The following is a 95,693-nucleotide window of genomic DNA, read 5'->3' on the forward strand; positions in this document are numbered from 1 at the left end:
ACCCGGCTGGCCATCCAAGCCGATAACAGGAACAAAATCGGCCACAACGAACCCAAGTTATACCCAGGATGCGTAGAAAGGTTTGACCCTGGCTACGAGTCTTGCAAGCGTGTTTCACTAGGGGCGGCTCCCGACCGTCCCACTTTTGGAGGGGAATATCCATGAAGGTACGTAGCTTCGGCGCACGTGTCGCTTTGCTTTCGACCGCTGCACTGTCCGTTTTCGCCACCCCGGCTCTTGCCCAGGCGGCTGCTGAAGACGATTCCACCCTTGGCGAAATCGTCGTCACCGCCAACAAGCGCGAAGAAAACCTGCAGAAGACGCCGCTGGCGATTTCGGCCATCCCGGCTGCCCAGCTGGAACTGCGCGGGCTGTCCGAAGCGAAGGACCTTTCGGCGATCGCTCCGAACGTGTCGATCGTGAGCGCCACCACCAACGCCACCGCGGTGGTCGTCTCGATCCGCGGCATTCCGTCGGCGGCGGACGAAACCCAGGGCTACGACAGCCCGATCGGGATGTATCTCGACGGCGTCTTCCTCGCCCGTTCGTCGGCGGCCTCGTTCGAAGTGGCCGACATTGAACGCGTCGAAGTGCTGCGCGGCCCGCAGGGCACGCTGTTCGGCCGCAACACCACTGGCGGCGCGATCAACTTCATCACCAAGAAGCCGTCGCATGACGCCAGCCTGAAGCTGCGCGCGGGCGTGGGCAACTTCAACGCCTGGAACATGCGCGCCGTGGCCAACACCGGCGACCTCGGCCCGGTGCAGATCTCGCTCGGCTACAACCACCGCGAACGTCACGGCATTGTCGACAACCTGCTCCAGCCGAGCGATGCGCTCGATCCGGGCGCGCAGAAGCTGGATTCGTTCCGCGTTGCCGCCAACTGGGACGTGACCGACAACTTCAGCATCTACAACGTGTTCGACTGGACCAAGATCAAGATGGTTCCGAACGCCAGCCAGCTGGCGGAAGTCGGCAATGGCGTGCTGCGTCCCAACGTGACGCTGGACGGCAACTCGTTCGCCCCGGTCCAGCCGGCCAACATCGGTGGCTTCCTGGCCCAGTCCAGCGTCAGCGTGCCCGCCGGCTGCTCGAAGGCTGTGACCCGCGCCTACCAGTCGTCGCTGTGCCTTGGTGACTATGGCCCGTCGGTCGACAAGATCTGGGGCAACCTGCTGCGGATGGAACTGTCGCTCCCCACCATCACGGTGCGCAGCTCGACGTCCTACCGCAAGTGGGACAACAAGATCGCCATGAACACGCTGGACGGCCTTGCCAACGTCACGGCTCCGCTGTTCTCGACCTCGACGCTGTTCAACGGCATGCCCTCCAGCCTGATCAGCTTCGTGCTGCCGGCCAGCCAGGCCGCCTTCGCGCCGTTCATCGCCGCCACGCCGGTGCCCAGCACCACGGGCGTGCTGTTCCAGGCCGACAACAACCGCGGCCAGCACCAGTTCAGCCAGGAACTCGAATTCGTGTCGAGCGGTGAAGGCCCGTTCCAGTGGGTGTTTGGCGCCTACTACTTCTCGGAAAAGGGCCACGAGCTGAACCATCAGAAGATCGGCTTCGTGCTTGACACCAACACGGCCGTGTTCACCCCGTCCAGCTTCGGTGCGCTGGCGCCGATGTTCCAGGCTGCCAACCCGGCCCGTTACCGCGTCGTGCCGACCCTGGCCGACCTGGCCTACACCTCGTGGGGCAACAGCTTCGCGCTCTATGGCCAGGCCAGCTATCGCCCGGGCGGCGAAGATGGCCGCCTCGGGGTTACCCTGGGCCTGCGTCACACCTGGGACAGCAAGGGCGTCGACCGCACCCAGAACGGGGCCACTCCGTACTCGGCCGCGGAATACGCGCTGAACCGCGGCAAGGCGACCTTCGCCGCGCCGACCGGCCACCTGACGCTCGACTACCGCGCCAGCGACGAGATCAACCTCTATGCCCGCGTGGCCAAGGGTTATCGTTCGGGCGGGTTCAACCTGCGTCAGTCGACCAGCCTGGCCAACAACATCGGCCTGCGCCCGTTCAACGAGGAAAAGCTGTGGTCCTATGAAATCGGTGCCAAGACCGAATTCCTGAACCGCATCCGCCTGAACGTGTCGCTGTATCACAACGTCTACAGCGACCAGCTGGCCGCCATTCCCATCCCGATCACCGGCGGTGGCAGCTTCGGTACGCAGGTGGTGAACGCCGGCAAGACCGTCTACAACGGCGTCGAAGTCGAAGGCATGTTCAAGCTGAACGACATGCTCTCGATCGACGGGAACTTCGGTTACAGCGATATCAAGATCAAGGAATTCCCTGGTGCTGATATCACTGGAGTGACGCGCAACATCGCTGCGCTGTACCGGGCCGGTTCCTACTCGCCGAAGTACAGCGCCAACATTGCCGCAAACCTGACCATTCCGGTTAGCGACATGACCAAGGTGCTGGGCCGCGTCGGTTACAACTACACGTCTGAATTCCAGATGTTCCCGAACCAGCTGACCGCGCCGTTCAGCGACACGACCAAGGGCGATGCCCGCGGCCTGCTCGACGCGCAGCTCAAGATCCAGGGGCTCGGCATGGAAGGCGTCTCGCTGACCGTGTGGGGCAAGAACCTGACCAACAAGCACTACGTGGTCCGCTCGGTCGACTTTGGCCAGCTGGGCATGAGCACCGTGATCTTCGGTGATCCGCGTACCTTCGGTGCCACCCTGGACCTGACTTTCTAAGCCAGGCCCAAGGGCTGAAAAGAAAGGGGCGGCTGCCATTCCGGCAGCCGCCCCTTCTCTTTTGGGCGGGGCCAGACTTCAGCGTGATGAAGTCCGGCCCTCGACCAACTCAAACCGCGGTTGAGCCGCCGTCGATCACCAACGGGTGGCCGGTCACGAAGCTGGCCTGGTCCGAGCACAGCCAGACCACGGCAGCGGCGATTTCCTCGGCCTTGCCCATGCGGCCCATCGGGGTCATGCTGTCCAGCACCTTCTTCATTTCGGGATTGGCGGTCAGCGGCGCGGTCATCGGGGTTTCAATCACCCCGGGGCAGACCGCGTTGACGCGGATCCCGGCCTGGGCCCAGCGCAGCGCGCCGTGGCGAGTCAGGCCGACCACGCCGTGCTTGGTGGCGACATAGCCCGGCTGAGCACCGTTACCGGTCAGGCCATTGATCGAGCTGGTGTTGACGATCGCCCCGCCGCCCTGCTTCAGCATGACTTCGGCTTCCTCGCGCATGCAGTACATCACGCCCGACAGGTTGACCGACAGGCTGCGCGCCCAGACGTCGTCGTCGTATTCGTTCGCGCCCATGTTGTTGATGCCGGCGTTGTTGAACGCATAGTCAAGCCGCCCGAAGCTTTCGACCGCGGCGGCGACCATCGCCTTGACCTGCGCGGCATCGCCCACGTTGCAGCTCTGGAAGCGGGCCTTGCCGCCGTGCGCCTCGATCATCGCGACAGTTTCGGCGCCGCCTTCGGCGTTGACGTCGCTGACCAGCACCGCCGCGCCCGAATGCGCGAAGGCCAGTGCCGCCGCCCGGCCGATCCCGCCGCTTGCCCCGGTCACCAGTGCGACCTTGCCGTTCATGCCATAATTGACCATCAGAACACCCTTCTCCTTGATTTGCGTATCCCAGCGATTAGACATCATCGCAAATCGCGGTCAAACGAATAAATTTCTTAGAGGATGCGAATGTCAGCCCTGCTTTTCACCCCCACCGAACTTGGCGCGCTGCGCCTGCGCAACCGCGTGATCATGGCCCCGATGACGCGCGACCGCGCCGGCCCGGGCGACGTGCCGACCGCTGCCATGGTAGAATACTATCGCCAGCGCGCCAGCGCCGGGCTGATCGTGACCGAAGGGGTCCAGCCGACGGCTGAAGGCAAGGGTTACTGGCGCACGCCGGGGATCCATTCGGACGAACAGATCGCCGGCTGGACGAAGGTGGCCGACGCGGTTCATGCCCGCGGCGGGCTGGTCGCGATGCAGCTGATGCATTGCGGCCGGGTGGTCGTGTCGGCCAACCGCGGCTTCGATGCCGAAGTTATCGCCCCCAGCGCCGTGCCCTGCCCCGCGCCGGTGCCCGGCCCCGATGGCGTGCCGGCGCCCACCGCCATGCCGCGCGCGCTGGACGCGGCAGAATTGCCGCGCCTGGCGGAAGAATACGCCCAGGCCGCCCGCAATGCCCGCGCCGCCGGGATCGACGCGGTCGAACTGCACTGCGCCAGCGGCTACCTGATCAACCAGTTCCTCAACCCCGCCAGCAACCAGCGGACCGACGAATTCGGCGGATCGCCCGAAAACCGCGCGCGCTTCCCGGCCATGGTGCTGCAGGCGATGGCCGACGCGATCGGCGCGGACCGGGTGGGCCTGCGGATCAGCCCCGGCAATCCCTACAACGGCATGGACCCGGCCGATCCCGAGGCGACCTTCGGGCCGTTCCTTGATGCGGTAAACGGCATGGGCCTTGCCTTCCTGCACGTGGTCGACATGGGTCTGCCCGAGCTTGACACCCTGGCCTTCCTGCGCCGCCACTGGTCGGGTCCGATCGTCACCAACAACAATCTGAAGCATGACAGCGCCGAAGCCGTGTTGCAGGCCGGCCAGGCCGAGGCCGTGTCGTTCGGCCGCGCCTATATCTCGAACCCCGACCTGGTTGAGCGGATGCAGGCCGGGGCGCCGCTGGCCAAGCCCGATTTCGCGCTGCTCTATACCGGCGAGGAACGCGGCTACATCGACTATCCCGCGCTGGACGCCGCGTGACGGACTGGGCCGCGATCCTGGCCGAACTGGACCGCCGCCGCGATGCGGCGCGGGCCATGGGGGGCGAGGAACGGGTCGAGAAGCACCGCGCCGCCGGCAAGCTTGACGCCCGCCAGCGCGCCGCAGCCCTGTTCGATCCGGGCACTTTCGTTGAACTGGGCACGCTGGCCGGCGCGCCCGGGGCGGACGGCCTGCCCCCGCCCGCCGATGGCCTGATTGCCGGGTCCGGACTGATCGATGGCCGCCCCGCGCTGTGCGGGGTGGAGGATTTCACTGTGCTGGGCGGGTCGATCGGCGATGCCGGATCGAGCAAGCGCTTTCGCCTGACCGAACTGGCCGCGCGCGAGAAGCTGCCGCTGGTGTTCATGCTGGAAGGCGCCGGGCACCGGCTGACCAACCACCATGCCAACCCCGCGCCGAATGACCTGCACGGGCTGGCGCGCCTGTCCGGCCAGGTGCCGATGGTCTGCCTGGTGCTGGGGCCGTCCGCCGGGCATGGCGCGCTGACCGCGCCGCTGTCGGACTTCGTGGTGATGACCCCGCAGGCCAGCCTGTTCGTCGCCGGGCCGCCAATCGTGAAAGCCGCGATTGGCGAAGCGGTGACCAAGGAGGACCTGGGCGGGCCGCAGGTTCACCTTGCCTCAGGCGTGGCGCACAACCTGGCGGCAGACGATGCGGCAGCGATTGCGCTGGCGCGGCAATACTTGTCCTATTTCGCCCCGCAAGCCGCCCCGCAGGATGGCGAGCGGCGGCTGGACGGCATTCTTGACCTGATCTCGCCCGATCCGCGCGTGCCCTTTGCCGCGCGGCCGGTGCTGGACCTGCTGGCTGACGCCGGCTCGCTGCTGGAAGTGCAGCCGGGCTATGGCGGCGCGCTGGTCACCGCGCTGGCGCGGCTGGGCGGGCGCGCCGTGGCGATCCTGGCCAGCAATCCGGCGGTCAATGCCGGCTCGGTCGATGCTGCCGCCGCGCAGAAGGCGGCGCATTTCATCGACATGGCCGATGCCCACGGCCTGCCGCTGGTGTTCCTGGCCGACACGCCCGGCGTGATGCCCGGCACCGCCAGCGAGCGCGCCGGAACCTTGCGCCACGCCGCGCGGATGTTTGCCGCCCAGCACCGCGCGCGGGTGCCCAAGCTGCACGTCACGCTGCGCAAGGCTTTCGGCTTTGGCAGTTCGATCATGGCGATGAACCCGTTCGACCACCAGACCGTGTCGCTCGCCTTTCCGGCGATCAGCCTGGGGGCCATGCCCGCGCAGGCCGGGGCCAGCGCCGCCGGGCTCGATCCGGAAGCCGCCGCACGCGCTCTTGCCGAACAGACCGCCAGCGCCTGGAACCTGTCGGGCCGCATGGCCTATGACGAGATCATCGACCCGCGCGACCTGCGCAATGCCCTGCTTCAAGGGCTGCGCCTGTGCGTCGACCGTCCGCTTGCACCCCGCAACAACGAGGGAATCCTGCCATGAGCTTTACCCTGCAACAGCTGTCCGACCTGGAAGAGATCCGCCAGCTCAAATCGCGCTATTTCCGCTGCATCGACACCGGCAATTCGGCGGAACTGGCCACCTGCTTCGCCGATGACATCGTGGTCGACTATCGCGGCGGTGGCTACCGGCTGGTGGTCAAGGGCAAGGACGACATGGTCGAATTCCTCGCCTCAAGCTTCCATTCCGACATTGTCGCCATGCACCATGGCCACACCCCGGAAATCACCTTTGTCGATGCAGATACCGCCAAGGGCACCTGGTACCTGGAAGACCGCTTCATCGATCCGGTGCGCGGCGAGGATACCTATGGCACTTCGCTCTATTACGATACCTATGTCCGCACTGCCGATGGCTGGAAGCTGAAGCACAGCGAATACGACCGGGTGATCGAACTGGTCAGCCCGATCGATCCGAAGATCCAAGTGCGCTCGTCGATGCTCAGCCAGACCGGGCGCAAGCCGGGCGAGCGGACCGACACCACCAAGTGGCTCGAATGGTTTGACTGAAACGGCACAGGGGGCCGGATCTGCTCCGGCCCCCTGCCCCTGTTGCCCGGTAAATCAGGCCGCCTGCGGCTTCTTGCGCTTGTCCACGCTGGTGTGGATGCCGTTGACCCGGTCCTGGAACTCCTTGGCCCGGCTGCGCGGGTTGTAGAACTGGCGGTACCAGATGCGTTCCTTGTGGAACGGCCCGTCATCAGGCACCTGCAGGATGGTCAGCGCCGCTTCCTTGAACTTCCACAGCTCGAAATCCTGGGCAAAGGCATCGAGCGCGACGTCCTGGTAGGACCGCGCCATCGACACGCCCGCGTCATTGGCGCGTTCGTTGGCGATCTTGACCATCAGCGCGTACCATACCCGCACTTCGCCATCTTCGACCGGCGTGTTGCAGATCATGATGACCGAGGGGTGCTGCCCTTCCATCTTCGACAGGAGGATGCCGGGACCAGTGTACCAGGTGTCGGTGGTCAGCACGTCTTCGGCAGTATCGCTCACCAAGGTGCGGTGGCCCGCGCCGAAGCGCTGCATGATCACGTGGTCGCGGAACTCGTTCTCGAAATAGACGATGTCCTTGCTGCCGTGCACCGGGATGAAGTGCGCGAGGTCGGCCATGTTATCGACGATTTCCTGCGGGTGAATCGGCAGGGTGCCCAGGTGGTCGAGCCGCCAGCGCACCCAGCCCTGTTCTTCCATGTCCCATTCGGCAAAGGCCGGCAGATCGAAGTCGGGCGCGCCGCCTTCCATGTCGTGCCACATCCAGATGCAGCCCGCCTTTTCGACCACCTTGTGCGATTTGACGCAGGCCGCCTTGGGCACGCCGTGAGTCGAATAGGGGATGTCGTCGCACTGCCCGTCGGCGTTGAAGCGCCAGCCGTGGCCGGGGCAACGGATCGAATCCCCTTCCATCTGCTCGCCGTCCTTGACGATGTAGCTGGTGGTGTTCTTCGCCAGGTTCACCCGCATGTGCGGGCAATAGGCATCGAGCAGCACGACCCGCCCGCTCTTGCCGCGGTACAGCACCATGTCCTTGCCGAAGAAGCGCACCGGCTCCGGCTTGTTGGTAACGTCCTGCGCCACCGCAATCATGAACCAGCCGCGCGGGAAGGTATGTTCCCCGAGACCATATTCGGCAGTCTTGGCCATCGATCCTCTCCTGTGTCCCGCGCTTAGATGAAGCTGTCGGTGTTGGGGCCGCCCAGCACGACGTTGCCGATGTTGCGGCCCACCGCGTTGGGGTTGTTGGCCACGTGGGTGCGGCCGGTGTGGATGTCGCAGAAGGTCCGGGCGATGACGTTGCCGCGGCTGATCCCGTCGGCCCCGCCGAGATGATACATCCGGGTGATCAGTTCGCCGCAGCGTCCGGCGATCTGCGCCGACTGGAAGCGGAAGCGCAGGCGGGTGTCGATATCGGCCTGCTGCCCAGCGCGGGCATATTCGTTGAGCACCGCGAAGTTGCGGTACAGCACGGCCTTCATCTCGTCGATCGCGGCCTGCACTTCGGCGATCAGCACCTGCACGTCGGGATCGCCGGCCGAACTCGCGCCGCTGTTGTTGCTCTTGCGCTTGGCCCCGTTCTCGATGAAGAAGTCGAGCGCACCCTGCAGCGCGCCGATTGACGAACTGGACACGGCGCGGACAAACACCTGGCCGAACGGCAGCTTGTAGAGCCAGCCCGGGTTCGACTTGGCGCCGGGGTTGGTTGCGGCAAACCCGTCCTTCGAACGGTGGGTACGGTGCGCGGGCACGAAGGCATCCTTCACTTCCACGTCATGGCTGCCGGTGCCGGCCAGGCCCACGGTGTTCCAGCAGTGATGGACGATGAAATCCTCACGCGGGACCAGGAAGGTCCAGAAATCGGGCACGCCGGTTTCAGCGTCAGGCACCAGCCCGCCCAGGAACGCCCACTCGCAATGATCGACCCCGCTGGAAAAGCCCCAGCGGCCCGAGATGCGGTAGCCGCCATCAACCACGGTGACCTGCGCCTTGGGCATGTAGGAGCTGGAGATCAGCGTACTCGGATCCTTGGCCCAGACATCGTCCTGCGCTTCGGGCGCGAACAGGGCGAGCTGCCAGTTGTGCACGGCGACCACGCCCAGCACCCAGGCGCTGCTCATGCAGCCTTCGGCGACCTTCATCTGCACGTCGTAGAAGGTCTCGACGTCCATTTCGTAGCCGCCGAAGCGCCGCGGCTGAAGGATCTTGAAGAACCCAGCTTCCTGGAATTCGGCAATGGTCGCGTCGGCCACCTTGTTGTCCGCTTCGCAGCTGGCGGCGCGTTCGCGCAGGCGCGGAAACATTTCGGCGGCGCGGGCAACCAGTTGCTCGCGGGTGGGTTCGGCAATCGTAGTCGCGATATTCATGCTTGGTCTCCCGGCTGGTTCAGGCGGCGTCGGCCAGGGCGGCCTGTTCGTCCGCTCCGAATCCGACGCTGAAATCGTGGCCCCACAGGCTGACCGAGGTGCTTTCGAACAGGGTGTGGCGGTCCCAATCCAGGGTGCGCCCGCCAAACCCGTATTCGAGCGCAAAACCGCCCGGGGTCGCCATGTAGAAGCTGGTCATGTGATCGTTGGTGTGCTTGCCAAGGGTCGCCATCAGGCGGGCGCCGTTGGCCTGCATCCGGTCATAGGCACGGCCAACCTCGTCGAGGCTCTCGACCTCGACCATCAGGTGGACGCAGCCCGACGGCACTTCGCCTTCGAACAGCGCCAGGCTGTGATGGCGGCCGTTGTCGCAGTGCATGAAATCGATCCGCATTTCCGGGCCGCCCGGCCCCATCGGGCGGTGGATCAGAATGTCGGACAGGCCAAGGCCCAGGACGTCGATCAGGAACTGGCGGGTTTCGGCAATCTTCGGCGCGGGCAGGACCATATGGCCATAGCCCAGGTCGCCCGTGACGAAGCCCGGCACCCCGCAGGGCGACCGGAACCGGTCAAAGCTGGTGACATAGCCCAGCGCCAGTTCGTGGCGGTTGCCCGACGGATCGAGGAACCAGACCATGTCGAACACGTGGCGAAAGGCGATCTCGTCCTTGCTGCCCTGGGTGAAGCTGACCCCCTTGGCGGCCAGTTCCTGCTTGGCGGCGGCGAATTCGGCATCGCCGGTGATTTCCCAGCCGCTGGCGCTGTAGCGGTCTGCCGCGCCGTGCTGGATGAACAGGCGTCCGGCGCGCTCGTCGATCCGCAGCGCCAGCCCGCCGGGCAGCTCGTGCGCCGAAAAACCAGCCACGTCCTCGGCAAAGTGCCGCCACGCGGAAAGATCGGTTGCGTCGATCACCGAATATGCCAAAGCCGCTACGCGCATCGCTTGCTCCCAGGGATCCGTTCCTCAGGATCACGAGACTGCGGTAGGGGTGGCCCGGAAACATTGATCAAGATCAACGGATTTGGAACATGCGTTGCCAAAACACCCTTGATACGCAGCAATTTGACATTGAAATTGCCTTTTTGCTGAAATTCGCGTATCCGAACGCCATCTTAAATACGCACAAGTGGGGAGAATCATGAGCCAGGGGAATCACCAGCCGGATCTGGCCAGCCGCATGAAGCTGGTCCTGCGCTACCTTCCCGCGCCCGTCGGGATCGTCACCAGTTATGATCCGGCCAGCGGCGCGCCGATTGGCCTGGCCATGTCGGCGATCATGCCGATGGCGCTGGAACCCTGTTCGATGGCGATCGCGGTCAACCGTTCGGGTTCGGCGCACGAAGGCATCCTGGCCACCGGGAAGTTCTGCATCAACCTGCTCGACAGTGAATTGCACGGCCACATGGGGCCGTTCGCCAGTGCCGAGCTGCGCGACCTGCGCTTTACCCAGCCCGAATGGAAGCAGATCGACAAGGTCTGGTATCTTGAGGGCGCCCCCGCCAACATCTTCTGCGATGTGCGCGAAAAGGTGTCCTACGGCACGCACGACCTGCTGATCGGCGAGGTTTACGAGCTGGTCGCCAGCGGCCGCGACGATATCCTGGGCTGGGCCAATGGCGCGCTGGGGCGGCTCGCCCCGCTGGGCTGACAGATCAGGCCAGAAGGAACGCTGGCGGACAGATTGCGGAACCCCGCAGCGCTAGCCCCTTGCCTCTCCCTGCCCGCTGGCCCGACTATGCGGGCGACCGAACAGCGGAGAGGCTGCCATGAATATTCCCTATCTCGCCCGCGGGGTGATGCCCGTCAGCACGGACAGCAGCGTGCTGGTGTCCTCGTCGAAGTATCTCAACAACCCGCGCCTGCGCGACTGGCTGGCGATGATCCTGCTGCGCCGCAACGGCAAGGACCTGCCGCCGCCGGCGGAAATGCATGAGTTCCTCTCGATCCTGAACGAGCTGCGCGATTTCGACCGGATCGAGGAGCAGATCACCGCCGAACGCAAGGTCAACCCGCAGCTCGACGCGTGGTTCAGCGAAGGCCACATCAGCCGCTACAAGATCGAGGATTTCGCCCAATACCAGCCCGGCTCGCTCGGCCAGATCTTCTATGACCAGATGACCGGCGGCAACTACGACATCCAGATCGTGCCGTGGAGCGAGCCCAAGACCCAGCTCGAATTCTTCAACCTGCGCAGCGGCCAGACCCACGATTTCGAACATATCCTGACCGGCGGGGGCTTCAACTTCATGGGCGAACTGGTGCCCTACTGGTACCGCCTGACCAACGTGCCGCGCTTCATCAAGGACCAGCAGCTGGTCACCGAACTCAACATCATCAACATCTTCGGCTCGCTGCGCTACCAGACCCGCACCGCGCTGCATTACCCGGAAGTCTGGCCGGTCTGCACCGATTGCATCCAGCGCGGCATCACCGTCGGCACGCAAAGCGATGCCTTGTTCCTTGCCCGAATCGAGGATGCGTTCCACCTTCCGCTGGAAGAAGCGCGCGCGTTCCTTGGGGTGCGCGGCGCGGTGGACGTGGATACCCATAACGCGGGGGCCTTCTGGGCCGAACGCGAGGAACTGGCGGAGGCCTGAGCGATGGCGGACTATGATATCCTGATCAAGGGCGGCACGGTGCTGGATGGCAGCGGCGGCGCAGCCTTTACCGGCGACGTGGCGCTGAAGGGCGACCGGATCGTCGCGGTGGGCCAGTGCCCCGGCACGGCCGCCAAGGTGATTGATGCCGCGGGCAAGCTCGTCACCCCCGGCTTCGTCGACATTCACACCCATTACGACGGCCAGTCGATCTGGTCCGAGGAAATGTCGCCCTCCTCCTCGCACGGGGTCACCACCGTGGTGATGGGCAATTGCGGCGTCGGCTTTGCCCCCTGCCGCAAGGAAGACCAGCAGACCCTGATCAAGGTGATGGAAGGGGTGGAGGACATCCCCGGCGTGGTCATGGCCGAAGGTCTGCCGTGGGACTGGGAAACCTTCCCCGAATACCTTGACGCGGTCGACAGCCGGGCACGCGACATCGACGTGGCCGCACTGCTGCCGCACAGCCCCTTGCGCGTCTATGCGATGGGCGCACGCGGCGCCAATCGCGAACCGGCGAACGACGAGGACCTGGCCAAGATGCGCAGCCTGGCGCGCGAGGCGCTGGAAGCCGGCGCAATCGGCTTTGCCACCAGCCGCCTGCAAATCCACAAGACCATGGACGGCGATTTCATCCCCAGCTTCGAGGCCGACAGCCGCGAGCTCGTCGAAATTGCCAGCGCGATGAAGGACGTGGGTTCGGGCGTGATGCAGATGGTGCCCAACATCTACAACGGCTGGGACGTGGAATTTGCCCACATCAAGGCGATCGTCGATGCCACCGGCCGCCCTGCCACCTTCACTTATGCCACTGCCAACAGCGGCCCGCCAACCTGGCTGGAGGCGCTGGAACTGGTCGAGGCCGAGAATGCCAAGGGCGCGAAGATCCGCCCGCAAATGATGCCGCGTCCGATCGGCATGGTCGCGGGGTTCGAACTTTCGACCCACCCGTTCTGCCTGTGCCCCAGCTACCTGCCGATTGCGCGGCTGCCACTGGCGCAGCAGCTCGAGCACTTGAAGAACCCGGACTTCCGCGCCCAGCTGATTGCCGAACAGCCCGAAGAGGGCCACCCGCTGGCCCAGCTGTCGCGCAACTGGAACTGGCTGTTCCCGCTGTCCGATCCGCCCAACTACGAACCGCCGCGCGAAACCAGCGTGGGCGCCCAGGCCCAGGCCCAGGGTCGCACCCCCGAGGAAGTGGCGATGGACCTGCTGATGAACGGCGGCGACGGGAAGGGCATGCTCTACAATGCGCTCGGCAACTTCCACGAAGGCAAGCTCGATGCGCTGCTGCCGCTGATGCAGCGTGACGACATTGTCCTGGGCCTGGGCGATGGCGGCGCGCATTACGCCGCGATCTGCGATGCCAGCTATCCTACCTTCCTGCTGACCTACTGGACCCGCGACCGGCAGGGCGAAAAGATCGACTGGCCCGCCGCGATCAGGGCGCTGACTTCGGTTCCGGCCGACACCATGTGCCTGAGCGACCGCGGCCTGCTGAAGCCCGGTTACAAGGCCGACGTCAACGTGATCGACCCCGAACGCCTCGCGCTGCACCGCCCAGAGGTGAAGTTCGACCTGCCGACCGGCGGGCGGCGGCTTGACCAGGCGGCCAGCGGCTATGTCTGGACAATCTGTTCGGGCGAGGTGATCCGCCACGACGACCAGTCCACCGGCGCGCGTCCGGGCCGGCTGGTGCGCGGCTCGCAAACCGCGCCGCTGGCGGCCTAGGCAAAGTCGAACAGACGCCGTCACCCCGGACTTGATCCGGGGTCCAGCTGCCTTGCGCTGCGTTGAGCAGAAAAGCTGGATCCCGGGTCAAGCCCGGGATGACGGGGAGGGAGTTGCACAATGACCATTACTCTGGAAACCCTGGCCGCACGGATTTCCGCGCTTGAGGACATCGAGGCGATCCGCCAGCTCAAGGCGCGCTACCTGCGCGGCTGCGACCTGAAGCAGCCCGAAGTGGTGCGCGACACCCTGCTGCCCGAGGCGGCGATCGCCTATGAAGGCTTTCCGCCGTTCGACAATCGCGATGCCTTTGTCGCGGTGTTTCAGGAAATGGGCTGCCAGCCGGGCGTGCATGACCTGCACCACGCCACCAATTCGGAATTGACCCTGACTGGCCCTGACGAGGCTGTGGGCAAGTGGTCGCTCAACTTCCGCTCGATCATCATGGCCACGCGCAGCGTGATCCAGATGGGGGTGGAATACGAGGACCGTTATCTGCGCCGGGACGGCCGCTGGTGGATCGCGGAAACGCGCTCGACCCGCACGGGATGTCTCATCGAACAGGTGGACGAAGCCGGCAAGGCAACGGTAGTGGCAATGGGCGATCCCCCCGCAGCCTATGGCGAGGGCTGATCGCGCCACCCTTTGACAGGGCCATTCCGGCACGGCAAGGCGGTGGTGAGCTGAATCAGGGAGCCTTGCCACGATGCTTGCCGAAATGATCCAGCGCCTGTTCGAACGGCAGCTTGACCTTGCCGTCCAGGCGCGCGCCCGCGAGGGTGAATGGCTTGCCGATCTCTGGGCCGAAGTGGCCGAAATGGGCCTGCCGCTGGCCCTGCTCAGCGAGGATGAGGGCGGCTTCGGCCTGTCCCCCGCCGAAACGGGCGAAGTGCTGCGCCAGCTGGGCCTGCACGCCGTGCCGCTGCCGCTGGCTGAAACCATGGGCGCCAACCGCCTGCTGGCCAAGGCCGGGCTGCCGCTGGCCGATGGCCCCGCGGGTCTGGCCCGCGCCGATGATCTGACGGTCGAACATGGCCGGATCAAGGGCATGGTTCACCGCGTCGCCTGGGGCGCAGACCTCGATTGCCTGGCCCTGGCTGTTGGTGACCAGCTGTACCGCGTGCCACGTTCGGGCTGGAGCGTGGCCGAGGCCGGCACCGCGCTCAACTTCCACCCGCGCCCCACTCTGCTGATCGACTGCGAGATTACGGACAGCGCCCCGCTGCCGAATTGCCCGCTGGCCGAAGGGGCCACACTGCGCGCCTTCCAGATCGCCGGCGCGCTCGAAGCCGCGCTCGACATGACACTCGACCACACGGCCACCCGCGTCCAGTTCGGCAAGCCGTTGCAGAAGAACCAGGTTGTCCAGCACGAGCTGGCCAAGCTGGCGGGCGAACTGGCCTGCGCCACCGCCGCCGCCGACCTGGCCGCCGAAGCGCTGGAACGCGGCGAAGTGCTGGGCGTGGCTGCGGGATCGCTGCGCGCCCGCGAAGCCGCGAGTGCCGGGGCGGCAATTGCCGGACAGATGCACGGCGCGATCGGTTTCACCCGCGAACACCGCCTGCACCTTTACACCACCTCGCTATACACCTGGCGCGATGAATTCGGCGGCCAGGTGATGTGGGCGAAACTGCTGGGCAAGGCCGCGATCGACGCTGGCTCTGCCGGATACTGGCCGATGGTGACTGAACTATGAGTGCGATTCCCTTCCCCGCCCCGCCTGCCGACAGCGCCGAAGTCGTCGCGCTGCGCGCCGAATTCCGCGCATTCCTGGCCGAGCAGCTGGCCACCCGTGGCCCGCGCCAGCGGTCCGAAAGCTGGTATGGCTATGACCGCGCCTTCAGCCGCGCGATGGGCCAGGCTGGCTATCTCGGCATGACCTGGCCCAAGCAGTACGGCGGGCACGAACGCAGCGCGTTCGAACGCGCCGTGGTGGTCGAGGAATGCCTTGCCGCCGGCGCCCCGGTGGGCGCGCACTGGATTGCCGACCGGCAGAGCGGTCCTTCGATCCTCAAGTTCGGGACCGAAGCGCAAAAGGCCCAGCTCCTGCCGCGTATCGCCGCGGGCGAATGCGGCTTCGGCATCGGGATGAGCGAACCGGATTCGGGCAGCGACCTTGCCGCCACCCGGACCAAGGCCGTGCGTGACGGCGATGTCTACCGCGTGACCGGGACCAAGGTCTGGACCAGCTTCGCTCACGAGGCTGACTATGCCATCCTGTTCTGCCGCACCCACGGCACCCCGGCGGATCGGCACAAGGGCACCAGCCAGCTGATCGTCGATCTCAAGAACACCCCGGGCCTGACGATCAAGCCGATCATCGACCAGGCCGGCCAGCACCACTTCAACGAAATGCATTTCGAAGATGCGGTGGTTCCGGCTGACATGCTGCTGGGCGAAGAAGGCCAGGGCTGGGACCAGGTGATGAGCGAGCTGGCGTTCGAACGCTCCGGCCCGGAACGCTTCCTCTCCTCGATCGAACTGCTGCTGCAACTGGTTGAAGTGCTGAAAGGCCGCGACAGCGATGCCGCGCAGATCACGGTCGGCCGCGTCACCGCACGGCTTGCCGTGCTGCGCCGCCTGTCGCGTTCGGTTGCGGGCATGTTGCAGAACGAACAGGACGCTGGCCTGCAGGCCGCAATCGTCAAGGACCTGGGCGCGCTGTTCGAACAGGGCCTGCCCGACATTGCCCGCGAACTGGTGGATTGCGAAGCCGATGCACGCGCGGCGGGGGCCTATTCCGCCGTGCTGGCCAACATCGTCCACAACGCACCCAGCTGGTCGCTGCGCGGCGGCACCCGCGAAATCCTGCGCGGGATCATCGCCCGGGGTCTGGGGACGCGCTGACCGGCGCGCCCCGACCGGCCCGCCGGCGCGCCACTGGCACGCCGACGCCGCCGCGAAGATGGAGGCTGGAGCGGCGCCAAGGACCAGTCCGGCGCCGGTTTAACCGCTGAGCGGGCTGGTTCAGCCCCGCCCGCGATAGCTGGCCACGCCCTGGTCGGGCACCCACAGCCCTTCGGGCGCGGGGCCGCTTTGCCAGAAAACGTCGATCGGGATGCCGCCGCGCGGATACCAGTAGCCGCCGATCCGCAACCAGCGCGGCTGCATTTCGGTAAACAGGCGCTGGCCGATGCCCACGGTCACGTCCTCGTGAAAGCCGGCGTGGTTGCGGAAGCTGCCAAGGAACAGCTTGAGGCTTTTCGATTCGACGATGGTTTCGCCGGGCGCATAGTCGATCACCAGATGGGCGAAATCGGGCTGGCCGGTGACCGGGCACAGGCTGGTGAATTCGGGCACGGCGAAGCGGGCCAGGTAAAGCGTTCTCGGGCGGGGATTGGGGACATAGTCCAGCACGGCCTCGTCCGGCGAAGCGGGAAGCGCGCTGGTCTGCCCCAGATGCAGGGGATTGAGTGTGTCTGCCATGCAACGCGCCATGCCCTGATCGCAGGCGCGATACAAGTCAGCGGTTGGAAGGCGCGGGTTCACTCCCTATTCAGGCCCCGGACCGGCATGGGTCGGGGATGGAACGGGACGATGCCGCTTAACGTTGATGCATATTTGAAGGCTTGGCGAGTGCCGGCATTGGCCGCCGCGCTGGGCGCGGTGCTGACCGCCGCGCCACTGGCCGCGCAGGCCAGCGGCGACTATCGCCTGCCGGGCACTGCGGCAACGCCCGGCAGCCGCGCCGCCGGGCCGGTCGATCCGACTGATCCGACCATCGGCCTGCCGCGCGCACGCCCCAGCGCCGCCCCCTCGCCCACACCCACCGCGCCAACGCCCAGCCCGAGTGCAACGGCCCGCCCCACCCCTGCGCCGAGCGCCGCCGCCTCGCCCCGGCCTGCTGCGCCGCGTCCGCTTGCGAGTAGCCCGGCCAGACCCGCCGCGACCCAGCCCGCGCCCACTGCCGTTCCTACCCCGGAGGCCCCGACCACCGCAGCGCCGCTTGCCCCGATTGCGGCAACTCCTTCACCCGGAGCATTGCCCGCGCCCCTGCCCGTTACAGAGGCCGCGCCGCCTGCGTCCGAGCCGCTGGACTGGCGTCCCTGGGCAGGCGGCGGCGCGATCCTGCTGGCGGTGCTGGGCGCACTGCTGTGGTGGCGCCGCCGCAAGCCAGCCGATCCCGTGGCGGATTTCGAACCGCCGGTGGTGGCAGCGCCCGCCGCACCTGACGCCCCCGCCCCGGCCCGGCCTGCCGCACCCACCGCTGCGCCGCCCGAACCGGCCGCCGCAGCGGCTCCCGCCGGCCTGGCCCTGACGCTGGAAGCGCGGCGGATGACCGCTTCGCTGATGGCCACCACGCTCAGTTATGCGATCCGCCTGACCAACACCGGCCCGGCCCCGCTTGCGGCCGTGGCGGTGGAAGGCGACCTGGTCTCGGCCCATGCCTCGCTGCCGGTCGAACGCCAGATCGCCAATGACAGTCACCGCCTGGAACTGCGCCATGCCCATGTTGCCCTGGCGCCGGGCGAAAGCATTGAATTCACGGGCGACATGCGTCTGCCGCTGACCGAGATCACCCCGATTCGCGCCGGCGCTGCGGCCTATTTCGTGCCGCTGGTCCGCCTGCGCGTCGAAGCGGAAGGCGGGGCCCCGTTGCCGCAGGTGCTGGTCCAGACCTTCGTGATCGGCGAACTGCCGGATCAGGACGGCGGAGCGCTGCGGCCGTTCCGGCTTGACCTCGGGCCGCGCACCTATTCGCGCATCGGCCAGCGCCCCGTCGCCTGACCGCAAATTCCCGTAAACTCCCCCTCGACGCGCTGCGCGGGCAGGTATACCCTGTTCGCAACTGCAGCGAAGAGGAGCGCTGCTATGCCGGCGAAGAGCCGCACCTGTCGCAGCTGAGGAGGAACACGAATCATGGATAGTCTGGTTTCGACCGAGTGGCTGGCCAACGAAATGGGCGCCAGCGACCTCAGGATCGTCGATTGCACCAAGCACCTGCCCGGCACCGGGCGCGATCCCAAGGCGGAATACGAAGCCGGCCACATCCCCGGCGCGGTGTTCATGGACCTGGACGACCTGACCGACGCCAATCACCCGGTCGAAAACATGCTGCCGCCGGCCGAAAAGTTCGCCAGCCGCATGCAAAGCCTGGGCCTGGGCGATGGCAGCCGCATCGTCCTGTACGATGACAGCGCGGTGAAGACCTCGGCCCGTGCATGGTTCATGCTCAAGATGTTCGGCGCGCACGACGTGGCGATCCTCGATGGCGGCATCGCCAAGTGGAAGGCCGAGGGCCGGGCCCTGACCCAGGGCAAGGAAAGCCTGCGCCATCGCCACTTCACCGCCTGGCAGGATGACAAGGGCGTTCGGACCAAGGCCCACGTGCTGGCCAACCTGCACAGCAAGGACGAACAGGTGGTCGACGCGCGCGGCGCGGCGCGCTGGTCCGGCGCCGAGGAAGACCCCCGCCCCGGCATCGCCAGCGGGCACATCCCCGGCTCGTTCAACGTGCCCTTCACCCAGCTTTACAACGCCGATGGCACCTTCAAGGACAAGGCCGGACTCAAGGCGGCCTTCGAACAGGCTGGCGTGGACCTGGCCAAGCCGGTCATCACCAGCTGCGGCAGCGGCGTAACCGCCTGCGTGCTGCTGTTCGGCATGCACCTGCTCGGCAAGCAGGACATGGCGCTGTACGATGGCAGCTGGACCGAATGGGGCGCCGATCCCGACACCCCCAAGGCGGTCAAGGCCTGAGCGCAAGCACGTGGCAGGCAGCGCTGACGACGAGGGGTTCAACCCGGCCACGCGGCTGGTGCTGGCTGGCCGCCATGCGGACTGGACCGGCATTCCCGGCGCGCCCGGCGCGGTGGTCAATCCCGCCGTGTGGCGCGCCAGTACGCACCTCTATCCCGATGTCGCCGCGCTGCATGCGGGCAAACCGAACGAGGACGGCCACTTCTACTACGGCCGGCGCGGCGCGCCGACCCAGTGGGCGCTGGCCGATGCCCTGACCGCGCTGGAAGCGGGCGCGGCGGGCACGGTGCTGTATCCTTCGGGCGTGGCGGCGCTGGCCGGCGCGCTGTTGACCGTGCTGCGCCCTGGCGACGTGCTGCTGATGACCGACAATGCCTATGAGCCGACCCGCAACCTCGGGCGCGGGCTGCTCAAGGACTTCGGCGTCGAAACACGCTGGTTCGATCCGCTTGACCCGGCAGCGTTCGAGGCCGCGATCTGCGACAAGACCCGCGCCGTGCTGCTGGAAAGCCCCGGCAGCCTGACGATGGAAGTGCAGGACGTACCCGCCCTCTCCGCCATCGCGCACCGGCATGGCATGGTGGTCGTGCTCGACAACACCTGGGCCTCGCCGCTGGGGTTCCGCGCGCTGGAACGCGGCGCCGACATCGCGGTGATGAGCCTGACCAAGCACGTTGGCGGCCATTCCGACCTGATGATGGGCAGCGCCAGCGCCGGGCCGGACCTGTACCGCAAGCTGCGGCTGCGCAGCCAGCAACTGGGCCAGGTCGTCTCGCCCGACGATGCTTCGCTGGCCCTGCGCGGACTGCGCACCATGGCCCTGCGGCTCGCGCAGGAAACCTCAAGCGCGCTTGAGCTTGCCAAGTGGCTGGAATCCCGGCCCGAAGTGGCGCAGGTGCTATGCCCGATGCTGCCCGGATCGCCGGGACACGAGCTGTGGGCGCGCGATTTTTCCGGCGGCTGCGGGCTGTTCAGCTTTGTCTTTGCCGGTGGCAGCGCGGCGCAGTGCGATGCATTTGTCGATGCCTTGCAGCTGTTTGGCATCGGTTATTCATGGGGCGGCTTCGAAAGCCTGGTTACCCCGCTGGAGCCGGCCGCGATCCGCAGTGCCACCAGTTGGCCGAAGGACCGCTTTGGCGTGCGCCTGTCGATCGGGCTGGAAGACGTAGCCGATCTCCGCGCTGACATCGAACAGGCCTTCGCCGCCTGGCGGGCGGGATAGCTGGACTAATCCCCCCCCAAGCCATTCTGGCTGGCGCCTCGGGGCGGTGATGCCCATTGCGGCAGGATGAGCATTACTTCCCCCACGACCGGAAAGGTCTGGCTGGTCGGCGCCGGTCCCGGCGATCCCGACCTGCTGACGCTGCGCGCCGCGCGGCTGGTGATGCAGGCGCGGCTGATCGTGCATGACGGGCTGGTCGATCCCGCGATCCTCGCCCTCGCCCGGGCCGATGCGCGGCTGATCTCGGTCGCCAAGCGCCGCTCGCGCCACACCATGCCGCAAGACGAGATCAACGCGCTGCTGGTGCGCGAAGCGCTGGCCGGGGGCGCCGTGGTGCGGCTCAAGGGCGGCGATCCGTTCATCTTCGGCCGCGGCGGCGAAGAAGCCGAAGCCTGCCGCGCCGCTGGCGTGCCAGTGGAAGTGGTCCCCGGGATCAGCGCCGCGATCGGCGGGGCGGCTGCCGCGCTGATGCCGCTGACCCATCGCCGCGCCGCTTCGGTGGTCAGCTTCGTTGCGGGCCAGTGCAAGGGCCTGTCCGAACAGAACTGGGCGGGCCTGGCCGGGCAAGGCCGCACCCTGGTGATCTACATGGGCCTCGCCACGGCGGAAGCGATCACTGAAAAGCTGATCGCCGATGGCCTGTCGCCCGAAATGCCGGTGGCCGTGATCGAGAACGCCACCCGCCCGGCCATGCGCGTGCTGCGCGCGCCGCTGGCGGGGCTGGCCGATCTCGTCACCCGCCACAAGGTCAAGAGCCCGGCGGTGATCGTGATCGGCGAAGTCACCGCAGACACCCAGACCGAACAACTGCGCGCGCTGGCGCTGGAGGCAACCAAGTGAAGATATTGACCGGCAATGACCTGAAAAGCGGGGCCGTGACCTGGTGGACCGGGGTCGAATGGTCGCTGCACGTCGAGGACGCGGTGGACGTGGGCGACAATGCCGACACCGTGCTGGCCCGCGAACAGGCCGCCCGCCGCGTGACCGGCGCCTATGCGATCGACGCCGCCCGCGACGCAGCCGGCATTCGTCCCGCGCACATCAAGGAGCGCATCCGCGCCCTTGGCCCGACCGTTCGTCCCGACCTGACTTTGAAGCCGGCCGATCCCGAAGCCGGCAACTGGGTGATCTGATGTACAAGTATGACCAATACGACCAGGCGATGGTCGATGCCCGCGTCGAGGAATTCCGCGACCAGGTCCGCCGCCGGCTCGAAGGCCACCTGAGCGAGGAAGCGTTCCGCCCGCTGCGGCTGATGAACGGCCTCTACCTGCAGCTCCACGCCTACATGCTGCGCGTCGCCATTCCCTATGGCACGCTGAACGGCGCGCAGATGCGGATGCTGGGCCACATCGCCGACAAGTACGATCGCGGCTATGGCCACTTCACCACCCGCCAGAACATCCAGTACAACTGGATCAAGCTGGAAGAAGCGCCTGATATCCTTGCCGATCTGGCCAGCGTGGAAATGCACGCGATCCAGACCAGCGGCAACTGCATCCGCAATACCACATCGGACCAGTACGCCGGCGCCGCAGCGGACGAGCTGGTCGATCCGCGCCCCTATGCCGAGTTGATCCGGCAGTGGAGCACTTTCCATCCCGAATTCAGCTACCTGCCGCGCAAGTTCAAGATGGCGGTGATCGCCAGCGATACCGACCGCGCGGCGATGCGGCTGCACGACATCGGCATCCAGATCGTCCGAAACGGTGCGGGCGAGCTGGGTGCGGCGTTCTACGTCGGCGGCGGCATGGGCCGCACCCCGATGATCGCGCCCTGCATCAACAGCTTCGTGCCGCTGGATCAGTTCATCACTTATGCCGAGGCCTGCCTGCGCGTTTACAACCGCCACGGCCGCCGCGACAACAAGTACAAGGCGCGGATCAAGATCCTCGTCCACGAGCTGGGCAAGGACGAATACACCCGCCAGGTCGAAGCCGAATTCGCCCACCTTCTGACCCAGAATATCGAGCCGCCGCTGGCCGAACTGGAACGGATCAAGGCGCAGTTCGTCGATCCGCCGTTCGAAGCGGGCCTGACGGACGAAATCGACCGCAGCGATCCTGATTTCGCGCTGTGGTTGGACAACAACACCGTGGCGCACAAGGCCCCCGGCTATGCCGTCGCGGTGATCAGCCTCAAGCCGGTCGGCGCGATCCCGGGCGATGCCAGCGGCGATCAGATCCGCGTCATGGCCGACCTTGCCGAACGCTACAGCTTCGATGAACTGCGCGTCACCCACGCCCAGAACATCGTCCTGCCGCATGTGAAGAAGGCGGACCTTTACGCGCTGTGGCAAGTGCTTGATGCCAATGGCCTTGCCACCGCGAACCTTGACCAGATCGGCGACATCATCGCTTGCCCGGGCCTGGACTACTGCACGCTGGCCAATGCCCGCTCGATCCCGATCGCGCAGAAGATCAGCGAACGCATGGCGGCCAAGGAGCAGGAAATCGGCGAGCTCAAGCTCAAGATTTCGGGCTGCATCAACGCCTGCGGGCACCACCACGCGGGCCACATCGGCATCCTCGGGGTCGATCGCAAGGGCGTCGAAAACTACCAGTTGCTGCTCGGCGGCAGCGAGGGGGCGGATTGCTCGCTCGGCCAGATCACCGGCCCCGGCTTCGACGAAAGCGGCATTGTCGATGCGGTCGAACGCGTGACGGAGCGCTACCTTGGCGAGCGCCAGCAGGGCGAACGCTTCCTCGACACTTACCGCCGCATCGGCATGGCCCCGTTCAAGGAGGCGATCTATGGTTGACGTCCAGTACCGCTTCCGCAGCGACGAACCCGTGGCCGATCCCGCGGTCACGGTCGATTCTTTTGGCGAGCAGACCAACGCCGCCGCCGTCAGGATCGAACCGGGCGACGATGCGCGTGACCTGCTGCCGTTCCTTGACCGGCTGCAACTGGTCGAAGTGAACTTCCCCGTGTTCGGTGATGGGCGCGGCTATTCAGCCGCCCGGATCCTGCGTGAAGCGGGCTACCAGGGCGAACTGCGCGCCGTGGGCGAAGTTCTGGTCGATCAGATCGCCTACATGCGCCGCTGCGGCTTCGATGCCTTTGCGCCGGACGTTCCGCTGGAACCGGCCGATGCCGAAGCGGCGTGGAACCGCTACGGCGATGTCTATCAGCCCACTGTCGATGGCCGCGCGGCCATCTGGGCCAAGCGACATGGCTGAAGCCGCGCGCCGGATCGACCGGATCGACACCGCTCCGCGCTTTACCGCCGCGGATGCCGAAGCGCTCAATGCGCGCTTCGCCGGGGTCGGCACCCAGGCGATGCTGGCGCAAGTGCTGCGTGACGGGCTGGCCGGGCGGATCGCCGCCGTGTCCAGCTTCGGCGCGGAAAGCGCGGTGCTGCTGCACCTGATCGCGAGCATCGATCCGGGCGTGCCGGTGCTGTTCCTCGATACCGGCAAGCATTTCCCCGAAACGCTGGCCTACCGCGATGAACTGGTGGCGCGGCTGGGGCTGACCAACCTGGTCAACCTGACGCCCGATCCCGCACTGCTGGCGAAGAGCGACGATACCGGCCTGCGCTGGTCCTACGATCCCGATGGTTGCTGCGAAATCCGCAAGGTCGAGCCGCTGGCCCGCGCCCTGGCCGGTTTCGATGCCAGCTTCACCGGCCGCAAGGGCTTCCAGAGTGCGACCCGCGCCGCCCTGCCCCGCTTCGAACTCGACCTGACCGACACGCAGGGCCGGGTCAAGGTCAACCCGCTGGTGGACTGGAGCGCCGACCAGATCGAAGCCTATTTCGCCGCCACCGGGCTGCCCGCGCACCCGCTGGTCGCACAGGGCTATCCCTCGATCGGCTGCTCGCCCTGCACCACCCGCGTCGCCCCGGGCGAAGACCCGCGCTCGGGCCGCTGGAAGGGCTGGGACAAGACCGAATGCGGCATCCACGTGGACGGCGCGGCGAGCGAGTTGCCCCCCGGCTACGATCCCGCGTTCTGAGGCCAGTCGAGCAGATCCTCGACGAACAGGCTGACCAGAGCCGCCTGGCTGGCCACCCCCGCCTTGGCATAGACCTGGCTGAGCTGGGCCCGCACCGTGCCTGATGCCGCCCCGCGCAGCCGCGCAATCTCGCCCGCATCGCAGCCTTTCAGCGCAAACAGGGCCACTTCGCTTTCCGCTGCGGTCAGCCCCCAATCGCGGAACCGTTCGCTGACATGTTCGCCCAGCGCGCCGCGCGCGATGCTGAGCGCCTGCTCGCGCCGCCGCGCTTCGGCCAGCAGCACCCGGATGTGCCAGGCCCCCAGCACCACGCCCGCGACCAGGGCAAAGGCAATCAGTCCCTCGATGGCGATGTGGGTCGTGACGCCCTGATCAAGCGCATCCTCGAGCGCATCGGCCACGAAGAACACCGCCGCGATGGCCTGGACCACCACGGTTGCCGCGACCAGCCGGGCCTGGCGGTCGCGGCGCAACATCAAGTCTTTCAGGCGCTTGGCCATCACAGTTCCCGTTCAGCGGCGGGGCGTGCCCCCCGGAACCATCGCCCGCACGATCTGCGGACCGCTGCGGCGGGTTTCGAACACCACCCCCGCCAGATGCAGCGCTATCAGGACATAGAGCAGGTTGACGGCAATTTCATGCACTTCGCCAAGGGCGCCTTCTTCTTCCTCCTTGCCATGCTCGCGCCCGTCTTCGTCGCCATCGTCCTCTTCCCGGACGCGGATCTGTTTCCCGCCGCGCTCGCCTTGCTCGACTTGCACGGCGCTGGGATCGGTCGGCGGCGGGCCGGACATGGCGATGCCGGTGCCGCAAACCACCAGCAGGGTCGCCCAGATCGCATAGACCATCAGCGCGCCAAGCGGATTGTGCGAACGGTGCTGCGTCACTTCGCCGCGCCCGATTTCGCCGATGTGGTCCAGCGCCCGCGCCGGGTTGGGCGGAAAGGCGCTGAAGCGCGCCTCGTCCGGGCCGATCAGCCCCCACAGCAGCCGCAGCGCCAGCAGCGCGGCCAGGCCGTAGCCCACCCAGATGTGCCAGCCAGAGCCTTCTTCGGTGAAGATCGCATTGCCGATCACCGCGGCAACCACGCCCCAGTGGGTCAGCTTGACGATCGGGTCCCAGCGGCGCGGGGCGGAATGGGAACTATCCATGGGTTGAGCCTCCTCTTGAGCAGGAGGCAGGGCTGCACCGGGCCGGGCCACCGCGAAAGCGACAGGCGCTTATCCCCGCGCGCATAAGCAGCTGCTTAGAGCCAGCCGTTGTCCTTGTACCACTGGGCCGTGGCCTTCAGCCCCTCGCGGGTGGCGATGCGCGGTTCCCACAGGTCGGCGGGGGGCCGCGCGCCGTGGCTCACCACCCAGTCGGGGTGGGTCATGTAGCCGACCCGGTCGAGCGTCAGCTTGGCCTTGTGGCGGCGCAGCGCCATGTCGCCGCGCGCGGCGCGTTCCAGCGACTTGCGGCTGAGGTGGATCACCCACGGCCGCCGCCCCATCGCCCAGCCGATCGCGCGGCCGACCTCGTAATGGCTCCAGCCGTCCGGGTGGCCATCGTCGGGTTCGAACACCTGCTGCGTGATCCCCTCGCCGCCGGGAACCAGGGCGAGCAGCAGCCGCGCCAGGTCATCGACGTGGAGCAGCGAGCTGCGCCCCTCGCGCGGGGGCATCGGCATCAGGCCCCAGCGCGCCGCCTTGAACATGTCGAGCGTGTCGCGGTCGCCCGGGCCATAGATCCACGGCGGGCGCACCACCGTCCAGTCGAGCGGGCTGGCCATGACCAGCCGTTCCGCCCGCGCCTTGCTGGCGCCATAGGTCGACAGGTCCGGCTCGCGCGCGGACAGCGATGAAACGCAGATGAACCGCGGCACACCGGCAGCAAGGGCCGCCTCAACCACGTTGAGCGTGCCGACCACGTTGCCACGCTCGAACTCCGCCGGATCGGGGCTGTTGACCACCCCGGCAACGTGGATCACGGCTTCGGCCCCGCGCACCAGCCGCTTCAGCGCCGGCTTGTCATCCAGATCGCCGCGCACCCAGTCGAGCCCCAGCCGCAGCGGCTGATGCCGCCGGGTCAGCGCGCGCAGCTCGTGTCCTTCCGCAAGGGCGCGATCGAGCAGGACCTGGCCAACGAACCCGGTTGCCCCGGTAATCGCAATCGTCACAGCAGGACCATCTGGTCGCGGTGGACCACGGCGGAGCGCGGAGCATAGCCGAGCAGCGCGGCCTGGTCGGCGCTTTGCGTGCCTTGCAGCCGCGCGCATTCATCGGCGTCGTATTCGCTGAGGCCGTGGGCGAGGACCTTGCCTTCCCCGTCGCGGATCGCCACGGCATCGCCGCGCTGGAACTGGCCTTCGACGGCTGTGATCCCGGCGGCCAGCAGGCTCGATCCCCGGCTGAGTGCATTGGCGGCCCCGACATCGACCACCAGCGCGCCCTTCAGCCGCAGTCGCCCGCCTAGCCAGGCCTTGCGCGCGCCGGCCTTCCGCCGTGGCAGGAACAGCGTGCCAATGCCTTCGTCGGTCGCCCGCGCGATCGGCGCATCGTGCAAGCCGCTGGCGATGGCCAGGGCAATCCCGGCCAGCTCGGCAATCTCGGCCGCCTGGAGCTTGCTGGTCATCCCGCCCGAGCCCATGCCCGAAGATGAGCCGCCGGTTGCCATCGCGTGAATTTCCGGCGTCACCCCGCGCACTTCGGGCAGCAGCCTGGCCCCCGGTTCGGCCGGGTTGCGATCGAACAGCCCATCAACGTCCGACAGGAGCAGCACCGCATCGGCCCGCGCCGCCTGGGCGACGCGCGCGGCCAGCCGATCGTTGTCGCCAAAGCGGATTTCCTGGGTCGCGACCGAATCGTTCTCGTTGATCACCGGCACGGCCCCGGCATCGAGCAGCCGGGTCAGCGTCGCCGTGGCGTTGAGGTAGCGGCGGCGATCTTCGAGGTCTTCCAGCGTCAACAGCAATTGCGCGGCAGTCAGCCCGTGCGCGCCAAGCAGTTCGGCCCACAGCCCCGAGAGCGCGATCTGCCCGACGGCGGCGGCGGCCTGCGCATCAGCCAGGCTGCCGCGCCCGCCCTTGTCCAGCCCGAGCCGCGCCGCACCCAGCGCAATCGCGCCCGAGGAGACCACGATGACCTGCTGCCCCCGCGCGCGAGCCGCGGCGATTTCGGCGACCAGCGCTTCGATCCACTGGCGGCGGACGCCCTGCTTGCCAACCAGGAGCGACGAGCCGACCTTGACCACCAGGCGCGGGCAAGTGGCGACATCGGCCAGGTCGGACAGGCGGGCGATCTTCATGGCCGCGGAATTAGGCCAAACGCGCCGTATTGCAAGCGCTAGAGCCCCTAAAGCGGCGACCAGGGCGTGTCGTCGTCGTCCTCGCGCTCGCCAGCGGGGCGTTCGGTCACGGTCGCGGCGGGCAGGTATTCGAGCACGGCATCGAGCAGCGCGTCGAGCCCCTTGCCGGTCGCGCCGGAAATCGGGAAGACCTTGGCCACCCCGGCGGCGCGCAGTTCCTTGCTGAAGGCGCGGACCAGCTCGGTATCGATCAGGTCGATCTTGTTGAGCGCGACCAGGCGCGGCTTGTCATCCAGCCCGTCGCCATAGGCCGCCAGTTCCTCCTCGACCACTTCCAGCGCCTCGACCGGATCGACCCCGTTGGCGTCGATCAGGTGGATCAGCACGCGGCAGCGCTCGATATGGCCCAGGAATCGGTCACCCACTCCGGCGCCTTCGGCGGCGCCGGCGATCAGTCCGGGAATGTCGGCCAGCACGAATTCGCGGTTCCTGTGGCGCACCACCCCCAGCTGCGGGCGCAGCGTTGTGAAGGCATAGTCACCGACCTTGGCCTTGGTATTGGTGATCTGGTTGATGAACGTGCTCTTGCCCGCGTTGGGCAGGCCGACCAGACCAACGTCGGCCAGCAGCTTCAGACGCAGCCAGACCCACATTTCCTCGAACGGCAGGCCAGGCTGGTGCTGGCGCGGGGCGCGGTTGGTGCTGGTTTTGTAACTGGCATTGCCCCGGCCGCCCAGGCCGCCATGCAGCAGGGTGATGCGCTGCCCGGCCTCGGTCAGGTCGGCCAGCACGGTTTCGCGGTCATCGTCAAGGATCTGCGTGCCGACCGGCACCTTGATCACGATGTCCTGCCCGGCCGCGCCGTTGCGGTTCTTGCCCATGCCCTGCACGCCGCGCTGGGCCTTGAAATGCTGGGTATAGCGAAAGTCGATCAGGGTGTTGAGCCCGGCAACCGCTTCGAACACCACGTCGCCGCCGCGCCCGCCGTTGCCGCCATCCGGCCCGCCGTATTCGACATACTTCTCGCGCCGGAACGACACTGCGCCCGGGCCGCCTGCGCCCGAACGGATATAGATCTTGGCCTGGTCGAGAAAATGCATGGGAGGGGTTCTAACGCGCTTTTGAGCGACTGTCGCGTGCAGGCTGCGAAAAGCTCAGCCTGAGCGGGAGTGGATGGAAGCCAGTGTGCTGAGAATTGCCTCAGCTTGAGCCGAGAATGGTTGGTTTCGAGAACCGGCGCGCAGCGACCGTCAGGGTCGTGAGCACCGGAAGCGCAGAAAACGACCGTTCGCAGGCCAAGATGTGGCAATTCTCAGAACACTGGTGGAGCCGAGGGGGATCGAACCCCTGACCTCGTCATTGCGAACGACGCGCTCTCCCATCTGAGCTACGGCCCCGTTCCAGTGCAGTCCGCAAGGAGCATGACCTCGCGGGAGGGGACCCCTTAGCGAAAGGTCCGCACGAGTGAAAGAGCAAAATTGCCCTTTCACTCATTGTCCGGTCATTGCGTGGTCAATGCCCCGTACTTGGCTGTCCATTCCGCCAGATCGGTGCGATACTGGGCGTAGCGGCGGAAGAAATCGTCATAGACGATCTCGATGCTGGGCAGGCTGCGGGCCGAGAAGGCATCCAGTTCGCCTACCTTGATCAGCTTCTCGTCGCGGCTCATCGCCAGGGCGGCCTTGCAGAATTCACCCATGGTCGGCGGCAGGGCGAAGTGGTTGTACACGTTGGTCATGTACTTTTCGCGGTGGGCGATGAAGCCGGCGCCGTGGCGCGCCTTCCATTCGGCGTCGATCTTGCGGTTCGCGGCGGTCAGCGCCTTGGCATGGCGCTTGAGATAAAGGCGGTAGTTGGCGGTGATTTCATCGCGCGCCGGCACCGGGCAGCTGAGCGCCGCGACGTTGTAGGCCGAGCGCAGGTTCCACGTCACCTGGGCCGGGCTGATCCCGCGGTTGACGCTCTGAAACAGGCCGTCGGCGCCGATCGCCGGAACCGGCATATCGCGCGACGCCTGGTTCGGCGGATAGGGCTTGGGCGGGATCACCAGGGCCGGCTTGGGCGGCGGCGGCGGGGGCGGCGGCGGGGGCGGCGCGCTCTTGGGGCCGCAGGCGGCCACAAGCCCAACGGCCAGCGTCACGCTGGCCCCGATCACAATCCGGCGAATCCGTGCGCCCATGTTCGAAACAGTCCCTTCCAGTATCATGCCCGGCGTCCTGCAATGATGCAGGCCAGACGCCTTAACGGCTCACTAACCATGTTTGCGCGCAAAGCAAATGCCCGGCGCGCACAGGGCGCACCGGGCACGATCTGCCGTTCCTTGCGTAAGTTCAGCGGCGATCGCCGAGGAAGCTCAGCAGGAACTGGAACATGTTGATGAAATCCAGGTACAGCGACAGCGCACCCATGATCACCACCTTGCCGACCATGTCGGTCCCGGCAACGTGGTAATAGGTTTCGCGCAGACGCTGCGTATCCCACGCGGTCAGGCCCGCGAAGATGATCACGCCCAGGATCGAGATCGCCAGGGCCAGCCCACTCGACTGCAGCCACAGGTTCAGCAGCATCGCGATCAGGATGCCGATCACGCCCATGGTCATGAAGCTGCCCATCGCCGACAGGTTGCGCTTGGTGGTGTAGCCATAGAGGCTGAGGCCAGCAAAAGCGCCCGCCGTAGCGAAGAAGGTCAGCGCGATCGACGCACCGGTGTAGACGAAGAAGATCGAGGCCAGCGACAGGCCCATCGCCACGCTGAACGCCCAGAACAGCATCTGCAGGGTCGAGGTCTGCATGCGGTTCAGGCCAAAGCTCATCGCCATGACGAAACCCAGCGGGGCCAGCGCGAACAGCCAGCGCAGCGGCGTGGTGAACACCGCTTCGGCCAGGCCCGAGCTAGCGAACAGCAGCGCGACCACGCCCGACAGCAGCACGCCCGAGGCCATGTAGTTGTAGATCGAAAGCATGTACTTGCGCAGGCCCTGGTCGCTGGACACATTGCCCATGACTTCGCCGTTGATGCGCGCGGTACCCCAGTTGTTACGCGTTGACTGCGGATCGTTCCAGTCAGCCATTGATCAAACTCCTTTGCCGCCCGAATGGGGCGATGCGCCAAATATCGGGCCGATCCGGTCCACTTTCAAGCGAAACCGGACATGGGCGCCTGTATCAGTTTGTATCAGTCAGCCGCGCGCGGCCGCCGCCATTTCTGCGTTGCGATCGCGCGAGGCGCGCAGGGTCGCCTCGATCAGGCTGAACAGGGCGCGGTCCTGGTCCAGCACGTCGAGCCCCTTTTGCGTCGAGCCGCCCGGACTGGCCACCCGGCGGGCCAGTTCGGCGGGCGAATGTTCCGACGCGGCGGCCAGCTGCGCCGCACCTTCCACCGTGGCCACGGCCAGCCGCTGCGCCTGGGCGGGATCCAGACCCAGCGCGGCCGCACCGCTCGCCAGGGCGTCAATGAAACGGTAGACGAAGCCCGGCCCGCACCCGGCCAGCGCGGTGACCAGGTCGAACTCGCTTTCGGCGGCCAGCCATTCGGGCGTGCCGAGCGGCTGGAGCAGCGCGGTCACCGCATCGCGTCCGGCCTGGTCCAGTCCCTGGTCAAACAGCGCCAGCGGCGACTTGCCGATCGCGGCGGCGAGGTTGGGCATGACCCGAACGATCGACCCGACCTGCGCAAAGCGCGCGGCCAGGCTATCGAGTTCCACCCCGGCCAGGATCGAAATCAGCACCGTACCCTGCCCCAGCGCGGGGGAGAGCAGCGCCGCAACATCGTCAAGCATTTGCGGCTTCACGCCCAGCAGCACCGCATCGAACGCGCGCGCGGGCACTTCGCGCAGCAGTTCCACTCCGGCGGGGGCCTGCGGCAGGAACGGATCGACCACGGTAAAACGGGCCGGATCGAGCCCGCTCGCCAGCCATCCGGCCAGCATCGCCCCGCCCATGTTGCCGCAACCGAAAATCAGGATGGAATCGAACGTCATCGCCAGGCCCCGCGTGGTTTCAGCGCCTCGCTACGCCTGGCCCGGCGAAAGTCCAGCACAGATTGTCAGGCTTCGCCCGCGGCATCCACCATCGAACTGGCCAGTGCCTCGGCCGGGCTCTTGTCGCCCCACAGCACGAACTGGAAGGCGGGATAGAAGCGGTCGCACTCCTCGACCGCGGCTTCCACCGCGACCTGGGCCTGGGCCAGGCTGAGCAGCCCTTCATCGCCCAGCAGCAGGCCGTGGCGGTAGAGCAGGACGTTGCCGTTCGACCACAGGTCGAAGTGCCCGACCCACAGCTGTTCGTTGACCATGGCCAGCAATTCGTGGATCGCGGCGCGCTTGTCATCCGGCACGCGGATGTCGGGCAAGCACAGCAGCTGCAGGACATGGTCCTCGCGCCGCCAGATCCCGCGCAGCGTGAAACTGGCCCAGCTGCCCTTGATCTCGCCGCTGATCTCGTCCTCGGTGACGAATTCGCAAGGCCACCCGCGAGCTTCAAACAGCGACGCGAGCATGTCGACTGGCGCCGCATCCTCATCCCGTCCAAAATCGCGATTGCCCTGTATCATGGAGCGCTGGATGCGTCGGTCAGGGGCCTTGGGGCAATGACCGGTTAACGCGCCGTTGCGCATAACCGGACAAGGCTGTTTACAAGGTGTGGAAAAGACCTGAGCGCGGCTACTTGTCGCCGCCCAGCGGATCGACCACCTGGCCAGCCGGGCTGGTCCAGACGAAGGCCCCGCCCACCCCGGCCTTCTTCAGCTTGGCAAGCAGGGCATTGGCCGCGCCGTTGCTGTCAAACGGACCGACCAGCAGGCGGGTGCTTTGCCCCCAGGCACTGGTTGCAGCCTTCGATTTACCAAGGATTTCAGGGTTTTCCTTGACCATCTTGCGCCAGTCGAAGGCCAGCGCGGACTTGGCCCGGCCGGTTGCCACCTGCACCCAGATGCGGCTGGGCTGGCTGGCGGCGGGCGACTTGGCCTTGGCCAGCTTCGGATCGACCGGGCAGGCCTTGGCGGCGGCGCCCTTGGCGGAAGTGCCCTTGGCCCCCTTGGCCCCCTTGGCCAGCGGCGCGGTCTTGGCGCCCTTTGCGCCCTTGGCCGGCTTCGCTTCCGGCTCGCACTCGACCGGCAGCAGGCTCTTGGCGTCCTTGACCGTCTTTTCGGCCAGCACCGGCCGGGCCGGACCGATCCGCCGAATGTCGACCGCGCCGGCCTTGGGCTCAGCCTCGCGGCTGGGCGGGGTCAGGTCGGCAAAGACATCGGCCAGGCTGCGCGGGCGCGCTGCCGGCGGCGCGGCAGGCGCAGGCGGCGGTGGCGGCGGGGCAGGCCTGGGTTCGACCACCACCGCTGCCGGGACCGGAGCCGGTCCGCCATCGAGCGAGGCGAACCCCGGCCCGCTGGGCACAGGCGCAGGCGGCGGCGCAGCGGGCGGCGGTGCGGCAATCACCGGAGCGGCAACCGCCGGGCCAGCTGGCGCGGGCTTCACTTCCACCGGCGCAGAGCGCGCGGGCGGCGGCGGCGCGGCGATGATGGCCGGGGACGGTGCAGGCGGCAGTTCCTTGACCGCGAGCGCCACCGGCGCCTTGGCGAATTCGCGCGGGGCAGCGGCTGGCAGCGGCGCGACCGCCACCTGCACCGGGGCCTTCTCGACCTTGGCCACCTGATCGGCCCTGCGCCCCTTGTCCTTGCCCTGCTTGCCGCCCTTGGTGGCCGCGGGCGGCGTCGGCACCACGGCAGCGGCCAGGACCGGACGCTTGGGCTGGAACGCCGCGATGCGCGGATCGTCGCGGCCAATGTCGGCGGCGCGCGGGAAATGGCCCAGATTGGCGGCCGCGGCCTGCTGCGCGGCGGTCAGGCGCGGCATGAAGCGGACATAGGCCGACATCGATTCGGCCAGATAGGCCGGCAGGTTGGTGCGGACGATCGAATCCGCCTCGTCCGCCTGGCCAAGGATCGCGAGGCCAAAGGCGCGGGTCCGCCAGGCGGCCTTGTCCTGCCGCTGGAGCAGCGGCGAAAGGGTGACTTCCATCCCGCGCCGATCGCCCGCAATTGCCTGGCTGAGCGCAAGGCGGCGCAGCGTTTCGTCATTCGGCCCCGCCGCCAGGGCCGAGCGGTAATACTTCTGCGCGGTCGCGTTATCGCCGACCAGGTCATAGGCCAGCCCGCGGTCCGCCAGCAGCGCCGGGTCGATCATCCCCGCCTTTTCCGCTTCGGCGAACAGGGGGATCGCAGAAAAAGGGTCCTCGCTTTGCGCATAGGCCCCGGCGAGACCGGCCTTGACCTGGGCATTGCCGGGTGAAAGCCGGTCGGCGCGCTGGAAAAAGCCCACCGCCGCATCCAGATCGCCGATTTCCATCGAGGCGCGGCCGGCCCCGATCAGGGCATCGACATCCTGCGGATTGCGCGCCAGCCGGCCCAGCGCATCGTTGAGCTTCATGCCCTTGCTGCCGGGCACCTGCTGGACCACCGGCTGCGAAACCACGTCGATCTCGTCGTCCTGGGCCAGGGCCACCGAGGCCCCCAGCGCGCCGCACAGCAGCGCGGCCACCCGGGCGAGGCGAATCAGGCGGGGTGCGACTGGACCAAGGCCATTCATCAAGGGTAACCCATAGCAACACGAGCGGGGCGCCGCTGTGGACGCCCCACCCTTAACCGCGACCGAACATGGCACGCGATGGTTCGCGCGCCATGACCTTACTGGTTGTTCTGCCGACCGAGGAAGCGCGGAATGCTGATCGACGGGCCATCGCCGCCATCGTCATCATCATCGTCGTCGTCGGTCGAGCGCGAGCCGCGCGACAGGCTGGCCATGCGTTCGAACAAGGTGGCGCCCGCCAGACGCGGAGCCCCGCTCTTGGTACCGCCAGCCGCAGGGCCGCCTCCGGCCAGTTCGCTAGCGGCGGCACCGGCAGCATTGCCGGCTCCGCCAACCGGACCACCCTGGGATTCGCCGGTCGACGAGGATACCAGCCCGCTCCGCCGCTGCGGCATGGGGTTGGCCGCCGGCTCGTCCTCGGCAGAGGCGCCGAGCAGCAACTCGCCATCGCCCGCGTCATCGGCTTCCTGCGCCAGTTCGAGCGGCTCGCCCGAATCGCCCGAGGGCAGGTCCCAATCGTCGTCCGCCGCGGCGGGAGACGGGGCAGGCGCGGCGACGGCAACCGGCTCGGGTTCAGGCTCGGGCGCGGCCACCGGGGGCGGGGACGCGGGCTGGACGCGTTCGAACAGCGGTTCGGCGGCAGGCGCGGCCATCGCCGGCCGGGCCGGGCCGCGCGACGAGCCCATGTTGAACGGACGCGAGGCTTCCTCGGCCTGCTGGGCGGTCTGTTCGATCCCGGTGGCGACCACCGAGACGCGGATCTTGCCCTGCAGGTCGGGGTTGAAGGCGCTGCCCCAGATGATGTTCGCATTGGGATCGACCAGTTCGCGAATGTGGTTCGCGGCTTCATCGACTTCGAGCAGCTTCATGTCTTCGCCGCCGATGATCGAGATGATCACGCCCTTGGCGCCCTGCATCGACACGCCGTCGAGCAGCGGGTTGGCGATCGCCTTTTCCGCGGCTTCAAGCGCGCGGTTTTCGCCGCTGCCTTCGCCGGTGCCCATCATCGCCTTGCCCATTTCGGCCATGACCGAGCGGACGTCGGCAAAGTCGAGGTTGATCAGGCCCGGCATGACCATCAGGTCGGTGATCGAGCGCACGCCCTGCTGCAGCACTTCGTCGGCCAGCTGGAACGCTTCCTTGAAAGTCGTTTCCGCCTTGGCCACCAGGAACAGGTTCTGGTTGGGAATGACGATCAGGGTATCGACGTGCTTCTGCAGCTCCTCGATCCCCGCTTCGGCGCTGCGCATGCGGCGCGTGCCTTCGAACAGGAACGGCTTGGTCACCACGCCCACGGTCAGCACGCCCTTGTCGCGCGCGGCCTTGGCCACCACGGGAGCCGCGCCGGTGCCGGTGCCGCCGCCCATGCCGGCAGCGATGAAGCACATGTGGACGCCGTCCAGTGCGCGGTCGATCTCGGCCAGGGTTTCCTCGGCCGCGGCCCGGCCCACTTCGGGCCGCGAACCCGCGCCAAGGCCCTGGGTGATGTCCGGCCCGAGCTGGATGCGGTGTTCCGCGATCGAATTGTTGAGCGCCTGGGCGTCGGTATTGGCGACGACGAAATCGACCCCTTCGATCCCGGCCGAGATCATGTTCGCGATCGCGTTGCCGCCGGCCCCGCCAACCCCGATCACGGTGATCCGGGGGCGCAGCTCTTCAACGGCTGGCGGTCCGATATTGATGCTCATGGCGCTCTCCTAGTCCGTCGCGCGGATGCAATAATTCCAACTGTTAACTGTCTTGCACTGCAAGATTCGGTTTGGCCAAGCCGCGCAGCTGCGTTGTCCACAGCCGGGCATGGTCAGAAATACTCCTTCAACGCACGGTAGACGCGGTTGACCAGGCCCATGCCGGCATAGCGCATCGTCGGCTGATACTGCTTGCCGATGGATCGGATATCGACCGGATCGGCCGCGGCATAGAGCACCAGCCCGGCCAGAGTCGAAAAGCCCGGCGTGGCATGAGCTTCGGGCAGGCCGCGAATGTGCTGGGGCTTGCCGATCCGCACCGGCTTGCCCAGCGCCGCCTGGGCATAGTCGGCCAGGCCCGCCAGTTCCGCGCCGCCGCCGGTGATGACCACCAGCTGCCCGCGCTGCCCGGTAAAGCCCAGAGCTTTCAGCGCCTTGTTCACTTCTTCCATCAGCCGACCAAGCTGCGCGGTGATGACCGTGACCAGTTCGGCGCGCGGAATGCGGTTCTTGTCGTCGGCATGGCGCGCGACCGGGCCGGTGGCTTCATCGCCGGGCGCGTTGACCGGCACCATCTCGCGGTGGTCCGCCGGGCTGGCAATGGCCGAGCCGTGCACGCATTTCAGCCGTTCGGCCTGGAAGCGGCGGATGCCAAAGGCGCTGGCGACCGCATCGGTGATATCGGCCGACCCCATCGGGATCGTCACCAGGCCCAGCAGCATCCCTGCCGCATAGACCGAGACATTGGTCACTTCCGCGCCGAATTCGACCAGGGCCACGCCCAGTTCGCGCTCTTCGGCTGAAAGGCAGGCGTAACCCGCCGCAATCGGCGAGGCGACCACCGCCTCGACATCGAGGTGCGCGTTCTGCACGGCTTCGGTGATGTTGCGGATCGGCGCGCCATCGGCCAGCATCACGTGGATATCGACGCCCAGCTGTTCGGCATGGAGCCCCTTGGGATCGGACACCCCGTCCGCCCCGTCGAGCGTGTAGTGCGCCGGCTGGGCATGCAGCACCATCCGCCCATCGGGCTGGATCACGTCACGCGCGGAAACCAGCAGTTGCTCGATATCGTCCTGTTCGATCCGGCGCCCGCCGATGTCGACTTCGACCTGCGCCACCTGGCTAGCCAACCCGGCACCCGAAGCGCCGATCCACACCCGCTGCACGGCCGAATTGGCGATCCGTTCGGCCCGCTCCACCGCGTCGCGCACGGCATAGGTGGCGGCCTGCATGTCGGTAACGTAGCCGCGCTTGATCCCCTGCGCGGCGCGGTGGAATGAGCCGAGCACGATCATTTCACCCGATTCCGAAACGCCGCCGATCATCGCGGAAATGCGGAATGAACCGATGTTGACCGCGGCAAAGGTCCGCGCGATGCGGGGCTGCGCCATCAGTCCTTATCCTTCTTCGCCGCAGGCTTGCTCGCGGGCTTGCTGGCGGGCTTGTCGGCGGACTTCTCGGCAGACTTGGCTGCTGCGGTGGGCTTGTCCGCGTCCTGGTCGGCGGCGCTGGCGGCGGGCTTGGCCTGGATAGCGCCCAGCACCGCCTGGTCCGGCGCATCGGTCCGGCCCGGCACGCGCAGGTAGATGCGATCGGGCGCGCGCATGTCGAAGGCGGCGACCTTGCCGCCGAGCAGGCGGTTGACCCCGTCGAGCCGGGCAAAGGTCATCAGCGCGGCGGCGGATTTGCGCCCGCCTTCGGGCAGGGCCAGCACCTGACCGGTCTTGAAAGTCAGGTTCCAGCGGCGATTGCCGACCCATTCCGCTTCGGCCACTTGCGGCTTGAGCGCCGGCGCCGCGGCGAGCAGCGCCGACAGCGCCTCGACCTGGCGGCCCGCGCCCGGCCCGGCGATCACCAGCTTGCCCTTGGCCCGGTCCTGGCCGACCGGCTCCAGCTCGTGCCCGGTGGCGTCGATCAGTACCAGCCGGTCGGCCTTGCGCAGCACGGCCACGGGCTTGCGCTCGACAATGTCGATCACCAGCGTGTCGGGCAGCTGGCGCGAAACGCGCGCGTCCTCGACCCACGACAGCTGCATCAGCTGGCCGCGCAGCGCCTCGACATCGACCAGCGGCATGGCGCGGTCACGCTCGGCCAGGGCGCGCTCATAGACCTTGAGTTCGTTGAGGTGCTTGACCCCGCGCACTTCCACCCGCTGCACTTCGAATCCGGCATTGGCGGCGATGGTCGCCAGTTGCTGCTGGGCCATGGCCGGCACCCCGGCAAAGCTGGCGGCGATCCACGCCAGCGCCACCGCGCCACCCAGGATGATCGCCAGGAACAGGCGGTGCAGGGTTTCCTCGCTGAACGGCAGCCAGCCCATCACGGCATCGATGGCCGATCCGGTGCGGGCGCGGGCGGCGCGAACCTGGCGCGCCTTGCCCTGCGCGGCCGCGGCCTTGCGCATCGACTTGCCGCCACGGCGGATGGTCTGGCTGCTCATTTCGCCTCCTTCGCTGCCAAGGCGCTTGCCTTGCCCTGCTTGTCCGCAAGGGCGTCGGCAATGATCGCCTCGACCAGATCGCCGTAGGAAATGCCGAGGTGCTTCGCCTGTTCAGGCACCAGGCTGAGCGGGGTCATGCCCGGCTGGGTGTTGGTTTCCAGCACGAACAGCCCTTCCACGCCGCGCTCGTCATCCCAGCGGAAATCGGTGCGGCTACAGCCCTTGCAGCCCAGCAGCTGGTGGCAGCGCAGCGCGATGTCGAGGCAGGCCTTGGTGATCTCGTCCGGGATTTCGGCCGGGCAGACATGCTCGGTCATGCCCTCGGTATACTTGGCGTCGAAATCGTAGAAGCCGCTCTTGGGGCGCAACTCGGTGACCATCAGCGCGCGGTCACCAAGCACCGCCGTGGTCAACTCGCGCCCACGGATATAGGGCTCGGCAAGCAGTTCCGGAAATTCCTGCCACGGCCCCTTGGCGTCCGGGCTGATCGGGTTGCCATAATTGCCGTCCGCCGTGACGATCGCCACGCCAACCGACGAGCCTTCGTTGACCGGCTTGAGCACGTAGGGCCGCTCCAGCGGATCGCGCTGGTAGATTTCCTCGACCTTGACCACGCGCCCGCCGGGCATCGGAATGCCGTGCGGGACCAGCGCCTGCTTGGTCAGTTCCTTGTCGATCGCGATGACCGAAGTGACCATGCCGGAATGGGTATAGGTCAGCCCCATCAGGTCCATCATGCCCTGGATCGAGCCGTCCTCGCCCGGGCTGCCGTGCAGCGCGTTGAACACCACGTCGGGCGCGGCTTCGGCGAGGCTCTGTGCGACCTGCCGGTCCATGTCGATCCGGGTCACGCGGTGGCCGCGTTCCTCCAGCGCCGAGGCGACGTCCTCCCCGCTCATCAGCGAAACCGGTCGTTCGTTCGACCAGCCGCCCATCAGCACCGCGACATGGAGTTTGGGAAGCTTCACTTGTTACCTACCCGTTTATCATCTGGCGCTCTGGCACAGGTGCCAACGCGCTGAATTTCCCACTGGAGCTCTACGCCCGACTTGTCCTTGACCCGCCGCCGCACTTCCTCGCCCAGCGCCTCGATCTCGGCGCTGGTGGCGTTGCCGGTGTTGAGCAGGAAATTGGTGTGCTTTTCGCTGACCTGCGCCCCGCCCAGGGTCAACCCGCGGCAGCCGGCCTCGTCAACCAGCTGCCAGGCCTTGTGCCCATCCGGGTTCTTGAACGTGCTGCCACCGGTCTTGCTGCGCAGCGGCTGGCTGGCTTCGCGGCTGGCGGAAATCCGGTCCATTTCGGCCTGGATTGCCGCCGGTTCGCCCGGCCGCCCCTTGAACCGCGCGCCGACCACGATCGCGCCCTCGGGCAGCTCGCTGTGGCGATAGGTATAGTGCAGCGCCTCGACCGGCAGGGTGCGCAGCGAGCCATCGCGCAGCACCACATCACAGTCCACCAGCACGTCCTTGACCTCGCCGCCATAGGCGCCGCCGTTCATCCGCACGAACCCGCCGACCGTGCCGGGGATCGAGCGGAGGAATTCCAGGCCAGCGATCCCGTTGTCGCGCGCGGTCGAGGAGACGAGGATACCGCTCGCCCCGGCGCCGCAGTCCAGCGTCAGGTCGGCGCAGCGGCTGACCTTGGCAAAGGCCTTGCCCAGCCGCACCACCACGCCCGGCACGCCGCCATCGCGGACGATCAGGTTGCTGCCCAGCCCCAGCGCCATGACCGGCACGGCCGGGTCAAGATCACGCAGGAAGCCTTGCAGATCGGCCAGATCCTTCGGCTCGAACAGCCATTCGGCCGCGCCGCCGCTCTTGAACCACACCAGCGGGGCCAGCGGGGCATTGGGGGTCAGCTTCCCCTGGACAGTGGGGAGCGTGGCTGCTGTCACCCGCCCCTCCGCGCCTTGATCGCATCGGCGAGGCCAGCGGCCCACTTGGTTATGTCGCCCGCGCCCAGGCAGACGATCATGTCGCCCGGCTGGACCGTGGCGACCAGGGCATCGGCCAGCGCATCGGCATTGGCGACAACCTGCGCATTACGGTGCCCGCGCGCTTTCATGCCGGCCACCATCGCGGCGGAATCGACGCCTTCGATCGGCTGTTCGCCGGCGGCATAGACTGGGGCGGCATAGACCACGTCGGCATCGTTGAACGCCGCCGAGAAATCGTCGAGGTGATCGCGCAGGCGGGTAAAGCGGTGCGGCTGGACCACGGCGATGACCCGGCCCGTCCCCACCCCTTCGCGCGCGGCGGCCAGCACCGCGCGGATTTCGACCGGGTGGTGGCCGTAATCGTCGATCACGGTGGCGCCGTCTACCTCACCAACCTTGGTGAAGCGGCGCTTGACCCCGCCGAACTTGGCAAAGCCGGTGCGGATCACATCGTCGGCCACACCCATTTCCACCGCCACCCCGATCGCGGCGAGCGCGTTCTGGACGTTGTGGCGGCCCGGCATCGGCAGCTCGATCCCTTCGATCCGGCGCAGTGCGCCATCGCGCTGGCGGATCACCGCGTCGAACCGGTTGCCGCCCGGATAGGGCGTGACGTTCTCCCCGCGCACGTCGGCCTGGGCGGAAAAGCCATAGGTCACCACGCGGCGGTCGCGCACCTTGGGGATCACCGCCTGCACTTCGGGGTGGTCGATGCACAGCACCGCGCAGCCATAGAACGGCACGTTCTCGATAAATTCGACGAAGGCGTCCTTGATCGCGTCGAACGTGCCGTAATGCTCAAGGTGTTCGGGATCGATGTTGGTGACAATCGCAATCGTCCCGTCGAGCCGCAGGAACGAGCCGTCGGACTCGTCCGCCTCGACCACCATCCATTCGCTTTCGCCAAGCCGCGCGTTCGAGCCGTAGCTATTGATGATCCCGCCATTGATCACCGTGGGATCGACCCCGCCCGCGTCGAGCAGCGCAGCGACCAGCGAGGTCGTGGTGGTCTTGCCGTGGGTCCCGGCCACCGCCACCGTGCGCTTGAGCCGCATCAGTTCGGCCAGCATTTCCGCGCGGCGGACCACCGGCACGCGATGTTCCAGCGCGGCGACCACTTCGGGATTGTCGCGCTTCACCGCGGTCGAGGTCACGACCACCGCCGCATCGCCAAGGTTTTCGGCGGCGTGGCCGATCATCACCTTGATCCCGCGCTTGCGCAGCCCGTCGACGACATAGCCTTCGGCAATGTCGCTGCCCTGGACGGTATAGCCCAGGTTCGCCATCACCTCGGCAATGCCGGACATGCCGATCCCGCCGATGCCGACGAAATGGATCGTGCCAATATCGGTGCCTACACCCTTCATCTTGCCGATCCCTATCCTGCTGCCGCCGCGCCGCCCATGACGGCGCCAGCCGCGGCTGCATCGGCCACGCGGATCACGTCCATCAATGGCGTGCCGCCAAAACTTTCCACCAGATCGGCCAGGTCGCGCACCGCGCCGGGCAAGCCGCAGTTCCACGCGGCATGGGCGGCGGTGGCCAGCGTTGCCGGCTGCATCGCGATCGCCTGGATCTGCTTGGCCAGTTCGGCGGCGGTGAAGCGGTCCTGCCGGATCATCCGCGCGCCGCCGGCGCGGGCCATGTCGCGGGTGTTGGCGGCCTGGTGATCGTCGGTCGCGATCGGCAGCGGCACCAGGATCGCCGGGCGGCCCACGGCGGTCAGCTCGGCAATGGTCGAAGCCCCGGCCCGGCCGATGAACAGGTGCGCATCGGCCAGCCGTTCGGCCATGTTCTCGAAATAGGTGCCAAGTTCGGCGGGAATGTCGTGCCCGGCATAGCGCGCGCGGACCGCTTCGATATCCTCGGGCCGGCATTGCTGGGTGACTTGCAGGCGGCTGCGCAGCGCGGGCGGCAGCATGGCCAGGCCATCTGGCACCACTTCGGACAGCACGCTGGCGCCCTGGCTGCCGCCGGTCACCAGCACGCGCAGCAGGCCTTCGGCGGAAAAGGCCGGGAACGGCTGTTCGCGCAGCGCCAGCACTTCAGCCCGCACCGGGTTGCCGACCAGGTGGACCTTATGCTGATGCTTGGGCGCCAGCCGGTCAACCTCGTGGTACGCGGTGGCAATCGCATCGACCCGCCCGGCGAGCAGACGGTTGACCCGGCCGAGCACGGCGTTCTGTTCGTGGATCACGCTGGGAATCTTGGCGCCGGTCGCCGCCCACAGCGCCGGGAAGGCCGGATAGCCGCCAAAGCCGATCACGCAGCTGGGCTGGAAGCTTTCGAACAGGCGCAGCGCCATGCGCCGCCCCTCCAGGATCGCCTCGATCCCCTTGGGCCAGTGCAGCGGGTTCTTGCCGATCCGCCCGGCGGGCAGGACGTGGGTAACGAGGCTGGCCGGCTTGCCCGGCAGCTTGGCCCCGCGCGCATCGGTGATCAGCGCGACATGGTGGCCGCGCGCTTCCAGTTCCACCGCCAGGGCGAAGGCCGGGATCAGGTGCCCGCCGGTGCCCCCGGCGGCCAGGACGTAATGGCGCGCGACGCTCATTTGCGGGCTCCGGGCATGGTCTGGCCCAATTGGCGCAGGCGGAACCGCTCACGCTCGATGAAGGGGTTGCGGCGCGTGATCGCAAGCAGGAAGCCCACGCCCAGGCACAGCGCGATAGTGGACGAACCACCGTAGGAAATGAGCGGCAAGGTCATGCCCTTGGACGGAAAGAGTTGCAGGTTGACGAGGATGTTGATGAACGCCTGCCCGCCCAGCTGGGCAATCAGCCCGGCGGCGGCCAGCGTGGTGAACAGGTCTTCCTCGTCCAGCAGGCGCAGCAGCACGCGCAGCACGATCGCCAGGTAGATCAGCACGATCAGGCCGCAGACCAGCAGGCCGAATTCCTCACCAATGACCGAGAAGATATAGTCGGTGTGCGCTTCGGGCAGACCCAGCTTGCGCGTGCCCAGCCACAGGCCGCTGCCGGTCCAGCCGCCGGCCAGCAAGGTGCGCTGCGCCAGGTCGACCTGGTCGAACTGGGTGCCGCCGCCCAGAAACGCGTCGATGCGGTGGCGGGCATTGTCATAGAACACATAGGCCGCGACCACCGCCGCCACCGCCGCCGCGCCCAGCGCCAGAATGCGCTTCACGTCGATCCCGCTCATCAGCACCAGCACGCAGCACACGCCCGCGAACAGCACCGCCGAACCGAAATCGGGTTGCAGCATCAACAGTCCGCAGACCAGCCCCATCATGCCCCAGGCCATCGGCACGACCGGCAGGTTGGGATCGCGCACCCGCCACGACAGCACCCAGGCCAGGCAGATCGCATAGGCAGGCTTGAGGAATTCGCTTGGCTGAAGCGACATGCCCAGATTGAGCCAGCGCTTCGCCCCGTTCACCGTGGTGCCGATCACCGGCACCAGCAGCAGCCCGATCAGCATGGCAAAGCCCAGCACGATGCCTGCGCGGCGTGCCATGTCGCGCGGCAGCGTCGATGCGGCGAACATCGCGATCAACCCCAGCAGCTGGAAACGGATGTGCAGGTAGAAGAAGTGCAGGTCATCCAGCTTGACCGCGGCGGTCGACAGGCGCCGGGCGCTGGCCGGGCTGGCCGCCGCGACGGCGGCCGTGCCGATCGCCATCAGCGCCAGCACCAGGGTCAGCAGTACGCGGTCGATCTCGCGCCACCAGATCGCGAATTCGCTGCGGCGGTTGCGGCGCAGGCGCTGGTGCTGCGCGGCATCGGCGGGGATCCGGCCGGCGCGCGGCACATAGGGCGGATGGGTGGCCATCAGTTCGCTCCTCCCCCAGCGAGCGGCTCGTCGCCATCGGGATGGGCCAGCGCCTCGACGATCTGACGGAAACTGTCGCCGCGCGCCTCATAGTCGCGGAACTGGTCAAAGCTGGCGCAGGCCGGGCTGAGCAGGACCACGTCGCCGGGATGGGCGGCTTCCATCGCCTGGCGGATCGCCTCGCACATCATCTCGCTGCGGCGCACCGGCATGTGCGGGGACAAGAGCTCGGCAAAGCGCGGCCCGGCATCGCCGATGGTATAGGCCGCGGCAACGTTGCCGAACCAAGGCTCGCACTCGTCCAGCCGATCACCCTTGGGCAGGCCGCCGACGATCCAGTGGATGCGGCGCTGCGGCGCGGGCGGAAAGGCGGCCAGCGCCGGCGCGGTGCTGGCCGGGTTGGTCGCCTTGCTGTCGTTGATGAACATCACGCCGTTCACATCGGCAACGCGTTCCATGCGGTGCGGCAGGCCGCGAAAGCTGGCCAGCGCCGGGCGCCACTGCATCGCGGTCAGCCCCAGCGCTTCGGCAATAGCGACGGCAACGGCGGCGTTCTGCAGGTTGTGCGGCCCTTGCAGGCTGGGCCAGTCGGCCTGGAGCGCGGCAAGGTCGGCCCCATCGACCGAGCGGACCCGGCTGGCTTCGCGCCGCGCGGCCTCACGCTGGGCCACGGCGCGGGTTTCGCCGTCACCCACGCCGAACACCGCGAACTGATCGGCGCGCTGCATTTCGAACAGCCGCGCCTTGGACGCGGCATAGGCTTCGAACCCGGCATAGCGATCAAGATGATCGGGCGTGATGTTAAGCAACGCGGCCACTTCGCATTGCAAGCTGTGGGTCAGGTCGATCTGGTAGCTCGACAGTTCGAGCACATAGACCCCGCCCGCCGACAGCGGGCTTTGCGACAGCACCGGCAGCCCGATGTTGCCACCCATCCGCACCGGCAGGGCGGCCGATTGCAGGATGTGGTGGACCAGCGCCGTGGTGGTCGACTTGCCATTGGTGCCGGTGATCCCGACCACGCGGTGCGCCGGCAGGCTGGGCCGGGCCAGCGCGAACAGTTCGATGTCGCCGATCACCGGCACGCCGTAACGCGCGGCGGCTTCGGCGATGGGGTGAGTGTTGAGCGGCACACCGGGCGAGACGACCACCCCATCGTAACCGGTCAGATCGGCCGTTACCGGATCGGCCAGGTCAACCCGGCCTTCCAGCTTGCGGCGCGGTTCCTCGCGGCTGTCCCAGGCCATGACCTGCGCCCCGCCCGCCAGGAGGCTTTCCACCGCGGCCAGCCCCGAACGGGCCAGGCCGAGGACGGCAAAGCGCTGTCCGGCAAAGGCGGTGGACGTGATCATCGCAGCTTCAGCGTCGATAGGCCGATCAGGGCCAGCACGATCGAGACGATCCAAAAGCGGATCACCACGGTCGATTCCTTCCAGCCAAGCTGTTCGAAGTGGTGGTGGATCGGGGCCATCTTGAACACCCGTTTGCCGGTGCGCTTGTAGACCGCGACCTGGATGATCACCGAGACGGCTTCCATCACGAACAGCCCGCCGACGATTGCCAGCACGATTTCGTGATGCGCCGCCACCGCGATCGCCCCCAGCGCGCCGCCCAGCGCGAGGCTGCCGGTATCGCCCATGAACACCGCCGCCGGCGGCGCGTTGAACCACAGGAAGGCCAGGCACGCGCCCATGATCCCGGCGCACAGGATCGCCAGTTCACCCGCGCGCGGGACGTGCGGAATGCCCAGGTAATGCGCAAAGTCGGCGCGCCCGGCCAGATAGGCGATAATCGCGAAGGCCCCGGCGGCAATCACCACCGGCATGGTCGCCAGCCCGTCCAGCCCGTCGGTCAGGTTCACCGCGTTGCCCGCACCGACCATCACGATCGCGGCAAAGACATAGTAGAACGGCCCCAGCGGGATGTAGCGGCCCGACAGGAACGGGACGTACAGGTTGGTGTTGATCTGGCTGACGATGATCCAGGCCGCGACGCCCGCGACGGCGAATTCGGCCAGCAGGCGGACCCGCCCGGAAACCCCGGCAGTGCTGCGCTTCTTGACCTTGTCGTAATCGTCCATGAACCCGATCAGGCCGAACCCGCCGGTCACCGCCAGGCAGGCCCAGACCAGCGGGCTGGACAGGTCCATCCACAGCAGCATCGAGACGACCAGCGCGATCAGGATCATCAGCCCGCCCATGGTCGGGGTGCCGCGCTTGGCCAGGTGGGTCTGCGGCCCATCCTCGCGGATCGGCTGGCCCTTGCCCTGGCGCACGCGCAGCATGTTGATGAAGCGCGGGCCGATGATCAGGCCGATCACCAGCGCCGTCATCAGCGCGGCGCCCGCGCGGAAGGTCTGGTAGCGAATAAGGTTCGCCAGACCCTCGAAGTGGAAATACTGCGCGATCAGGTACAGCATTGCCTGACGCTATTCCTTGTTCTGTGCGGCAAGCGCGGCGACCACAGCCCCCAGACCCACCGAGTTCGACCCCTTGACGAGGATCGCGTCGCCGCCTTCCACGCCCAGTTCCCGCAGCGCCTGCAGCGCAGCCGTTGCATTAGGGCAATGCGCGAAGGGCAGCGCCTTGCCAAGCGGTCCGGCAGCGCCTTTCCCCAGTTCGTCAGCCAGCGCACGCATCTCGTCGCCCACCAGGATCAACTGATCGACCCCGGCCGCCGCGATCGGGCCGGCCAGTTCGGCGTGGAACGCCGGGCCGTGCTCCCCAAGTTCCTTCATCGCCCCCAGCACGGCAACGCGGCGCTTGGCCGGCGTCACGCCCAGCTGCGCCAGAGTGGCCCGCATCGACGCGGGATTGGCGTTGTAGCTTTCATCGATCAGCAGCGCGGTGCCGCCATCGCGGGTCTTGAGGGTGTGGCGCTCGCCCCGGCCCTTCAGCCCTTCCAGTTCCGCCAGCGCCAGCCCGGCCGCGCCCAGATCGCCGCCCACGGCGCGCACGGCGGCCATCACCGCCAGCGAATTGGTCACCCAGTGTTCGCCCGGCGCGGCCACGGTGTAGCACAGCCGCCGGTCGCCCAGATCAGCCGTGACCAGCGAGCCGCCGCCCGGCGCGGGCACGGCATCCAGCAGCCGGACCGCCGAACCGACCGCCCGGCCGAACGAGATGACCTGCGCGCCCACCGCGCGGGCAGCGGCCAGCAGGCGCGGATAGTGCGGGCTGTCGGACGGGATCACGGCAATCCCGCCGGGTTCCAGCCCGGCGAAGATTTCGGCCTTGGCATCGGCAATCGCCGCTTCGCTGCCCAGGTTCTCGATATGCGCGGGGGCGATGGTGGTGATCACCGCCACGTGCGGGCGGACCAGCGCGGTCAGCCCGGCGATTTCGCCCGCGTGGTTCATCCCCATTTCGAAAATGCCATAGCGGCTGCGCGCGGGCATCCGCGCCAGGCTGAGCGGCACGCCGATGTGGTTGTTGTAGCTTTTGACGCTGCGATGCGCCTTGCCCCGGCTCGACCGGTCGAGCGCGGCGAAGATCGCTTCCTTGACCCCGGTCTTGCCGACCGATCCGGTCACCCCGATGATCTTCGCGTCAACCCGCGCGCGCGCCGCCTTGGCCAGCGCGATCAGCGCCTGGGTGGTGTCTTCGACCAGCACGTGCGGGCCTTCGACCGGGCGGTCGACGATTGCGGCAGCCGCGCCCTTGGCAAAGGCCATGGGGACGAACTTGTGGCCGTCCATCGCCTCGCCCTGGAGCGCAAAGAACAGGTCGCCCTCGGTCACGTCGCGGCTGTCGATGTCGGCTCCGGCCACCTGGAAGAAGGTGCTGGCCTGGCCGCCCGTCGCCCGCGCGATGCTGCCCGCATCCCACAGCGCCAGCGGCAGCGCATCATCGGCTTCGATCGGCCAATCAAGGATCCGGACGACGGCATTCATGCGGCGCACTCCCTCGCTACGGCCACGTCATCGAACGGCAGCACCCGGCAATTCTCGCCGGCGCCCACGATCTGGCCCTGTTCATGTCCCTTGCCGGCCACCAGCACGATGTCGGCCTTGCCCGCTTCGGCAATCGCGGCGGCAATCGCGGCGCGGCGGTCGCCCACTTCGCGCAGCACGCCATTGCCGCCCGCCAGCACCGCGGCGCGGATCGCGGCGGCTTCTTCGCCGCGCGGGTTGTCATCAGTAACGATACCCAGGTCGGCCTGCTCGGCCACGACCCGGCCCATCGGCGCGCGCTTGCCGCTGTCGCGGTCGCCGCCGGCGCCGAACACCACGATCAGGCGGCCCGCGCAGTGCGGGCGCAGCGCGGCAATCGCAGCTTCCAGCGCATCGGGGGTATGCGCGTAATCGACATAGACCGGCGCCCCGCCGCGGCTGATCGCGGCGCGCTCCAGCCGTCCGCGCACCGGCTGCAGCCGGGCCAGCGCATCCAGCGTCTGCGCCCCGGCGCCGCCGCTGGCGATCACCAGCCCGGCGGACACCAGCGCATTGGCGGCCTGGTAGGCGCCGATCAGCGGCAGGTTCACCTTGCGCGGCTGGCCTTGCCATTCCAGTTCCAGCGTCTGGCCAAGCTGGGTCGGCGTCCGGCCGGTCAGGCGGATCCCGTCCGCCCCGGCGCGCGCGCCCACGCCCAGCAGCTTCAGCCCGCGCCGCGCGGCATGGCCCACCGCGCGGTCCGACCATTCATCGTCGGTCCAGACCACCGCCGTGCCATCGGCATCGACCACTTCATCAAACAGCCGCATCTTGGCCGCGAAGTAATCGTCCATGTCGGCATGGTAATCGAGGTGGTCGCGCGACAGGTTGGTGAAGGCCCCGGCCACCACCCGCAGCCCCTCGTTGCGATACTGCGACAGGCCGTGGCTCGACGCTTCATAGGCGACATGGGTCACCCCTTCGCGCGCCAGTCCCGCCATGTTGGCGAGGAAAGTGACGATGTCCGGCGTGGTCAGCCCGGTGGAGACGCTTTCATCGCTGGTCGTCACCCCCAGCGTGCCGATCGAGGCGGCGCGGTGGCCAGCCATGCGCCACAGCTGGCGGACCATTTCGACGGTCGAGGTCTTGCCGTTGGTCCCCGTCACCGCGACCACGCAGGCCGGGACCGGGGTGAAGAACTGCGCCGCCAGCCGGGCAAAGGCCTGGCGCGGATTGTCCGCCGCGATGTGCAGCGCGCCTTCGACCCGGGCTTCGGGCCGGGCGACCACGGCGATCGCCCCGGCGGCGACGGCGGCAGGAATGAATTGCTCGCCGTTCACGGTCGCGCCCTGGAACGCGCCGAATACGCAGCCCTTGGCAACCTTGCGGTTGTCGATGGCAAAACCGGTGACCTGCGCGTCACCGCTGCCCGGCAGGGTCAGCCCCGCGCGTTCGGCCAGGATGGCAAGCTTCATTCGCCTTCTCCGCTGCTCACCAGCGGGGCAATGTCGGTGATGTCCACATCACGCGTCGCATCCGGCATGATGCCCAGCAGCGGGCCGATCCGGGGCACCACGCGGCCGACCACCGGGGCGGCGTTCCACGCGGCGGTGCGCTGGCCGGACGTCGCCTGGGTGCCCTGCGGTTCGTCCAGCATGGTGATCACGACATAGCGCGGGCGGTCCATCGGAAAAGCGGCGGCAAAGGTCGCCACCAGGTTGGAACGCTGGTAACCGCCCACCCCCGGCTTTTCAGCCGAGCCGGTCTTGCCGCCCACGCGGTAGCCGGCGGCATTGGCCTTGCGGCCGGTGCCGACGTCGACGATCATCCGCAGCAACTGGCGCATCCGCGCGCTGGTGCTGGCCTTGAACACGCGGCGCCCCGCCACTTCGGTGCCTGGCTGGATCTTCTGCAGCGTGGCCGGACGCCAGATACCGCCGTTGACCAGCGCGGCATAGGCACTGGCCAGGTGCAGCGGGGTCACCGCGATGCCGTGACCATAGGACACGGTCATGGTGGTAATCCGGCTCCAGTCGCCCTTGGGCCACAGCGGAAAACCACGCGCGGGCAGTTCCACCTTGGCGCGGTCGTTCATGCCCAGCGCTTCCATCGTGGCCTTCAGCCGCGCCCCGCCCAATTCATCGGCAATCTGCGCGGTGACGATGTTGGACGAATGGACCAGCGCTTCGGGCACGTTCAGCGAAGCGCCGAAGCTGTGGCTGTCGCGGATGTGAAAGCCGCCGATTTCCAGCGGACGGTTCGATTGGTAGCGGCGCGACAGATCGGACACGGTGCCCGCGTCGATCGCGGCGGCGACCGAGATCGGCTTGAAGGTGGAACCCAATTCGTAGACCTGGTTGGTCACCCGGTTGAAGATGTTCGCTTCACCCGTGCGGTCAATCAGGTTGGGATTGAACGAAGGCAGCGAGGCGAGCGCCAGCACTTCGCCGGTATCGACGTCGAGCACGATCCCGGCCGCGCCCTTGGCGGCACTGTCGGCCATGCCCTTGGCCAGTTCGTCTTCCAGCGCGCCCTGCACGCGGGTGTCGATCGACAGCACGGCGGGGGTGCCGCGCGTCGCCTCGTCGGTCAGGCGCTGGTCGAACACTTCTTCCATGCCGACCCGGCCCTTGCCGTCGGCGCCGACGAAGCCCAGCACGTGGGCCCCCATCGAGCCTTGCGGATAAAACCGTTCCAGCTCGCGCGGGAATTCCAGCGCCGGTTCGCCCAGCGCGTGGATCTTGTTGGCATCCTCGGGCAGGATGCGGCGGCGCAGGTAGCCCGGGCGGCCATCGGCCAGCCGCGCGGCCAGGGCCTTTTCGTCCATGTCGGGGAAAATCTTGACCAGCGCGGCGGCCACTTCGCGCGGCGAATGGACCAGCGGCGTGCCGTCATCGCCCAGCGCGGCCGGGTTGTACCACAGCGAATAGGCCGGAAAGGCGCGTGCCAGCGTCACCCCGTTGCGATCGACAATGTCGCCGCGCGACGGCAGCAGCGCCGCAAAGGCATCGGCCCTGGCCGGCTGTCCTTCGAACGCGCCCAGGAACAGGATGCGCAGCACGGCCACCATGGCGACGAAGCCAAACGCCAGCGCGACCCAGATCACGCGCCACTTGGCCATCAGCAGCGTGCGCTGCCGCACGTTGACAAGTTCGCCCCGGCCAGATGAAATCACGGTCGAGACGGCCGCCCGGTTCATTCGGTCGCAACTCCCGATCCGACCTGGCTGAGCCGGTCGCGCAGGGTGGCGGCGGTCACCGGCTTGCGAGCCCCGTCGCGCGGCACTTCGGCGGCCATGGCCTTGCCGCTCAGCGGCGAAACCATCGCCGGCAGCACGCTGACATCGCTGACCCCGGCGGCGCTGGCCACGCGGATCGGGCTGGGCGCATCGGCGCTGCGCGGCTTGCCCAGCGCGGCGAGCTGGCGCTCCCCTTCCAGATACTGCCCGGCGGTCGGCGCCTGGTAGCCGAATTCGACGTCGTTGAGCGACTTCAGCTGCTGCTGGTTGGCGCGGGTTTCGAATTCGGTTTCAAGCAGCAGCTTGTCCTGCTTGACCGCAACGATCTGCCGCTCGGCCAGGCGGACCTGGCTTTTCACCGCGTTAACCCGAAAGGTCAGCGCAACCAGCATGGCAAAACAGACGATCAGCAGGGCGGCCCAGCCGATCGAACGCAAACGGTCACGAGTCAGGTTCATGCTGCCCTCCTGTCGCGCGGAGCTTCATCGGTACGGGTGGCGGCGCGCAGCGTGGCCGAGCGCGCACGGGGATTGCGGGCCAGTTCCGCCTCGGACGGGCGCACCGCCTTGGCGACCTGGGCAAAGGTCGGCGCGGCGGCCCGCGCAGCAACCGGGACATGGCGGCTGGCATTGGCCACGGCGCCGCTGGCTTCGCGCAGGAACTGTTTGACGATCCGGTCTTCCAGGCTGTGGAAGCTGACCACGGCCAGCTTGCCCCCGGCGCGCAGCAGCTGCTCGGCGGCGTCAAGCGCGCTGTCCAGTTCCTCCAGCTCGGCGTTCACGTGAATGCGGATCGCCTGAAAGCTGCGGGTGGCGGGATCCTTGGGCGCGCCGGGGCGATGGCCCAGCGCCTTGCGCACCACCTGGGCCAGCTGCCCGGTGGTGGTCAGCGGCCGCGCCGCGACGATCGCGCGGGCCACCCGGCGCGACTGGCGTTCCTCGCCGTACTGGAACAAAACGTCGGCAATTTCGGCTTCGGCGGCGGTGTTGAGGAAATCGGCCGCGCTCGGCCCGTCCTGACCCATGCGCATGTCGAGCGGACCGTCGCTGGCAAAGGCGAAGCCGCGCTCGGCCTGATCCAGCTGCATCGAGGAGACGCCGATGTCCATCACCACGCCGTCGACCTGCGCCACGCCCGCTTCGGCCAGGGCCGCGACCATTTCCGAAAAGCGGCGCGGGTGCAGCACCAGGCGGGGCGGCTGCTCCTGCGTTTCGGGCCACTGGCGGCCAGCGGCAATCGCATCGGGATCGCGGTCAAAGGCGTGGACCTGCGCCCCGGCGTCAAGCAGGCGGCGGGTATAGCCGCCCGCGCCGAAAGTGGCATCGACGATCACCGCACCCGGACGCGGTTCCAGCGCGGCGATCACTTCGTCCAGCAGGACCGGGATGTGCGGGGCGGCGGCGGTCACTTGCGCGCCTTTCCGGCCATGGCCTGGGCTTCGAGATCACGGCAGGCTTCCTGCGCGTCTTCCCAGCCCTCGCCCAGCTTGGCCAGTTCCTCGGGGTTCCAGATCGTGAACTGCAGCCCGCCGCCCTGGAAGAAGGCGCGGTCGACGATGTTGCCCAGCTTGAAATAGCGTTCCGGCAGGACGAAGCGGCCACTATCGTCGAACGGCACGCGGGCAAAGCCGTACATCTGGTTGGCGCGCAGTTCGCGGTCGAAGTCCTGCCCGCGCTCGATCGCGTTACGCTCCAGCTTGTCCAGCTCGGCTTCGAACATGTCGACGCGGCCCAGACCAAAGGCGGTCAGGCACTTCCAGCGGGGATGCTTGGCCAGGCACAGCACGCGCTCGCCCATGCCGGAATCGCGCACGGCCTTGCGGAAGTCGGGGGGCAGCACAAAGCGGCCCTTCTCGCCAAGCAGCGAGAAGCCCTGTCCGCTATAGTTGATCGGCCTTGCCGCCTCCACAACCTGCCCCGCCTCATGCCGGGAGAGCCCCGGACCCCTAGAAAAATCTTCCCCGTCCCGGCCGCGCGCCCTCGCGTCCGGTCCACCCCTGAATCGGGATGCGACGGTGAACATCCATGTCGATGGAACGATTTCTTAACCCTGTGTCCGGCGGGATGAAAGGGGTTTTTGCGGGAATTCACGGGATAACTCGGTAAATATATGATTTAGCTTGTTTTGATTCATGCAATTAGGGATCGGATCGTGGCTTCTCTCCACCGAACCAACTACGGAATTTCAATGGTTTAGCGCACGACTCCAGGGCAGCCTCCCGGGCTGTCCCGCGTGATCCCCAAATGTCGTGAAATCAGCGTGCGGCGAAGGCCGCATCAAGCAGCATGGCCAGCGCCTTGCGCCGCGCCCCGTCAGGATCCTGGGCATCGAGCACGGCGGCGTCGGCCAGAGCGACCACGCGCCCCCGGCCAATTGCGCAGGTCACCGCCAGCCCATCGCCCCACAAGCGGCAATGGCCCTGCCCCGGGCTCGCCCAATGCCCGGCAAGGTTGGTCGGCACTGAAGTGCCCAGCACATCGACGCGGCGTTCGCCAAACGGCTGGCCATCATCGATCCGCAGTTCCAGTCCCCAACGCTTCAGGATCGGGCTGAGCAGTACCACCGCCTGCGGCCGGCGCGGATCGCCCACGGCAAAGGCGCTTTCGGCGGTCAGCGCCGGATCGGCGAGCAACAACAGCTGCCCCCCACCCCGCACCCAGTCATCCAGCGCAACGTTTTCCGCTGGCCCCAGCGGGCGCGGCTGGGCGATCACCAGTCGGCGCAGGCGCGCCAGTTGGCCCGGCCCGTCCGGCCCGCCCAATGTGTCGAGCGCGGCGATCGGCCCGCGCCGCGCCAGTTCGGCCCGCGCCCAGTGCGGTTCCTGCCGCTGGTCGAGCAGCCCGGCCACATCGGCGCTTTCGTTCCACAGGATCGGCAGGGTGGTGAACAGGCCGACCGGCGGCGCCTCGCCGCGCTGCATCGCGCGGCCGATCACCGCCAGCCCCGCGACCAGCAGGACCAGCAGCAACAGTCCCAGCCAGAGCCGACTGCGGTTAATTCTGGGGCGCTCCGCCAGTGGCAGGCGGCTTGGCATCAGCACTGGCCGAAGCCGACGGCACCACGCCCGCATCGGCCAGCGGATCGCCCTTGCCGGTGGGCGAAGCCGACGCAGTGGTGCTGGGTGCCTGGTTGGCAGCCTCTGCCTTGAGCGCGCGTTCGTTGATGATGTCTGCCAGGCCCACGATCAGCAGGATCGCGGCCAGCCCGAACAGCCCGGTCTGCAGGCGCTGCACCGCCTGAGCGCGCAATTCGCGCGCGCTGGGCGGCGCAAAGTGCTGCGGCGCGGAAAGCGGTTCAAGAACCCTGCGTGGCGGTTCGCTAGCCATCTGACCGGCAATATAGGAACTTAAGCCAGCCAGGGGAAGACCGGCAGATCCTTGGCCCGCAGCCATTCGGCATTGTAGAGCGTGGAGAGGTAGCGGAAGCCGGTATCGCACAGGATCGTCACCACCCGCGCATCCTCGCGTCCTTCGGCCACTAGCTGGCGGCCCAGTTCCACCGCCCCGGCCACGTTGATGCCCGATGACAGCCCCAGGCACAGCCCTTCCTCGCGCAGCAGGCGGCGGACCCATTCCAGCCCTTCCTCGTCGGAAATGCGGAACTGGATGTCGATCGGCGCGCCTTCGAGATTGGCAGTGATCCGGCCCTGCCCGATCCCTTCGGCGACCGAAGTGCCTTCGGCCTTGAGCTCGCCGTGGGCATAATAGTTGTACAGCGCCGCGCCGTGCGGATCGGTCAGCGCAATGCGGATGTTCTCGTCAAACGCCTTGAGGCCAAGGCCCACCCCGGCAATCGTCCCGCCAGTGCCCGCGGCACAGGTAAAGCCATCGATCCGTCCGCCCATCTGCTCCCAGATTTCAGGCGCGGTGCTTTCGATATGGGCCTTGCGGTTGGCGATGTTGTCGAACTGGTTCGCCCAGACCGCGCCTTCGGTTTCCTCGGCCAGACGGCGCGAGGTGTGGACGAAGTGGCCCGGATTGGAAAACGGCGCGGCCGGGACCAGCACCAGCTCCGCCCCCAGCGCGCGCAGCGTGTCCATCTTCTCGCGGCTTTGCGTTTCGGGCATGACGATGACCGTGCTGTAGCCCAGCGCATTGCCGACCAGCGCCAGCCCGATCCCGGTGTTGCCTGCCGTGCCCTCGACAATCGTCCCGCCGGGCTTCAGCGCGCCGCGCGCTTCGGCATCGCGCACGATCCACAGCGCGGCGCGGTCCTTGACCGAGGCACCGGGGTTGGCGAATTCGCACTTGCCCCACACTTCGCAGCCAGCCGCTTCGCTGGGTCCTTCAAGCAGGACGAGCGGGGTGTTGCCGATCAGGTCGAGCGTGTTGGTCTGGACAAGTGCAGTCATGTCGCAACAGCTAGGTGCACGAACGCCCAAGCGCAATGGATTTGCACTTGGGCGCGGTAAAGCTGAAGTGGGGGACAGGCCCCCACCCCTATCAATCTTCGGCGGCGATACGGACCTTCAGGCCGTCGAGCGCATCGTTGATGTGCAGCTGGCACGACAGACGCGAATTGGCTTCGCGGTGATCCGAGCTGTCGAGCAGGTCGTTTTCGTCTTCGCTCATCGGCTCCAGCTTGTCGGCCCAGGTGCCATCAACCACCACATGGCAGGTGGCGCAGCTGCAGCAGCCGCCGCACAGCGCCAGCATTTCGTCAAAACCCGCGTCGCGGATCGCTTCCATAACCGACAGGCCCGATGCGACATCGACAGCCTTTTCTTCACCCGCGCGATTGACGATAACCAGCTTCGGCATGTGCAAGATCCTCCGAGTGCGCGCCCTATCCGCGCTTTGCGGCGGCTGCTACTGTTTCGCCCACATTTTGGCAACAGGTGTGTGATGGGTCTTTCCGCTACGGCAATCAAACAGGGTCTCGACGCGGTCGCGGGGATCGAACCGGGCATCGCCCGCGCGCTGGCCGTGGCCGGCTATCCCGAGCCCCGCATCCGCGAGCGCGGCCACGCAACCATGATGCGCACCATCGTGGGCCAGCAGGTCAGCGTCGCCGCCGCCGCATCGATGTGGCGCAAGTTCGAGGCCTTTGCTGGTGCCGATCCCGATCCGCACCGCGTGCTGGACGCCGATTTCGACACCCTGCGCGCCTGCGGCCTGTCGCGCCAGAAGCAGGGCTACATGCGCTCACTGTGCGAGCTGGTGGTTTCGGGCGGGCTCGATTTCGATGCCCTGCCCGCCGATGACGAAGCCGCGATCGCGCTGCTGACCCAGATCAAGGGCATCGGCCGCTGGTCGGCCGAAATCTACTTGTTGTTCGCCGAGGGCCGTCCCGACATCTGGCCCGCCGGAGACCTGGCGGTGCAGGCGGGGCTCGCCAAACTGCTGGACCTGCCCGAGCGCCCCAGCGAAAAGGTCACCCGCCAATTGGCCGAGGCCTGGCGGCCGCACCGCGGCGCCACCGCGATTTTCACCTGGCATTGCTATAACAACCCGGCCCTGTAAGCAGTGCTGACAGCAATGTAAGCACGATTCGGGAGGGGCCTGTGGCGAGCCACAAGACGATTTTCATCACCGGCGGGGCATCGGGGATCGGCCGCGCCGTAGCGCAGAAATTCGGCCGCGAAGGCTGGTTCGTGGGACTGGCCGACATCAACGAAAGCGGGATGAAGGAAACCGCCGCCCTGCTGCCGGCTGGCAAGAGCAGCGTGCACAAGCTGGACGTGCGCGACCGCGAGGCATGGGACGCGGCGCTGGAGGCCTGCGCTGCGGCGAGCGGCGGGAAAATCGACGTAGTGTTCAACAACGCCGGCATCCCCATCGGCGGCGCGCTGATCGATTGCACCACCGCCGAAATCGACCGCACGGTCGATATCAACATGAAGGGCGTGCTCTATGGCGCGCAGGCGGCGCACAAGTGGCTGAAGGCCAGCGCGCCGGGTTCCTGCCTGCTGAGCACCGCCAGCGCGGCGGGGATCTATGGCTCGCCCGGCGCGTCGGTCTATGCCGCGACCAAGTTCGGCGTGCGCGCGCTGACCGAGGCGCTGGACGGCGAATGGTATGCCGACGGGATCAAGGTGGCCGACCTGATGCCCGGCTTCATCGACACCCCCTTGCTCGACATCACCCCCAACAAGGCGACCAACCAGCCGATCCGCGACCGCGTGGCCGAAAGCGGGCTGGAACTGACCCCGGTGGCCGATGTCGCCCAGACGGCCTGGGACGCGGTCCACGGCGACAAGCTGCACAACCTGGTCGGCAAAACCGCCCGCTCGGTCAGCTTCGCGGCGCGGTGGATGCCCGGCACCCTGCGCAAGCGGATGCGCACCGGCTTTCGCGCCCTGGGCGACTAGGCGTAGGCGGCGATAGCCCGCACCATCGCCGCATCGCGCGCCGACAGGCCATCGGCGTCGTGCGTGGTCAGGGTAATTTCGACCCGGTTGTAGACGTTGAACCATTCGGGATGGTGGTCGGCCTTGTCGGCATAGAGCGCGACGCGAGTCATGAAACCGAAGGCCGCGTTGAAATCGGCAAAGGTGAAGGTCCGTTCCAGCGCCTTGCCATCGGCACGCAGCCGCCATTCGGGCGCCTGCGCCAGCAGGGCGTCAAGTTCGGCTTGGGTCAGGCGGGGAATGGTCACGGGGCATGCTCTCCTTGGCAGGCGGACAGCTTTCCCCTATCGCGCCGTGCCATGCAAGAGTGCCGCCTGACAGCTTCGGACATTGCCTGCCGCAAGGGCGACCGGCTGCTGTTCGCGCGCCTGTCGTTCGCGCTGGCCCCGGGGCAGGCCCTGCAGCTGACCGGATCGAACGGCATCGGCAAGAGCAGCCTGATGCGGATCCTGGCGGGACTGGCCCCGGCCTTCGCCGGCACGGTGGAACGCGTGGGCACGGTGGCGCTGGTGGACGAGCGCCCGGCGCTTGACCCGCACCAGCCGCTGGGCGCGGCGCTGGCCTTCTGGCGGCGGATCGACGGGCCGGGCGATGCGCAGCTGGCACGGCTTGGCATCGCCGGGCTGGAGGATGTGCCGGTGCGTTACCTGTCGACCGGACAGAAAAAGCGCGCCGCGCTCGCCCGCCTGCTCGGCCAGGAAGCGCCGCTGTGGCTGCTGGACGAACCGCTCAACGGCCTCGACACGCGAGGGGTGGCATTGGTGCAGGACCTGGCGGCGGAACACTGCCGCGCGGGCGGGATCTGCGTGATCGCCTCGCACCAGCCGTTCGCCCTGCCCGGCATGGCCCAGCTCGAACTCAGGGACTTCGCGGCATGAGCGGGCCGCTGTTCACTCTGCTCCGGCGCGACCTGGCGCAATTGCTGGCGGGCGGGCGGCGCGGCGGGGCCGTGCTGCCGGTGCTGTTCTTCCTTGCCGTGGCGATGCTCTATCCCTTTGCTGTCGGGCCGGACGCGCCGGTGCTGGCGCGGACCGGCGGCGGAGTGATCTGGGTCGCGGCCCTGCTCGCGGCGATCCTCCCGCTCGACCGCTTGATCGAGCCGGACCTCGAACTCGGCATGTTCGACCAGTGGGCGCTGCGCGGGATTTCGGAAGAACTGGTGGTCGCGGTGCGGGTGCTGGCCCACTGGCTCAGCTTCGGCCCGCCGCTGATGCTGGCCGCCCTGCCCGCCAGCGCACTGGTCGGGATCGATGGCGCGACCTTGCGCACGGTCGAGATCGGCCTGCTCGCGGGAACGCCGGGTCTGGCGGCGCTGGGCGTGATGGTCGCCGCGCTGACCGCCGGCCTGCGCGGCGGCGCCGCGCTGGGCGGCTTGCTGGTGATCCCGCTGGCCGTGCCCTTGCTGGTGTTCGGCGCGGGCAGCCTGGCCACGGGCGGCGCCTCGGGCATCGCGCTGACCGGCGCGGTCAGTCTGGTGCTGCTGGCCATCGCGCCGTTTGCCGCAGGAGCCGCGATCCGGGCGGGTCGCGGCTAAGCGTTTCTTGTCAGGTGCGCTGATCGCCTCCGCGATCAGCTTGGCCTGGCCGGCCTGCTCCCCCGGCCCGACCACCCGTTCAAGGTACCCTGTGGGTGGTCGGGCCGGGGGAGCGGGCCGGCCAGGCCAGGAAAAGCCGGATGGCCTTTCCGCACCACTCAATACGGCGGCTTGTGGAGGCCCTTGGGGCTTTCGGTGAAAATCTCGCAGCCCGTTTCGGTAATCCCGATCGAATGTTCGAACTGGGCGGACAGCGAACGGTCGCGCGTCACCGCGGTCCAGCCATCGTCCAGCATCTTCATCCCCGGCTTGCCCAGGTTGATCATCGGTTCGATGGTGAAGAACATCCCCGGCCGCAGTTCCGGGCCGGTCCCGGCGCGGGCGGCGTGGACCACTTCGGGCGCGTCATGGAACAGGCGGCCCAGGCCATGCCCGCAGAATTCGCGCACCACGCCGTAACGGTGACGTTCGGCGTGTTGCTGGATCGCGGCACCGATATCGCCCAGCCGCGCGCCGGGCCTGGCCTGTTCGATCCCGATCATCAGGCATTCGTAAGTCACGTCGACCAGCCGCCGCGCCTTGATCGGTACGTCGCCGACCAGGTACATCCGGCTGGAATCGCCGTGCCAGCCATCCAGCAGCGGGGTCACGTCGATATTGATGATGTCGCCGTCCTTCAGCACCCGGTCGCCCGGAATGCCGTGGCAGATGACCTGGTTGATCGAGGTGCAGCATGAATGCTGGAAGCCGCGATAGCCCATGGTCGCCGGCACGGCGCCGCCATCCAGCGTCATTTCGCGCACCAGGTCGTCGATCTGGCCGGTGGTCACCCCCGGCTGGACGAACGGCGCCAGCGCATCGAGGATTTCCGCCGCCAGCCGTCCGGCCTTGCGCATGCCTTCGAAAGCCGCCGGGCCGTGCAGCTTGATCGTGCCGTCGCGCAGCTGCACGTCGCCGTCTTCTACCGTCTGATACTGGGTCATGCCGCGCATATAGCGACTGCTTCGCAATAATGCGAGCCTTGCCGCAATGCGCGCGCCGGGTCTAAGGCTGGGGGATGAGCGACAAGCATGCCCTGATCCAGCCCGACAAGGGCCAGCCCGCCACCGCAATCCACCTTGTCGACAAGGCTGGTCTGTCCGACTTCATCAAGGGCCTGTCCGCCCCGCAGCGCGCCGCGCTGGCCGCGCAGAAGTTCGAAGGCGATGGCTATACCTATGCCATCCTGCCCGATGGCGATCACTGGCTGGTGGTGTCGGGCGTCGCCAATGTGAACAGCCTGTCGAGCTGGTGCATGGCCAAGCTGGCCGAAGTGCTGCCGCCCGGCACCTATCGCCGCGCCGGGGGCGAGCCGGGTCCGGCGCTCCATGGCTGGGTGACCGGCCAGTACAAGTTCGACCGCTACCGCTCCGACCCCGGCGAGGACGGGCCGCGCGTGCTGCTGACCAAGGATGTCGGCGCGATTGACGCCGCCCTGGCCGAGGCCGCCGCCACCGCGCTGGTGCGTGATCTGGTCAACACCCCAGCCGAAGACATGGGCCCCGCCCAGCTTGAGCATGAGGCGCAGTTGATCGCCAAGGCCCAAGGCGCGGAATTCAAGGTGACGCACGGCGACGCGCTGGAACGCGGCTTTCCGATGGTCCACGGCGTCGGCCGGGCGGCGGCGCGCAGCCATGCCCCGCGCATGATCGAGCTGCACTGGGGCGATCCAGCCCACCCGCGCATCGCGCTGGTCGGCAAAGGCGTGTGCTTCGATTCCGGCGGGCTGGACATCAAGCCCGGCGCCGGGATGCTGCTGATGAAGAAGGACATGGGCGGCGCGGCCCACGCGCTTGCCCTGGCCAAGCTGGTCATGCAGGCGCGGCTGAAAGTGCGGCTGCACCTGCTGATCCCGGCGGTGGAGAACGCGATTTCCGGCAATGCCTTTCGCCCCGGCGACGTGCTGCGCAGCCGCAAGGGGCTGACGGTGGAAATCGGCAACACCGATGCCGAAGGCCGCCTGGTGCTGGGCGATGCGCTGACCCGCGCGGGCGAGGAGAACCCCGAGCTCGTGATCGACTTCGCCACCCTGACCGGCGCGGCGCGCGTGGCCGTGGGGCCGGACCTGCCCGCCCTGTTCACCCGCCGCGACGAGACGGCGGACGAAATGCTCAAATGCGGCGCGGCGAGCGACGACAAGTGCTGGCGCCTGCCGCTGTTCGATGGCTACCGGGAATACCTGAAAAGCGACGTGGCCGACATTTCAAACAACAGCTCGAACGGCTTTGCCGGCGCCTCGGTCGCCGCGCTGTTCCTCGACCGCTTCCTGCCCGAAGGCGTGGACTGGGCGCATTTCGACACTTTCGCCTGGCGCCCGGCGGCCAAGCCCGGCCGGCCCAAGGGCGGCGACGCGCTGGGCCTGCGCGCGGCCTGGGGTCTGCTGAAGGGGCGGTATGGCGCGGCCTGAGCACGGCTGGCGCGGCGGCTGCGGCAATGATATGAAAGACGGCTAACTGTGGGGATCCGCACAATGAACACCTTTTCGCAGGGCCTGCTGGGCGCCCATCCGTCTGCCTGGCGCAAGCTGGTGTGGGGCGGCGCGGCCGCTGTAATGGCGATCCCCGTCACGCTGCGACTGACCGTGGCCGAAATGGCCTGGGACGGGTTCGATTTCGCCGTGTTCGGCGCGATGCTGTTGCTGGCCGGGCTGGCGTTTGAACTGGTCCTGCGCTTTGCCGGGGCGAGCATCTGGTCGGTGCTGGCAGCCCTCCTGTCAATCGGCGGGGCTTTCCTGATGGTCATGGCCAACCTGGCCGTCGGGATCGTCGGGAACGAAGGCAATCCGATCAACCTGGTGTTCTTCGCGCTGCTTGGCGCAGGCGCGCTCGGCGCCATCGCGGTGCGGCTGCGCGCGGCCGGGCTGGCCCGGGTGCTGACGCTGATGGCGGCCGGACAGGCGCTGCTGGGCATCGCCCTGGCGCTCGGCGGGATCGCCTATCTCCCGGTGTTCACGGCCGTGTTCGTCGCCATCTGGCTGGGGGCGGCGGCGCTGTTCCGCAAAGCCGCACGGCAGGCGGGCCAATGGATGGCTTGATAGCGGGGCCAACCGGCGCTAATCGCCCGGTCTTCGTATTCGAGGGGCACGCAGATTTGACCGCCAGCGCCATTCCGACCGGCCAGTTTTCCCTGTCGGGGCCAAGCGTAAAGCTTGACGCCGCGCACTGGCCCGTGCGCGGGGACCTGGCGCATGTCCGGCTGGCCGGCAAGGTGTTCGTGCCGCACTATGCCGTGCCGATGGAACGCGCGGTGGTGGCTGACGGCGCGCCGCTGCTGGCCGCGAACAAGGCCGATGCCGAGGTGCGCGAGCAGCTGGCCGGCGGCACCCTGTTCAACGTGCTCGACATTACCGGCGGCTGGGCCTGGGGCCAGGTCGGCGACGACGGGTTCGTCGGCTATCTGCCGGTCACGGCGCTGGAAGAACGACGAAGCTGACGCGGTAGCCGCGCCGGTGCGGGGCTGCCGCTGCTGATTGCCGCGTGATCCTGCCTGCCCGCCGCGCGAACTGGCGCCGGGCCACCGAACGAAAGTGATGCCATGCCGCACAAGGTCTTTATCGATGGCGCCGCCGGAACCACCGGCCTGGAAATTGTCGAGCGCCTGAGCCCTCGCAGCGAATTCGAGCTGATCGTGCTCGACGATGAACAGCGCAAGAGCGCGCAGGCCCGGCGCGATGCCTATCACGCCGCCGATTTCGCCGTGCTGTGCCTGCCCGATGATGCCGCGATCGAAGCGGTCGCCCTGGCCGAGGGCAGCGCGGTGCGGATCGTGGACGCCAGCAGCGCGCACCGCGTCGCTGCGGGCTGGACCTACGGCTTTCCCGAATTGACCGGGCGCGATGCCGTGGCCGCGGCCAGCCGCGTATCGAACCCGGGGTGCTATCCCACCGGGTTCATCGCCCTGCTCGCCCCGCTGGTCCGCGCCGGGCTGCTGCCCGCCGACTGGCCCTATACCTGCCACGCGGTGTCCGGCTATTCCGGCGGCGGCAAGGCGCTGATCGCCCGGTTCGAGGACGATACCGACATCGCCTTTCGCGACTATGGCATGACCATGGGGCACAAGCACGTGCCCGAAATGCGCCAGTATGCCGGGCTTGCCCATGCGCCGCTGTTCGCCCCGGCGGTGATCCCGGCGCATCGCGGCATGGTGGTCGAAGTGCCGCTGCACCTGTCGCTGATGGCAAAGTCCGCCCCGCCCCAGGCGCTGCACGATTGCCTGGCCGCGTTCTATGCCGGCAGCCGCGTAGTGACCGTCAGCGACGAGCTGCCCGACGAAGTGCTGCTGCGCCGCTCGATGCAACCCAGCGACCGGCTGGAACTGTTCGTCTATGGCGCCAAGGATGGCTCGCAGGCGCGGCTGGTCGCACGGCTCGACAACCTGGGCAAGGGGGCGAGCGGGGCTGCGGTGCAGAGCCTGAACCTGATGGCCGGGCTAGACGAGATCGCCGGACTGGCGCTCTAGCCAAGCGGCGCCCTGCCTATAAATTAGGCAGGGCCTGCCAAAAAAACAGGCAAGCACAGCGCGGCAAGCGCGAACAATTCTTAGTGTCGCGTGGCATCGCAAGCACCAAATGTTGCGATTCCGCCCTTTTCCGCGTGCCCGCAATCGCCTAGTGCCGGGATATCGCTGCTGGCACGATTCTTGATAGAGTGGTGGCGTGGCGTTTGGATCACCGGGCCGCGCGCAGAGCGGTTCCGGTTGAATGCGCAGGGGACAGGTAGACGTGAAAAAGATCGAAGCGATCATCAAGCCCTTCAAGCTCGACGAGGTGAAGGAAGCGCTGCACGAAGTGGGCGTGTCCGGCATCACCGTGACCGAAGCCAAGGGTTTTGGCCGCCAGAAGGGCCATACCGAGCTGTATCGCGGCGCCGAATACGTGGTCGACTTCCTGCCCAAGGTGAAGCTTGAAGTCGTGGTTCCCGACGCGCTGGCCGAACGCACGGTCGAAGCGATCGCCGGCGCGGCCCAGACCGGGCGCATCGGTGACGGCAAGATTTTCGTCATTCCCATCGAAAGCGCACTGCGCATCCGCACCGGGGAACGCGACGACGACGCAATCTGATCCGGCGCTGCCGGTCAGCCAACCATCCAACCATCAATCAGCAATGCCCCCGGGTCCGGGGTGCCAGGAAAGGCGAAAAATGAGCAAGGCCAAGGACATCATCAAGCGGATCAAGGAAGAAGAGATCGAATGGGTCGATCTGCGCTTCACTGACCCCAAGGGCAAGTGGCACCACCTGACCATGGTCTCGTCGGTGATGGGCGAGGACGAGCTGGAAGACGGCCTGATGTTCGACGGTTCGTCGATCGACGGCTGGAAGGCGATCAACGAATCCGACATGATCCTGAAGCCGGACCTGGATTCGGTCTACATCGATCCGTTCAGCGCCACCCCGATGATGATCATCACCTGCGACATCGTCGAACCCTCGACCGGCGACCTCTATGGCCGCGACCCGCGTTCAACCGCGAAGCGCGCCGAAGCCTACCTCAAGAGCACCGGCATCGGCGACACCGTCTATGTCGGCCCGGAAGCCGAATTCTTCGTCTTCGACGACGTGCGCTACTATGACGGCTACGATGGCAACGGCTTTAAGATCGACGACATCGAACTGCCGACCAATTCGAACACCAAGTACGAAGCCGGCAACCTCGGGCACCGCCCGCGCGCCAAGGGCGGCTACTTCCCGGTGGCCCCGGTCGACAGCCTGGTCGACGTGCGTGCGGAAATGGTCACCACCATGCTCGAAATGGGCCTGCCCTGCGACAAGCACCACCACGAAGTGGCCTCGGCGCAGCACGAACTGGGCATGACCTTCGGCACGCTGGTCGAAACCGCCGACCGCATGCAGGTCTACAAGTATGTCGTGCACCAGGTCGCCCAGGCCTATGGCAAGACCGCGACGTTCATGCCCAAGCCGATCATGAAGGACAACGGCTCGGGGATGCACACGCACATCTCGATCTGGAAGGAAGGCAAGCCGCTGTTCGCCGGTAACGGCTATGCCGGCCTGTCGGACATGTGCCTGTACTTCATCGGCGGCGTGATCAAGCACGCCAAGGCCCTGAACGCTTTCACCAACCCGACCACCAACAGCTACAAGCGCCTGGTCCCGGGTTACGAAGCGCCGGTGCTGCTGGCCTATTCGGCCCGCAACCGTTCGGCCTCGTGCCGCATTCCGTACGGCGCGGGCGACAAGGCGAAGCGCGTGGAATTCCGTTTCCCCGACGCGATGGCCAACCCCTACCTGTGCTATGCCGCGCTGTTCATGGCCGGGCTCGACGGGATCCAGAACAAGATCCACCCGGGCGAAGCGATGGACAAGAACCTTTACGATCTGCCGCCGGCCGAACTGGCCCAGGTGCCGACCGTGTGCGGTTCGCTCCGCGAAGCACTGGAATGCCTTGAAGCCGATCACGAATTCCTGCTCAAGGGCGGCGTGTTCACCAAGGACCAGATCGAAAGCTACATCGAAATCAAGTGGCCGGAAGTGCTGCGTTGGGAAACCACCCCTTCGCCGGTCGAATTCGACATGTACTACAGCGCCTGACTTCGCGACCCGGTCAGGAACTGCATGGGAGGCGTCCGGAGCGATCCGGGCGCCTCTTTTGCATCCAGCCCATGGCTGCGCCCGGTCAGGCGGCGCGAACGCTGCGTCCGCGGCGCTGATCGGCAGTTCGTGCGGCACTGGCGGTGGGCGCGCACTCGGCCAGCAGCGCGCCGAATTCCGCGGCGGACATCGGCCGGTGGAACAGGAAGCCCTGGATCAATTCGCACCCGGCCGCGCGCACCAGTTCGCTTTGCAGCGGGGTTTCCACCCCTTCGGCCACGGTCAGAGTGTCGAGGCTTTGCCCCAGCGCGACGATCGCCTTCAGGATGGCATGGGCGTTGAGGTCGTTCTCGATGTTCTGGACGAAGCTGCGATCGATCTTGATCCGGTCGAATTCGAAAGCGCGCAGGTAGCTGAGGCTGGAATAGCCGGTGCCGAAATCGTCGAGCGCCACGCCGAAGCCCATCGCCTTGAGCCCTTCGAGCACGGCGAACACGCCGGTGCCGCGTTCCATCAGCACCCCTTCGGTCACTTCGAAAGTGATCCCGCGCGGATCGACCCGCAGTTCCCGGACCAGCACGGCCAGGTCATCGAGGAACCCCCGCGCCGACAGCTGGAGCGGCGAAAGGTTGATCGATATCTCCACATCGGGCCAGGCGCGGCGCTGTTCGAACACCCGGCCGATGATCCACCAGCCCAGCAGCGGCATCAGCCCGGCCTGTTCGGCCACCGGCACGAACAGCGCGGGGCTGAGCGAACCCAGCTCGGGATGGTCCCAGCGCAGCAGGGCTTCCGCGCCGCAGATCCGCCCATCTTCCGACGCGACGACCGGCTGGTAGGCCAGCGACAGGCTGTTGGCCTGCAGCGCCTTGCGCAGTTCCAGTTCCAGCAGCAGGCGGCGGCGCACGGTCCCTTCCATCTCGCGCGTGAAGGCGCGCCAGCGCCCCCGGCCGCGCTGCTTGGCCCGGAACAGCGCGATATCCGCGTTGCGCAGCAGGTCTTCGGCGGTCAGCCCCTGTTCGGGCGCCCAGCTGATCCCGCAGGATGCGGTGACATCGATGATCCGCCCGTCGATGTTGAACGGCGCCGCGAACAGCGCCATCAGATCCTGCCCCAATTGGCTGATCCCGCCCTGGCCCTGCGCGCCGCGGCGCAAGACCACGAATTCGTCGCCCCCCAGCCGCGCGATCAGGTCGGTCGCGGGCAACTGGCGGCGGGCCCGGTCTGCCACCTGGCGGACCAGCGCATCGCCGGCCGGATGGCCCAGCGTATCGTTGATGAACTTGAAGTGGTCGAAATCAAGGAACGCCACGGCCACGGCCCGCCCCTTGCGCCGCACCAGTCCCGTCAGCTCCTGGTCCAGCCGCGTGATGAAGTAGCTTCGGTTGGGCAGCCCGGTCATCTCGTCGTGCCGGGCCTCGTGCAGGGCCTGGGCCTCGCGCAGCCGCAGGCGGTGCATCGCGGTGCGCAGCATCTTGATCACGTTGGCGCCGCCCAGCAGCAGCGCGACCAGGAAGATCAGGTAGGCGAGGAACAGCGGCCGGATGCGATCGCGCACCATCTCGCTGCGCAGCACGGTGTGCCATTCCAGCCAGCCAACCGTGCGGCCATCGCCGCGGATCAGCGGCAGGCTGTTGCGCTGCCCATCCTGCGCGCCGCCCTTCGCCAGCGAGACGCCAGGCAGCATCAGGTCCGCGCTGAGGCCTTGCAGGTAGGCCGCATCGATCATCCTGACCGCGACCAGGTGGTTGGGCGTGCGGGTCAGCAATCCATAACTGTCATCAGGCAGGATCGAGACCACCGACAGCACCGCCGGACGATCGCCGATCCGGACCAGCGAGTAGCCCCAGCGGGTCAGCGGCCGTCCCCGCGCGTCGAGCGGCCAGGCCGTGTCGGCCAGCTGCCGGGATCCCGCCACGGCGCCGAATACCGTGCCGTTCTGGCCCATGCGCACCAGCTCGCGCTGGACCTGAGCCTGCACCCAGGCATAGCCCGCGTCGCTGGCTGGCCGGCCCCGCTCCCAGCTGCGCAAGGCCCGGCCGCCGGGATCGACCACATAGAGCCGCTCGTAACCGAAGTTGGTCCACAGGAATTCGCCGATATAGGCATCGGTCCAGGCACTATCGGGCGCGCCCCGACCCATCGCGCGAAAGGCATCGTCCCAGGTCAGCTGCACTTTCAGCTGCGCGATCGAGGCCTGGGCCTGGCGTTCGATATAGTTGCCGACCAGCTGCTGTTCGCGCTGCTGGTCGAGCCGGTCGACGAACCCGGTCGAGGCGCGAAAGCCCACGGCCAGCAGCAGCGAAATCGCCACGAGCGAGATCAGCAGGGTCGCGACGACCTTGCCGGCCCCCACTTCCTTCAAGGCCAGCCGCATCAGCCGCCGCCTGGCAAGATCCCAATGCCCCATGCAGGACTTGCCATACGGAATTCAGGTTAAGGAAGCTTTGTCAGGTTAACTGACGTTCAACCATAGAAAAATATGGTTTTCCTACAAGGACTAACCGTGCCTAATGTCCCGGCCTCTCGAATCGCGAAAGGCACTGCCCATGGACATGGACTTCGATTTCTTCGCCGCGCTGCGCCGGATGAAGGCGCCCGAGACCGAGCCGCAAACCGTTTCGCAAGCCGGCCCGCAGGCCGTGGCCGCGCCGGCTCCCGCCATGCCGGCCCGTATATCCGCAGCCGGCCTTGCGCTGATCAAGCGGTTCGAAGGCTGCGCCCGCGCCCGCGCCGATGGCCGCTTCGAAGCCTATCCCGATCCCGCGACCGGCGCTGCGCCGTGGACCATCGGCTGGGGCGCGACCGGGCGCGGCATCGGCCCCGGCACGGTCTGGACCCGGGCCGAATGCGATGCCCGGCTGGAACGCGATCTGGAACGCTTCGCCCGCGACGTCGTCCGGGCGGTCGGCCAGGCCGCGACCAGCCAGGCCCAGTTCGATGCCCTGGTCAGCTTTCACTACAACACCGGGGCCATTGCCCGCGCCACGCTGACCCGGCTGCACAAGGCGGGCGACCACGCCGGGGCCGCTGCCGAATTCGGCAAATGGGTCAACGCCGCGGGCAAGCGCATGACCGGCCTGGTCCGCCGCCGCGCCGCCGAAGCCGCGCTCTATCGCCAGCAGGCCTGAACCACTGGCAGCGCGGCGGCAATCGGCCAGCCGCCGCCGCGCCACCACCCGTCGAAAGATGAACAATTCCGTCAGTAATACTGACAAATTGCATCTTGCAATCTGTTTCGCCAGCACCGACATACCGGCAGTTAATCGCACCATTAAAGGGAGATTCGCGATGCGCGAGAGGCTGCAGCACTATATCGACGGCAAGTGGGTGGACAGCGAAGGCGGCGTCCGCCGCGAAGTGATCAACCCGGCCACGGAAGAACCCTGCGCGGTCATCACCGTCGGCACCAAGGCCGATGTCGACAAGGCGGTTGCCGCCGCCCGCCGCGCCTTCAAGACCTGGAGCCAGACGACCCGCGAAGAACGCCTCGCCGTGCTGAACCGGATCGTCGAGGAATACAAGAAGCGCGCCGGCGACCTCGCCGTGGCCATGGCCGAGGAAATGGGCGCGCCCGTCTCGTTCGCCGGCACTGCGCAGGTTGGCGCGGGCATCGGCGGGTTCCTGGGCACCATCGCCGCGCTGCAGAACTTCAATTTCCTCGAAGACGGCCCGGGCTACAAGGTGGCCTATGAACCGATCGGCGTGGTCGGCATGATCACCCCGTGGAACTGGCCGCTCAACCAGATCGCGCTCAAGGTCGCCCCGGCGCTCGCCGGCGGCAACACCATGGTGCTCAAGCCGTCGGAAGAATGCCCGACCAACGCGGCGATCTTTGCCGAAATCCTGGACGCGGCGGGCGTGCCGCCGGGCGTGTTCAACCTGGTCCAGGGCGATGGCCCGACCACCGGCAACGCCATTTCCAGCCACCCCGACGTCGAAATGGTCAGCTTCACCGGCTCGACCCGAGCCGGGATCGCCGTGGCGATTGCCGCCGCGCCGACCGTGAAGCGCGTTCACCAGGAACTGGGCGGCAAGTCGCCGAACCTGGTCCTGCCCGATGCCGATTTCGCCGCGACCCTGCCGTCCACCCTGTCGGGCCCGCTGGTCAACACCGGCCAGTCGTGCATTTCGCCGACCAAGGTGCTGGTCCCGCGCGAGCGCATGGGTGAAGCCGAAGCTTTCGCCAAGGCGATGTATTCGGCCACCCCGGTGGGCGATCCGATGCAGGAAGGCAATCACCTGGGTCCGGTGGTCAACAAGGCCCAGTTCGACAAGGTGCGCGGCCTGATCCAGTCGGCGATCGACGAAGGCGCCAAGCTGGTCACCGGCGGCCCCGACCTGCCGAGCAACGTCAACCGCGGCTACTACATCCAGCCGACCGTGTTCTCCGACGTGACGCCCGACATGCGCATCGCCAAGGAGGAAATCTTCGGCCCGGTGATCACGCTGATGGCCTATGACAGCCTCGACCAGGCGATCGACATGGCCAACGACACCGAATACGGCCTGTCGGCCGCCATTTCGGGCGATCCGGCCAAGGCCGCCCCGGTTGCCGCCAAGCTGCGCGCCGGCATGGTCGCGATCAACAACTGGGGCCCCACCCCGGGCGCGCCGTTCGGCGGCTACAAGCAGTCGGGCAATGGCCGCGAAGGCGGCCTGGCCGGGCTCAAGGACTTCATGGAAATGAAGGCGATCTCGGGCCTGCCGGCCTGATTTCGAGCGTCAATCGCTGATTGAACCAGCCCCCTTCCCGCCTCGGCGGGGAGGGGGTTTGCTGTTGCGGGATTCGGACAAGCAAGCAGCGCGGCAACGCGGCAGGCGCGTTCAGCCGTAGTGGTACTGGTCGTGCTGGCCGTGGGCGCCGTCCTTGGTGCTGCCGTCGATCGGCAGGGCCTCGGTCCGGCGCATCGCTGCGGCCTTGGCGATCAGGGCGTCCTGCTGCTCGTCGGTGAAGCGGGTCCAGCCCTCGCGGGTCAGCCGTTCGAGCGGGCGGTAGCGCACCTTGTACTGCATCCGCGCCGATCCATCGACCCAGTAACCCAGGTAGACATAGGGCAAGCCGATCTCTTCCGCGCGGCGGATGTGATCGAGGATGATATAGTTGCCCAGCCCCGAACGGCCCGCGTGGTCCGGTTCATAGAAGCTGTAGATCATCGACAGCCCATCGCCCTGCCGGTCGGTCAGGCAGGCGCCGACCAGGCGGCCCGGCGTGCCATCGGCATTGGGTTCGCGGTATTCGATGACATAGCTGTCGACCGGCGTGTGTTCCACCATGTCGGCGAAATCGACCTCGTCCATGCTGGCCATGCCGCCGCCGGGATGGCGCACGCCCAGATAGCGTTGCAGCAGCTCGAACTGTTCGGCGGTGGACCAGGGCCGGCACATTGTGGCGATCAGGTCGGAATTGCGGCGCAGCGCCTTGCGCTGGGTGGCCGAGGGGCGAAATTCAGCCGCCGCCACCCGCACCGACACGCAGGCCGTGCAATCGGCACAGCTGGGACGATAGGCCACCGTCTGGCTGCGGCGAAAGCCGATCCGGCCGAGCGCATCGTTGAGCTCGTCGGCGTGGGGGCCCTTCAGCTCGGTGAACACCTTGCGCTCGCTCCGCCCAGGCAAATAGGGGCACGGCGCGGGGCTCGTGACGAAGAACCGGGGGAAGCGAACGGGTGCCGTCACGGGCGATCCATATCCTTAATTTCGGACTACCCGGACCTTATGCCCACGCGTGGCGCGCGTTGAAAGAACTTTAACCACGAAACATGGTTGCCAAAGTCTGAATTTGCACAGGCGCACGCATTCCCGCCGGGCGGGCAGCGCAAAACGGGACAGGCGGTGCTGGCTTAGTTAAGCTCGACGGAATCCACCGCGTAACCCTTTTCCCGCAGGCTCTCGATCAGCGCTTCGAGCTGGTCGCGGTCGCGCGCCTCGCACTCGATGTCGGTGATCAGCCCCTTGGCGGGCAGGTGGGTGAAGATCCGCTGGTGGTAGATCTCGATGATGTTGACGTTGTGCGCGTCGAATTCGCGCATCACCTTGAACAGCGCGCCGGGGCGGTCCTGCAGGGTCAGCCGCAGCCGCGCCAGGCGGCCTTCGCGGGCCAGGTCGCGCAGCAGCACGTTGGCCAGCAGGCGCGTGTCGATATTGCCGCCGGTGATCGGGATGCCGATCTTGCGCCCCTTGAACCGCGCCGGGTGCGACAGCACCGCTGCCAGCCCCGCCGCGCCCGCGCCTTCGGCCACGGTCTTTTCGATCTGCAGCAGCAGCGAAACGGCGCGTTCCAGCGCGCTTTCGCTGACCAGCACCATGTCATCCAGCAGGCGGCGCAGCACCAGCGAGGTGAATTCCCCCGGCTCCTTCACCGCGATGCCTTCGGCCAGGGTATCCCCGCCGCACGGCAGCTCGTTGTGCTTGAGCCGGTTGTACATCGAGGGGAACAGCTCCGCCTCGACCCCGATCAGGGCGATGTCGGGCTTGATCGCGCGGGCCGCCGTGCCCATGCCCGAGGCGAGCCCGCCCCCGCCCACCGGCAGCACTAGCATGTCGAGTTCCGGCACCTGCTCCAGCATTTCCAGCGCCACGGTGCCCTGGCCGGCAGCGACGTGCGGATCGTCGAACGGGTGGACGAAAGTCAGCCCCAGTTCGCCTTCCAGCTGGCGGGCATGGTCGGACGCCTCGTCAAAGGTTTCGCCGTGCAGCACAACCTTGCCGCCCAGCACCTGGGTCTGCTGCACTTTCACCGTCGGCGTGGTGCGCGGCATGACGATGGTGACCGGAATGCCCAGCCGCGTGCCGTGATAGGCCAGGCCCTGCGCATGGTTGCCGGCAGACGCCGCGATCACGCCGCGATTGGCCTGTTCGCCGCCCAGCAGCAGCATCGCGTTGAGCGCCCCGCGCTCCTTGTAAGCCGCGGTAAACTGAAGGTTTTCGAACTTGAGCCAGATATCGGCCCCGGTGATCTGCGACAGGGTGCGGCTGTAATCCATCGCGGTGCGCACCACCGCGCCTTCAATGCGCTGGGCTGCCGCGCGCACGTCGTCGATGGTCAGCAGCGAAGCCGTGTCCGGCACGGCGGATGGATTGGTGGCAGTCATGACCCCGGCGCCCTATCGGAAAGCGCGCGCCCTTGCAAACCGCCAGCGCGGGCACGGCCGGCCCGCCGCATGGTTACGCGCGTTTAACCATGCTTGTTTCCCCTATCCTTATGCGCAGCCTGCATAAGCGGGGCCGGGTCGTTCAGGGGCAGCCGCAGGCTTGCCCCGGGGGAGAACGCATGTCGGCCCAATCCAGAATTGCCGCGAGCGGCCTGATCGCCGCCGCCCTGCTGGCCCCGGCCAGCGCCCGGGCCGCCACCGCGCAGACCGGCACGGCCCAGGCCCAGGTGCTGGAGACGATCCAGTTCGCGGTGCTGCTCGACATGAATTTCGGCCGGGTGGCGCTGCGCGACAACGTCAACGGCGGCATCGTGGTGATCGATCCGGCCACCACCGGGCGCAACTGCGATGCGGCGCTGGTCTGCGCGGGCAGCTTTGCCGCCTCGCAGCTGGAACTGAGCGGGTCCGATGCCGACGTGCAGGTCACTTTCGACCCCACTTTCGAGCTTACCGGGCCGGGCGCGCCGATCGCGGCCGAACCGCATTTTCCCGGCGGATCGGGCACGGTGGTGCGGATCAGCGGCGGACGCACCGTGGTCAAGCTGGGGGCGCGGCTCCACGTCAATCCCAACCAGGCGCCGGGCGTCTACACCGGGCAGTTCAGCGTCAATCTCGAATACTATTGAGGGGTGCAATCTGCCGCCCAAGCCGATAGAGCTTGGCGCATGAGCGAAGCCAAGAACGTATCCTTCCTGGGCCTGGGCGTGATGGGCGGGGCAATCGCCCGCCACATCGGCAATGCCGGACACCGCCTGACCGTGTTCAACCGCACCCCGCAGCGCGCCGAAAAGTGGCGCGCGGCCAATCCGCAGATCGACGTGCGGATCGTCTCCAGCCCGGCCGAAGCCGCCGATGGGGCCGACGTGGTGCTGACCTGCGTCGGCAACGACGATGACCTGGCAGACGTGGTGCTGGGCCCGACCGGCGTGTTCACCACGCTGAAGCCCGGCGCGGTGTTCATCGATCACACCACGGTCAGCGCGCGGATCGCCCGCCAGATCGCGGTCGAGGCGCGCGACCTTGAAGTGCACTGTGTCGATGCGCCGGTCAGCGGCGGGCAGGCGGGCGCGGAAAACGGCCAGCTTTCGATCATGTGCGGCGGGCGTGCCGATGCGGTCGCGGCGGCGACCCCGATCATGCAGGCCTATGCCAAGCGGATCGTCCACGTGGGCAAGGCGGGCGCCGGGCAATCGACCAAGATGGTCAACCAGATCGCCTTTTCCGGCATCCTCGCCACCCTGTCCGAAGCGCTGCGCTTTGCCGAGGCGGCGCATCTCGATCTCGACAAGGTGTACGAGGCGATTTCCGGCGGCGCTTCGCAAAGCTGGCAGATGGACAACCGCTGGCACACCATGGCGCGCGACGAATTCGACTTCGGCTTCGCGATCGACTGGATGCGCAAGGACCTGGGCCTGACGCTGGAGGAAGGCCGCTCGCTGGGCGTGTCGCTGCCGGTGACCGCGCTGATCGACCAGTTCTATGCCGAAGTGCAGGCGATGGGCGGCGGCCGGCAGGATACCAGCGCGCTGGTGCGCCGCCTGCCCCGCCGGGTGAAGCAGTGAGGGCACTGGCCGCAGGCGCGGCGCTGATCGCGCTCGCTTCCCCTGCACTCGCCGATACGCTGGTCGACAATGTCGATGGCGTGACGCTGGATGCAACCGGCGGGATCGATCATTTCACCGGCCTGGTGGTGGGCGACGATGGCCGCATCGTCCAGGTGCTGCGCCGGGGCGATCCGCGCCCGGGCAAGGTCGATTACCTGGTCGATGGCAAGGGCCGCGTCCTGATGCCCGGCCTGATCGACAGCCACGCCCACGTCATGGGAGTCGGCTTTGCCGCGCTGACGCTGGACCTGTCGGAAACCAGATCGCTGGCCGAAGCCCAGGCCAGGATCGCCGCCTATGCCCGCCAGCATCCCGACCGCCCATGGATCCTGGGGCGCGGCTGGAACCAGGAACTGTGGGGCCTGGGCCGCTTTCCCACGGCGGCGGAACTGGACGCAGTGGTGGCGGACAAGCCGGTCTGGCTGACCCGGGTGGACGGCCACGCCGGCTGGGCCAACAGCCGCGCGCTGGCCGCCGCGGGCGTTACCGCGCTGAGCAAGGACCCGGCCGGGGGCAAAATCCAACGCATCGCGCCGGGCGGCAAGCCCGCCGGGGTGCTGGTCGATGCCGCAACCGCGCTGGTCGAACGCAAGATCCCCTCGCCCCGACCCGAAGACCGCGACCTCGCCCTGGCCAAGGCGCAGGACCTGCTGCTGGCGCGCGGGGTGACCGCCGTCGCCGACATGGGCACCACGATCGAGGATTGGCAGGCCTATCGCCGCGCTGGCGATACCGGCGCGCTGCGCATCCGCATCATGGCCTATGCCGGCGGGACCGAGGCGATGGAACTGATCGGCGGCCCCGGCCCCTCGCCGTGGCTCTATGACGAACGGCTGCGGCTGAACGGCGTGAAGCTCTATGCCGATGGCGCGCTGGGATCGCGCGGGGCCAGCCTCAAGGCGCCCTATGCCGATGCCCCGGGCACCAGAGGCCTGCGCATCACCGCCGATACCGCGCTCAAGAACATGATGAGCCGCGCCGCGCTCGACAAGTTCCAGGTCGCCGTCCACGCCATCGGCGATGAAGCCAACGCCGCCGTGCTCAGCGCGGTCGAGGATCTGGCGCAGACCTACAAGGGTGACCGGCGCTGGCGGATCGAACATGCCCAGGTGATCGACCCGGCGGACATTCCGCGCCTTGGCAAGCTGGGGGTGATCGCCTCGATGCAGCCGGTCCACCAGACCAGCGACCGGACCATGGCCGAAGCCCGGCTTGGCCCGGCACGGCTGGCGGGCGCCTATGCCTGGAAAAGCGTGCAGGCCGGCGGCGCAAAGCTGGTCTTCGGCTCGGACGCGCCGGTTGAACTGCCCGATCCCTTTGCGGGGCTGGCGGCGGCGGTGACCCGGCAGGGGCCGGACGGTCAGCCGTTCGGCGGCTGGCAGCCGCAGGAACGCGTCACGCGCGAGGAAGCGCTCGCCGCCTATACGGTGAACGGGGCCTATGCCGGGTTTGCCGAAGGCCGCTTTGGCCGGCTGGTGCGCGGCGAGCGCGCCGATTTCCTGCTGGTTGACCGCGATCCGCTGCTGACCGCGCCCAGCGAGCTGCGCGAAACGAAAGTGCTGCAGGCCTGGGTGAACGGCCGGCTGGCCTGGGAAGCGAAGTAAGGCGTCAGGCCGGGTCGGCGCTCTCGGGCACCGGTTCGGCCGCAGCCTCGCGCGCTTCCTTGCGCTCGCCCAGCCACATGATCACCAGCGAGCCTTCGAACAGCAGCCACATCGGGATCAGCAGCATCAGCTGCGACACCACATCGGGCGGCGTAATCACCGCCGCGACTGCCGTGATCGCGACGATCACGTAGCGGCGCAACTCGGTCAATTGCTGGCGGCTGACAATCCCCGCGCGGTTGAGCAGCAAGAGCAGCACCGGCAGCAGGAAGCTGATCCCGAAGGCCAGGATGAACTGCATCACCAGGCTGAGGTAATCGCCCGTGCCCGGCAGGGCTTCCAGGCTCAGCCCGCCCTTCTGCCCTTCGAAGTTCAGGAAGAACCGGAACGCGGTGGGCATGACCACGTAATAGGCCAGCGCCGCCCCGGCGGTGAACAGCACCGGCGTGGCGAACAGGAACGGCAGGAACGCCTTCTTTTCCTTGGCATACAGCCCCGGCGCCACGAAGGCCCATATCTGATTGGCGATGATCGGAAAGCTGACGCAGAAGGCCGCGAACAGCGCCACCTTGATCTCGACGAAGAAGGCTTCGTAGAGCTTGGTGTAGATCAGCTTGCCCTGCCCCGGCGGGAACGCCGCGGTCAGCGGGCGGACCAGGAACGAAAAGATATCGTCCGCGAAATAGAAGCAGACGCAGAACGCCGCGCCCAGCGCGACAATCGAACGCAGCAGCCGGGTGCGCAGCTCGATCAGGTGGTCAAGCAGCGGGGCCTGCGTATCGTCGATGTCCCTGACTTCGAACACCATCGTTCAGGCCTTGGCGCTGTCAGGAGCAGGCGGCGGCGGCAGCGCGCCGGTGCCCGGGTCCTGGCCGACCAGCGCGGCTTCGGCGCTGGCCATTTCGGCGCCGGCGGCTTGCGGCTGGTCTTGCGGGTGCTGAGCCATGATCGCCGCGTTCTGGGCGCGCCACTGCTTTTCCATGTCTTCCAGTTCCGCCTCGCGGATCATGGTTTCGATGCCTGAGCGGAAATAGCCGGACATGCGGCGCATCTTGCCGATCCAGCGGCCCGCCGTGCGCAGCGCGCGCGGCAGGTCCTTTGGCCCGATCACGACGATCGCGACGATCGCCGTGAACAGCATTTCATCCCAGCCGATGTCGAACATGGCGCGCTCCGCCCGAGTGGGACGGGCTTACGGCTGCGTCGTCTGGTTCTGTTCGGCGGCCTTGTCGGCCACCGGCGCGGCGGGCGGCGGCGGGATCTGAGACGAAGGCGGAGCGGGCTTGCTCTCCTCGTTCATGCCTTCCTTGAAGCTTTTGATGCCCTTGCCGAAATCACCCATCATTTCGGAAATCCGGCCACGGCCGAACAGCACCAGCACCACCAGCGCCAGAATGATCAGGTGCGGAAGCGACAGACCCATCGAAATACTCCTGGTTACGGCAGGGCGCGGCAGCACCCTGCCCGGTTCGCCCCTCTGGCTGTCCATCTAGGCCATGTCTGGCGCTTTTGCGAGTCAGTCGTGCTCCGCTTCGTCGGATTCCGTGCCCACGTCTTCCGCGTCGCCTTCCCCCTGCCCCGGCACGTCCATCGCCGCAGCCAGCGCATCCTCGACAGGATCGAGCAGACCGGCGGCGCGCAATTCGTCGATCCCGGGCAGGTCGCGGCGGCTGGACAGGCCGAAATGGGTCAGGAATTCGGGCGTGGTGGCATAGATCACCGGCCGCCCCGGCACGTCACGCCGCCCGGCGATCCGCACCCAGCCCGCTTCCATCAGCACGTCGAGCGTGCCCTTGGCGGTCTGCACCCCGCGGATCGATTCGATTTCCGCGCGGCTGACCGGTTCGTGATAGGCGACGATCGCCAGCACTTCGGTTGCCGCGCGCGACAGGCGGCGCACCTCCTCGCGCTCGCGCCGCAGCAGGTGGGCCAGGTCCGGCGCGGTCTGGAAATGCCAGCGCTTGCCGCGTTCGACCAGTTGGACCCCGCGTTCGCTGTAGGTTGCCTGAAGCTGCGCCAGCGCCGCCTTCACGTCGGCCCCGCCGAGATGCGTCGAAATTGCCTCGGCGCTCATCGGTTCGGTTGCGGCAAACAGCGTGGCTTCGACCGCGCGGACCAGATCGTCAGGGCGGGTCACGCCTTGATCCCGCGCAGCAGCAGCGGGCCGAAGGTCTGCTCCTGCTGCAATTCCGCCTTGCCCAGCCGCGCCAGTTCCAGCGCGGCGACAAAGCTGCTGGCCAGCGCCGAGCGCTTGAGCCGGGGATCGGCATGGGGCGGCAGGAAATCGCGCAGTTCCATCCAGTCAAGGTTGACGCCCAGCATCGAGGATACCCGCGACAGCGCGCTGTCGAGCGTCATCACCATGCGGTCGCGCACCATGTGGACCACCGGCTGGGTGCGCGCCTTGACCTGGCCGTATGCCTGGACCAGCGCGAACCAGTCGCACTGCCAGTTGTTCTTGCGGTCCACCCGCAGCCCTTCGGGCGCACCGCGCGGGAAGGTGTCGCGCCCCAGCCGGTCGCGCGCCAGCAGCCGGGCCGCCGCATCGCGCATCGCCGCGAGCCGTTGCAGGCGCAGTTGCAGCCGCAGCGCCAGCTCCTCCGGGCTGGGATCGGCCTGTTCGTCGCGCGGCAGCAGTAGCGCGCTTTTGAGGTAGGCAAGCCAGGCCGCCATCACCAGGTAATCGGCCGCCAGTTCCAGCCGCAGCGCCTCGGCCTGCTCGATATAGGTCAGATACTGGTCGACCAGTTCGAGGATCGAGATCCGCCGCAAATCGACCTTCTGCCGCCGGGCGAGGTCAAGCAGCAGGTCGAGCGGCCCTTCCCAGCCGTCCAGTTCGAGATAGAGCGCGGCATCGTCCTGCGGCGCAGCGGCGACGCCCTGCCACTCATCCTCGAACAGGGTCAGTGCGGGACTGTCGTCCAGCTCGCTCATGCGTGCAGGGCCAGCAAGGCATCGCGCCTGGCCAGCAGTTCCGCCTGCCGGCCGCTGGCGCCGTCCACCCGGGTCACGGCCAGGGCGCGTTCCAGCCGCACGGCGGTTTCCGGACCCATCACCGGCAGCCGCTGGGCGATGCCGATCATGTCATCCATCTTGCCCCAGCAGTTGAGCGCAATGTCGCAGCCCGCCGCCAGCGCCGCTTCGGCGCGTTCGGGCACGGTTCCAGACAGCGCCTGCATGTCAAGATCGTCGGTCAGCAGCAGGCCGCCAAAGCCGATCTCGCCGCGAATGATCTGTTCGATCACATAGGGGGACTGGGTGGCCGGGTGGTCCGCATCCCAGGCGGTGAAGCGGATGTGCCCAGTCATCGCCATGGGGGCATCGGCCAGCGCCTTGAACGGGGCGAGGTCGCTGGCCAGTTCCGCGGCGCTGGCGGTGACGGTGGGCAGTTCCTTGTGGCTATCGGCCAGGGCGCGGCCGTGGCCGGGCATGTGCTTGATCGTCCCGCAGATCCCGGCGCGTTCCAGCCCGTCGAGCACCGCGCGGCCCAGCGCCGCGACGCGCAGCGGCTCGCTGCCATAGGCGCGGTCGCCGATCACGTCGTGCGCGCCCGGCTGGCGCACGTCGAGCACCGGGGCATGGGTGCAGGTGATCCCCACTTCGGCCAGGTCATGGCCCAGCGCCTCGGCATTGGCGCGGGCCGCCTCGATCGCGCTGGCGGGGGCCAGGTCGAACAGGCGGTCGAAGGCTTCGCCCGCCGGCCAGGCCAGCCATTCGGGCGGCTTCATCCGCGCCACCCGGCCGCCTTCCTGGTCGATGGTGATCAGCAGGCGCTCACGCCCGTGGATCGCGCGCAAGGCATCGGTCAGCGCGCGCACCTGGGTGCGGTTTTCCACATTGCGGCCGAACAGGATGTAGCCAGCCGGATCCGCATCGCGAAAGAAGGCGCGTTCTTCATCGGTCAGCACAGGACCGGACAGGCCGAAAATGGCAGGCGTCATGCGGCAAACGCTCGCAGTTGCGGGCAGATTCGGCAAGGGCGCGGGGCCGCCGGGGTGTGGATTTCCACCCCGGCGCTGCGCCTTACTTCACCTGGCAGGAAATCCCCGAGCTCTTGAGCTTGCTGCACAGGGCATGGGCAGCCCCGGCATCGGGGGCAACCGCCTGCAGGCGATAGACGGTGCCGATGTCGGCGCTGCCCGAAACCACGCGGTGCGGGACGCCCGACAGCACGCCGCTGGCCTGGCCGACCAGCTTGGTCCAGCCCGCTTCGGCGGTGGCCTGCGAGGAGAAGGCGCCAACCTGCACCCCGACCCCGCCAGCGGCGGGCGCAGGGGCGGGCGGCGGCGGCACGGCGCCGGGCTTGCCGCCAGCCGGAGCCGCCGGAGCAGGCGCGCGGGGCGCGGGCGCGGCGGGCTGGCCGCCAAGCTGCGCCGGGCGGTTCTGCCCTTCGGACACGGCGAACGAGCTGTCGCCCGTGCCGTCAAACGTCTTGCCGCCGGGGTTCTTCGGCGCTTCCTTGTAAGGCGTGCCGGGCGCCTCGATCAGGCTGCCATCGGCCACCAGCGCGGGATCGGGGCTGCGATGGGTCGTCCACCAGATCCCCCCGACGATCGCCGCCAGCGCAGCCAGACCGATCACGACCAGGCCCAGCAGGCGGCCCGTGTCGGAGCCTTCGTATTCGCTCCACTCCTCGTCGTCGGAGCTTTCCAGCCAGGGCAGGCGTTCTTCGTCTTCAGCCAGGTCGAGCCGTTCGGTTTCGAGCGGTTCGCCTGCGCGTTCGCCGTCCTGGTCCTGCCAGCTGTCGTTGTCCTGCCCCGTCATCGTCACATTTCCTCCACCGCCTCCACGCCGAGCAGCGCGAGGCCATTGCGGACAAGTTGCCCTATTTGCGTGACAAGATAAAGCCTTGCGCCCGTGAGTTTACCATCCTGTGCCACGATGAACCGCTTTTCGGGACGGTCGTTGCCGAGGTTCCAGTAACCATGGAACGCCCCCGCGAGGTCATAGAGGAAGAAGGCCACGCGGTGCGGTTCGCGCGCAGCGGCAGCGGCTTCGACCAGCCGCGGGAACTGCGCCGCCAGCTTGACCAGCGCCAGTTCTTCCTCGCCCAGCAGGTCAAGGTCGGTGTCGGCGGGGGCGAAGCCTTCCGCCGCCGCCTTGCGCAGGGTCGAGCGGATCCGGGCGTGGGCGTACTGGACGTAGAACACCGGGTTGTCCTTCGAGGCTTCGACCACCTTGGCGAAGTCGAAGTCCATCTGCGCTTCGGGCTTGCGGGTCAGCATGGTGAAGCGGACCACGTCCTTGCCCACTTCGCGCACCACGTCGGCCAGGGTGATGAAGTTGCCGCTGCGCTTCGACATCTTCACCGGCTCGCCGTCGCGCAGCAGCTGGACCATCTGCACCAGCTTGACTTCGAACGGGGTCGGCTTGCCCTCGGCCCCGGTCATCGCGGCGACGGCGGCCTTGATCCGCTTGACCGTGCCGGCATGGTCCGCGCCCCAGATGTCGACCAGCGCGTCGGCGCTCTGCGCCTTCTGGAAGTGATAGGCGAGGTCGGCGCCGAAATAGGTCCAGCTGCCGTCGCTCTTCTTGATCGGGCGGTCCTGGTCGTCGCCGAACTTCGTGGAACGGAACAGCGGCAGTTCGACCGGTTCCCAATCGTCGGGCGTCTTGCCCTTGGGCGCTTCGAGGTGGCCGTCATAGACCAGGTCATGTGCGCGCAGCCAGGCCTCGGCCTCGGCCGGCTTGCCCGCCGCCTGCAATTCGGCTTCGGAACTGAACAGGTCGTGCTGGATGCCGAGCAGGCCAAGGTCGGTCTTGATCATCACCAGCATGTCGGCGACGGCTTCCTTGCGGAACAGGACGAGCCATTCGCTTTCCGGCGCGGCGGCAAACTTGCTGCCGTAATGGGTCGCCAGGCGGTGCCCGGTGGCGACCAGGTAGTCGCCCGGATAGAGCCCCTCGGGGATCTCGCCCACGTCCTCGCCCAGCGCCTCGCGGTAACGCAGGTGGACCGAGCGGGCGAGCACATCGACCTGCCCGCCGGCATCGTTGACGTAATATTCGCGGATCACCTTGTGTCCGGCGAATTCCAGCAGCGCGGCCAGCGCGTCGCCCACCACCGCGCCGCGGCAGTGGCCCATGTGCATCGGCCCCGTCGGGTTGGCCGAGACATATTCGACGTTGACCGTGGTCCCGCCGCCCATGACAGAGCGGCCATAGTCCGTCCCCAGCGCGGCAATGGCGCGCAATTCGGCCAGCCAGGTGGCGGCGTTCAGGCGCAGGTTGATGAAGCCCGGCCCGGCAATGTCGGCGCTGGTCACGGCGGGCAGCTTGGCCAGTTCGGCCACCAGGGCTTCGGCCAGGGCGCGCGGGTTCATCCCCGCCGGCTTGGCCAGCACCATCGCGGCGTTGGTCGCCAGGTCGCCGTGGCTGGGATCGCGCGGAGGTTCGACCGCCACGGCGGCGCGGTTCAGCCCGGCGGGCAGGGTTCCGGCAGCCTCCAGCGCATCGAGCGCCGCGGCAACGTGCCCGGCAAAGGCGGCGTGGAGTGTCTTTTCAGCGGTCATGGCATGGCTCTGGTCAGGCCCCGGGAGGGGCGGAAATTAAACGGCAACAGCGCCCCTACCGCCAAGGCCGGGGCGCTGCAAGCAAGGCGGCGGCGCGCGGCACCCCGCGCGCGCCGGTCAGCGGGTGGCGTTGTAGTTCAGCTGGTCCTGGGTCAGCTGGAAACCGACCAGCAGCTCGAACGTGGCGCGGGCAACGGCCGCCTTCACTTCAGGCTGGGACAGCGGATCGACCGCGGCGTCGGCATCGCCGGCCTTGCGCTTGCGGGTGATGCGCTGGCGGATATCGGCCGGCAGCGTGGCTTCGGCCTTGTCGATATAGGCCGCGCCCTGCCCGCTGGCCGAGGCGCGTTCCTGCCCATCGGCAAAGTTGATCGTCACTTCGCCAACGCGCTTGGTGATCACGGCGCTGCCGCCGCGCAGCACGGTGACGAAATAGGGCAGCGTCACGCTGCGCGCACCGCGCGTATCGGTGCGGCGGGCCAGCACGTCGAAGTTGGCGGTGGCATAGACCTTTTCGCCCGAATCGTTGCAGGTGGTGCGCACGTTGGTCATCGCGGCGACCACGTCGATATTGTCCGCCGTGACCGAACCGGGGGTGCGGAACATCGTGATGTCGCCGGTGTAATCGGGCACGCCGACCGCCGGGCAGGTGCCGCGCACCGCGGAAATGCCCACCCCTTCATCGACAACGATATCGCCGCTGCTGCGGCACCCGGCCAGCGCGACGGCCAGCAGGGAAGCGGTAATCAGGCGGGTGCGAAGCGTCATCGAGGGGATCCTTGGACCATGCGTTGCGCCTGCCCTAGCGGCGCGCGCGGCAAAGCGCTAGGGGGGCCAGGATGAACGCTTCCTTGCCAGACGCCGAAAAGCCCGTGCTGGGCCTGCTGCTCGCCGCCCCGCGCGGCTTCTGCGCCGGGGTCGACCGCGCGATCGAGATCGTCGAGCGCGCGCTTGACCGCTATGGCCAGCCGGTCTTCGTCCGCCACGAAATTGTCCACAACCGCTATGTCGTCGACGGCCTGAAGGCCAAGGGCGCGGTCTTCGTGGACGAGCTGGACGAAGTGCCCGACGGCGCGCAGGTGGTGTTCAGCGCCCACGGCGTGCCGAAAAGCGTGCCCGAAGCCGCGACAACGCGCGGGCTTGACTGGCTCGACGCCACCTGCCCGCTGGTCAGCAAGGTCCACCGCCAGGCCGAACGCCAGATCGAGGCCGGGCGGCACATCGTGTTCATCGGCCACAAGGGCCATCCCGAAGTGATCGGCACGCTGGGCCAGGTCCCTGCCGGCACGATCACCCTGATCGAAACGGTGGAAGATGTCGCCGCGCTGGACTTTCCCGCCGATGCGCCGCTCGCTTTCCTGACACAGACCACGCTGTCGGTCGATGACACGGCCGAAGTGGTCCGGGCGCTGCGGGCGCGCTTTCCCGGCATCGTCGGCCCCAAGGCCGAGGACATCTGCTATGCCACGTCCAACCGCCAGGCGGCGGTCAAGGCGATCGCGCCGCGCTGCCAGCTGGTGCTGGTGATCGGCGCACCCAACAGTTCCAATTCGCTGCGGCTGGTCGAAGTGGCGCAGCGCTGCGGCGCGCGGGCCGAACTGGTCCAGCGCGGCAGCGATGTCGATCCGGCGTGGTTCGATGGCGTGGCCACCATGGGGCTGACCGCCGGGGCCTCTGCCCCCGAAACGCTGGTCAACGAAGTGATCGACGCGATCCGCGCTTTCCGCACCGTGGAAGTCGAACAGGTCCGCACCGCCGAGGAAAAGATGATCTTCAAGCTGCCGCGCCAGCTGATGGACGACTGAGCATGGCCGTCTACACCCACCTTGGCGCCGAACAGCTGGCCGCCCTGATTGCGCAGTTCGATGTCGGCCAGCTGGTTTCAGCCAAGGGCATTGCCGAAGGCGTGTCCAACAGCAACTGGCTGATCGAAACCACCGGCCAGGACGGCGCGGGCGCGCGCTTCATCCTGACGATGTACGAATTCCGCATCGAGATCGAGGACCTGCCGTTCTTCCTCTCTCTGCTCGATTTCCTGGCCGAACGCGGCTGCCCGGTGCCGCGCACGATCCATGACCGGCAGGGCCAGCTCTATCGCCGGCTGGGCGACAAGGCCGTGGCGCTGATCGAATTCCTGCCCGGCGTCTCGGTGAGCGAACCCACCCCCGACCAGGCCCACGCGGTCGGCCGCGCGCTGGCGCAGTTGCACCTGGCCGCCGCCGGGTTCGATCAGGCCCGCGCCAACGGCATGGGCACTGCCGAATGGCAGCGGCTGGCCGATGAATGCACGCCCGCCGGGCTCGCCTCGATCGACGCCGATTTCGCCGCGCTGGTGGCGCAGCAGTTGCCGGACCTGATCGCCAACTGGCCCGGCCACCTGCCGCGCTCGGTGATCCATGCCGACCTCTTCCCCGACAACGTGCTGATGCTGGGCGAGCAAGTCACCGGGCTGATCGACTTCTATTTCGCCTGCACCGACCTTACCGCCTATGACGTGGCGGTGACTCACGCCGCCTGGTGTTTCGATGCCAGCGGGCGCCAGTTCGACGCCGCCGTTTCGGCCGCGCTGCTGGCGGGGTATGAGGAACTGCGCCCGCTGTCCGACGAAGAACGCGCCGCGCTGCCGCTGCTGGCGCGCGGGGCGGCGATGCGCTTTGCCCTGAGCCGCGCCTATGACTGGATGAACACCCCGGCCGATGCATTGGTTATGCGCAAGGATCCGCTGGCCTTCGCCCGGCGGCTGACCTTCTACGCCGATCCGGCCAACGCCGCCGTCTTCGCCCGCGCATGAAGCGGGTCGAGATTTTCACCGACGGCGCCTGCAAGGGCAACCCCGGCCCCGGCGGCTGGGGCGCGGTGCTGCGCATGGGGCCGCACGAAAAGGAACTGTCGGGCGCGGAGCCCGGCACGACCAACAACCGCATGGAACTGACCGCGGTGATCGAAGCGCTGCGCGCGCTCAAGCAGCCGTGCGAAGTGCATCTGCACACCGACAGCCGCTATGTGATCGACGGGATCACCGGCTGGGTGTTCGGCTGGCAGAAGAACGGCTGGCGGACGGCGGCGAAGAAGCCGGTGCTCAATTCCGAGTTGTGGATCGCGCTGATCGAGGCGACCCGCCCGCACCAGATCAAGTGGCACTGGGTCAAGGGCCACGCCGGCCACCCCGAAAACGAGCGCGCCGACCAGCTGGCCAGCGACGCGGCGCTCAGCCTCAAGGGTTGACCCCTTCCCGCCGGGCGGGAAGGGGTGCATGGGCTCAGGCCGTGGTGGTATCCACCACTTCGGCGCCGGGGCCGTTTTTCAGGATCGATTCGATCGCGTTCTTGGCGCTGGCCTTGCTGGCGTAGCCTTCGGTCCAGAAGATCGTTTCGCTGTTGTAGCAGAAATAGGCGACGAACTCGCCCGCCTTGTTCTTACGGATTTCAAACCGGTGTGCCATGTGTTGCGTCCCTTGGCAGATGTGGTTGCCCCCATCCCCTAAGTAACGCAATTACCGGCAATTCCTAGCGAAACCGTGCCGGATCATAGGTATCCGGGGCGACGACGCCGGGTTCCTGACCCAGCAGCAGGCGCAGCGCCACATCGGCGGCGGCCGGCGCGGTCTGGATGCCGAAGCCGCCCTGCCCGGCAAACCAGAAGAAACGCGGCTGATCGGGATCGAAGCCGTAAACCGGCAGCCGGTCGGGCGCGAAGCTGCGCAGGCCGGCCCACTTGTGCTCCAGCCGGGTGATCCGCCAATCGACCACCGCTTCGAACCGGTCGATCGCCAGCGCCACGTCCAGTTCCTCGGGCGCGGCATCGCACGGATCGCTGGGGGTTTCATCGTGCGGGCTGAGCCACAGCTTGCCGGCCTCGGGCTTGAAATAGAACGTCTCGTCGATCCCCAGCACCAGCGGCAGGTCGGCCGGGGGCGGCGCGGCCAGGCACAGCTGGGCCACGGTGCGGCGATAGGGCTGAATGCCGATGGGCCTGACCCCGGCAAGGCTGGCCACCGGATCGGCCCAGGCCCCGGCGGCGTTGACCAGCACCGCGGCGCGCGCCGACTGCCCGCCCGCCAGGGTCAGGGTCCAGGCCCCGTCCTGCCAGGCCGCGCCCGCCAGCGCGGCGCGGCCGCGCAGCTCCGCGCCGCCGCGCCGCGCTTCGGCCAGCCAGTGCTGGTGCAAGCCCGCCACGTCGATATCGCAGCAATCGGGTTCATAGGCACCCGCCGCCCATTCGGCGCGCAGGCCCGGCAGGCGGCGTTCCAGCACGGCGCGGTCCAGCCGTTCGACCCGCACGCCCAATGCCGCAAATTCGCTGGCGAAAGCGTCGAGCCGGTCCAGCTCGTCATGCCGCGCCAGGGTCAGCGCGCCGCGCGGGGCGAGGAAGCCGTGCCGGTGCAGGAACGGCCCCGACGCCGTGGTCAGCGGCTGGACGCCCGGCCCGCCATAGCTTTCGGTCCAGAACGCGGCGGACCGGCCGGTCGAGTGATAGCCCGGCCGCTCCTCGGCCTCGAGCAGCAGCACCCGCCCGTGCGGCGCCAGCCCGGCGGCGAGCGAAGCGCCCGCAATGCCCGCCCCGACGACGGCAAAATCGTAAATCGCGCTCACCGTATTTACCCCGAAAGCCCGGCCAGAAACGCGTCCGCCTCAGCCAGCGCGGCGTCGCGCAGGCTATCCGCCTCGCGCAGGATCTCATGATGCGATGCCTTGCCGTAATTGACCAGCCGCGCATCAGGCAGCGCGCGGGCGGCGTGTGCGATCGCGCGGTAGCCGACCAGCTTGTCATTGTCGGTCGCCAGGATCAGCACCGGCTGGGTTACCCGCGCCAGCACATCGCCCCGCGCCAGCAGCCGCATCGAGGCATAGGCGCGTTCGACCCAGCCCCAGCTACCCGGCCCCATCACCAGTTCCGGGCGGTGTTCGCGCCACCACAATTCGTCTTCATAGCGGGCCTGATCGTGGGTCAGCAGCGCGGCACGCGAAGCCGGGGTTTCGCCGGGCTTCTCGCTCCACTTCCACGCCGGGCGGCGCGGATCGCCGAGCGCGGCGATCACCCGCGCCAGCGGATGCATCAGCGCGGCGGGCAGCACCTGCGCGGCAAAGCCCAGCATCGGCGCGGACAGCAGCAGCGCATCGGGCGTAACCACTCCTTCGGCCGCCGCGCGCAGCACCAGGTGGCCGCCCATCGAATGGCCCGCCAGCACGTGCGGCCCGGGGGTTTCGGCCTGCCATGTCCGCCACAGCACGCCCAGATCGGCCACCCAGGTGCCGAAATCGTCGATATGGCCGGTCACCGCATCGGTGCCGAGCCGGCCCGAAGCCGCCTGCCCGCGCCAGTCCGCCGCCGTCACGCGCCAGCCCTGCCGCGCCCAGTGATCCAGCGTTTCGAGATACTTTTCGTAGAAATCGCCCCGCCCCGGCAGGAACAGGATCGAGCCGCGCGGACGCTCGGGCATGGGCCAGTCGATCCGCCGGATCGCATGGCCATCGGCCGCGTGCCAGCGGCTTTCACGGGCATCGGCAGGAATGGCGCGGCGATCGAAGGGCGTGGTCACGTGGCTAATTCCAGCCTCTTGGGGGTGGTTACTTTTTGGTAAGTCCTGCCCTGTAGACCCGCTTACCGAACCAGGGGGCGGACAATGCCGGACGTCGATTTTCGTTACATTCTGCTGGGAGCATTGGCAATTGCGCTGCTGTACGCAGCCTTCACCGATATTCGCAGCCGGCTGATCGAAAACTGGCTGAACGGTGCCATCGCGCTGGGCGCGCCGCTGTTCTGGTGGGCCAGCGGCATGTCGGGCGGTGAAATCGCCTGGCAGCTGGGCATGGCCCTCGTCACTTTCGCGGTGCTGGCCGCGCTGTTCTTCATGCGCTGGATCGGCGGGGGCGATGTCAAGCTGCTCGCCGCACTGGCGCTGTGGTTTGCGCCGCTGACCTTCTTCCAGCTGCTGTTCATGGCCTCGGTCGTGGGCGGCGTGATGACCACCGTGGGCAGCGTGCTGAACCTTGCCCCGGCGCAGGGCCGCACCGCCGGACGGCTGTTCGTGTGGACCAGCGCCGCCGTTTCGCTGGCGGTGATGCTCTATGTCGGCTGGGTGCTGACCGGGGGCCAGCCGGTTAACCTTGCCAGCGCGGTTGGCGGCAGCGGGGCGTTCTATGCGCTGCTCTGCGCCGTGCTGCTGTTCATGTCTTTCGGATCGATCGTGACCGCCCGCCACCAGCGGCAAAGGCTGCGGATTCCCTATGGCGTCGCGATTTCCGCCGGGGGGCTGTGGGCCCTGTCGGCACACGTTTTACCGCTCCTTCACCAGGCAAGCCCAACGGTGCTCGCCGGGTGAACCGGATTTTAACCAGTTTGCCCGAAACAGGACGGAACCACTTCGGGATTTTTCTAGGGGGCCTCAACAGCCATGGATAAGAAGAAGCTGATGCTGCTGCTTGGCGCGCTGGTCGTTGCGATCGGCACGGCCATGGCCGCGAAGAGCATGTTCTCGGGGGCTGCGGCTCCCCAGGCGGAAGCCGCGCAGCAGGTCCCCACCGGACCCAAGGTGCTGGTCGCGCAGCGCGCGCTGCCGGTCGGCACGATCATCACCGCGGATTCGATCTCGTTCCAGCTCTGGCCCAAGGAAATGGTCCAGGACGCCTACTTCATCGACGGCGAAGCCGACATGAACAAGCTGCTGGGCACCGTGGTGCGCTATCCGGTCACCGCCGGCCAGCCGGTTACCCAGGGCGCGCTGGTTGCGCCGGGCGACCGCGGCTTCCTGGCCGCCGCGCTGGGCCCGGGCATGCGCGCCGTGACGATCTCCGCCTCGCAGAAGACCGGCGTCGCCGGCTTCATCTTCCCGGGCGACCACGTTGACCTGATGCTGACCCAGACGGTCAAGGCGACCGACGGCGGCGAAGCGATGAAGACGGCCGAAACCATCCTGCGCAACGTGCGCGTGCTGGCCACCGACCAGTCGACCGAAAGCGAAACCAGCGAAGGCAAGACCGTGGTCCGCGCCTTCCGCACGGTGACGCTGGAAGTGACCCCGAAGATCGCCGAAAAGATCGCGGTTGCCCAGACGCTCGGCACGATCAGCCTGTCGCTGCGCTCGATCGCGGACAACCAGGCCGAACTGGACCAGGCCATCGCCAGCGGCACCGTCAAGGTCCCGGCCGGCGCGTCCAAGGAACAGGAAGACAAGCTGCTGAGCCAGGCGATGAACCGCCCGATCGAAGGCGGCACCACCTTTGTCACCGGCGGCGACGTCTCGCGCTTCCAGCGCAAGTCGATGCCCAGCCAGCAGAACGCCGCCAACCAGGTCGCCAAGACCATCGCCACCGCGTTCAGCGGCCTGACTGGCGGCGGCGCGGCCACGGCCGGCCCGGCCCGCAGCGGTCCGGTCATGCCGGTCGGCCCGGTGGTCCGCGTGACCCGCGGCAAGAGCGTGACCGAAGAACCCGTCGGGAGCCGCTGAGATGACCCCCAACACCACCCTGCCCGCCCACGGCGGCGTGTCGAAAGGCAACCCGATGAAGCGCCTTGCCACTTCCCTCCTGACTGCCGCCTGCCTGGCCGCACCGCTGGCGCTGATCGCCGCGCCGGCCGCCCAGGCCCAGTCGATCAGCCGCCCGGCCAACGACATCAACCTGTCGATCGGGCGCGGCCAGCTGATCACCGTTGGCGGCGCGATGACCGACGTGTTCGTCGCCAACGAGGCGATCGCGGACGTCCAGGTCAAGTCGCAGCGCCAGCTCTATGTGTTCGGCAAGGCCGGCGGGGAAACCACCGTCTATGCCAGCAACGCGGCGGGCGACATCATCTGGTCGGCCAACGTCCGGGTGGGTTCGAACATCGAAAGCGTCGACCAGATGCTGCGCATGGCGATGCCCGATGCCAAGATCGCGGTTTCGACCATGGGCACCAGCACCTTCCTGCTGACTGGCACGGTCGGCGCGCCGGAAGACGCCGCCGAAGCGCAGCGCCTGGTTTCGGCCTATGTCGGCAAGGAAGCCAACGTGATCTCGCGCCTGAAGATGGCAACGCCGCTGCAGGTCAACCTGCAGGTGCGCTTTGCCGAAGTCAGCCGCACCCTGGTCAAGACGCTGGGCACCAACCTGACCACCATCGACGGCACCGGCGGGTTCAAGTTCGGCCTGTCGAATGGCCGCGCGATCGGTTCGACCTGGACCACCAACCCGCTGCTGCCCTTCGGCGTCGGCAACGCGCCCGCGGGCTATGTGATCGACCCGGTGTCGAACACCATCAAGCTGACCCCGGGTACTGCCGTTTCGCCGCTCAACAGCTCGAACACGCTGGCCGGGATGGGAAAGCTGTTCGGGATGAACATCCTGGGCGCGCTGGACGCGGGTGAAACTGCGGGCCTGGTCACGACCCTGGCCCAGCCGAACCTGACCGCGCTGTCGGGCGAAACGGCCGACTTCCTGGCGGGCGGCGAATACCCGATCCCGATCAGCCAGGGCCTGGGCACGACCTCGATCGAATACAAGCGGTTCGGCGTCAGCCTGTCCTATACCCCCACGGTGCTGGCCAATGGCCGCATTTCGCTGCGGGTCCGGCCGGAAGTGTCGGAACTGTCGAGCCAGGGCTCGATCCAGCTCAACGGCTTCGAAGTGCCCGCGCTGACCGTGCGCCGCACCGAAACCACGATCGAGCTGGGTTCGGGGCAAAGCTTCATGATCGCCGGGCTGATGAGCAACAATTCGCAGAACACCGTGCAGAAGCTGCCGGGCGCGGGCGACGTGCCGATCCTGGGCAGCCTGTTCCGTTCGACCAGCTTCAAGCGCGGCGAAACCGAACTGGTGATCGTGGTCACGCCGTACCTGGTCAACCCGGTCGACGCGAACGACATCAAGCTGCCGACCGATGGCTACCAGAACCCGAACGACATCGAACGCGTGCTGGGCAACATGGACGCCGGCGGCAAGTCGGGCGGCGACCGGCCCAAGCCTTCGGCCGCACCCAAGGCGGCTGACGGCCCCAAGGTCGGCGATCTCGACCTGCCCGCCCTGCCGGAAGCGGCCAAGCCGGAAGGCAAGGACAAGCGCAGCAAGAAGACCCGCACCGCCGCCGCTTCGCAGGAAGTCGGCCCCGGCTTCAGCCTGAACTGAGAGGTGAACACCAATGCGTAACGTCATGAATCGCAAGGCGCTGGCTTCGGCCCTCACCCTCTCGCTTGGCCTGGTCCTGTCGGGCTGCGTTGGCGGCGTGCCGGGCAACACCAGCCTGGAAAGCGTCCACCAGCCGGTGGTCCAGCGCACCAACTATACCCTTGACCTGACCACGGGTCCGGGCGGGCTTTCGCTGCCCGAACAGCGCCGCCTGAGCGGCTGGTTCGAAGCGATGGACCTGCGCTATGGTGATCGGATCGCGATCGACGATCCGCTCAGCAGCGGCGCCACCCGCTCCGCGGTCGAAGCCGTGGCCAGCCGCTTCAGCCTGCTGGTCGGCGATGAGGCCCCGGTCACCCCGGGCTATGTCAACGCCGGCACGGTGCGCGTGATCATCACCCGCTCCAGCGCCAGCGTGCCGGGCTGCCCGGACTGGAGCGGCCGCACGGTGACCAATTTCAAGAACGCCACCAGCAAGAACTATGGCTGCGCCACCAACGGCAACCTGGCGGCAATGATCGCGGATCCGGAACACCTGATCCACGGCGCCACCGGCAAGGGCCAGACCGTCACGATGAGTTCGACCAAGGCCATCGAAACCTACCGCGAGGCCAAGCCGACCGGTCAGAACGGCCTGAAGGCTGAATCGAGCAAGGGCAACTAAGACATGAACGCTCCCTGGAAACCCGGCACCCCCGGCAATCGCGACGCCTTCGCGGCCTACCTGTGCGACGATGCGGCGCTCGACATCCTGCGCCCGGTCGTGATCGAACTGGGCTGGGCCCCGGAAAAGTGCCACAAGGGCGGGCTGCGCAACGCGGTGCAATCGCTGTCGATCACCGCCAGCCCGAACATCCTGATGGTCGACCTGTCGGAAAGCGGCGACCCGCTGAGCGACATCAACGCCCTGGCCGAGGTGTGCGAGCCCGGCACGGTGGTGGTGGCGGTCGGCCAGGTCAACGACGTGCGCCTCTACCGCGACCTCCTGGCCAGCGGGATCCACGATTACCTGCTCAAGCCGCTGTCGCCGGGGCAGGTGCGCGATGCGCTGGTCAATGCCCAGGCGATCTTCGCCTCGCCCAAGAGCCATGACCCGTCGGTGGCCAAGAAGCACGTTTCGACCGCGGTGATCGGCACGCGCGGCGGGGTTGGCGCCTCGACCATCGCGACCTCGCTGGCCTGGCTGTTCAGCGCCGACGAAAAGATGCCGACCGCGCTGCTCGACCTGGACGTCCACTTCGGCACCGGCGCGCTCGCGCTCGACCTCGAACCGGGCCGCGGCCTGACCGACGCGATCGAGAACCCGGGCCGCATCGACGGGCTGTTCATCGAACGCGCGATGATCCGCGCCAACGATCACCTCGCGATCCTGTCGGCCGAAGCGCCGATCAATTCGCCGCTGATGACCGATGGCGCCGCCTTCGTGCAGCTGGAGGAGGAATTCCGCCAGGCGTTCGAAATGACGGTGATCGACCTGCCGCGCAACATGCTGATCAATTTCCCGCACCTGCTGGCCGATGTGAACGTCGTCCTGCTGGTCACGGAAATGACCTTGGCCGGCGCGCGCGATGCGATCCGCATCCTGTCGTGGCTGAAAAGCAACGCCAGCCATGTCCAGCCGATCGTGGTGGCCAACAAGGTCCAGACCGGTGTGGGCGAAATCAGCAAGGCGGCCAAGCTGGGCCAGACCTTTGCCGACGCCAACCGGTCAAGCAAGGCCGGCTCGGTGATCCGCGACATCAGCCGCGCGGTGATGGGCGTGGGCGATGGCGAAGCGGTCGAGGAAGCGGCCAAGGCCAAGGGCTCGCTGCTTGGCAAGTTCGATCTCAAGGCGCTGATGCCCAAGAAGCAGAAGGCCAAGGAAGCGGTTCCGGCCAAGGCCTGATCCGCAGCTAACCCGGTGCCCCGCCCCGATGGGCGGGGGCCGCAGAAGGAAGGCGTGACCCGCAGATGAGCATTCCCCAGCTCCTGCTTTTCGCTGTTGGCCTGATGGCGTTCATGACGCTGGGCTACATGGCGTTTTCCGGCCCTTCGGCGGCCAAGGAAAGCGCGCGTCGGCTCCAGGCGGTGCGCTATCGCCATTCGGACAGCACCACCGACAAGGTGGAAGCACAGCTGCGCAAAGCCGTGGCCGCGCGCAAGCCGAAGATGCGCCAGATCGCCGGCTCGGAATCGCGCGTCGCCGCCCTGGCGCTGCGCCTGCACCGCACCGGCAAGGGCTGGACGCTGGCGCAATATGCCTATGCCTCGGGCGGGCTGGCGCTGGCGGTCACGGTGCTGGTCTACCTGAAGAGCGGCGCGGCGATGCTGGCGCTGGGGGTTGGCGCGCTGGTTGGCGCGGGGCTGCCGCACATGGTGGTGGGCTTCTTCATCAATCGCCGCTCGGCCCAGTTCACCGCGAAGTTTCCCGACGCGATCGAACTGCTGGTGCGCGGCCTGCGCTCGGGTCTGCCGGTTACCGAAACGCTGGGCGTGGTGTCCACCGAAGTGCCTGGCCCGGTGGGCGAGGAGTTCAAGCTGGTCACCGAACGCATCAAGATCGGCAAGACCATGGAGGACGCCCTCCAGGAAACCGCCGACCGGCTCAACACGCCTGAATTCAGCTTCTTCTGCATCACGCTGGCGATCCAGCGCGAAACCGGGGGCAACCTGGCGGAAACCCTGTCGAACCTGGCCGACGTGCTGCGTAAGCGCGCCCAGATGAAGCTCAAGATCAAGGCGATGAGCTCGGAATCCAAGGCTTCCGCCTATATCATCGGCGCCCTGCCCTTCACCGTGTTCGGCATGGTGTACTGGGTGAACCCGAAATACCTGAGCGGCTTCTTCACCGATGACCGCCTGATCGCGACCGGCCTTGGCGGGCTGGTGTGGATGGGCATCGGCGCCTTCATCATGGCCCAGATGATCAATTTCGAGATCTGAGCGAGGGACTGGAATCACTGTCATGAACAACCCGCCCGGACCTACGCTGCTTGGCATCGACGTCATCTATGTCGGCTCGCTGCTGGCTGGATTGGCCGCCTTTGCCGTGATGTTCGCGATCTATACCGCGGTCACCATCCGCGATCCCATGGCCAAGCGCGTCAAGGCGCTGAACGAGCGGCGCGAGCAGCTCAAGGCCGGGATCGTCACCCAGACCGCGAAGAAGCGCGCGTCGCTGGTGCGCAAGAACGAAACCACCGACAAGATGCGCGACACGCTGTCGTCCTTGAAGGTGCTGCAGCAAAGCCAGCTGGAAATGATCCAGCAAAAGCTGGCCCAGGCGGAGATCCGCCGCAAGGAACTGGCCGTCGCGGTCATCTTTGCGCGCATGATCCTGCCGATCGTGCTGGGGGCGATTGCCGCGTTCCTGATCTATGGGATCAACTATTTCCCGACCTGGGGCGGGATGAAGAAGCTGATGGGCTTCGCCACCGCCGTTGGCCTGGGTTACAAGGGCCCGGAAATCTACCTGTCGAACCTGATTTCCAAGCGCACCGACGCGGTCCGCAAGGGCCTGCCCGACGCGCTCGACCTGCTGGTGATCTGCGCCGAAGCGGGCCTGACCGTGGACGCCGCGTTCAACCGCGTCGCCAAGGAACTGGGCCGCGCCTATCCGGAACTGGGCGATGAATTCGCGCTGACCGCGATCGAGCTGTCGTTCCTGTCGGAACGCCGCCAGGCGTTTGAAAACCTGGCCTGGCGCGTCAACCTCGAAGCGGTCAAGGGCGTGACCACCACCATGGTCCAGACCGAACGCTACGGCACCCCGCTCGCCTCGGCGCTGCGCGTGCTCTCGGCCGAATTCCGCAACGAACGCATGATGCGCGCCGAAGAAAAGGCCGCACGCCTGCCCGCGATCATGACCGTGCCGCTAATCCTGTTCATCCTGCCGGTGCTGTTCGTCGTGATCCTTGGCCCGGCGGCCTGCTCGATCGCCGACGCCTTCTCGGCCAAGCCTGGACGGTAGAACACCGACCAGCCAAAACCGAAAAGAGCCCCGGAAGCCATGCTTCCGGGGCTCTTTTTCAATGTGAACGGGCAGGAGAGTCCTTTCCGGCTCACGCCGGTGCGGGAAGGCCATCCGGCCTTCCCTTGCAACACCGGCCCGCTCCCCCGGCCCAACCACCCGTTTAAGGTACCCTG

95 protein-coding genes and 1 tRNA gene are annotated in these 95,693 nt (G+C 67.6%); 43 read left to right on the top strand and 53 right to left on the bottom strand.

The features are described from left to right. The first annotated feature begins 161 nt into the window (after nt 1-161). Nucleotides 162-2,711, top strand: coding sequence for a TonB-dependent receptor (locus ACE3N9_RS05895; RefSeq protein ID WP_374281813.1), 2,550 nt, complete (start codon nt 162-164; stop codon nt 2,709-2,711). A 109-nt stretch (nt 2,712-2,820) separates the two neighbouring features. On the opposite strand, the gene ACE3N9_RS05900 is transcribed toward ACE3N9_RS05895, so the two are convergent. Continuing rightward, nucleotides 2,821-3,576, bottom strand: a complete 756-nt coding sequence (locus ACE3N9_RS05900) for an SDR family NAD(P)-dependent oxidoreductase (protein WP_374281815.1) — start codon at nt 3,574-3,576, stop codon at nt 2,821-2,823. 90 nt (nt 3,577-3,666) lie between these two features. On the opposite strand from ACE3N9_RS05900, the gene ACE3N9_RS05905 reads away from it, so the two are divergent. Genes ACE3N9_RS05905 through ACE3N9_RS05915 form a run of 3 tightly spaced genes read left to right on the top strand, consistent with a single transcriptional unit; the run spans nt 3,667 to nt 6,730 of the window. Continuing rightward, the gene (locus tag ACE3N9_RS05905; RefSeq protein ID WP_374281817.1) at nt 3,667-4,737 is read left to right on the top strand and encodes an alkene reductase; all 1,071 of its coding nucleotides are present in this window, start codon (nt 3,667-3,669) and stop codon (nt 4,735-4,737) included. Continuing rightward, nucleotides 4,734-6,203: an acyl-CoA carboxylase subunit beta gene (locus tag ACE3N9_RS05910; protein WP_374281819.1), complete on the top strand. Its 1,470-nt coding sequence runs from the start codon at nt 4,734-4,736 to the stop codon at nt 6,201-6,203. Before ACE3N9_RS05905 ends, ACE3N9_RS05910 begins: the two co-directional genes overlap by 4 nt. Continuing rightward, nucleotides 6,200-6,730, top strand: a complete 531-nt coding sequence (locus ACE3N9_RS05915) for a nuclear transport factor 2 family protein (RefSeq protein WP_374281821.1) — start codon at nt 6,200-6,202, stop codon at nt 6,728-6,730. The genes ACE3N9_RS05910 and ACE3N9_RS05915 overlap by 4 nt, the downstream gene beginning before the upstream one ends. Nucleotides 6,731-6,784: 54 nt before the next feature. Here ACE3N9_RS05915 and ACE3N9_RS05920 read toward each other — a convergent pair whose 3' ends face one another. Genes ACE3N9_RS05920 through ACE3N9_RS05930 form a run of 3 tightly spaced genes read right to left on the bottom strand, consistent with a single transcriptional unit; the run spans nt 6,785 to nt 9,997 of the window. Further along, nucleotides 6,785-7,867 (bottom strand): Rieske 2Fe-2S domain-containing protein, encoded by a 1,083-nt coding sequence (locus ACE3N9_RS05920; protein WP_374281823.1) that lies wholly within the window; start codon nt 7,865-7,867, stop codon nt 6,785-6,787. A gap of 23 nt (nt 7,868-7,890) precedes the next feature. Then, entirely contained in the window at nt 7,891-9,084 is a 1,194-nt protein-coding gene (locus tag ACE3N9_RS05925) for an acyl-CoA dehydrogenase family protein (RefSeq protein WP_374281825.1), read from the bottom strand. A 19-nt stretch (nt 9,085-9,103) separates the two neighbouring features. Beyond that, entirely contained in the window at nt 9,104-9,997 is an 894-nt protein-coding gene (locus ACE3N9_RS05930; RefSeq protein ID WP_374281827.1) for a VOC family protein, read from the bottom strand. A gap of 226 nt (nt 9,998-10,223) precedes the next feature. Here ACE3N9_RS05930 and ACE3N9_RS05935 point away from each other — a divergent pair, with 226 nt between their 5' ends. The 6 genes from ACE3N9_RS05935 to ACE3N9_RS05960 all read left to right on the top strand — a co-directional run bounded on the left by ACE3N9_RS05935 (nt 10,224) and on the right by ACE3N9_RS05960 (nt 16,260). Continuing rightward, a complete protein-coding gene (locus tag ACE3N9_RS05935; RefSeq protein WP_374281829.1) occupies nt 10,224-10,733 on the top strand; it encodes a flavin reductase family protein in 510 nt (169 codons plus the stop codon). Between the two features lie 118 nt (nt 10,734-10,851). Next, nucleotides 10,852-11,682, top strand: coding sequence for a hypothetical protein (locus tag ACE3N9_RS05940; protein ID WP_374281831.1), 831 nt, complete (start codon nt 10,852-10,854; stop codon nt 11,680-11,682). A 3-nt stretch (nt 11,683-11,685) separates the two neighbouring features. After that, nucleotides 11,686-13,413, top strand: coding sequence for an amidohydrolase family protein (locus tag ACE3N9_RS05945; RefSeq protein ID WP_374281833.1), 1,728 nt, complete (start codon nt 11,686-11,688; stop codon nt 13,411-13,413). Nucleotides 13,414-13,533: 120 nt separating this feature from the next. Further along, nucleotides 13,534-14,046, top strand: coding sequence for a nuclear transport factor 2 family protein (locus ACE3N9_RS05950; protein WP_374281835.1), 513 nt, complete (start codon nt 13,534-13,536; stop codon nt 14,044-14,046). A gap of 73 nt (nt 14,047-14,119) precedes the next feature. Then, nucleotides 14,120-15,109: an acyl-CoA dehydrogenase family protein gene (locus ACE3N9_RS05955; RefSeq protein ID WP_374281837.1), complete on the top strand. Its 990-nt coding sequence runs from the start codon at nt 14,120-14,122 to the stop codon at nt 15,107-15,109. Then, complete coding sequence (locus ACE3N9_RS05960) at nt 15,106-16,260, top strand: acyl-CoA dehydrogenase family protein (protein ID WP_374281839.1); 1,155 nt, start codon at nt 15,106-15,108, stop codon at nt 16,258-16,260. Before ACE3N9_RS05955 ends, ACE3N9_RS05960 begins: the two co-directional genes overlap by 4 nt. A gap of 120 nt (nt 16,261-16,380) precedes the next feature. On the opposite strand, the gene queF is transcribed toward ACE3N9_RS05960, so the two are convergent. Continuing rightward, nucleotides 16,381-16,839 carry a preQ(1) synthase gene (gene queF, locus ACE3N9_RS05965; protein ID WP_374281841.1) on the bottom strand — a complete coding sequence of 153 codons (459 nt, stop codon included), beginning with the start codon at nt 16,837-16,839 and terminating at the stop codon, nt 16,381-16,383. Between the two features lie 150 nt (nt 16,840-16,989). Between queF and ACE3N9_RS05970 the strand changes: the two genes are divergently transcribed. The 8 genes from ACE3N9_RS05970 (at nt 16,990) to ACE3N9_RS06005 (ending at nt 24,295) form a co-directional block, all read left to right on the top strand. Next, complete coding sequence (locus ACE3N9_RS05970) at nt 16,990-18,141, top strand: hypothetical protein (RefSeq protein ID WP_374281843.1); 1,152 nt, start codon at nt 16,990-16,992, stop codon at nt 18,139-18,141. Nucleotides 18,142-18,273: 132 nt separating this feature from the next. Beyond that, nucleotides 18,274-19,113 (top strand): 3-mercaptopyruvate sulfurtransferase, encoded by an 840-nt coding sequence (gene sseA, locus ACE3N9_RS05975; RefSeq protein ID WP_374281845.1) that lies wholly within the window; start codon nt 18,274-18,276, stop codon nt 19,111-19,113. Between the two features lie 10 nt (nt 19,114-19,123). Then, complete coding sequence (gene metC, locus ACE3N9_RS05980; RefSeq protein ID WP_374281847.1) at nt 19,124-20,335, top strand: cystathionine beta-lyase; 1,212 nt, start codon at nt 19,124-19,126, stop codon at nt 20,333-20,335. 66 nt (nt 20,336-20,401) lie between these two features. Then, nucleotides 20,402-21,175 (top strand): uroporphyrinogen-III C-methyltransferase, encoded by a 774-nt coding sequence (cobA, locus tag ACE3N9_RS05985; RefSeq protein WP_374281849.1) that lies wholly within the window; start codon nt 20,402-20,404, stop codon nt 21,173-21,175. Then, complete coding sequence (locus ACE3N9_RS05990; RefSeq protein WP_374281851.1) at nt 21,172-21,468, top strand: DUF2849 domain-containing protein; 297 nt, start codon at nt 21,172-21,174, stop codon at nt 21,466-21,468. Before cobA ends, ACE3N9_RS05990 begins: the two co-directional genes overlap by 4 nt. Continuing rightward, a complete protein-coding gene (locus tag ACE3N9_RS05995) occupies nt 21,468-23,096 on the top strand; it encodes a nitrite/sulfite reductase (protein WP_374281853.1) in 1,629 nt (542 codons plus the stop codon). The genes ACE3N9_RS05990 and ACE3N9_RS05995 overlap by 1 nt, the downstream gene beginning before the upstream one ends. Continuing rightward, nucleotides 23,089-23,517, top strand: a complete 429-nt coding sequence (locus ACE3N9_RS06000; protein WP_374281855.1) for a DUF934 domain-containing protein — start codon at nt 23,089-23,091, stop codon at nt 23,515-23,517. The genes ACE3N9_RS05995 and ACE3N9_RS06000 overlap by 8 nt, the downstream gene beginning before the upstream one ends. Next, on the top strand, nt 23,510-24,295 hold the full coding sequence (locus ACE3N9_RS06005) for a phosphoadenylyl-sulfate reductase (RefSeq protein ID WP_374281857.1): 786 nt from the start codon (nt 23,510-23,512) through the stop codon (nt 24,293-24,295). The genes ACE3N9_RS06000 and ACE3N9_RS06005 overlap by 8 nt, the downstream gene beginning before the upstream one ends. On the opposite strand, the gene ACE3N9_RS06010 is transcribed toward ACE3N9_RS06005, so the two are convergent. The 31 genes from ACE3N9_RS06010 to ACE3N9_RS06160 form a co-directional block, all read right to left on the bottom strand. After that, entirely contained in the window at nt 24,277-24,771 is a 495-nt protein-coding gene (locus ACE3N9_RS06010) for a helix-turn-helix transcriptional regulator (RefSeq protein WP_374281859.1), read from the bottom strand. The two genes, ACE3N9_RS06005 and ACE3N9_RS06010, sit on opposite strands and share 19 nt — an antisense overlap. A 36-nt stretch (nt 24,772-24,807) precedes the next feature. Further along, nucleotides 24,808-25,446 carry a cytochrome b/b6 domain-containing protein gene (locus tag ACE3N9_RS06015; protein ID WP_374281861.1) on the bottom strand — a complete coding sequence of 213 codons (639 nt, stop codon included), beginning with the start codon at nt 25,444-25,446 and terminating at the stop codon, nt 24,808-24,810. Nucleotides 25,447-25,541: 95 nt separating this feature from the next. After that, complete coding sequence (locus ACE3N9_RS06020; RefSeq protein ID WP_374281863.1) at nt 25,542-26,453, bottom strand: NAD-dependent epimerase/dehydratase family protein; 912 nt, start codon at nt 26,451-26,453, stop codon at nt 25,542-25,544. Continuing rightward, complete coding sequence (gene proB, locus ACE3N9_RS06025) at nt 26,450-27,580, bottom strand: glutamate 5-kinase (protein WP_374281865.1); 1,131 nt, start codon at nt 27,578-27,580, stop codon at nt 26,450-26,452. The genes ACE3N9_RS06020 and proB overlap by 4 nt, the downstream gene beginning before the upstream one ends. A 47-nt stretch (nt 27,581-27,627) precedes the next feature. Next, nucleotides 27,628-28,680, bottom strand: a complete 1,053-nt coding sequence (obgE, locus tag ACE3N9_RS06030; protein WP_374281867.1) for a GTPase ObgE — start codon at nt 28,678-28,680, stop codon at nt 27,628-27,630. A gap of 221 nt (nt 28,681-28,901) precedes the next feature. Continuing rightward, nucleotides 28,902-28,977: transfer RNA gene (locus ACE3N9_RS06035), tRNA-Ala, on the bottom strand. A gap of 104 nt (nt 28,978-29,081) precedes the next feature. After that, a complete protein-coding gene (locus tag ACE3N9_RS06040) occupies nt 29,082-29,759 on the bottom strand; it encodes a hypothetical protein (protein ID WP_374281869.1) in 678 nt (225 codons plus the stop codon). Between the two features lie 151 nt (nt 29,760-29,910). Continuing rightward, complete coding sequence (locus ACE3N9_RS06045) at nt 29,911-30,651, bottom strand: Bax inhibitor-1/YccA family protein (protein WP_374281871.1); 741 nt, start codon at nt 30,649-30,651, stop codon at nt 29,911-29,913. A gap of 108 nt (nt 30,652-30,759) precedes the next feature. Further along, nucleotides 30,760-31,560 (bottom strand): pyrroline-5-carboxylate reductase, encoded by an 801-nt coding sequence (gene proC / locus ACE3N9_RS06050; RefSeq protein ID WP_374281873.1) that lies wholly within the window; start codon nt 31,558-31,560, stop codon nt 30,760-30,762. 65 nt (nt 31,561-31,625) lie between these two features. Next, nucleotides 31,626-32,132 carry a YbjN domain-containing protein gene (locus ACE3N9_RS06055; protein ID WP_374281875.1) on the bottom strand — a complete coding sequence of 169 codons (507 nt, stop codon included), beginning with the start codon at nt 32,130-32,132 and terminating at the stop codon, nt 31,626-31,628. A 109-nt stretch (nt 32,133-32,241) separates the two neighbouring features. Further along, a complete protein-coding gene (locus ACE3N9_RS06060; RefSeq protein ID WP_374281877.1) occupies nt 32,242-34,161 on the bottom strand; it encodes an SPOR domain-containing protein in 1,920 nt (639 codons plus the stop codon). Nucleotides 34,162-34,259: 98 nt separating this feature from the next. Then, nucleotides 34,260-35,849 carry a cell division protein FtsZ gene (gene ftsZ / locus ACE3N9_RS06065; RefSeq protein WP_374281879.1) on the bottom strand — a complete coding sequence of 530 codons (1,590 nt, stop codon included), beginning with the start codon at nt 35,847-35,849 and terminating at the stop codon, nt 34,260-34,262. 113 nt (nt 35,850-35,962) lie between these two features. After that, nucleotides 35,963-37,243: a cell division protein FtsA gene (gene ftsA / locus ACE3N9_RS06070; protein WP_374281881.1), complete on the bottom strand. Its 1,281-nt coding sequence runs from the start codon at nt 37,241-37,243 to the stop codon at nt 35,963-35,965. Further along, complete coding sequence (locus tag ACE3N9_RS06075; RefSeq protein WP_374281883.1) at nt 37,243-38,292, bottom strand: cell division protein FtsQ/DivIB; 1,050 nt, start codon at nt 38,290-38,292, stop codon at nt 37,243-37,245. The genes ftsA and ACE3N9_RS06075 overlap by 1 nt, the downstream gene beginning before the upstream one ends. Continuing rightward, nucleotides 38,289-39,260, bottom strand: a complete 972-nt coding sequence (locus tag ACE3N9_RS06080; RefSeq protein WP_374281885.1) for a D-alanine--D-alanine ligase — start codon at nt 39,258-39,260, stop codon at nt 38,289-38,291. Before ACE3N9_RS06080 ends, ACE3N9_RS06075 begins: the two co-directional genes overlap by 4 nt. Further along, nucleotides 39,257-40,186, bottom strand: coding sequence for a UDP-N-acetylmuramate dehydrogenase (murB, locus tag ACE3N9_RS06085; protein WP_374281887.1), 930 nt, complete (start codon nt 40,184-40,186; stop codon nt 39,257-39,259). Before murB ends, ACE3N9_RS06080 begins: the two co-directional genes overlap by 4 nt. After that, nucleotides 40,183-41,595: a UDP-N-acetylmuramate--L-alanine ligase gene (gene murC, locus ACE3N9_RS06090; RefSeq protein ID WP_374281889.1), complete on the bottom strand. Its 1,413-nt coding sequence runs from the start codon at nt 41,593-41,595 to the stop codon at nt 40,183-40,185. The genes murB and murC overlap by 4 nt, the downstream gene beginning before the upstream one ends. Before the next feature lie 11 nt (nt 41,596-41,606). After that, complete coding sequence (gene murG, locus ACE3N9_RS06095; RefSeq protein ID WP_374281891.1) at nt 41,607-42,779, bottom strand: undecaprenyldiphospho-muramoylpentapeptide beta-N-acetylglucosaminyltransferase; 1,173 nt, start codon at nt 42,777-42,779, stop codon at nt 41,607-41,609. Further along, nucleotides 42,776-44,014 carry an FtsW/RodA/SpoVE family cell cycle protein gene (locus tag ACE3N9_RS06100; protein ID WP_374281893.1) on the bottom strand — a complete coding sequence of 413 codons (1,239 nt, stop codon included), beginning with the start codon at nt 44,012-44,014 and terminating at the stop codon, nt 42,776-42,778. The genes murG and ACE3N9_RS06100 overlap by 4 nt, the downstream gene beginning before the upstream one ends. After that, entirely contained in the window at nt 44,014-45,366 is a 1,353-nt protein-coding gene (gene murD / locus ACE3N9_RS06105; protein WP_374281895.1) for a UDP-N-acetylmuramoyl-L-alanine--D-glutamate ligase, read from the bottom strand. The genes ACE3N9_RS06100 and murD overlap by 1 nt, the downstream gene beginning before the upstream one ends. Beyond that, nucleotides 45,363-46,433 carry a phospho-N-acetylmuramoyl-pentapeptide-transferase gene (gene mraY, locus ACE3N9_RS06110; RefSeq protein ID WP_374281897.1) on the bottom strand — a complete coding sequence of 357 codons (1,071 nt, stop codon included), beginning with the start codon at nt 46,431-46,433 and terminating at the stop codon, nt 45,363-45,365. The genes murD and mraY overlap by 4 nt, the downstream gene beginning before the upstream one ends. 9 nt (nt 46,434-46,442) lie before the next feature. Continuing rightward, complete coding sequence (gene murF / locus ACE3N9_RS06115; RefSeq protein ID WP_374281899.1) at nt 46,443-47,906, bottom strand: UDP-N-acetylmuramoyl-tripeptide--D-alanyl-D-alanine ligase; 1,464 nt, start codon at nt 47,904-47,906, stop codon at nt 46,443-46,445. After that, on the bottom strand, nt 47,903-49,360 hold the full coding sequence (locus ACE3N9_RS06120; protein ID WP_374281901.1) for a UDP-N-acetylmuramoyl-L-alanyl-D-glutamate--2,6-diaminopimelate ligase: 1,458 nt from the start codon (nt 49,358-49,360) through the stop codon (nt 47,903-47,905). The genes murF and ACE3N9_RS06120 overlap by 4 nt, the downstream gene beginning before the upstream one ends. Continuing rightward, on the bottom strand, nt 49,357-51,084 hold the full coding sequence (locus ACE3N9_RS06125; RefSeq protein WP_374281903.1) for a peptidoglycan D,D-transpeptidase FtsI family protein: 1,728 nt from the start codon (nt 51,082-51,084) through the stop codon (nt 49,357-49,359). The genes ACE3N9_RS06120 and ACE3N9_RS06125 overlap by 4 nt, the downstream gene beginning before the upstream one ends. Next, nucleotides 51,081-51,581 (bottom strand): hypothetical protein, encoded by a 501-nt coding sequence (locus ACE3N9_RS06130; protein ID WP_374281905.1) that lies wholly within the window; start codon nt 51,579-51,581, stop codon nt 51,081-51,083. Before ACE3N9_RS06130 ends, ACE3N9_RS06125 begins: the two co-directional genes overlap by 4 nt. Continuing rightward, entirely contained in the window at nt 51,578-52,531 is a 954-nt protein-coding gene (gene rsmH, locus ACE3N9_RS06135) for a 16S rRNA (cytosine(1402)-N(4))-methyltransferase RsmH (RefSeq protein WP_374281907.1), read from the bottom strand. The genes ACE3N9_RS06130 and rsmH overlap by 4 nt, the downstream gene beginning before the upstream one ends. Next, entirely contained in the window at nt 52,528-53,031 is a 504-nt protein-coding gene (locus ACE3N9_RS06140; protein WP_374281909.1) for a division/cell wall cluster transcriptional repressor MraZ, read from the bottom strand. The genes rsmH and ACE3N9_RS06140 overlap by 4 nt, the downstream gene beginning before the upstream one ends. A gap of 346 nt (nt 53,032-53,377) precedes the next feature. Continuing rightward, a complete protein-coding gene (locus tag ACE3N9_RS06145; protein WP_374281911.1) occupies nt 53,378-54,163 on the bottom strand; it encodes an ABC transporter in 786 nt (261 codons plus the stop codon). After that, on the bottom strand, nt 54,117-54,449 hold the full coding sequence (locus ACE3N9_RS06150) for a hypothetical protein (protein ID WP_374281913.1): 333 nt from the start codon (nt 54,447-54,449) through the stop codon (nt 54,117-54,119). The genes ACE3N9_RS06145 and ACE3N9_RS06150 overlap by 47 nt, the downstream gene beginning before the upstream one ends. Before the next feature lie 20 nt (nt 54,450-54,469). Beyond that, nucleotides 54,470-55,474: a cysteine synthase A gene (locus ACE3N9_RS06155; protein ID WP_374281915.1), complete on the bottom strand. Its 1,005-nt coding sequence runs from the start codon at nt 55,472-55,474 to the stop codon at nt 54,470-54,472. A gap of 91 nt (nt 55,475-55,565) precedes the next feature. Further along, nucleotides 55,566-55,883, bottom strand: coding sequence for a 2Fe-2S iron-sulfur cluster-binding protein (locus ACE3N9_RS06160; RefSeq protein ID WP_374281917.1), 318 nt, complete (start codon nt 55,881-55,883; stop codon nt 55,566-55,568). Between the two features lie 84 nt (nt 55,884-55,967). Here ACE3N9_RS06160 and ACE3N9_RS06165 point away from each other — a divergent pair, with 84 nt between their 5' ends. Both ACE3N9_RS06165 and ACE3N9_RS06170 read left to right on the top strand, forming a co-directional pair. Then, entirely contained in the window at nt 55,968-56,585 is a 618-nt protein-coding gene (locus ACE3N9_RS06165; RefSeq protein ID WP_374281919.1) for a DNA-3-methyladenine glycosylase, read from the top strand. 41 nt (nt 56,586-56,626) lie between these two features. After that, complete coding sequence (locus ACE3N9_RS06170; protein WP_374281921.1) at nt 56,627-57,433, top strand: SDR family oxidoreductase; 807 nt, start codon at nt 56,627-56,629, stop codon at nt 57,431-57,433. On the opposite strand, the gene ACE3N9_RS06175 is transcribed toward ACE3N9_RS06170, so the two are convergent. Further along, nucleotides 57,430-57,720, bottom strand: a complete 291-nt coding sequence (locus tag ACE3N9_RS06175) for a 4a-hydroxytetrahydrobiopterin dehydratase (protein ID WP_374281923.1) — start codon at nt 57,718-57,720, stop codon at nt 57,430-57,432. The two genes, ACE3N9_RS06170 and ACE3N9_RS06175, sit on opposite strands and share 4 nt — an antisense overlap. A gap of 51 nt (nt 57,721-57,771) precedes the next feature. On the opposite strand from ACE3N9_RS06175, the gene ccmA reads away from it, so the two are divergent. Both ccmA and ACE3N9_RS06185 read left to right on the top strand, forming a co-directional pair. Next, nucleotides 57,772-58,350 (top strand): heme ABC exporter ATP-binding protein CcmA, encoded by a 579-nt coding sequence (ccmA, locus tag ACE3N9_RS06180; protein WP_374281925.1) that lies wholly within the window; start codon nt 57,772-57,774, stop codon nt 58,348-58,350. Next, nucleotides 58,347-59,006: a heme exporter protein CcmB gene (locus ACE3N9_RS06185; RefSeq protein WP_374281927.1), complete on the top strand. Its 660-nt coding sequence runs from the start codon at nt 58,347-58,349 to the stop codon at nt 59,004-59,006. The genes ccmA and ACE3N9_RS06185 overlap by 4 nt, the downstream gene beginning before the upstream one ends. 158 nt (nt 59,007-59,164) lie before the next feature. Here the strand turns inward: ACE3N9_RS06185 and map are convergent, their stop codons facing one another. Beyond that, nucleotides 59,165-59,989, bottom strand: a complete 825-nt coding sequence (gene map, locus ACE3N9_RS06190; RefSeq protein ID WP_374281928.1) for a type I methionyl aminopeptidase — start codon at nt 59,987-59,989, stop codon at nt 59,165-59,167. 74 nt (nt 59,990-60,063) lie between these two features. Here map and ACE3N9_RS06195 point away from each other — a divergent pair, with 74 nt between their 5' ends. The 6 genes from ACE3N9_RS06195 (at nt 60,064) to glnA (ending at nt 65,593) form a co-directional block, all read left to right on the top strand. Continuing rightward, nucleotides 60,064-61,452, top strand: coding sequence for a M17 family metallopeptidase (locus ACE3N9_RS06195; RefSeq protein WP_374281930.1), 1,389 nt, complete (start codon nt 60,064-60,066; stop codon nt 61,450-61,452). 63 nt (nt 61,453-61,515) lie between these two features. After that, complete coding sequence (locus ACE3N9_RS06200; protein WP_374281932.1) at nt 61,516-62,079, top strand: hypothetical protein; 564 nt, start codon at nt 61,516-61,518, stop codon at nt 62,077-62,079. Between the two features lie 56 nt (nt 62,080-62,135). Beyond that, complete coding sequence (locus ACE3N9_RS06205) at nt 62,136-62,477, top strand: SH3 domain-containing protein (protein ID WP_374281934.1); 342 nt, start codon at nt 62,136-62,138, stop codon at nt 62,475-62,477. 102 nt (nt 62,478-62,579) lie between these two features. Then, on the top strand, nt 62,580-63,503 hold the full coding sequence (argC, locus tag ACE3N9_RS06210) for an N-acetyl-gamma-glutamyl-phosphate reductase (protein ID WP_374281936.1): 924 nt from the start codon (nt 62,580-62,582) through the stop codon (nt 63,501-63,503). Nucleotides 63,504-63,765: 262 nt separating this feature from the next. Beyond that, nucleotides 63,766-64,104 carry a P-II family nitrogen regulator gene (locus tag ACE3N9_RS06215; protein ID WP_374281938.1) on the top strand — a complete coding sequence of 113 codons (339 nt, stop codon included), beginning with the start codon at nt 63,766-63,768 and terminating at the stop codon, nt 64,102-64,104. A 79-nt stretch (nt 64,105-64,183) separates the two neighbouring features. Continuing rightward, the gene (glnA, locus tag ACE3N9_RS06220; RefSeq protein ID WP_374281940.1) at nt 64,184-65,593 is read left to right on the top strand and encodes a type I glutamate--ammonia ligase; all 1,410 of its coding nucleotides are present in this window, start codon (nt 64,184-64,186) and stop codon (nt 65,591-65,593) included. An 85-nt stretch (nt 65,594-65,678) separates the two neighbouring features. Here glnA and ACE3N9_RS06225 read toward each other — a convergent pair whose 3' ends face one another. Beyond that, entirely contained in the window at nt 65,679-67,970 is a 2,292-nt protein-coding gene (locus tag ACE3N9_RS06225) for a putative bifunctional diguanylate cyclase/phosphodiesterase (RefSeq protein WP_374281942.1), read from the bottom strand. Between the two features lie 172 nt (nt 67,971-68,142). Between ACE3N9_RS06225 and ACE3N9_RS06230 the strand changes: the two genes are divergently transcribed. Further along, nucleotides 68,143-68,724: a lysozyme gene (locus ACE3N9_RS06230; RefSeq protein WP_374281944.1), complete on the top strand. Its 582-nt coding sequence runs from the start codon at nt 68,143-68,145 to the stop codon at nt 68,722-68,724. A gap of 160 nt (nt 68,725-68,884) precedes the next feature. Next, on the top strand, nt 68,885-70,309 hold the full coding sequence (locus tag ACE3N9_RS06235) for an aldehyde dehydrogenase family protein (protein ID WP_374281946.1): 1,425 nt from the start codon (nt 68,885-68,887) through the stop codon (nt 70,307-70,309). A gap of 111 nt (nt 70,310-70,420) precedes the next feature. On the opposite strand, the gene ACE3N9_RS06240 is transcribed toward ACE3N9_RS06235, so the two are convergent. Then, a complete protein-coding gene (locus tag ACE3N9_RS06240) occupies nt 70,421-71,272 on the bottom strand; it encodes an arginyltransferase (RefSeq protein ID WP_374281948.1) in 852 nt (283 codons plus the stop codon). Between the two features lie 164 nt (nt 71,273-71,436). Further along, nucleotides 71,437-72,687, bottom strand: a complete 1,251-nt coding sequence (locus ACE3N9_RS06245) for a threonine ammonia-lyase (protein ID WP_374281950.1) — start codon at nt 72,685-72,687, stop codon at nt 71,437-71,439. 179 nt (nt 72,688-72,866) lie between these two features. On the opposite strand from ACE3N9_RS06245, the gene ACE3N9_RS06250 reads away from it, so the two are divergent. Genes ACE3N9_RS06250 through ACE3N9_RS06260 form a run of 3 tightly spaced genes read left to right on the top strand, consistent with a single transcriptional unit; the run spans nt 72,867 to nt 75,955 of the window. After that, nucleotides 72,867-73,373 (top strand): DUF4402 domain-containing protein, encoded by a 507-nt coding sequence (locus ACE3N9_RS06250; protein ID WP_374281952.1) that lies wholly within the window; start codon nt 72,867-72,869, stop codon nt 73,371-73,373. Nucleotides 73,374-73,412: 39 nt separating this feature from the next. Beyond that, nucleotides 73,413-74,309 carry an NAD(P)-dependent oxidoreductase gene (locus tag ACE3N9_RS06255; protein WP_374281954.1) on the top strand — a complete coding sequence of 299 codons (897 nt, stop codon included), beginning with the start codon at nt 73,413-73,415 and terminating at the stop codon, nt 74,307-74,309. After that, entirely contained in the window at nt 74,306-75,955 is a 1,650-nt protein-coding gene (locus tag ACE3N9_RS06260) for an amidohydrolase (RefSeq protein WP_374281956.1), read from the top strand. Before ACE3N9_RS06255 ends, ACE3N9_RS06260 begins: the two co-directional genes overlap by 4 nt. A gap of 4 nt (nt 75,956-75,959) precedes the next feature. Here the strand turns inward: ACE3N9_RS06260 and tatC are convergent, their stop codons facing one another. The 9 genes from tatC to ACE3N9_RS06305 all read right to left on the bottom strand — a co-directional run bounded on the left by tatC (nt 75,960) and on the right by ACE3N9_RS06305 (nt 83,235). Continuing rightward, on the bottom strand, nt 75,960-76,763 hold the full coding sequence (tatC, locus tag ACE3N9_RS06265; RefSeq protein WP_374281958.1) for a twin-arginine translocase subunit TatC: 804 nt from the start codon (nt 76,761-76,763) through the stop codon (nt 75,960-75,962). Between the two features lie 3 nt (nt 76,764-76,766). After that, complete coding sequence (gene tatB, locus ACE3N9_RS06270) at nt 76,767-77,120, bottom strand: Sec-independent protein translocase protein TatB (RefSeq protein ID WP_374281960.1); 354 nt, start codon at nt 77,118-77,120, stop codon at nt 76,767-76,769. A gap of 27 nt (nt 77,121-77,147) precedes the next feature. After that, entirely contained in the window at nt 77,148-77,378 is a 231-nt protein-coding gene (tatA, locus tag ACE3N9_RS06275) for a twin-arginine translocase TatA/TatE family subunit (protein ID WP_374281962.1), read from the bottom strand. A 93-nt stretch (nt 77,379-77,471) separates the two neighbouring features. Further along, nucleotides 77,472-78,092, bottom strand: coding sequence for an SMC-Scp complex subunit ScpB (scpB, locus tag ACE3N9_RS06280; RefSeq protein WP_374281964.1), 621 nt, complete (start codon nt 78,090-78,092; stop codon nt 77,472-77,474). After that, nucleotides 78,089-78,889 carry a ScpA family protein gene (locus tag ACE3N9_RS06285; RefSeq protein ID WP_374281966.1) on the bottom strand — a complete coding sequence of 267 codons (801 nt, stop codon included), beginning with the start codon at nt 78,887-78,889 and terminating at the stop codon, nt 78,089-78,091. Before ACE3N9_RS06285 ends, scpB begins: the two co-directional genes overlap by 4 nt. Beyond that, entirely contained in the window at nt 78,886-79,896 is a 1,011-nt protein-coding gene (nagZ, locus tag ACE3N9_RS06290; protein ID WP_374281968.1) for a beta-N-acetylhexosaminidase, read from the bottom strand. The genes ACE3N9_RS06285 and nagZ overlap by 4 nt, the downstream gene beginning before the upstream one ends. An 82-nt stretch (nt 79,897-79,978) precedes the next feature. Continuing rightward, nucleotides 79,979-80,719: an SPOR domain-containing protein gene (locus ACE3N9_RS06295; protein WP_374281970.1), complete on the bottom strand. Its 741-nt coding sequence runs from the start codon at nt 80,717-80,719 to the stop codon at nt 79,979-79,981. Nucleotides 80,720-80,721: 2 nt separating this feature from the next. After that, entirely contained in the window at nt 80,722-82,467 is a 1,746-nt protein-coding gene (gene argS / locus ACE3N9_RS06300; RefSeq protein ID WP_374281972.1) for an arginine--tRNA ligase, read from the bottom strand. A 117-nt stretch (nt 82,468-82,584) separates the two neighbouring features. Then, a complete protein-coding gene (locus ACE3N9_RS06305; protein ID WP_374281974.1) occupies nt 82,585-83,235 on the bottom strand; it encodes a hypothetical protein in 651 nt (216 codons plus the stop codon). Nucleotides 83,236-83,306: 71 nt separating this feature from the next. On the opposite strand from ACE3N9_RS06305, the gene ispH reads away from it, so the two are divergent. From ispH to rnhA, 3 genes are read left to right on the top strand one after another with little or no spacing between them, the layout of a single operon-like run. Next, nucleotides 83,307-84,272 carry a 4-hydroxy-3-methylbut-2-enyl diphosphate reductase gene (gene ispH, locus ACE3N9_RS06310; protein WP_374281975.1) on the top strand — a complete coding sequence of 322 codons (966 nt, stop codon included), beginning with the start codon at nt 83,307-83,309 and terminating at the stop codon, nt 84,270-84,272. 2 nt (nt 84,273-84,274) lie between these two features. Continuing rightward, the gene (gene thrB / locus ACE3N9_RS06315; RefSeq protein ID WP_374281977.1) at nt 84,275-85,258 is read left to right on the top strand and encodes a homoserine kinase; all 984 of its coding nucleotides are present in this window, start codon (nt 84,275-84,277) and stop codon (nt 85,256-85,258) included. Next, nucleotides 85,255-85,692 (top strand): ribonuclease HI, encoded by a 438-nt coding sequence (gene rnhA / locus ACE3N9_RS06320; protein WP_374281979.1) that lies wholly within the window; start codon nt 85,255-85,257, stop codon nt 85,690-85,692. Before thrB ends, rnhA begins: the two co-directional genes overlap by 4 nt. A gap of 34 nt (nt 85,693-85,726) precedes the next feature. Here the strand turns inward: rnhA and ACE3N9_RS06325 are convergent, their stop codons facing one another. From ACE3N9_RS06325 to ACE3N9_RS06335, 3 genes are all read right to left on the bottom strand, one after another. Then, entirely contained in the window at nt 85,727-85,909 is a 183-nt protein-coding gene (locus ACE3N9_RS06325) for a YegP family protein (RefSeq protein ID WP_374281981.1), read from the bottom strand. Between the two features lie 64 nt (nt 85,910-85,973). Further along, nucleotides 85,974-87,059 carry an NAD(P)/FAD-dependent oxidoreductase gene (locus tag ACE3N9_RS06330; protein ID WP_374281983.1) on the bottom strand — a complete coding sequence of 362 codons (1,086 nt, stop codon included), beginning with the start codon at nt 87,057-87,059 and terminating at the stop codon, nt 85,974-85,976. Between the two features lie 5 nt (nt 87,060-87,064). Further along, the gene (locus tag ACE3N9_RS06335) at nt 87,065-88,015 is read right to left on the bottom strand and encodes an alpha/beta fold hydrolase (protein ID WP_374282000.1); all 951 of its coding nucleotides are present in this window, start codon (nt 88,013-88,015) and stop codon (nt 87,065-87,067) included. A gap of 75 nt (nt 88,016-88,090) precedes the next feature. On the opposite strand from ACE3N9_RS06335, the gene ACE3N9_RS06340 reads away from it, so the two are divergent. From ACE3N9_RS06340 to ACE3N9_RS06370, 7 genes are all read left to right on the top strand, one after another. Further along, nucleotides 88,091-88,789, top strand: coding sequence for a prepilin peptidase (locus tag ACE3N9_RS06340; protein ID WP_374282002.1), 699 nt, complete (start codon nt 88,091-88,093; stop codon nt 88,787-88,789). Between the two features lie 72 nt (nt 88,790-88,861). Continuing rightward, on the top strand, nt 88,862-89,914 hold the full coding sequence (gene cpaB / locus ACE3N9_RS06345; RefSeq protein ID WP_374281984.1) for a Flp pilus assembly protein CpaB: 1,053 nt from the start codon (nt 88,862-88,864) through the stop codon (nt 89,912-89,914). Nucleotide 89,915: 1 nt separating this feature from the next. Next, nucleotides 89,916-91,568 carry a type II and III secretion system protein family protein gene (locus ACE3N9_RS06350; protein WP_374281986.1) on the top strand — a complete coding sequence of 551 codons (1,653 nt, stop codon included), beginning with the start codon at nt 89,916-89,918 and terminating at the stop codon, nt 91,566-91,568. A 13-nt stretch (nt 91,569-91,581) separates the two neighbouring features. Beyond that, nucleotides 91,582-92,232, top strand: a complete 651-nt coding sequence (locus ACE3N9_RS06355) for a CpaD family pilus assembly protein (RefSeq protein WP_374281988.1) — start codon at nt 91,582-91,584, stop codon at nt 92,230-92,232. A gap of 3 nt (nt 92,233-92,235) precedes the next feature. Beyond that, on the top strand, nt 92,236-93,453 hold the full coding sequence (locus ACE3N9_RS06360; RefSeq protein ID WP_374281990.1) for a pilus assembly protein CpaE: 1,218 nt from the start codon (nt 92,236-92,238) through the stop codon (nt 93,451-93,453). A gap of 65 nt (nt 93,454-93,518) precedes the next feature. Next, a complete protein-coding gene (locus ACE3N9_RS06365; protein ID WP_374281992.1) occupies nt 93,519-94,490 on the top strand; it encodes a type II secretion system F family protein in 972 nt (323 codons plus the stop codon). Nucleotides 94,491-94,512: 22 nt separating this feature from the next. Next, the gene (locus ACE3N9_RS06370) at nt 94,513-95,517 is read left to right on the top strand and encodes a type II secretion system F family protein (RefSeq protein WP_374281994.1); all 1,005 of its coding nucleotides are present in this window, start codon (nt 94,513-94,515) and stop codon (nt 95,515-95,517) included. Nucleotides 95,518-95,693 lie beyond the last annotated feature (176 nt).

The sequence above is a fragment of the Novosphingobium sp. genome (assembly GCF_041905565.1).
Taxonomy (GTDB): Bacteria; Pseudomonadota; Alphaproteobacteria; order Sphingomonadales; family Sphingomonadaceae; genus Novosphingobium.

Bases quoted from the DNA above. Each gene is read 5' to 3' on its own strand.
- ACE3N9_RS05895 (WP_374281813.1), top strand. From the start codon at position 162: ATGAAGGTACGTAGCTTCGGCGCACGTGTCGCTTTGCTTTCGACCGCT.
- ACE3N9_RS05900 (WP_374281815.1), bottom strand. From the start codon at position 3,576: ATGGTCAATTATGGCATGAACGGCAAGGTCGCACTGGTGACCGGGGCA.
- ACE3N9_RS05905 (WP_374281817.1), top strand. From the start codon at position 3,667: ATGTCAGCCCTGCTTTTCACCCCCACCGAACTTGGCGCGCTGCGCCTG.
- ACE3N9_RS05915 (WP_374281821.1), top strand. From the start codon at position 6,200: ATGAGCTTTACCCTGCAACAGCTGTCCGACCTGGAAGAGATCCGCCAG.
- ACE3N9_RS05920 (WP_374281823.1), bottom strand. From the start codon at position 7,867: ATGGCCAAGACTGCCGAATATGGTCTCGGGGAACATACCTTCCCGCGC.
- ACE3N9_RS05925 (WP_374281825.1), bottom strand. From the start codon at position 9,084: ATGAATATCGCGACTACGATTGCCGAACCCACCCGCGAGCAACTGGTT.
- ACE3N9_RS05935 (WP_374281829.1), top strand. From the start codon at position 10,224: ATGAGCCAGGGGAATCACCAGCCGGATCTGGCCAGCCGCATGAAGCTG.
- ACE3N9_RS05940 (WP_374281831.1), top strand. From the start codon at position 10,852: ATGAATATTCCCTATCTCGCCCGCGGGGTGATGCCCGTCAGCACGGAC.
- ACE3N9_RS05945 (WP_374281833.1), top strand. From the start codon at position 11,686: ATGGCGGACTATGATATCCTGATCAAGGGCGGCACGGTGCTGGATGGC.
- ACE3N9_RS05950 (WP_374281835.1), top strand. From the start codon at position 13,534: ATGACCATTACTCTGGAAACCCTGGCCGCACGGATTTCCGCGCTTGAG.
- ACE3N9_RS05955 (WP_374281837.1), top strand. From the start codon at position 14,120: ATGCTTGCCGAAATGATCCAGCGCCTGTTCGAACGGCAGCTTGACCTT.
- ACE3N9_RS05960 (WP_374281839.1), top strand. From the start codon at position 15,106: ATGAGTGCGATTCCCTTCCCCGCCCCGCCTGCCGACAGCGCCGAAGTC.
- queF (WP_374281841.1), bottom strand. From the start codon at position 16,839: ATGGCAGACACACTCAATCCCCTGCATCTGGGGCAGACCAGCGCGCTT.
- sseA (WP_374281845.1), top strand. From the start codon at position 18,274: ATGGATAGTCTGGTTTCGACCGAGTGGCTGGCCAACGAAATGGGCGCC.
- cobA (WP_374281849.1), top strand. From the start codon at position 20,402: ATGAGCATTACTTCCCCCACGACCGGAAAGGTCTGGCTGGTCGGCGCC.
- ACE3N9_RS05995 (WP_374281853.1), top strand. From the start codon at position 21,468: ATGTACAAGTATGACCAATACGACCAGGCGATGGTCGATGCCCGCGTC.
- ACE3N9_RS06000 (WP_374281855.1), top strand. From the start codon at position 23,089: ATGGTTGACGTCCAGTACCGCTTCCGCAGCGACGAACCCGTGGCCGAT.
- ACE3N9_RS06005 (WP_374281857.1), top strand. From the start codon at position 23,510: ATGGCTGAAGCCGCGCGCCGGATCGACCGGATCGACACCGCTCCGCGC.
- ACE3N9_RS06010 (WP_374281859.1), bottom strand. From the start codon at position 24,771: ATGTTGCGCCGCGACCGCCAGGCCCGGCTGGTCGCGGCAACCGTGGTG.
- ACE3N9_RS06015 (WP_374281861.1), bottom strand. From the start codon at position 25,446: ATGGATAGTTCCCATTCCGCCCCGCGCCGCTGGGACCCGATCGTCAAG.
- proB (WP_374281865.1), bottom strand. From the start codon at position 27,580: ATGAAGATCGCCCGCCTGTCCGACCTGGCCGATGTCGCCACTTGCCCG.
- obgE (WP_374281867.1), bottom strand. From the start codon at position 28,680: ATGCATTTTCTCGACCAGGCCAAGATCTATATCCGTTCGGGCGCAGGC.
- ACE3N9_RS06040 (WP_374281869.1), bottom strand. From the start codon at position 29,759: ATGGGCGCACGGATTCGCCGGATTGTGATCGGGGCCAGCGTGACGCTG.
- ACE3N9_RS06045 (WP_374281871.1), bottom strand. From the start codon at position 30,651: ATGGCTGACTGGAACGATCCGCAGTCAACGCGTAACAACTGGGGTACC.
- proC (WP_374281873.1), bottom strand. From the start codon at position 31,560: ATGACGTTCGATTCCATCCTGATTTTCGGTTGCGGCAACATGGGCGGG.
- ACE3N9_RS06055 (WP_374281875.1), bottom strand. From the start codon at position 32,132: ATGATACAGGGCAATCGCGATTTTGGACGGGATGAGGATGCGGCGCCA.
- ACE3N9_RS06060 (WP_374281877.1), bottom strand. From the start codon at position 34,161: ATGAATGGCCTTGGTCCAGTCGCACCCCGCCTGATTCGCCTCGCCCGG.
- ftsZ (WP_374281879.1), bottom strand. From the start codon at position 35,849: ATGAGCATCAATATCGGACCGCCAGCCGTTGAAGAGCTGCGCCCCCGG.
- ftsA (WP_374281881.1), bottom strand. From the start codon at position 37,243: ATGGCGCAGCCCCGCATCGCGCGGACCTTTGCCGCGGTCAACATCGGT.
- ACE3N9_RS06075 (WP_374281883.1), bottom strand. From the start codon at position 38,292: ATGAGCAGCCAGACCATCCGCCGTGGCGGCAAGTCGATGCGCAAGGCC.
- murC (WP_374281889.1), bottom strand. From the start codon at position 41,595: ATGAAGGGTGTAGGCACCGATATTGGCACGATCCATTTCGTCGGCATC.
- murG (WP_374281891.1), bottom strand. From the start codon at position 42,779: ATGAGCGTCGCGCGCCATTACGTCCTGGCCGCCGGGGGCACCGGCGGG.
- ACE3N9_RS06100 (WP_374281893.1), bottom strand. From the start codon at position 44,014: ATGGCCACCCATCCGCCCTATGTGCCGCGCGCCGGCCGGATCCCCGCC.
- murD (WP_374281895.1), bottom strand. From the start codon at position 45,366: ATGATCACGTCCACCGCCTTTGCCGGACAGCGCTTTGCCGTCCTCGGC.
- mraY (WP_374281897.1), bottom strand. From the start codon at position 46,433: ATGCTGTACCTGATCGCGCAGTATTTCCACTTCGAGGGTCTGGCGAAC.
- murF (WP_374281899.1), bottom strand. From the start codon at position 47,906: ATGAATGCCGTCGTCCGGATCCTTGATTGGCCGATCGAAGCCGATGAT.
- ACE3N9_RS06120 (WP_374281901.1), bottom strand. From the start codon at position 49,360: ATGAAGCTTGCCATCCTGGCCGAACGCGCGGGGCTGACCCTGCCGGGC.
- ACE3N9_RS06125 (WP_374281903.1), bottom strand. From the start codon at position 51,084: ATGAACCGGGCGGCCGTCTCGACCGTGATTTCATCTGGCCGGGGCGAA.
- ACE3N9_RS06130 (WP_374281905.1), bottom strand. From the start codon at position 51,581: ATGAACCTGACTCGTGACCGTTTGCGTTCGATCGGCTGGGCCGCCCTG.
- ACE3N9_RS06150 (WP_374281913.1), bottom strand. From the start codon at position 54,449: ATGGCTAGCGAACCGCCACGCAGGGTTCTTGAACCGCTTTCCGCGCCG.
- ACE3N9_RS06155 (WP_374281915.1), bottom strand. From the start codon at position 55,474: ATGACTGCACTTGTCCAGACCAACACGCTCGACCTGATCGGCAACACC.
- ACE3N9_RS06160 (WP_374281917.1), bottom strand. From the start codon at position 55,883: ATGCCGAAGCTGGTTATCGTCAATCGCGCGGGTGAAGAAAAGGCTGTC.
- ACE3N9_RS06165 (WP_374281919.1), top strand. From the start codon at position 55,968: ATGGGTCTTTCCGCTACGGCAATCAAACAGGGTCTCGACGCGGTCGCG.
- ccmA (WP_374281925.1), top strand. From the start codon at position 57,772: ATGCAAGAGTGCCGCCTGACAGCTTCGGACATTGCCTGCCGCAAGGGC.
- ACE3N9_RS06185 (WP_374281927.1), top strand. From the start codon at position 58,347: ATGAGCGGGCCGCTGTTCACTCTGCTCCGGCGCGACCTGGCGCAATTG.
- map (WP_374281928.1), bottom strand. From the start codon at position 59,989: ATGACCCAGTATCAGACGGTAGAAGACGGCGACGTGCAGCTGCGCGAC.
- ACE3N9_RS06195 (WP_374281930.1), top strand. From the start codon at position 60,064: ATGAGCGACAAGCATGCCCTGATCCAGCCCGACAAGGGCCAGCCCGCC.
- ACE3N9_RS06200 (WP_374281932.1), top strand. From the start codon at position 61,516: ATGAACACCTTTTCGCAGGGCCTGCTGGGCGCCCATCCGTCTGCCTGG.
- argC (WP_374281936.1), top strand. From the start codon at position 62,580: ATGCCGCACAAGGTCTTTATCGATGGCGCCGCCGGAACCACCGGCCTG.
- glnA (WP_374281940.1), top strand. From the start codon at position 64,184: ATGAGCAAGGCCAAGGACATCATCAAGCGGATCAAGGAAGAAGAGATC.
- ACE3N9_RS06225 (WP_374281942.1), bottom strand. From the start codon at position 67,970: ATGCGGCTGGCCTTGAAGGAAGTGGGGGCCGGCAAGGTCGTCGCGACC.
- ACE3N9_RS06230 (WP_374281944.1), top strand. From the start codon at position 68,143: ATGGACATGGACTTCGATTTCTTCGCCGCGCTGCGCCGGATGAAGGCG.
- ACE3N9_RS06235 (WP_374281946.1), top strand. From the start codon at position 68,885: ATGCGCGAGAGGCTGCAGCACTATATCGACGGCAAGTGGGTGGACAGC.
- ACE3N9_RS06245 (WP_374281950.1), bottom strand. From the start codon at position 72,687: ATGACTGCCACCAATCCATCCGCCGTGCCGGACACGGCTTCGCTGCTG.
- ACE3N9_RS06250 (WP_374281952.1), top strand. From the start codon at position 72,867: ATGTCGGCCCAATCCAGAATTGCCGCGAGCGGCCTGATCGCCGCCGCC.
- ACE3N9_RS06255 (WP_374281954.1), top strand. From the start codon at position 73,413: ATGAGCGAAGCCAAGAACGTATCCTTCCTGGGCCTGGGCGTGATGGGC.
- tatC (WP_374281958.1), bottom strand. From the start codon at position 76,763: ATGGTGTTCGAAGTCAGGGACATCGACGATACGCAGGCCCCGCTGCTT.
- tatB (WP_374281960.1), bottom strand. From the start codon at position 77,120: ATGTTCGACATCGGCTGGGATGAAATGCTGTTCACGGCGATCGTCGCG.
- tatA (WP_374281962.1), bottom strand. From the start codon at position 77,378: ATGGGTCTGTCGCTTCCGCACCTGATCATTCTGGCGCTGGTGGTGCTG.
- ACE3N9_RS06285 (WP_374281966.1), bottom strand. From the start codon at position 78,889: ATGAGCGAGCTGGACGACAGTCCCGCACTGACCCTGTTCGAGGATGAG.
- nagZ (WP_374281968.1), bottom strand. From the start codon at position 79,896: ATGACGCCTGCCATTTTCGGCCTGTCCGGTCCTGTGCTGACCGATGAA.
- ACE3N9_RS06295 (WP_374281970.1), bottom strand. From the start codon at position 80,719: ATGACGGGGCAGGACAACGACAGCTGGCAGGACCAGGACGGCGAACGC.
- argS (WP_374281972.1), bottom strand. From the start codon at position 82,467: ATGACCGCTGAAAAGACACTCCACGCCGCCTTTGCCGGGCACGTTGCC.
- ACE3N9_RS06305 (WP_374281974.1), bottom strand. From the start codon at position 83,235: ATGACGCTTCGCACCCGCCTGATTACCGCTTCCCTGCTGGCCGTCGCG.
- ispH (WP_374281975.1), top strand. From the start codon at position 83,307: ATGAACGCTTCCTTGCCAGACGCCGAAAAGCCCGTGCTGGGCCTGCTG.
- thrB (WP_374281977.1), top strand. From the start codon at position 84,275: ATGGCCGTCTACACCCACCTTGGCGCCGAACAGCTGGCCGCCCTGATT.
- rnhA (WP_374281979.1), top strand. From the start codon at position 85,255: ATGAAGCGGGTCGAGATTTTCACCGACGGCGCCTGCAAGGGCAACCCC.
- ACE3N9_RS06325 (WP_374281981.1), bottom strand. From the start codon at position 85,909: ATGGCACACCGGTTTGAAATCCGTAAGAACAAGGCGGGCGAGTTCGTC.
- ACE3N9_RS06340 (WP_374282002.1), top strand. From the start codon at position 88,091: ATGCCGGACGTCGATTTTCGTTACATTCTGCTGGGAGCATTGGCAATT.
- cpaB (WP_374281984.1), top strand. From the start codon at position 88,862: ATGGATAAGAAGAAGCTGATGCTGCTGCTTGGCGCGCTGGTCGTTGCG.
- ACE3N9_RS06350 (WP_374281986.1), top strand. From the start codon at position 89,916: ATGACCCCCAACACCACCCTGCCCGCCCACGGCGGCGTGTCGAAAGGC.
- ACE3N9_RS06355 (WP_374281988.1), top strand. From the start codon at position 91,582: ATGCGTAACGTCATGAATCGCAAGGCGCTGGCTTCGGCCCTCACCCTC.
- ACE3N9_RS06360 (WP_374281990.1), top strand. From the start codon at position 92,236: ATGAACGCTCCCTGGAAACCCGGCACCCCCGGCAATCGCGACGCCTTC.
- ACE3N9_RS06365 (WP_374281992.1), top strand. From the start codon at position 93,519: ATGAGCATTCCCCAGCTCCTGCTTTTCGCTGTTGGCCTGATGGCGTTC.
- ACE3N9_RS06370 (WP_374281994.1), top strand. From the start codon at position 94,513: ATGAACAACCCGCCCGGACCTACGCTGCTTGGCATCGACGTCATCTAT.